Here is a 111318-nt window from a genome sequence, read left to right on the forward strand (position 1 = left end):
GGCCGATGAGTCGCAATGCGTTGACCCGCGTTATTCGCGAAACGCTGCGCCGCAATCGGGTGCGCAACGGTCTCTTTTATTTGCAGATCACGCGCGGCGTCGCGCGGCGCGATCATGTATTTCCCGTGGAAGGAACCCCGCCCTCGCTGGTGATTACGGCCAAGAGCACGGACCCGTCGATCATCGCCCGGAAGAATGCGACAGGCATCAAGGCGATCACCGTTCTCGACAATCGCTGGGACCGGGTCGACATCAAGTCCGTCGGTCTGTTGCCGAACGCCATGGCGCGCCAGCAGGCGAAGGAGGCAGGGGCGCAGGAGGCGATCTATGTCGACGCCGACGGCATGGTGAAGGAGGGCGCCGCCACCAATGTCTGGATCGTTGATCGCGACGGCACGCTTGTTACGCGTCCCGCCGAACATGGCATTCTGCGCGGCATCACGCGCACGACGCTGATCGATGTCGGGGCCAAGCTTGGGTTGAAGATCGAGGAACGAAAATTCTCGGTCGAAGAGATGCTCGCTGCGCGGGAAGTCTTTATTACGGCTGCTACCAGCATCTGCTTTCCGGTTGTCTCGATCGATGGTCAGCCGATCGCAAACGGCCATCCAGGCAGCGTCTCCCAGAAAATTAGGGAGGCCTTTTTCGACGTTGCGGAAAAGATTGCGATTTGATACCAAGACGTTCTGGGCAGATGGGATGAGGGTTGTCGGCTGCCTGCAGGCGAGGTTGATTAGTATTTCACCGGCGGAATCAAGCCGGCAATAAAGAAAGAAGCGGCGCGATGGCGGAACGTTCTCAGAATCTGCAGGACTTATTTCTCAATACTGTTCGCAAGCAAAAGATTTCACTGACAATTTTCTTGATTAATGGCGTTAAGCTGACCGGGGTTGTCACCTCGTTCGACAATTTTTGCGTCCTGCTTCGCCGTGACGGCCATTCGCAACTCGTGTATAAACACGCAATCTCGACCATCATGCCCGGCCAGCCGATGCAGATGTTCGAAAGCGAAGAAGCTGCTTCCTAACAGGACCTGCAATTATCTCGACACGCGATACCAAGAACGGCTCGATCATCCCGGAGGCCGCCAAGCACCGGGATGATATGCGCGCGACTGTTGTCGTGCCTGTGCTCAAGCAGGCGCGTGCCGGGCGCGGCGCGGGTGATGGGGTGCCGGTTGTAACTCGTACGGCGGAGAGTCGTCTGGAAGAGGCGACTGGTCTCGCCCAGGCGATCGACCTCGATGTGGTGAATGGCGCTATCGTCACAGTCAACGATCCGCGGCCTGCAACGCTGATGGGCACGGGCAAGATCGAAGAGATCAAGGCGACGCTGGATGCGAATGATTCAGGCCTCGTCATCGTCGACCATCCGCTGACACCGGTGCAGCAGCGCAATCTCGAAAAGGAATGGAACGCCAAGGTCATCGACCGCACCGGTCTCATCCTCGAGATTTTCGGCCGCCGTGCTTCCACCAAGGAAGGCACGCTGCAGGTCGACCTCGCGCATCTGAACTATCAGAAAGGCCGACTGGTCCGCAGCTGGACCCACCTTGAACGTCAGCGTGGCGGCGGTGGATTCATGGGCGGTCCTGGTGAAACCCAGATCGAAGCCGACCGTCGCTTGCTGCAAGACCGTATCGTCAAGCTCGAGCGCGAGCTGGAACAGGTTGTGCGCACGCGCCAACTGCATCGCGCCAAGCGCAGGAAGGTGCCGCATCCGATCGTGGCGCTCGTCGGTTATACAAACGCCGGCAAGTCGACGCTGTTCAACCGGATCACCGGGGCAGGCGTGCTGGCAGAAGACATGCTCTTCGCAACCCTAGACCCGACGCTGCGCCGGATGAAGCTGCCGCATGGGCGCACCGTGATCCTCTCCGACACTGTTGGCTTCATTTCGGACCTTCCGACCCATCTGGTCGCCGCTTTCCGCGCTACGTTGGAAGAAGTGCTGGAAGCAGATCTCATCCTTCATGTCCGCGACATGTCCGACGTCGACAATCAGGCGCAGAGCGCGGACGTACTGCGCATCTTGAAGGACCTCGGCATCGACGAGGAAGAGGGCGACAAGCGGATCGTCGAAGTCTGGAACAAGATCGATCGCTTAGAGCCGGAAGCCCACGGCGCCATCGTGCAGAAGGCGAGCGGTGCCGAAAACGTCGTTGCCCTATCCGCAATTAGCGGCGAAGGTATCGATACGCTGATGGGCGAGATCAGCCGCAGGCTTTCCGGCGTGCTGACCGAAGCGACTGTACGCTTGCCGGTCGATAAGTTGGCGCTGCTGCCTTGGCTCTACGACCATGCGATTGTCGATAGCCGCGAAGACAACGAGGACGGTTCGATCACCTTGGATGTGCGCCTGTCAGAAACCGAGGCGGTTGAGCTGGAGCGCCGCTTGGGCAATGGGCCGAAAGCCGCTAAAGAGGACTGGGAGCGCTAGTCCAGTGGCTAAGATCTGACCGTCGCCCCGTCAATGCTGACAGGCGACCGCGGAGTCTGCGCTTACGCCGGTGATTCCGTAAGGCGAGGTCATATCGGTCAGCCTAGTTGCCGTTCGATCGCTTTCGCTGCTTGCCAGATTTCCTCCATCCGTTCCAGGCTTGCTGCCTCCAGCGTCTCACCTTCTGCATCAAGAACGGTCTCGATGTGATTGAATCTGCGGCGAAACTTCGTATTCGTCCCGCGAAGGGACTGCTCTGGGTCGGTCTTCACATGCCTGCCGATGTTGACGACGGCAAAGATGAGGTCGCCGAGCTCATCGCTGACCTTCGCCTGATCGCCTTCGGCTAAGGCGACGCGCAGCTCGCCAATTTCTTCCTCGATTTTGTCGAGGATCGGTTCGGGAGCTGACCAGTCGAAGCCCACCTTTGCAGCACGCTCCTGCAGCTTCAGCGCCTCAGTCAGGGCAGGGAAGCTCCGCTGGACCGACCCTAGGAACCCGGCTTTGAAATCCGCGCTGATACCGCGCTTGGCTCGACGTTCGGCGCGCTCGCGCTTTTCGGCTTGCTTGATGTTGTCCCACTGCTCCTTCACCGCATCCGGCGTATCTGCATCGGAGCAGGCGAACACATGCGGATGCCGGCGGATCATCTTCCCAGTGATCGCCTCGACGACATCGCCGAAGGAGAATTCGCCGGCTTCCTCGGCCATTCGCGCATGGAATACCACCTGCAGCAGTAGGTCGCCCAACTCGTCGCAGAGGTCGTCCATGTCGTAGCGTTCGATGGCATCGGAGACCTCGTAGGCCTCCTCGATCGTATAGGGCTTGATCGTCTCGAAGGTCTGGACGACGTCCCAGGGGCACCCGGTTTCCGGATTGCGGAGCGCAGCCATGATCTCGATCAGGCGCGAAATGTCTTTGGAGGCTTCCATGATCACTCAGTTCAGTGGGATATCGTTGTTGCTCTTCGATGCCTGGTAGCTGTCTGAGAGCGCGTCGTAGCGCGCCTTGATGCGTGCCGTCTGTGACTTCAGTTCGGCTTTCAGGTGATCGTCCTCGGTCTCCACGAGGTCGGCGATGGCAAAGCTGTTCCAGAACGCATTGCTGCGTCGATAACCACCCGGTTCCAGGCCGAAGACTTCCTTCAGGATCTTCAGGTCGTGGGGAATGGCGAAGGCGTCGCGCGAATCTTCGTGGCTGAAGAAATAGTAGAAATTGTCGAACCCGGCCCAGGTGATAGCCGACATGCACATGGTGCAGGGTTCGTGGGTCGATAGAAAGATCAGGTCCTTCGTAGCCGGCTTTTCGCCAAGCTCGTAAAAGCGCTTCAGCGTGTGCACCTCGCCGTGCCACAGCGGGTTCTCAAGCTCGTTGTTGGTCTCCGCAATGACGAGCGAGAGGTCGGATTTGCGCAGGATCGCGGCACCGAACACCTTGTTGCCCGCAGCGACGCCGCGCTCGGTCATCGGCAGGATGTCGTGTTCCATGACGTTGAGCAGGCGGGCGGCGATGGTCTTGTCGGACATGAATTTCTCCTTGAAGGCTGTACTCTAGCGCTAGCGGCAGTCAAGGAAAATGCCGATCAGGCCGCGTTATCGTGTTTGTCACAGGCTTTCCGCTGCGTTGCGACAGGTCCGGGTGTGTTCGTTGCGCCGCACCGGTGACTTTTACTCAAATCATTGGGAGAGCGAGTAAAAGAATACGCGCCCGCGCGGGCTTTGGAATTTCTGTTTCTTCATTTGCCTGGGCAGAGAGTGCATATTCCGGCAACTTCGAAATGGATTGACGATGCCTCCCAAGACTGAACAACTGTCGGTATTTCCTGCCTTCTTTCGCGTTGAAGGCAAGATTGCGGCCGTCTTCGGCAATGGCGACGAAGCTTTCGCGAAGGTTCGCCTGCTCTCGAACACGCAGGCGAGGATTGTTGCCTATGCGGATCGCCCTGAGGCCGATTACCACGCCTTTCTGATCGCCAATCGGATCGAGACGGTACGCGCCGGCTTTGCGGCTGAGCAAGTCCACGGGGCAACGCTTGTCTTTGCTGCGACCGGAGACGCGGCCCAAGATCGAGCCATCGTGGAGGTAGCGCGTGCCGAGAAGGTGCCCGCCAACGCCGTCGATCAGCCTGATTACTGCGATTTCTTTACGCCCGCGCTTGTCAATCGCGCGCCGGTGGCCGTCGCCATCGGCACGGAAGGTGCTGGCCCGGTGTTGGCCCAGATGATCCGCGCACAGGTCGACCAGTTGCTTGCGCCCTCGCTCGGTCGTCTGGCGGATCTCGCGATCAGCTACCGCGAGGCCGCTGAGCACCTCATCCCGAAGGGCGCTGCGCGCCGTCTTTTCTGGCGCCGCTTCTTCTCCGGCGCGGTTGCTGACGCTATTGCCAACGAGAACCTGCCGCGGGCGCGGCGTGAGGCCAATGGCTTGCTGCAGTCTGCCGAGAAGGTCGAGGGCCATGTCTGGCTCGTCGGCGCCGGTCCGGGTGCTGCGGACTTGCTGACGCTGCGCGCCCAGCGCGTGATGATGGAAGCCGATGTCATCGTCTATGACGCTCTCGTGCCGCAGGAAATCGTCGATATGGGCCGCCGTGACGCTGAGCGTCTGTCGGTTGGCAAGCGCAAAGGATGCCATTCGAAGTCTCAGGAAGAGATCAACGATCTGCTGGTATACCTCGGTCGCGAAGGCAAGCGCGTGGTTCGCCTGAAGTCCGGCGATCCGCTTGTCTACGGCCGGGCAGGCGAGGAGATGGCGGCGCTGCGGGCTGCGGGCATTTCCTATGACGTAGTTCCGGGAATCACCTCGGCTTTCGCCGCCGCCGCCGATTTCGAGCTGCCGCTGACGTTGCGCGGCGTCGCCTCCTCGCTGGTCTTCACGACTGGGCACGATCTGACGGGCGATGTCTTGCCGGATTGGGCAAGCCTTGCGGTCTCGGGCGCGACCATTGCCGTCTATATGGGCCGTACCGTCGCTGCATCCGTGGCCGAACGTCTGATGCAGGCCGGCCTTCCGGCAGAAACAACAGTTGCCGTCATCGAGAATGCCAGCCGCTCCGATCGGCGGCTGTTGCACGGGATTCTGCGGGATCTCCCCGACCTGCAGCACCGTGACGAGTTGACCGGCCCGGTTATGGTCATTATCGGCGATGCTGTCGCAGGCGCCAATTTCGAACTGTCGGAACCGCTCGTGCGCGAACGCGCCCGGTCCGAGGAATTTGCAAGGAGCTGAACATGGTGGACAAGGTCCTGACTGCCAACCGACTGACGGATGGCATCGCCGTCTGGCTGAACGCCAACGGCGAATGGGTTACCTCGCTTCAGGAAGCCCTTGTTGCTCGCCATACAGAAGCCGTCGATGCGCTAGAAGCAATTGGCAAGAAGTCCTATGCCGACAATCAGGTCGTGGACGTAGCCGTCATCGAGGTTCAGGAGAGCAACGGCGTGCTCTGGCCGCTGCGCCTGCGCGAGCGCATTCGTGCCCAGGGTCCGACCATGGAATATGCGCCGGGCTACCAGCCCGCCGACCCCGCATTCATCGCAGTCTGAGGAAGCAGATGTATCGTTACGACGAATTTGACCATGCTTTTGTCGCCGAGCGCGTCGAGCAGTTTCGCGACCAGGTGCAGCGCCGCCTTTCCGGCGAGCTCGCCGAAGACGCGTTCAAGCCGCTGCGCCTGATGAATGGCGTCTATCTGCAACTTCACGCCTACATGCTGCGCATCGCCATTCCTTACGGGACGCTGAGCTCACGCCAGGTGCGCATGCTCGCTCATATTGCGCGTAAGTACGACCGCGGCTATGGCCATTTCACAACCCGCCAGAACCTGCAGTTCAATTGGCCCAAGCTTTCCGATATCCCGGATGCACTCGCCGAGCTTGCCTCCGTCGAAATGCACGCACTGCAGACATCGGGCAACTGCATTCGCAACGTGACTGCCGACCATTTTGCCGGCGCCGCGGCCGACGAAATTGCCGATCCGCGTCCCTACGCTGAGATCCTGCGCCAATGGTCCTCGGTGCATCCGGAATTCTCGTTCCTGCCGCGCAAGTTCAAGATCGCCGTCACCGGCGCCGAGCGTGACCGTGCGGCGATCCAGGTCCACGACATCGGCCTGCATCTGAAGAAGAACGAGAAGGGTGAAATCGGCTTTGCCGTTTATGTCGGCGGTGGCCAGGGCCGCACGCCGATGATCGCCAAGCTGATCCGCGACTTCCTGCCGGAAGAGGACCTGCTGTCCTACACGACAGCGATCGTGCGTGTTTATAACCTGCACGGCCGTCGCGACAACAAATACAAGGCTCGCATCAAGATTCTCGTGCACGAAACGGGCGCGGAAGAGCTGGCGCGTCAGGTCGAGGCAGAGTTCGCTGAACTCAAGGATTCCGAACTGAAGCTGCCGGAGGCCGATGTCGAGGCTATTGCCGCCTATTTTGCGCCGCCGGCTCTGCCCGATCGTGCCGAAGGATGGGAAAACCTCGCGCGCTGGAAGAAGGCCGACCCTTCTTTCGCTCGCTGGGTGCAGCAGAACGTGCAGCCGCACAAGCATCCCGACTACGGTATGGTGACCATCTCGCTGAAGCCGATCGGTGGCATTCCGGGCGATGCTTCCGATAACCAGATGGATGCCGTCGCTGATATCGCCGAGGAATATGCCTTCGACGAAATCCGCGTCAGCCACGAACAGAACCTGATCCTGCCGCATGTGGCGCTTGCTGATCTCGAAGCTGTTTACCGCGGCCTGGTCGCCATCGGCCTTGCCGAGGCCAATGCCGGTCTTATCACTGACATCATTGCCTGTCCCGGGCTCGACTATTGCGCGCTCGCTAATGCGCGCTCCATTCCCGTTGCGCAGGAAATCTCCAGGCGTTTCGGCGATCCGGATCGTCAGGCTGAAATCGGCGAGCTGAAGATCAAGATCTCGGGCTGCATCAATGCCTGCGGCCATCACCATGTCGGCCATATCGGCCTGCTTGGCGTGGAAAAGAAGGGCGCTGAGCTCTATCAGATCACGCTCGGCGGTTCGGGCGACGAGCACACTTCGATCGGCGAGATCATCGGTCGCGGCTTCGAGCCCGACAAGGTGACCGATGCGATCGAAACGATCGTCAACACCTATCTGACAATTCGCAAGGAACCTTCGGAAATCTTCCTTGAAACCTATCGCCGCGTTGGACCGCAGCCGTTCAAGGACGCGCTGTATGGTTCAGCGGCAGAAGCGGCGTAAGGAGAGGACGATGACCAAGATCTGGAGAGAAACCGGCTTTGTCGAGAACGATCCCTGGGTGATCGAGACGGAAGAGATAAAGGCAGGCGAGGGGCAGAAGGCCCTTCTTGGCTTGGACGAACTGATCGCCAAGGCGGACGAGAGCAATGAGGTCGGCTTCGGCGTTCTGATCAAGCCGGCGGACGATGTTTGCAAGCTTGAGCCCTACCTCGACCGCCTGGAGATTGTTGCTGTTGCCTTCCCGGCCTTCAACGACGGCCGAGCCTTCAGCCATGCATCCCTGCTGCGTGACCGCCTTGGCTACACCAACGAACTGCGCGCCGTCGGCGATGTACTGATCGACCAGATTCCGCTGATGCAGCGCGTCGGCATCGACAGCTTTGCGGTGACCAACGAGACTGCGATAAAGCGTCTCACGGAGCACCGCCTGCCGGGAATTCCGCATCATTATCAACCGGCTGTGCGTGACGCGGACGCCGGCAAGGGCTATAGTTGGCGCCGTCAGGCGAAGCCGGCTGCATAAGCACCGGATCGCCGTCAAGAATCGACGGAACGGTGCAATGAAGACTTTTGAAATCGTGGTGATCGGCGGCGGCCTTGCCGGCATGATCGCCGCTATCGCTTTGGCTCGCGGCGGACGCAACGTGGCTCTTGTTGCGCCGCCGTCATCCAGCCAGGACCGGCGCACGACCGCGCTCATGGATCAGTCGATCCGTTTCCTCGACAGGCTGACCTTGTGGGAAAAGCTGCGGCCTGCTGCTGCTCCGCTTTCCACCATGCGCATTATCGACGGTACGAATCGCCTGCTGCGAGCGCCGATCACCACTTTCCGTTCCGTCGAACTCGATCTTGACGCCTTCGGCTACAACTTCCCGAACAAGGCGCTGATGGAGGTGTTGGAGGCCGCGATTGCGGCCGAAGGCAATATCACCCGCTTCACATCGTTTGCCGACCTGATCGATATCGGCACCGAATCGGTGACCATCACGCTCGCCGACGGCGAAGTCCTCTCGGCGGCCTTCGCCGTTGGCGCTGACGGGCGCAAGTCGAAGCTGCGCGAAACGGCCGGCATCGATGTGAGAACCTGGTCCTATCCGCAATCGGCCATGGTGTTGAACTTCGAACATTCGCTGCCACATGAGAATGTCTCGACCGAGTTTCATACGGAAAGCGGACCGTTCACTCAGGTGCCGCTTCCGGGCAATCGTTCCAGCCTTGTATGGGTTCAGAACCCTTCGGATGCGGTGGCGCGCAATGAACTCTCACTCGCCGAGCTGAGCAATGTCGTCGAGGAGCGAATGCAGTCGTTGCTCGGCAACGTGACCGTCGAAGAAGGCGCGCAGTTGTGGCCGCTTTCCGGCATGATGGCCCATCGCTCCGGCAAAGGCCGAGTTGCCTTGATCGGCGAGGCTTCGCACGTCTTTCCGCCAATCGGCGCACAGGGGCTGAACCTCAGCCTGCGTGATGTCATGGTGCTTTCGGATATTCTCTGCGCCCGGCCCGAACTACCGATCGCCGCCGACGCTGGCGATCGTTTCGATCGCAAGCGCCGCGCCGATATCATGACCCGCACGGCAAGCGTCGATCTTCTCAACCGCTCGCTTTTGTCCGATTTCCTGCCTGTGCAGATGATGCGCGCCGCGGGCCTTCATATCCTGTCGGCGCTGCCGCCGCTGCGCAGCATCGTCATGCGTGAGGGTATTGAACCCGGACGCAGCTTCCGGGATATTCCGGGCGCGATCAAGGGTAAGCTAAGCCGGAAGAAAGCCTGATTTGATCGCAATCAGGACGGCCGAGACGGTCACGACGGAAAGCGCCGTCGTGATCAGGATCGTCGCCGAGGCGCGCTCCTGCCAGACGCCGTATTGCTGCCCGATAACGAAGACATTGGTCGCCGTCGGCAAGGCTGCGAGCAGCACCGCCGCGTAGATCCAGATAGGATCGAAGCCGCCGACGGCCGTCAGCGCGAGATAGACGACGATCGGATGGACGATGAGCTTGGCCGGAACGATGTAGCCGATCTCAGCCGGTATGCGCTTCAGCGGCCGAAGGGCCAGCGTGACGCCCATCGCAAACAACGCGCACGGCGCGGCAGCCTGCGCGAGGTAGTCAACGAAGCGTTGGAATGCGAGCGGCTGATCGATGTGTAAGCCGGCGGCGACGAAGCCGAGCGCAGTCGACAGGATGAACGGGTGAAAGGCCACTTTCCGAGCAATATCGACCGCCAGGCGGCCGGTGGAGCGCCGGTCATCACCAGTCGCTGCCATGAGTGCCGGCGCAACGATGAAATGCAGCGCATTCTCGAGGCAGACGAGCAGCGCCACCGGCACGGCCGCACCTTCGCCGAACGCCAGCAAGGCGAGACCAGGCCCCATATAGCCGATGTTGCCGTAGGCGCCGGCAAAGGACTGAATCGTGCAGTCAGCGAGCGAGTTGCCCCGGATCCAGCGACCGATCGCAAACAATACGATGAAGATCGAATAGGTTGCCGCGAGATCGGTGGCGATGAAGTCGACCCGTGTCAGATCCTCGACGGGCGTGCGTGAGACGAGTTTGAAGAAGAGCGCGGGCAGGGCTGCATAGATGATGAAGGTGTTCATCCAGCCGAGCGCCTCTGCCGGCTGCTTCGTCACTTTCCCCTCGATATAGCCAATGAAGATCAGGCCGAAGAACGGCAGAAGCAGACTGACGATATCGGACAACGGCTATTCCAATGCAAATTTCGGCGGGGGCGATTTGCGCTTAGCCGATTTTCATCAGGATTGGAAAGGTCTGTTGGAACCAGATTGCGACGTCACTGATGAAACCGAACATGAAAGCGAGGCCGGTGAGGATCAGGAATATGCCCATGACTTTTTCGACCGTTCCCAGATGCCGGCGGAAGCGTGTCAGAAAGCCCATGAAGGCACCGGAGAAGCCGGCGGCAATCCAGAACGGAATAGCAAGGCCGAGGGAATAGACCGCCAGCAGTCCGGCACCCGAACCGACAGTCTCTCGCGAAGCCGCGACGCCGAGGATCGCGCCGAGTACCGGGCCGATACAAGGGGTCCAGCCGAAAGCGAAAGCCAAGCCCATCACATAGGCACCGGTCAGCGTCGCTGGCTTGCCGCTGCCTTGAAAGCGCGCCTCGCGGGCAAGAATTCCAATTCGGAAGATTCCCAAAAAATTCAAACCCATGATGATGATGATCAGGCCGCCGATCTTTGCCAGGAGATCGAGATGTTGGCGAAGCGCCATGCCGATGCTGGAGGCACCAGCCCCAAGTGCTACGAAAACGGTGGCGAAGCCGAGCGTGAAGAAAAGCGCTGAAAATAGCACGCCTCGTCGCGCGTCCGGGGCAACGGTGATCGTGCTGCCGCCGCGGAACTGCTCGACGGAAATACCGGCCATGTAGCAGAGATAAGGCGGAACGAGAGGCAGGACGCAGGGCGAGAGAAACGACAGAGCGCCGGCAAACAGGGCGCTCAACAAGGAAATATCGGCAATCGACACTTAGGCACTCCGGCGGCAGCACGCATGTGCGAAGTCCTATCGCAACGGAGCCATCCGAGCCAATCACCTTTTTGCGTTTTGAAGAGAAAGTAGAGGTGGCCGGGTAACTCTGGAGCCGCATTAGAATGGCGATGGCGCGACTGTCACGCGCCATCGCCATGCAACCGAAGTATCACACGACTTTAGCGGTCTCGGCAGACGGTTTTGTATTTTGTGATGTAATGATGGTGGCTCTTCTTCTGATAGGGCTGGTCCCAGCACGCCTGTTGCGCGTAACGCGGACGATAATAGTTGTCGTCATCATCATCGTCGTAGACATAACGTGGCTCGTGTCGGTAGTGGCGTGGCGGTGGCGGATCGTCATAATACTGCGGCCCGGAGCCGAACTCGAAGTATACGCCGTCCGCGAAAGCCGGTGCGCTCACGAGCAGCGTCGCAAGTCCGGCGGCTGCAACAATAAGCTTTCTCATGATCGGTCTCCATCTGTATCTGCTGACTTAACGCCTTTGGAGCGCTGTTGGTTCGACAGATTAGATGCGGCGCATGAATGCGCACTGAAACCGGCGTTCATCTTCCAGTCATGCGCCGGATGATCGCAAGAGGGTCATGATTCGATCGAGTCTGTGTGTCACGGTCACCCGCAGAGGTGAACGCCACCGTTCAGTGATCGGCGTCAGAGACATGGGGAATGTGTAATATCTGGCCGTCGATCAAGAGGAGGAAATGATCTTCATCGAGACGATTCACGATCTCGCCGTCCTCCGTCATATAATCGGTCTTGGGCGAAGCCGCGTTCTGGCCGGAAATCCTGATCTGCTGAATGACGACGTAGGTCTTCCCTCCGTCGTTCTGACACCGAAACCGCCGTTCCTCTCTATAGTTCGACATGGCTGGGCCTCCATCGCATTCCAACGGAATCTTTGCTCCCATCGATGCGATTTCAAGGCCCTCCGGCTATTTCGGGCGATTTGACGCTGCTTGAGACGCCGCATGCCGAAACACAGTTTGAAGTCCGCCAAAGATGAGCCCCGGCGGGGTTCAGCGGTTAGGCATAGGGCGCGCGCTCAATAACGGCGAGATCGTCAACAGACTAGCGGGACGCTGCGTTAGCGACGCGGTTGCCAGCGTTCTGCGTCGCATTGACGGTATTGGCCGCATCGCGACCAAAGCCCTTGATCGTGTTTGCGCACGAACTCAATGCAATGAGCACGCACAAGGCAGCAGCAACTTTCGCGGTGATCGTCATTTTCCTGTCTCCCAGTTGGAGTCGATAGGTAATGCGCGAGGCCGCAAGTTGTTCAAAATGAACCACAATTGCGTTGAGCTGATGCGAGGATTGTTCACGGAAGAGAGTGTCACAAGAAAAAGCCCGGCGGGATAGAATCCACCGGGCCTTTTGCGGACCTACATAGGCGATGCTGGTCCGGCAGCGCGGATTTCAAACGCTGCAACTATGAAACGGGCAACGCCAGCAAAGGTTCCCACAAATGTTGTGTAGGTCGCTATCAAGCTTGTGCCGCACCATGCGATTTTGAGCGGACGACCGGCATCAGCACCTGCGCCGCCGGTCGTATTTCAACATGCAGCCGGCCAGGGGCGGGCTTACTGGCCGCTTCGAAGGACTTGCGCTGAACAGGCTTGCAAGCGTTGCGGAAGCCAGACCGCTGTGATGGCATGTTAGAGGGGATCGAATTTCAAACTTCCATGTCACAACGGAACTTCATTTCTTTTGTTCACTAATTTTATAGACAATATTTGATGCAGCAAAGAAGGAGAGATACATGTCGCTGCGATTGGTGGGCATTGCCGGTAGCTTCAACCGTCCGTCAAAAACCTATACCCTTGTCGAGCATATCGCTGGACTTGCCGCTGAAAACTACGGCTTCTCCACGAAGGTCTACGATCTCAAGGATGTCGGCCCGTCGCTTGGTACGGCCCTGTGGCGCAGCGAGCTGGATGCCCAGGCGACCCAGGTTCTCGATGATATCGTCAAGGCGGACGTTCTCGTCATTGGCTCGCCGACCTACAAGGGGTCGTATCCCGGTCTGTTCAAGCATCTGATCGATCTGATCGAGCCGAACGAACTCCGCTCCAAGCCGATCATCATCTCTGCGACCGGTGGCGGGGATCGCCACGCGCTGATTGTAGAGCATCAGTTGCGGCCTCTGTTCGGCTTCTTCATGGCTCACACGCTGCCGACGGCCGTCTATGCTTCGGATCGCGATTTCGTCGACTACAAAGTCGCCTCGGAGGCGCTGTCAGGCCGTATTGGCGCTGTTGTCGATGAACTGGCCGCCTTCTCCTTCGTGCCCTCGGCAAGGGCTTCACTTCAAGCCGCCGAGTGAGCGCAGGAGGGATGATGACATGGACGGTGCGGAGAAAGTGGCGATGGGAAGCGAGCTTTGGAGCGTCTTCGACTTCGCTCGCCGCTATCGGCTGACGATCCGGGAGCAAAATCGCCTCTTGATGCTGTTCGGTCCCGTCGCCAGTGCCACGGACCTGCTTTCGAATGCGAGGCGGAACCAGCTGATCTAAGGGGGTAAGGAGAAAATGATGATGCAGTCTCTTCTTCTGTGGATCCGATCGGTGCTCCGCATCGACCTTTCCCAACCGGCCGCCGCGCGGATCGAGTGGCCTCAGGACGGCGAGCCGACAGCCCGCGACTATGAAATCTATTATTGGAACCCATCTCCGGGCCCCTGGTACTGAGGGATCGACATGGTCGTTTTCGATGATCGCCGCATCGCTCCGCGAGTCCGGCTAGTGAGCGCAGCAGCAGATATGGCCGCTCCCGTGGCTACGATCCTCGCCTTCGCGTTCCTGTTCGCAATCACGCTAGGCGTTCTCTAGGAACCGACAGCTCGCTCTTAAGACGCGATGAGGATTGATGATGACGCCAGTACTTATTCTCCCAGGGCTCTTTGGATCAGAGGATGCACACTGGCAAAGCGCCTGGCTGCGCGATCATCCCGAAAGTCGTCTCGTCCAGCAGGATAACTGGGATCATCCGAACCTGAATACCTGGCGGGCGAGGCTCGAGGCCGCACTCGAAGATGCCGGAGACGCCTACATCGTTGCCCATAGCCTCGGATGCCTGTTGGCGGCAAGTCTCGCTGGGCGGCCCGCAGCGGGCCGGGTGAGGGGAGCCTTGCTGGTGGCGCCGTGCGACCTGCCGGCGACCGACAAACTACATCCAGGGCGGATTGCTTTTGGCACGATGCCAACGGCCGAACTGCCGTTTCCAAGCGTGATCGTCGGTAGCCTGAACGATCATTATATGTCGCTCGACCGCCTGACGCTCTTTGCCCGTCTCTGGGGCAGCGAGTTGCGCAATGCCGGTCTGGCCGGACACATCAATGTCGCCAGCGGCTACGGCCGTTGGCCGGGCGGCTACCGGATCTTTGAGAAGCTGAAAGTAAGAACTCATCATCTCGATAAGATACCGCAGAGGAAGCCGTCGCTCGGCAGAGCGGCTTCGTCGGCGTGGTAATCAATGTCGCTGGCAATCGGTCGTCGACAATATCGCGCGAAGGTGGTCGGCCGAGCTATTTCGTCTCGCAGACGTTCTCCTTCATGGGCGCGACTTTCACGGTAAGTACAACGCGCCATGGATTAAGAGGTTCTGTAGAATCATAGACAGAATAAATGTGTATAATTGAACTGCCGTTCAGGCGGCTTTGGGCCATTCATCAGTTCAGCATTTTGGCGCAAGTGCTTGAACAGCGGCAGAAAACGGCTACACAATCGCCGTTCATTGAAACCAACGCCATTACCAACAAGGATCACCGCTCATGAGCCTCCGTATCAACGATATTGCACCGGATTTCACCGCCGACACCACACAGGGTTCCATCCAGTTCCACGACTGGATCGGTGACGGCTGGGCTGTCCTCTTCTCGCATCCGAAGAACTTCACGCCGGTCTGCACGACCGAACTTGGCGCGATGGCCGGGCTGGAACCCGAGTTCCGCAAGCGCGGCGCCAAGATTATCGGCATCTCCGTCGACCCGGTCGAAAGCCACAGCAAGTGGAAGAGCGACATCAAGACGGCGACCGGCTTCGATGTCGACTACCCGTTGATCGGCGACAAGGACCTGAAGGTTGCCAAGCTCTATGACATGCTGCCGGCCGGAGCTGGAGAAACGTCCGAAGGCCGCACGCCCGCAGACAATGCGACCGTCCGTTCCGTATTCATCATTGGTCCCGACAAGAAGATCAAACTGATCCTCACCTATCCGATGACGACCGGCAGAAACTTCAACGAGATCCTCCGCGCGATAGACTCCATCCAGTTGACGGCAAAGCACCAGGTTGCAACGCCGGCAAATTGGCAACAGGGCGAGGACGTCATCATTACGGCCGCCGTCTCCAACGAGGATGCCGTAACCCGTTTCGGTTCGTTTGACACAGTGTTGCCGTACCTGCGCAAGACCAAGCAGCCACAGGCTTAAACGCTTGGGCAGGGCTAGGCACTGGACGGGAGCGCTTGATGGCACTGGAGCGACAATTGCATCTCGGCGCCTTCATGCGCCCCGTCAGCCTGCATACAGGGGCATGGCGCTATCCGGGCGCCTATCCCGACGCGAACTTCAACTTCAAGCACCTGAAGGAGTTCGCGCTAAAGCTGGAGGCGGCGAAGTTCGACGCCTTCTTCATGGCGGATCATCTCGCCGTGCTCAACATGCCGGTGGAAGCTTTGAAGCGAAGCCAGACGGTAACCTCTTTCGAGCCGTTTACACTGCTGTCTGCCCTTGCCGCCGTCACTGATCGGATCGGCCTCGTTGCGACTGCCTCGACAACCTTCGATGAGCCCTACCACGTAGCCCGCCGCTTCGCCTCGCTCGACCATATCAGCGCCGGTCGGGCGGGCTGGAACATCGTGACGACGGCCAATCCCGATGCCGCGCTGAATTTCGGCCTCGAGGAGCATGTCGAGCATGGCGAACGCTATCATCGCGCCCGCGAATTCTACGACGTCGTTACAGGGCTCTGGGACAGCTTTGCTGACGACGCCTTTACGCGCGATGTCGAGAGCGGTCAGTTCTTCGATCCGGCCAGAATGCACGTCCTCAATCATAAGGGCGAAGAACTCAGCGTCCGCGGCCCACTCAATATCGCTCGGCCGCCGCAAGGTTGGCCGGTCATCGTGCAGGCAGGGCAGTCCGAGCCAGGGCGCCAGCTTGCCGCCGAGACGGCAGAAGTCGTCTTCTGCTCGCCGCGCGATCTACGCGCAGCGCAGGCGCTCTATGCGGACATCAAGGGGCGCATGTCCGCGATCGGACGGGATCCCGATAACCTCAAGATTCTGCCGGCCGCTTTCATCGTCATCGGTAACAGCGTCGAAGAGGCGCGCGCGAAGCGGGCACGGCTCGATAGCCTCGTTCATTATGACAGTGCCGTCGCTTCACTCTCGATTGCCCTTGGTCATGATGCTTCTGGCTTCGATCCCGATGGACCTCTGCCTGACATACCGGAGACGAATGCCAGCAAGACTGGCCGCGCCCAGGTTGTGAAGTTCGCTGAAGAAGAGAAGTTAACCGTTCGGCAGCTTGCGCAGCGCTACGGCGGTTATTCTGGCCTGGCCTTCGTGGGGACATCGGAAACAATTGCCGATGAGATGGCGCAATGGCTGGGGGAGCGCGGCAGCGACGGTTTCAACATCGTATTCCCGTATCTTCCCCAGGGTCTCGACGATGTCGTGAACCAGCTCGTACCCGAGCTGCAACGGCGCGGGATTTTCAGACAGGACTATGAGGGCACGACGCTCCGTGAGCACCTCGGCCTTGCTCGACCCGCCAACAGGTTTTTTGTCAGCCCCTGAGACGCTATGTCTGGAGCCTCGAACTCTCTTTGCCCGCATTTACACGCATCAAGCATTCGCCGGTAGCCATTTATTTCCACTTCCGTGCGCAATACTCCTCGCATCAGCCCAATGGCGCGATACATTGTTGGCTGCAGTGTAACCGGGGGTGGTAAGGAGAAACAAATGAGCAGATTTCGTGCGTTCGTGGCGGCTGGAGCGTTGATCGGTCTTTCGGCTCTCGCATCGGCCTGCGCGACACCGCCGAATTCAATGGGTTCTGCATCAGGCTATGAGCCGGGAGATTCAATGAATCGAGCCTGCGAGGATGGTTTCAGACCTGGCGACGGCCGCTCCTGCAGCTACTGACCGGCGGTAGCGCATGGTAGCGCTACTGATCTCGTTCATCCGCCTGCTTGATGTCATCCCAATGCGGATAATGCTCGGCACACCACCATTGCGTTTCGCCGCTTTTGGAAGAGGTGTGTCCGAAACCTCCCCATTTCCCGCATCCGACGACGCAGCAATAGTGGTTTACATGAATGTTGGCGCCAGGCGCATGCGAATGATTTTCGATGCTCATCGCGACAGATTCCCAATCGCGCACCTTCACCGCCGCATTTGTACCACACAACGCCTAGGCGGCGCGAGTTCGCTGTCAGGTCGGAGCCGATCAGGTTTCGACGCGGAAGAGGGAATGCCAACGACCCGGTCGGACGAATGGTCGTGGACAGTCGCCTTGCAAATGAGGCGACGAGCTCTTCGAGTGCCTCAAATCGAAGGAGTAGCGATCCTGATTTCAGCGGCTAGAGCATGGATTGCTTAGAGCCGGCCGCTCTGATGCCTTACGGATCGCAATGAGGTTGTTCAGGATGGCGCCGAGCGCGTAATCGCCGCCCCAAGCAAAGCCATTCATCGGTCAAATACATCGGTTCCGGGGAGAGCGAGTGTCCACTTCTAAAATCGGGAATTGCGCTTGAGCTTACTTCCACATTCTTGCTGCAGATTTGGTAGCACGGCCCTTTTCAACACCGATCTTGCGGTCTTCAATATCGCGTACGGCAAGTCTCCGAATCGAACGACGGTTGCGGATTGGTGGGCCGCGGTTGAAATCCGGGCGAGTCGGGTGAGGGCGGTCAAGTGTTCGTGATAGCCCTCGCATCTGCTTGATGGCGCGGCATTTCTGGGACTTAAGGTCACCGCGGCGAGGGGATTAATATGAGCAGGTTTCGGGCAATGATAGCGGCCGGATTGCTGATCGGTCTGAGCGCGGTTGCGTCGGCGTGCACGACGGCGCCGCAGAATCGAAATCCGCCAGATTATCAATATAATCCAAGAACTTCGGTGAACCCGGCCTGCGCGGATGGCTTCAGGCCGAGCAATGAGCGCTCATGCAGTTATTGAGTTAGAATGGTAGGCTGATTGTCCGGAGCACGCTCAGCCGCGGAGATTGTGACGAATTCAGTGTCTTTGAAATATCCTTTGAAAACAGCGGAGAACTCGTCACACAACTTCTTTGATGCCTCGAAATCCTCGATAACGTGACTGTAGATATCTCGAATAAGGCTTTCCAGTTCAGGCGCGGCCAACTCGAATAAGTCCGCAGCGCGCAGTTGTTCATCGGAGGTTAATTCTTATTAACCCAGACTCGCAGCCTGAAAGGATGCGCCGATGATGAAGAAGCTTTTTGCCCCAATCGCAGCCATGGTCCTGGCTGCATCTTTCTCCCTGCCGCTAAACGCGACACCGATCGTCGTGCCGAAAGCAGTACCTATACACACCCCCGACGTCGAGCTTGTCAAACACAAGGGCCATGGGAATGGCTATGCTTATGGTCACTGGAAGAACCGAGGCTACGCCTACCGCGACTGCCGGTATTACGGTTCGTGCTACCGGCCGCGGTATTCCGGCTATCCACGGTATTATGGATATCCGCGGTACGGCTATCGCGACTATTACTCCTATCAACGTAGGCCAGGTGTGACCGTGTATTTTGATTTTTAGTCCCAACTTGGCGGCCACGTGGATGAGATCTGGCCGTCGGCGAGAATGCCGGCGGCTTCGACGCTTCAAGCGGCGGGAGATCCGCCAGCCCCTCTATGCAACCATTGTGTGAATATGCGACTCTGATTCCCGTGATTGCGAGAAAAGGGGAGCGATGATGAGTGACAATGTGACGCCACCCGCGAAGGCGTTCATGAAAAGATAGGCCTGAAGTGGCCGAAATGGTCTACCGGGACTGCAAGGAGATGCAGCGAGCCACGTTTGACGTCGCCACTCAATGGGGACGGTGGATGATCGGCAGCCTGCTAATTATCCACGGCGGCGCGCTGTTCGGCCTGTTCACCTTCCTTAGTGACCTTGCCGGGAAGCCAGAGGCGCTGGCACAGTACCAATGGACGGTGTGGTGGTTTGTCGCCGGGATTATCCTTACGTTGTTGTCCGGCATGATGGCTTGGTTCAACTGGTCAATGCACAGCGACGACTACGACAACCTTGCAAACAAAGCGATGCTTTGGGATCCAGAGCAGTGGGTCGGCAGCACTCCTCATAACGGCGCTATCAATATTACGCATCACCTGGCTATTGCCTTTGGGCTCATGTCAGCGCTCTGCATTGTTGGTTGTGCCTACTCAACGCTTAACGGCAAATGGGTTCCGCAAGTCGTGAGTGCGATTGTCTGATTATTCAGCAGGCGTCGGGGGAGTGATTTCCTCTCCCGCCGCGCCAAGGCGTCAATGAAGCAGCGTTATGATCAGAACAACGGCCTGGATCAGCGTCCTCTTTAGCCGTTATGACAACGATGAAAATTCTGCGAAGAAATATCAAAAAACGCAATGAAAACAACAAGAACTGGCGGAAGAGGTGGGATTCGAACCCACGGTACGGTTTCCCGCACGCCGGTTTTCAAGACCGGTTCCTTAAACCACTCGGACACTCTTCCATCTGATTGATTAGATTAGGCTTTCAGCTTTTTGCCTCTTGCCTGAAAACCGGCTTTGCTACCGATTTGCTACCCAATCATTCGACGGCTGGCTTTTTAGCAGCTTTGATGGCCGCGTCAACTTGCTCAGCAGCATTTGCCTGCATCCCCGGCATGACATGCGAATAAAGGTCGAGCGTAATCCCGATTGTCGAGTGACCGAGGCGCTCGCTGGCAATCTTCGGGTGCACGCCGGCCGCAAGCAACTGCGTCGCGTGGGAGTGTCGCAGATCGTGGAAGCGGATGCGAGGCAAATCGGTCTTTGCCAACAACCTCGTCCACTCATGGGTGAGGGATACCGGCTTGAGAGGATTGCCGTCGACTTGGGCGACCACAAACGAATCATCGACGGGCCTGATCCCGATCTTGAGCTGCTCCTCGGCCTGGGCAAGTCGGTGCCGTTTCAACTCCTCGAGGACCGTTGAGGAGAGGGCCACGGTGCGGGCCTTGCCCGATTTAGTCTCCTTATACCGGACCTCCTTACCAACCTGCTCTGCGCTTCAGGTGACCGCAATAACGGCCGCTGTCAAATCCACGTCCTTCCAGCGAAGAGCGACGCAAGATTCCCGCTGTTAGCTACGAAGGCTACAAATATGATCCAGAGTACGGCTCACCGTATTGGCGCATTAATGAGATCAAGGCGGGGCAGTCCCGGCTGTTCAGGCGGTGCGAGACCGAGACGCAATACAGTAATGAGGTCGCGGCGCTCAAGAGAGCCGGCTTGGTTGTGAAGCAGCGCTGATCGGCGAGCTGAGCGTTGAACAGACCCCCGAACGGCATCAGTATTGGCGACTTAGCGCGCAGCCGCGAGCTGGACGGCGGACTTGGCGTCTTCGGCCCTCATCCGACCCTCGATGACCGCTTTGCAAGCTTTCCATGCGCGCTGCCATTTGGCAGTGCTCTGGTTCGGTTCGTGAATGAGCCAGGTCAAGGCCTCCTCAGGCGAGCCGACAACAATGCGTATGCGGCTATCTCCCAGCACGAGGGGCTTTTCCCATCGGTGTACCAACATGGCTACGCTCCAATCGCGAGGGGTGTTTTGTCAGCGAGCGTTGCTACGCTTCCCAAGAAGTGGGTACCCGAAGCACGAAATGGAAGAGAGAAACGAACGGAACCAGCCGCCAACGCCGGAGGCTTAATTGAATAGAAGCGTCAACATCTACAAGATCGCGAGAGAGTGTGGCGTCACCCTGCGGGAGTGGAAGCACCACAGCCCAACGAGCCGCCGCGCTCGAGAATGCTTCTGCAAGCCGACCGTCCGAGAAATCGGCCGCCGGCATGGAGAGCAGCATCTCCGCCTGGTCCTGATGCTCATCACCGGCAATTCGCGCAATGCCGGCGAGCTGTATGCCGATGTCTTGAAAGCTGTGTCGCGTCTTCTCATCGCCAATCCGGATCTCGTCCGCCGGCCGTCTCTTGTTTCGGACTTCAATGCGATCGACTTCGGCGCCACACGGCGTGGCGCCCGGTCCATGAAATACGGAATGCCCATGAGCGATGAGATTCTGGTGGCGCTCCGGCAGCAACTCGGCCTCTGGCCCTATCGAGGAGAAGAAGCGGCATGATGTTTGCGGAATGGACGTATGAGCAGGTGCGGGCCCAGATCATCGAAGCGGCGTATACCCTCAGAGCCTCACCGGGCGACCTGGGGCCGCGTTTGGCATCCGGCGCGATGTCGGACGTGGTCCGCGATATGATGGAGTCCTACGGCTACCAGGAGGCCAAGGCGCCACGCATCCTATCGGCAGGCGCGATCAGCCGCATGTACGCAGTTTGGGACTGGGTGAACTCCTACCTGAACGAGGAGCAATGCAAGCGAGTTTACGAATATGCCTTCATCAAGACCCGCAAAGGCATCTATCTCGACCGGTATTTACGGAAAATCGACATGTCGCGAAGAACTTTCGAACGGCGTGTACAGGCTGATTGTCAACGGATAGCAGACGCTCTCAACCAAAAACACCGCGTCCGGTTGACAGTGACCTTTGACGACGTGACGCAAATCGCCGTAGAAGACACGTCAATAACGGTAGCTTCGAAGAATTGCGCGACGGACTGGCGCGACGCCGAAGTGACCGGCCAGAAGGAGCAGGTTCGGGCTGACGTTCTCGCCCACGCTCACTGGCGTAACGAACGCCGCCGGCAGCTCCTGGAGCGGGCCGAGCGGTGAGCCGCAATCGACCCTTCTTCCTCGAGGAGAATTCGAACACCGGAACACCCCTCCGGGCGCGGCATCAACTCGGGCGGAAGGCATCTTTTGCTGAAAGACCACTGGAAATACCCGAAAAGGCGTAGAGCGCGCGTCCCTTTCGAAGCTTGACTCCGATCCAGATTGCTATTCTCCTGCAACAACCAAGCATTGCAGGGGAGGCAACGACTGCTTGAGTAAAATCGCGAAGAAAAAGCACGGCCGGAAGCGACGAGCGTTCAAGCTTCAAAGTGGGCAATGCGGTATCTGCGACGCGGCTATGGTACTTCCCGGATTTAATAACAAGGATCGCAAACGCAATAGGCTTGCCGCGGTCGCAAATCTGGCCACATGGGATCACCTAAAGCCAGCAAGCAGGGGTGGCAGCAGTTGCCTTGATAACCTTCATCTCGTTTGTTACGCCTGCAATCAGGAGCGTGGGGCCTCGAAGGCCAATCCGACGTGGCGCTCTGTCAACACTAGATTAGAGCATACCTAGAGCCATTATCGCCGCGACATCGCATCTAGATCACAACCCGGCTTTTTCCTTGGTCTGTCGCTTCTTCCTGCCTCCGGAATAGCTGCAGGTAGGCGAGGTGGTCAGATGCTTGAAGCGCGGTCCAGCCTCTTCCCCGTACGGTCGGACGTAGCGACCGCACTCGGGGCAGAGGTAGGTGCTAGATGATGCCCGATGCACTGCATCGAAAGCGTCGATGTCTTCCAACTCGCCCATCAGATTTCGGCGCTTCGCGATAAGCAGTTTCATCGCTGTCCTGTGTGCAGGTATTGCTGGGTGGAGGGGCGAGCCCCCTATCCGGCGGACAATGGGTTTGGCGTAGCGTTCCTAGATGGCTGCCCTTTTCATGTCGGCAAGGCGCTGCCGCTCGATATCCATTAGGTTTGCGATCTGCAAAAGCGTCTCCTTTACCAGGATCGTCACATATCCGCCGCTCTTGTTCCGGGTGTTGGTAATCAGGTTTGTGAAATCCCTCGGATCATCTGAGTATCGCAGGATTTGAACCACCTGATTCATGTTTACGAAGAAGGACCGTTCGGCGTCAGAAAGTCGAAGGAACATTAGCGGCGGTCTCCGTTAGGTGCCGACGAAATAAGACGAGACGAAACGGTGAATCGCAAGGCTCCGACTTTGCAATCCGCGTTATCCACAGGCGCAAAAAGGGCCCTCTGCCCTATACGTCTGGAAACGCGAGAATAGCTTCGGCAAACGCTTTCATGGTCGCTATGCGATCAGCTTGGATCATGAGTTTCGCTATCCGGGAGAAATCGGCTGAGTTGACGTCGACCTCGATGTTTCGCGCCATGTTCGCCGTACCTATGTTGGACCACATGTGCAGGCCCCAGCCGTCGGAAGATTCGCGGATTGAGGCCAGCAGGGGACTGCGACCTTCGCTTTCACCTTTGCTGCTCCACTGCCCGAAAGAATACTCCAGTTCCATCCATACCCCCAAGTCAACGCGATGTGGATCTCTAAAGACGCATGGCCTTGGGGTGTCGTCGATGCCTAGCTCACGTGGGCACAGCCGGGCATCTAGAGAAAGCTCCAGCCGATTAGAAGGCCAGAGGGAACAATGGCAAATACAACATTCATGCAGGCAATCGCCGATGCGATCTGCAATCATCTCGCCAACGGTGAGAGCCTTCGATCCGGCCGGCACCACGGCTGTTTCCGGCACTCTCATCGATCCGGTACCGTGGAACAGTCTGACCACGGATCTGGGCAACGAAATCACCAACTCGCTGCCACGCAACGGATCGGCGCCGATGACGGCTCCGCTGCAGGCATCGGCCGGTACCGCTTCGCTGCCGTCACTCACGTTCAATACTGCCGCGACAACGGGATTTTACCTGAAGTCGGCGACTGAGATCGGGATCGTCTCGTCGGCGGTAGAGATAGCCTCATTTGGCTCTTATGGCCTACACTTTGATGCCGTCGGCGAGCTCCAGAACGTCAATCTAACGGGGACTGTGGGCGGTGTATTCCTTCAGGGTCACCTTTATGGCCTGACGCTCTCCAACAACGCCTCTGACGCGACGAACGATATCGACATTGGCGTCGGGGCTGCGGCCAGCGATGGCGCAACACCATATATGCAACACCATATATAATGACGCTCGCCTCGGCCCTTACCAAGCGACTCGATGCTGCGTGGGCAGTCGGGTCTGGCAACGGCGGCGTGGACACAGGATCGATCGCAAACACGACATATAATGTTTGGCTAATCCAGCGATCGGACACCGGTGTTGTCGATGCGCTGTTCTCTGCCTCGGCAACTTCCCCGACGATGCCGACGAACTACGACCGGAAACGGCTCATCGGCTCGATAATCCGCGAAAGCGCGGCAATCGTAGCGTTCATCCAGATTGGGGATTACTTCTACCGATCGACTCGCGTGTCCGACGTAAACGCCACAAACCCCGGAACCTCGGCGGTTACCAGGACGCTATCCTCCTGTCTCGCACTGGACGGTGATCGAGTTGAAATCTGGTCGCCGGATCTTCGGCTATCGTCACAAGGGCCGCTGGTTCGGGTGGAAGCACGAGGCCATCGCAGGCCGGTATCTGCTCAAGTCCAAGCCTTTCTAACAGAAATGCCAAGGCCGCGACATTAGCCGCGGCCTGGCCGTTAGACAGAGCCACACAAGGCTGGAAGGGGTTCCACTGCCTTATGCGCGGACCCTGCTCACAGAGGAACTGCGAGCATTCTGAATATAGCGCTTCTTTCGCCGAAGGCAGGATGTCTTCGTTCGAATAGGTAGGATCAGCATTTCGGTGAGTGGTCGACAAAGGAGTGAGGTCCGCAAGGGGTGTAAGCGGACCTCGGAGCACTGTTACAGGAAGTTGGCCGCATTTGGGGCCGCGCACATAAGAACACAACCGGCCGTCGAGCGCATGTTCACCAATGGTGGTACCCGCGGTGCGGCTCCTTTTTGCTTTTCCAACAATACAATCTGGAGCTTTCAACGAATTCACGCGCTCGCTATCCAAGGTACTCGTCCACGAGGGCGGCTATAGCAATCATCCGGAAGATCCGGGCGGCGCCACCATGAAAGGCGTCACGCAGCGGGTTTACGACGAATACCGGCGCTCGATCGGCCTAGCCCGGTTTTCTCACAGCCCCCGTAGTTTTGGCTTTCGCTATGGCTTGTCTCGGCCGTGGTGCTGGGCTCGATAGCGAGAACGGGTGCAGCCAGCGCCGCGGTGTGTGGCGTTTGTTGGGGCTGGCGATGTATCCTCTTTTGTTGGCGGGAAGGGTTTGGGTCCGGCGGCATCATCGGGCCGCAGCGCGTATTCGGGCATGTGCCAATGCAAATTCCGCGGCATAGGGACAGGCCGATGCCATCGCCACCTTGATGCGGCGGACCGAGACACGAACCTGCGCGCCGATCTTCAAGAGCTTCAATCGGATCGTGCCGCAGGTGGCATCGGCAAGCCGCGTGTGGGCGAGACCGAGGCGGCGGAGCGCGCAGATGAGCACATAGGCCAACGATGCAAAGGAGAGCCGCAACTGATTGGCGCGCATGGTGTGAGCACTGGTGCGGTCGGCATAGAGATCGAGCTGGCACTCTTTGATACGGTTCTCCATATCACCGCGGGCGCAGTAAAGCTCCTCGTAAAGCGGTCGTGCCGCTGAGCGCTCCGGGGCAAGCGAGGTGACGATGAAGCGTGGATTAGCCCCAGCCTCCATCCATTCGGCCTTGGCCACGACCCGCCGTCGGCATGACCAGCTGTCCTTCGTCGACCACAGGAAGTCGCGGAAGACGCGGGCAGTCTCACCGCTTGCCCTGGCCGCCAGGCTCGCTTCCTCCAGAGCCTCGGCGATCTGCTTTTCCAGACGTTTGTTGCGAGCAAGGCCAAAGACATAGTCGATGCCGTTTGCCTCGCAACAGGCCATCAGTTCTTCGCGGGCAAAGCCGGAATCGGCACGCAGGATGATGCGGACGCTGGGCCAGCGTGCGCGGATATGTTTGACGATCCGCTCGACCTCCTCGACCGAACCGGCACTGGCATCGATGTTGGAGCGCCGCAGCTTGGCCGAAAGCAGATGCCGGCCGCAGAAGATGTAGAGCGGCAGATAGCAATAGCAGTCATAGTAGCCGTGGAAGAACCGCCCCTCCTGCTGGCCGTGCAGCGGATCATCGGTGGCGTCGAGATCGAGCACGATCTCCTCCGGCGGCCTGTCGTGTGCGTCCAGGAACAGCTCCACGAACAGCGCTTCCAGCGCGCCTTTGTCGTAAGCGATCTTGTGATAGCGCGTCGTCTCGCCAAGGCGGCCGTGCTCCAGTCGGTTCAACGTCGATTTGCCGGCAAGCACCGCACAGTCGTCTCGCTTCGGCGTCAGCCGCTCCGACAGAAGGGTGAGTACCGGGTCGTGGCGCAGCGTGTCGTGGTCATCAACATCCTCGTAGCCCAGTGCGATCGCCGCAATGCGCTGTCCGACCAGCGTGCGTACGCTGTGAACCGTGCAGTTCGGATCGCGGCCATCGATGAAGCAAGCGGCCACCCGGTCGAACAGTCCGATGGCCCCATCGACGTGGCGAAGCAGCAGAGCACCGGCGTCCGAGGTGATCGCCCCGCCGTCAAAACCAGCCACTACTTTATGACCGTCGAAGCCTTCAAATTCGAGTTGCGCGGAGATACAGTGTGTTGGCATCGGGCCTCCTTAACAAATCTGGTAAGCCTTTGTAGCAAAAGCAGTTTCTCAGATTCGTAGGTCCGATGCACCTTTTACTTTGAGAGATGCGGGCTAGAGCCGCTGCCGGTCAAGAACATCAGCAACAGCGAGCTGCAGGCGATCTACCGCAAGCGCTATTGGGATCAGGCGAAGTGCGACAAGCTCGCTCCGGGCGTCTCCTACGTCGTGTTTGACGGGCGGTGAACTCCGGCGTTGCCCAGTCGGTCAAGTGGCTCCAGCGCGCTCTGCAGGCCATGGGGCTCTATCAGGGCGGCATCGACGGCATCATCGGGCAGGGAACGCTTTTGGCCACCGCCGGCGTCAGTGACAATGATCAGCTGATCGCCCGCATCTGCGAGCGTCGCTTGGCCTTCCTGCAGGCGCTGAAGACGTTCAAGACCTTTGTTGGACAGCCCGAGTGAGCGGCGGCTCGCTGTAGGGCAGGCATGGGCCTCTGGATCGGTCGGGCCTGAGATCGAGTATGTCGAGGGCGGCGATGCAAAGGCGTTCATCTCTGATGCCAAGCCGGCGCCGACACTTGCAGTTGCTGACGCGGCCACCGGGGCAGGTGGCGGCTCCTTTACCCTTGGCGGTGCAATGACTGCGGCCAAGGACCAGCTCATGCCGCTGACCGGTTCGTCGCCATGGATCGATCGCACGATAGCTGCGCTGATCATCGGCGGCCTTGTCGTCGCGGCCGGCTCCTATGCCTATCGCTGGTACGCCAACCGCAGAAAGCAGGAACGCCTCGACGCTCTGGATCTCCAGACGAAGGCGCCGGCGTGATGTGGGCGGTCCTGTGGGCGAGAACACCCGCCTGGCTGAAGGTCGGCGCCGCCGTCGTCCTGGTCGTGCTCGCGGCCTACTAATTCGGCAAATGGACTGGCGCGAACGACGCCAAGGTTGCCGCCCAGATGGACGCAATCAAAGAAGCATCCAATCGGATTTCCAACATGGAGAAGAACAATGCGGACTTCCGTAGCAAGTCGGCTCGTGATCGTTGTCTTGTGCTCATGCGCGATAGCGGGCTGCCAGACAGCGGCTGCGATTAACGGCAGTGGGTATCAGCTGACGCGCTTCTCCAACCCTGCGGCGGCGCGAGCGGCGGCGGAAGATCCGACGGCGGGACCGGCCATTGCGTCCAACAACAAGCAATGCCGCGCAGATGCGGCCTGCCGGAAATAGCAGGGCCCGGCCTACACGCATGGCCGGACCCTCCCATTGCCGTCCCATGGCTTACGAGCACGGCGACGGCGAAATAGTCGATCGGGTTTTACCGGTCAAGCACGCATTGCATTGAAGGGGCAATCGAGAGAATGGATGCAAAAGTCATGGACCCGAACCCGCAGCTCTCACAGCGATTGCCGGATCTTTCCACGGAAATGCGGCTCTTCCTGGCCGCTGTTCGCGATGATGAGATCGACAACCTGAAGCTGGTCGCGAGCCTCGACGAGGAAGAGCGTCAGGCGCTGCAGTTCATGCTCAAGAACTTCAAGAAGGACGATCTGGCCGTCATCAACGACAGCCTGGAGAACCTGCGCACCATGAAGCGGTTCGGACGCTTCGGCATGTATCTGATGGGGCTGATTATCGCCTTCACCAGTGCGGTAGGGGCGGTAAAGATATTCTTCATGTCGGGTAGCGCGCCGAAGTAGCGTTGGCTCGAATCGTGTTGCATCATAGAGTCGGATCGCACCCGCACGAGCGCGGCCATTTGAAATCGCACCCTGGTAAGATGTGTGTTTTGCCTCACAATATTGACGCAAGGTTCATCTGGGACACAAAAGTCGGCTTAAAATGTCCTGTCTTGACAAAATTCACGAAGTTTTCAGTTTCATTTCATACGGCCAACGTTGACGGGCGCGACGGATGAATATTTAACCCACTGGTAAGTGGCTCAGGACCCAAAGATGGCAGAATTTCGAACTCAAATTCCCGCTCATGCTATAGAGCGATGCACTGCCTCGATCATATTCAACCCATCAGTGCCAGACAAAGCCTTCGAGAGAATCGTCGCGCAAAGCGCGTCTCAATTGATGAGCAGCGGTTTTCGGTCAACTGGACCTTCAGTGGGTCTCAGCGTCGATGTTGTTACGGGCAGGGTGATCCACTCCGCTGAGGGAGCCCCTAAACTATATATAGGACCTGACGGCCAGACCCAGGTCACTGTGATGCCCAATCTCATCGCACTTTCGACCCCTCAGTATGTGCGTTGGGCGCATTTTCATAACCTGATTGAAAAAATTCTTCGTCCGCTTTGCGACGCTTACAACAACATCGTTTCGATCAATGCCGTAAAGCTGGAATACTGGGATAGGTTTCTTTGGACTGGAAGCTGGTCGGATTTCGATGTCGATCAGCTTTTGGACGTTTCTTCAGGTGTTATCTCCCAGAAGGCGATGCAGGCTGAGCGCGAGTGGCATTCTCATTGTGGATGGTTTGAATTTCTCGGTCCTTCGAAGCGGCTCGTAAATGTGAATGCAGACGTGGTGGAGGTACGTGAAAATGGCGTGACGCCACTCCCCTCAATTGGCATCTACACGATGATGCAGGATCAAGTCTTTACGCCAGAGCATCAGGCAAACTTTGAAGCTGTATCAGCGTCAAAAAAATTTGATGAACTACACGTAGGGTTGAAGAATCTATTTGCTTCATTAATTTTAAAGAGTTATGCGACAAGAATTGGGCTGCTCGGGGAGAAAAAGAATGCTTGATTTCGGTGAGTCCACCGCGTCGCTTTCATACCTGCTCGATCCTGCGCTTCTTTTCCCGCCAGCAATCGTTTACGCAGACGGCGACGACGGCGACGACGAAATCGTCACTCGGACAAGCGACATATCGCGTCTAGTTGCTGAGCATTTCCGCGCATACGCTGAGACTCACGCACCCAAGGCAACCTTCGACCAGGCCCGTCCTGTCGAAGTTAAGGCGCAGGATACCTGGCTGTGGAATACCGTTAGCTCAATCACTGCGCATCGTCAGGCAGATTGGATGGAGCCCGGCGTCGAAGCACCGTCTGAAGAAGCGTTGGACGTTGCTGAAGTGCTAGCAGCAGGTTTCGCGCAACTGCCTATCAATCGGAGACCGCAATTCGGTGTCGACGGCGATGGACGCGCTAGCTTTTCAGCTTACGACAATGGATTTTACTTACACCTGACCATCGATCAAGGTGGCGCTGTATCGTGGTACTCCGTCGAAAATGATGCTGAGAGCTATCGAGATGATGTCGAAGTCGATCCTCTGAATGTTCGCGCGCTTGCAGAAGAGATAATGTCAGCCTAGCCATGAGTTGTGAAGCTTGCAGGCAGGCGCTTCAGGCCGAGAACGCAAAGGTCGACAGCATCAATGAAGCTGTGAACCAGCGGTGCGGTTGTGAGAAATTTTCTGTTTCCGACCTATCCCCTGGTGTCGTCTCGGACGCAGAAAACCTACATTATCTCGTTCCAACTCCAGAGGGCCGAATGGCCAACGGCCGCTTGAATCCTATCTTTCTTGTCCAAGTGGATAGAAACGGCCTTAGCGTCCTGAGAGAAAACGCTGGTGATGACGAGTTCGTTCAAACAGTGGATGAGTTGCGACCCCGGTGGCAGACTAAGGAAAAAAGCTTGGAAGGGGTAATGACCTTCCCGGCTTCTGCGGTGCGCTGGCTGGACGGCGAGAGACTTTGTTGCGTCTACGACACAGCCCTGCCAGGAAAGCCGCATCATTCCGATTTGATGATGCCCTCGTTGGAGGCCGGCCTGAGCAATTCTGAGCGTGATCGCAGACAGAAGAAGCGCATAAAAACCCTGGTTGATCAGATCGGCGACAATTTCCAATCGATTGCCACGTTTCGTAGCGCGCGGCTAGCACACTTGGGTTAGGAAACCTCCTTGGCAAAGAAGGGATCGCCCCGAGGCGGACTTTTTGTGCAATCGTCGTCCGCCTCGGTAACCAGCCGTGCTCGGCGCTGGAATAAAGTGCCGGAAGCCGACGCCGCAAGATATTCGTAAAATGTCGTAATTTTTCCCAGCGCTCACTCATCCGCATCGTAGTCCGCGCCGGCTTTTGTTCCGCTCGCTTCAAAAAGAGCCCCGCTTCTTTCGCGGGGCAAGATCAGGGCTCCTTGAGTGGTCACGTCCCGAAGGCCGAGAGCGAAGCTCAAAACGCGGTAAACTACGCCTTGGCGTGTCCGCTGAGATCGAGGCGACGCGCCGCATCGACGAGGTGCTTCAACTGGTCGATGTCATGCACCTCCTGCTGATAGAGCGCGATAATGCTGGCGGCAACGCGATCCTCTTCCTCAGATCCAGGTTCTATTCCGGACGCTCCGCAAATCGCATCTAGGACGGCCTGGCATTTGCGTAAGTCGTCGGAATCCAGGGGCTCATTGTGGCGAGTGAAGTATTCGCGAGACATCACAACATCCTCCATGAAGAACATCTCTTATCATCGCTACACGGTCCCGCCGCTTTCGGCGGGACACGAAAAAGGGTAGAGACGAGTTCCAACCCTCCCGAGTTCAAAAATGTCGATGAGCCGTCGACGTGAGGCGTTGGCCGCTCGGTCGTCTGCTACCGCCTCGCACCGCAAGGCCCGCCTCCAGGCATGCCGCGAGGAAGAGCTCTTTGCTTACTGCTGGAGGGGTTTGTCGCCGAAGGGCATTCCGACAGCTCACGACGGCGGCATCGTGATAAGCCCCGTGGGCCTTGGGCCATTCGTTCTCGAGGAAGTCCAGAGTGTCGTGGATACTCTCGAAGGACTTTTCCGTTCCATTCTGAAGTCGAACATGTACAGGGGTGTTCCAAAGGACATCCGGCGTCGGCATTTTTTCCTCCTTAATCTTACCAACGGCAATGTAAGGAAAAGCTAATAATTGAAAGGCGTGGGTGCAAGGGGTGCCATTGCTGCCGTCGGGAAAAAGGAGCCCCGCAATGGGCCTAGCGGGGCGAGGAAGAGGGACGTGGAAAGGGGCGATAGGATAAACCTACCGTCTGTCGCTTCAACGCAGCCTGCCGAGTTTCGTTCCTGCCTACCGCCGTTTCTTTCTCTTCGGCTTCTCCGTTTTCGGGGGGCGTTCGAAAAGCGCGGCGTTGGCATTCACGTTTATCCCTGCGTCTTCCGCTGCCATGATGAAGGCGGCCCTGGCGGCCTCGGCATTGGTCTGTGTCTCCAGTGCCCTCAGGCAGGCAACAACAGCGCCGCGCCACGCGCCGCCCTTCTGCTTTTCCGGCCAGCGCGTCATCAAGGCGTCGCCCATAGCTGCAACCGACGTGAGCACGCGATAGACACCCGGGCGCACATCCAAGTCGATGCCGAGTGGCGGAATTGGCATTTCCGAGGGCTCTTCCATGAAGGCCTCACTCATGATGTCAAATCATCGTCGGTTCAGTCCCGTGTCCGGATCGATATCGACAATGATATCAGCACCATCGTTCTTCTGTGAGCCAACCTTTCGGTCGATCCGCTATGCCTCAGGGTGTATGTGCCCCGGCCCTCCTCGATGCATCTCGACAACAACTGCCGGTTACCTCCCGTGGCAGCACGCAGCATCGACATGGGGGAACAACGTGTCACCGTGGGGGTTCATAGAGTGGATCGCACGGGTGAGGGATGTTTCTCCCCTCATGTCTTACGCTGACTAACTGTGTGATCCACCGACGTCTCATTTCTCGAATGCGGAATCGGAGACCTTGTGTCGGCACCGGGATGGGTCGTCATAATTGTTGAGCGCAACCGAACGTTCCACACAATCGGCGTTTCCCTCTAACGGCCTGCGCGAAGTTGCCATATGCTTGCCAGGTGTCGAAAAGGTTTTCTGTCTTACCGCCCGTCATTACGCATCCTAATCTCGGTTGTGGTCGTTCTGAACATCCCGGGAACGAGTTGCTACCATTTTGCTACCGAACTCGGTAGCACGAATGGAAATGCGGTAGCACGGACAGGTATAGAGGAGGGAGCTTCGCCTTACTCATCAGTACATTCAAGGATAGTGGGGACGATGGAAGATGTCGGGAACCGAATTTCAAGACCGGTTCCTTAAACCACTCGGACACTCTTCCATGCAGTTGATTTGACGTCGCTTTCGGAGCTGGCGCCTTTCCTGCTGTTGCCGTCGCGGTGAGCTCAGGCCATGCAGCGTTTAAAGCCGTTCGGGGACAGCGTCAACTGGTTCTGTCGGCTTGGTGGATGGCTACGGGAGGGGAATTTCGCCGGGTGAACGATCCGCCGGGCATGCGCCGACTGCATTGTCCAGAGTGTTAAATTAGTGACTTATTAACCATACTAATTAGAATTGTTCCTATCTGGGCGAAATGCTTCGCAAATTCGCCACGAAAGCCGCATGATTAAAGTCTCGTTAGGTTGGTGGGATTAGGGGTGTCTGGCCCGATCGGGGCAGATTTCTTAACCATAACGGTCTTGAGCGGCGTGGGACATATGAAACGAGACTACGGGGCGGCGTCATTCGCAGCGGGGATGCGATGGGTTGGGCTGTCGCTCATCTGCGCAACGGTTACGGCATGCGGTACCGCGCCAACGCCCACGAAACGTACCCACGGCAAGGAATATTTCTCTGAGAAGGAATACGGCGTCAAGGCGAGCCCGCGCGTTGCCACCGGCAATAATATCCCGAAGGGCGGCGGCCGCTATATGGTCGGCGACCCATACGTGGTGAAGGGGAAGTGGTACTACCCGAAGGAAGATTTCTCCTATAACAAGGTCGGCATCGCATCTTGGTACGGCTCGGCCTTTCATGGTCGTCTGACGGCAAACGGCGAAGTATATGACCAGATGCATCTTTCCGCCGCACACCCGACGTTTCCTCTGCCGAGCTATGCACGTGTGACGAATACGGAGAACGGTTCGTCCATTATCGTGCGCGTCAATGATCGTGGTCCGTATCACGAAGGGCGCATCATCGACCTGTCGAACAAGACGGCGGATATGCTTGACCTGCAGCACAGCGGTACCGGAAAAGTTCGTGTTCAATATGTCGGTCGGGCGCGCATGGATGGTCACGACATGCCTTATCTGATGGCCTCCTATGTGCCAAAGGGCAGTCGCATTCCGGGTATCAACCCGGGCGGCGGGCAGATCGCCAGCGGGGTCATGGTCGCCTCCAACAGCAAGCGCATAACCGCCGACCAACTCGAGAGCTTCGGCGGCTTCATGCCTGAACCGGAGAGTGTCCCGGTACCGGTCTCGGCGACGTCCTATGCTGGCTCGACCCCGAGCGCCAGCTACAACGCCGGGCCCGTTCCGACACCGATGCCGTCGCCGTCTTTCGGTGGCGCAGTACCGCTTGCAGCGCCAACCGCCGGGCAAATGGTCATTCTGCCGGAATTCGGTCCTTTCCCATATGAACGTCCCTATGGAGGACAGCGTTCTCTGGCGATGGGGTATCAGGAAGAGAGCGCGAAAACCGTTACCGTCGAACTCGCTTTCGATGCGGTGATGGTTCGTAACGACGGTCTCACGCAGGACGCGATCCTGGCATCCTTCAAACGGCAGAAGGCGGCGGTCGCACGCGGCGAGTAACGGCGGCCATTGCGTCGTTCTCGGTGCGCCGTTAGCATCGTCAAGGTCGCCCGAGCTGTGGGGTTTTCGGTGTTGAAGCGTTTCGTTCGCCTCTGTGTCTGTCTTCTGCCTTTTGCAACGGGAGCCGTTGCAGCGAGCAGCGATACCAACGCTTCGTTCGTGACCAAGGCTGCGCAGGCCTACATGATCGAGGCGTCCACTGGCACAGTGCTTCTTGCTAAGAACGAGAATCAGACCTTCTCGCCGGCCTCGCTTGCCAAGCTGATGACGGTGGATCTCGTCTTCGACGCGCTCACAAAGAACCAGATCACGCTCGATACACTGTATCCCGTTTCCGAATATGCCTGGCGAACCGGCGGTGCGCCGTCGCGCACGGCGACAATGTTCGCCGCCCTCAAATCGAATGTCCGCGTCGAGGATCTGATCAAGGGTATTGCCATTCAAGGCGCCAATGACAGCTGCATCATTCTTGCGGAAGGAATGAGCGGTAGTGAGCCGGCCTTTGCGGCGGCCATGACGCGGCGCGCCAAAACGCTCGGCATGGAGCAGTCTATTTTCGAAAATTCGACGGGGTTGCCTGACGGCAAGAGCAAGACGACGGCGCTTGATATGGTGACGCTGGCCGCGGAATTGCAGAAGTCCTACCCGAACCTATACCTGTATTTCGCGCAGCCCGATTTCGAATGGAACAGGATCTTCCAGCGCAACCGCAACCCGCTGCTCGGTTTCGGCATGGGGGTTGATGGCCTGGCGACAGGTTTTGCGGAGGGGGAGGGATACTCCATCGTCGCTTCAGCCGAACGCGACGGTAGGCGGCTCTTTATGGCACTGGGAGGTATTGCCTCCGACAAGGAGCGCACCGAAGAGGCCAAGCGCGTGCTTGAATGGGGGCTGACAGCCTTTGAAAGCAGGCAGATTTTTGGCGATGCGGAAGTGATTGGGCAGGCGAGCGTTTACGGCGGAACGTCACGAAACGTCGATCTTGTCGCGAAGACGCCTGTGAGCGTCTACATACCAATCAGCAATCCCGAGCGGTTGTCCGCACGCATCGTCTACCGTTGGCCGTTGACGGCTCCCGTGGAGGCGGGCCACAAAATCGGAACATTGCGGATCTCTGCTGGTGGTCGCCTGCTGCGTGAGGTGCCGCTCTACACGAAAGAAACCGTGGCAGTCGGCTCATTGGGCAGCCGCGCCGTCGATGCGCTCATGGAGCTCGGCGAGACGTTGCTGTTCTCGTGGCTGTGGGATAAGCCCGAACCCACGTGATCGCCATATTCGCCGTTCAGGGTGAGAGTTGTCGTCGGGCGGTTTCGCTTTTCGCTGCCTTCCGCTAGATGTACGGCAGTGGTGTGGGTGATCGCCGTAATGCAGGAAGTAGTCATTGCCATCCGGTACTGGGTTGTTTGTAACGTTTGAAGGCGGGGAGGGTGCGGGCAAGTCGACGCAGATCCGCCGCCTTGCCGAGTCTCTCCGTGCTCGCGGCTACGACGTGCTGTTGACGAGAGAGCCGGGTGGTTCGCCTGGCGCGGAAGCCGTGCGTCATGTGCTTCTGTCGGGTGCTGCCGAGGCCTTTGGCACGCGCATGGAGGCAATCCTGTTTGCAGCGGCACGCAGTGATCACGTCGAGGAAGTCATCCGACCGGCTCTAATGAGCGGCAAGGTGGTCCTTTGCGATCGTTTCATGGATTCGTCCCGCGTCTATCAGGGTGTGACCGGCAATCTTGAATCGGAATTCATCGAGGCGCTGCAGCGCGCCGCCGTCAATGGCATCGTCCCCGATTGTACGCTTATTCTCGATCTGCCGGCGCTAGCCGGTCTGGAGCGCGCCCGGAGGCGGGGTGCTGCTGGCGATGTGGGTCCGGATCGGTTCGAGAAGGAGGAGCTCGAAACCCACGAGAAGCGTCGGGAAGCGTTTCTTGACATAGCCGTGCGGGAGCCTGACCGTTGCCACATCATCGATGCGATGCGGACCGAAGAGGTTATTGCGGCGGAGATTCTGGATGCCGTCCAGAAGCGACTGCCGCACCCGGCAGCGGCCAAGATGGCGGAAGCAGCTCATGAGTGATGAACGGCCGGGATTGCTGGACGGTGCCATCTGGCCAGCCGAGAACATGAAACTATTTGGCCACGAGGATGCCGAGGCATTTCTGGCGCAGTCATACCGTTCGGGTAAGGGCCATCACGCGATCCTGATAGAGGGGCCAGCGGGCATCGGCAAGGCGACGCTGGCGTTCCGCTTTGCAAACCATGTGCTTACACATCCGGATCCAGCCAGTGCACCGGAATTGCTGGGCGATCCCGATCCGGCCTCGTCCGTCAGCCGCCAGATTGCTTCCGGCGCGTCGCATAACCTGCTTCACCTGGCGCGACCGGTCGACGAAAAGACAGGGAAGATCAAGTCTGCCATCACAGTCGATGAGGTAAGGCGGGCAGGGCGGTTCTTCTCGCAGACCTCGGGCACCGGCAATTGGCGCATCGTCATTATCGACCCTGCCGATGACATGAACCGCAATGCCGCGAACGCGATTCTGAAGATTCTCGAGGAGCCACCGAAGCGCGCGTTATTCCTGCTGATCTCACATGCACCCGGCAAACTGTTACCGACAATTCGCTCGCGTTGCCTGCCATTGAAACTTGCGCCGCTTGATGACCGTGCCCTCGGCGCTGCGCTAGCACATCTTGGCATCGACGCCGCCGATCACGACCTTCTTGCGGCAGCGAACGGTAGCGTGGGCGAGGCGCTGAAGCTTGTGAATTATGGCGGCGGCGAGATCATTGCCGCCTATAACGAGGTTCTGCAAACGCAGGGCGCATCCGCCCGGCGGGCAATGCACCGGCTGGCGGATGCGCTTTCCAGCAAGGATAGCGACACGATCTTCGAATTCTTCGCCAGCCATGTCGGCGAAGATCTGATGCGCAGGGCGCGGGCCGCGGCGATTGCGGGGCAGGTGACCGCGGCCGAGCGGCTGGCCCGGTTGCAGTCCGATATCGGCGAGCGACTGACGGTTTCCGATGCCTACAATCTGGATCGCAAGCAAACGATCCTCGGTATCCTCGGAGACATCAAGCAGCCTGGTCCTTGATCACGGCGCGAGCAGCTTCCATGCGACGACGCCGAGCGTCAACGCCAGCACGATGCGGATTGTCCTTTCATGAAGCTTCGGTGCGATCAGGCTACCGGCGACGATGCCGGGGATTGACCCCAGCAGAAGAGCAAACAGCATGCCCCAGTTGATCTCGCCGATCATCCAGTAGCCCATGCCACCGATCAGCGTCAGGGGAACGGCGTGCACGATGTCGGAACCGACGATCTCGCGGACATCAAGGCGCGGGTAGAGCACGAGCAGCACCGTCACGCCCAGGGCGCCTGCGCCAACTGATGTCAGCGTCACCAGGATGCCAAGTGCCAGGCCAAGCACCGTTGTCCAGATGCCAATCGTGACTGGCTTGGGCGGGGAGCGCTCTCCGATTGCATGGAGCGCGAACGCCAGAACTTGCTTGCGAAAGAGCAGCATCAATGCGGTCATGACAAGCAGCCAGCCAAGCGCTGTCGTGATCGTGTGGGCGACTTCCACGCTCTTTCGGTCGACACCGGCCATCAGCCAGAGCATCAAGAGGGCGGCCGGAACGCTGCCGGCGGCAAGACAGCCGACAATGCGCCAGTTTACCCTACCGTGGATCCCGTGCACCGCCGTTCCTGCTGTCTTGGTAACCGCAGCATAGAGCAGATCGGTTCCGACGGCTGTGGCCGGATGAATGCCGAAGACCAGTACCAGCAGAGGCGTCATGAGCGATCCGCCGCCAACGCCCGTGATGCCGACCAGAGCGCCGACGAGAAGCCCCGAAAGGGAGTAGAGGGGGTTGAAACTGGAAAGGTCAGTCAAGCAAGCGACCTCGAGCCTGCGCGTGAAATGGTGCTGCCGAGTGCTGAAGATGTCACGTCGCTGTTGCTCCGCCTTTGAGTTTTCTTTGGGTAGAATGCGTCTAAAATCGAGTCAAGTGCAGCACGTCCGTCATCGGTAAATCGCCGATGCTTTCGAAACTTGGTGTTTCGCTTCGTCATGACATGCGCTAAGAGCGGCTGACAAATTTTATAGAGTAAGCCGGACACGAATGGCCGCCATGACAGACAAGACACCCTTCTACATCACCACCGCGATTTCCTACCCGAACGGCAAGCCGCATATCGGCCACGCCTACGAGCTGATCGCGACGGATGCCATGGCGCGCTACCAGCGCCTCGACGGCAAGGATGTCTTCTTCCTGACGGGCACGGATGAGCACGGCCAGAAGATGCAGCAAACGGCGCGCGCCGAAGGCATCTCGGCACAGGAGCTTGCCGACCGCAACTCCGGCGAATTCGAGGCTATGGCGAAGCTGCTCAATGCGTCGAACGACGATTTCATTCGCACGACACAGCAGCGTCACCACGAGACCTCGCAGAACATCTGGAACCTGATGGCCGACAACGGCGATATCTACAAGGATTCCTACGCCGGTTGGTACTCGGTGCGTGACGAAGCCTACTATCAGGAAAACGAGACCGAGCTGCGCGCCGATGGTGTGCGCTATGGCCCGCAAGGCACGCCTGTCGAGTGGGTCGAAGAGGCGAGCTATTTCTTCAAGCTTTCCGAATATCAGGACAAGCTGCTCGCGCACTACGAAGCCAACCCGGATTTCATCGGCCCGGCCGAACGCCGCAACGAAGTCATTTCTTTCGTGAAGTCGGGGCTCAAGGATCTCTCGATCTCGCGCACGACGTTCGATTGGGGCATCAAGGTACCGAACGACCCGTCTCACGTCATGTACGTCTGGGTTGACGCCCTGACGAACTACATTACGGCGACCGGCTACATCGAGGATCGCAACGGTCCTCGCGCGAAGTATTGGCCGGCGGATGTTCACATCATCGGCAAGGACATCATCCGCTTCCATGCGGTCTATTGGCCTGCTTTCCTGATGTCGGCGAAGCTGCCACTTCCCAAGCGCGTCTTCGCGCACGGCTTCCTGCTCAACAAGGGTGAGAAGATGTCGAAGTCGCTCGGCAACGTCGTCGACCCGGTCAATCTGGTGAACCACTTCGGCCTCGATCAGGTGCGCTACTTCTTCCTGCGCGAAGTCTCCTTCGGCCAGGACGGCAGCTACAGCGAAGAGGCTATTGGCACCCGTATCAACTCTGACCTGGCCAACGGCATCGGAAACCTCGCGAGCCGCTCGCTGTCGATGATCGTCAAGAACTGCGACGGCAAGATCCCGCAATGCGGTCCGCTGACGGATGAGGACAAGGCGATGTTGGCTCAGGCCGACGCGCTACTCGCTTCGACACGCGACGACATGGGCAAGCAGCTCATCCATCGTGCTCTGGCCTCGATTATTGCGGTGGTTTCCGAAACCGATCGCTATTTTGCCGGTCAGGAGCCGTGGGCTCTGAAGAAGACCGATCCCGCGCGCATGGGCACCGTGCTCTACGTCACGGCCGAGGTCGTCCGCCAGATCGCCATTCTGCTGCAGCCATTCGTGCCGGAATCGGCGGGCATGCTGCTGGATCTCGTTGCTGCTCCTGCCGATAAGCGCGACTTCGCAACACTCGGCGAGGCCGGCCGCCTCCTCGCCGGCACACCGCTCGAAGCGCCGAAGCCAGTGTTCCCGCGTTACGTTGCGCCGGAAGCGTGAGGACGCCATGCTGATCGATACGCATTGTCATCTGGATTTCGCCGACTTCGAAGAGGAGCGGGACGAGATCGTCAAGCGCGCTCACGACGCCGGCGTCAAGCAGATGGTGACGATCTCGACGCGGGTGCGCAAGCTCGACGGCCTGCTGGCGATCACGGAGAGATATCCGTCGGTCTTCTGTTCTGTCGGAACCCATCCGAACAACGCCGGAGACGAGCTCGACATTCAGACCGAAGAGCTGGTGCGCCTGGCCAAGGCCCATGAGAAGATCGTGGCGATCGGCGAAGCCGGTCTCGACTATTTCTATGACACGCAGAAGCCAGAGGACCAGAAGATGGGACTGCGGCGCCATATCGATGCATCGCGCGAAACACAGCTGCCGCTGGTGATCCATAGCCGCAGCGCCGATGAAGACATGGCGGCAATCCTGACTGAGGAAACGGGCAGGGGGGCGTTTCCCTTCATTCTCCATTGCTTCTCGTCGGGCGCGGAACTGGCAAGGGTCGGAGTCGAATTGGGCGGCTATGTCTCATTCTCCGGCATTCTGACATTTCCGAAGTCAGAGGAATTACGCGACATTGCCAAGACTATCCCTCATGATCGCTTATTGGTCGAAACGGACGCGCCGTACCTTGCGCCGAAGCGCTGGCGCGGCAAGCGCAACGAACCTTCCTACGTGGTGAACACCGCCGAGGTTCTGGCCGAGACGCTCGGACTTAGCTACGCAGAGATGGCGCGGATCACGACGGAGAACGCATTCCGCATTTTCTCAAAGATGCCGAGGATCTGACAGCGTGGGATACAGACGGCGTTTCACCATTCTCGGCTGTTCGTCGTCGCCCGGCGTTCCTCGCATTACAGGTGACTGGGGCGCCTGCGATCCGGCCAATCCGAAGAACCGCCGTACCCGTGCGGCCTTCATGGTGCAGCAATTTGATGACAACGGTGGCGTCACCACCGTCGTTGTCGACACCGGGCCGGACTTTCGCGAGCAGATGATCGCCGCCGGCGTCACGCACATCGATGCGGTTCTCTATACACATCCGCATGCCGACCATATTCATGGTCTCGACGATCTTCGCGGCTATTTCTATGGATCACAGCAACGCGTTCCTATCCATGCGACGAAGGAGACGATGGATCGCATTCGCCAGGGGTTCGGCTACTGCATGGAGACGCCCCCCGGCAGTAACTATCCGCCGATCGTCGAACCCAAGATCATTGAATGCATTGACCTGCCGCTGCGAATTAGCGGCGCCGGAGGCACGATTTCATTCCGTCCCCACACACAGCAGCATGGTGATATCACGTCGCTGGGATTCCGCATCGGAGATGTCGCTTATTGCAGTGATATCAGTGACTTTCCTCCGGAAACTGTCACGAAACTTCAGGATCTCGATGTCCTGATTATCGACGCGCTGCAGTACCGATATCATCCCAGCCACCTGTCGCTGGAACAGTCCTTGGACTGGATTGATCGTCTGAAGCCAAAGCGGGCAATCCTGACCCACATGCATACCCCGCTCGACTACGACACCGTTATGGCCGAGACGCCGGACCACGTCATACCAGCTTATGACCAGATGAGCTTCGATATCGAGTTGGCGGAGCTGGAAAGCGTCTGAGGCCCGTCTGACGCTTTTTAGCATGCGCTTCGCGCTCTCTGGTGGCTGAAACTTCTCATGCCAGGGCCGCCGTTAAAGCGGCGACCGGTAAAGGGCGAGTGATTTTCTCAACAAGCATCAACGTACGTTCATAATGAGCTGAAAGAGAAGGTCTTTTGTAAATCTGATCCGGGTCGTCTTGATGACGAGTTCGCGGTGGACATCGATTGCCCCGATAGTTCCATAATCTATCTTATGCGATTTAACAAACAAACAATGGCACATTCTATCTCGAACTGCAACAAAGGCGCTAAGCTGCCTGCTTTTCGGGAGCCATGGTTTGATCCGTACCTTTTCGCATTTGAGTTTTGACGAACGCCGATCGATTTCCAGGATGTTGGATCAGAAGTTTAGCCAGTCTGAGATCGCCAGACGCCTCGGCCGGGACCGCGCGACCATCTCCCGGGAGATCAAACGCAACTACTGGCACGATCAGGAATTCCCCGATGCCGAGGGCTACTGGGCGATGACCGCCAACGACATGGCGCGCGACAGGCGCCGGCGGATCGGCAAGCTCTTTCGTCGCGAGGATCTGCGGAACGAAGTGATCGGAAAGTTGGAATCCGGCTGGTCGCCGGAACAGATTGCTGGACGACTGAAGATCGAACCAGCGGCCAAGGCAAGCGTCTGTCACGAGACGATCTACCGATATGTCTATTCACCGGAAGGACAACGGCAGCAACTGGCGCGGCTTCTTCCGGAACGGCGGAGAAAGCGCCGGCCGAGATATGCTCGCAAACCGCAGAACCCGGTCTTTCCAGATGAGCGTTCGATCAAACATCGGCCGGAAGCCATCAACGATCGCAAGGAATTCGGTCACTGGGAAGCCGATCTGATGATCTTCGAAAGGGTTCAGGGCAATGCCAATGTGGCAACGGTTGTCGAGCGGATGAGCCGGTTCACCATGCTGTTCAAGAACAACGACCGGCAGTCCAAGCCGATCATGGAGCGGCTCATCAACGTGCTCAGCCCCCTGCCCAGGCATGCCCGGCAAAGTTTGACGTTTGATCGCGGATTTGAATTCGTCTCCTGGCGGCGACTGAAGCAAGGAATGGGAACCGATGCATGGTTCTGCGATCCGTCTGCGCCCTGGCAAAAAGGCTCCGTTGAGAACATGAATCGGCGGATTCGGCGTTACCTGCCGAGGGATACTGCTGTCCTGTCCGTTCCTGATGAATCGATACGATCACTGATCGATCGGTTGAACAGTACGCCGAGAAAATGCCTTGGGTTCCGCACCCCAGCTGAAGTGTTCAGGCGTGAAGTGAACAAATGACGGCAAGCCGGGGCGGAGGACGGATTTCATGAATGATCCTGCGGTGATTGCGCGGCGAGAGAAAGTGTTATTAGGCAGCCAGCGGCAGAATAGAGATCGTCAATGCACGCCGATATCGCTTTGCGTATCCGATTCCAACTGCAGGCAAGCTGCCCAAAGTGGCGTCTTGTGGAAGGATCCATCCTGCAGAAGAGTGAGCCCCTCTCGTGCCTCGTAGAGCAAGCCGAGCCAGCATAAGCGTTGGAAGACGCCATACTGAAGATCGGATTTCAACTCCCAGGCTCCTATGGTCATTTCGGTGTCCGACAAAGGCGCCAGGTCTGGATAGAGGATTTTCACAACGTCCATTGGCGTGCAACCTTCTCTGGCCTTGATATTGAGAAGATTGAGGAACATGCGCCACCAGCGTAACCGCGCTCGGACCTCCTCTTCCCGCTCGGTGGCGTGGACATAGGAATAGAGATAATCCGTGGCGACCAGATCGAAGAAGGCTTGCGGGTTCACCAAAAACTCCCGGCCGCGTCTGGTTGGCAGCAGCACATCCTTTTTCCCGCGAAGAAGCTTCAGATGACGGGCCATGTCGCGCACGACCCAAAGCGGCGGCATGTCGCTTTCATTGAGCACCTTGTTCATGCTGTAGAGGTCCTCGGCTGTGAATCCTGGCCAGAGGAAGTGCACAGCGGCCCAATGCACGAACTTGCGGTTCATGGCGCCGGTCGCCGTCAATCCTATGCCACCCTCACCGTCAGCATAGGCAACCGAAAGAAGCATGCCGCGAAGAAGTGGTGACAGCGCGGCGATGTCGACGTCACCTTGCAGGTTGATTTCCGGAAGCATCGTGCGGCTTTGATCCCCAACTGCGCCATGCAAGTCCCAGCGAGTATCGAGCGGTAAAAGAACAATTGCTAGTGAGAAAGCTAAAGCCGAAGGGGTGCGTCATCACCCGCCCCCGCTCCGCCCTTTCAACCCGGCCCAGCCGGTCGGATCGGGGGCTGATCTCCCTGCCCTGTAGTAGCCTTTAAGCCCTTGTTGCATTTACATTAGAAGTCACAAATGTAAGGGGGTACATTCTATTTCCAAGTGCGACATGCCAATGATTTCAATGGCTTCACTTTGGAGATTTTGGCATGTCCCGATGCTATACGCAGCTTGCTCTCGCCGACCGACGACGCCTACACCAGCTGGTGGCGGCAAAAGTGCCTGTCAACGAAATGGCCCGTCAGCTTGGCCGCCATCGTTGGAGGATGTAGCCGGGTGGGAAGAGCCCGCTGATCTACACTCTTTCTTTGTGCGTAGACTGCCCTACAATCCCCTGGGACAGTCGGAGCCGTTGCCATGCGCGCCTTTGTCGCAGTTTTCATTCTGTGTGTCGCGTCCTTCGTTTTGCTCGCGACCGCTCGCGCCGAAGATCCGATCGACACGACGCGCACGATGATCGAGGCGCAGATCAAAGCGTTCCTGAACGACGACGTTGATACGGCCTATTCCTTTGCCGCACCCGGGATCAAGGCGATCTATCCAGACAAGAACGTCTTCTTCGCCATGGTCAAGAAAAGCTACGGGCCGGTCTATCACCCTGGCAACTATGCCTTCGGGCGCAGCCGCTCGATCGACAATGGCGCGATGATCTATCACGAGGTACTGATATCAGGCCGTGACGGCAAAGACTGGACCGCGATCTATCAGGTGGCCCGTCAACCTGACGGGAGCTACAAGATCAACGGCGTCCAGATCGTGCCGAATACCGAAAGCAAGGGCATCTGAGTGGCAGGCAGGCGGGATTCGCAGTGCGCCGCACCTCGTAAGTGGCCCTAGACTGGATCGAGATCGCCCCTCGCCCATTCCTCCATGGTCTCGGCCATGAAATCGGCGAAGCGTCCCTCGGCTATTGCCTTGCGGATGCCCTGCATCAGTTCCTGATAATAGGCAAGATTATGCCAGGAAAGCAGCATCCCACCGAGCGCCTCATTGGCACGTACGAGGTGATGCAGGTAGGCACGCGAGTAGTCGCGTGAGGCTGGGCAGTTCGACTGTTCGTCGAGCGGCCGCATGTCCTCGGCGTGACGGGCGTTGCGGATGTTGACCTTACCTCGCCGCGTGAACGCAAGCCCGTGCCGGCCGGAGCGGGTCGGCATGACGCAGTCGAACATATCGATGCCGCGAGCGACGGACTTCAGGATATCGTCAGGCGTACCGACGCCCATGAGGTATCGCGGTTTCTCCGTAGGAAGAACCGGCAGCGTCTCTTCAAGCATCTTCAGCATGACGTCTTGCGGCTCGCCGACAGCGAGACCGCCAACGGCATAGCCCTTGAGGTCGAGATCGGTCAGTGCCGCGGCTGACCGGATGCGCAGCGCGGGCACATCCCCGCCCTGCACGATGCCGAACATCGCCTTGCCCGGCTGAACGCCGAAGGCGACCTTGCATCGCTCCGCCCAGCGCAACGAAAGCTCCATGGCGCGCTCGATCTCGCGCGGTTCCGCCGGAAGTGCCACGCATTCGTCGAGCTGCATCTGAATGTCTGAATCGAGCAATCCCTGGATCTCGATCGAGCGCTCCGGAGACATGTGATGCAGGCTGCCATCGACATGCGACTTGAAAGTCACGCCCTGTTCGTCGAGCTTGCGGAGGCCAGAGAGCGACATCACCTGGAACCCGCCGGAATCGGTCAGGATCGGATGCTCCCAGCGGATTAGCTTGTGCAGGCCGCCGAGGCGCGCAACACGTTCGGCCGTCGGGCGCAGCATGAGATGGTAGGTATTGCCGAGGATGATATCGGCGCCCGTGTCACGAACCTGGTCGAGATACATCGCCTTGACCGTGCCGACGGTACCAACGGGCATGAAGGCCGGCGTGCGGATCGTGCCGCGCGGCATCGAGACTTCGCCCAGTCGCGCACCGGCGTCTGTCTTCTTGATAGTGAACTGAAAGTTCTCGGTCATTTAGTCTTTCCGGAAAAGAAGGCTGGCATCGCCATAAGAATAGAAGCGGTAGCCCGTCGAAATCGCGTGCTGGTAGGCGGCGTGCATCGTTTCGAAGCCAGCAAAAGCCGAAACGAGCATGAACAGTGTCGAACGAGGCAAATGGAAGTTCGTCATCAGCATGTCAACCGCCTTGAAGCGGTAGCCAGGCGTGATGAAGATGCCGGTGGCACCGGCCCAGGCGCGGATTTCGCCGTTCTCCTGCGCGGCACTTTCGATCAGCCGCAATGAAGTCGTGCCGACGCAGATGATGCGCCCGCCCCTCGCCTTGACGGCATTGAGGCTCGCCGCGGTCTCGGCGCTGACATAGCCGCTCTCGAGATGCATCTTGTGATCGTCGGTATCGTCGGCCTTCACCGGTAGGAAGGTGCCCGCACCGACATGCAGCGTCACGAAATGCCGCTCGACGCCCGCCTTGTCGATGGCTTCGAAAAGATCAGGCGTGAAGTGAAGCCCGGCCGTCGGGGCAGCGACGGCACCCTCCTCGCGGGCATAAATCGTCTGGTAGTCGGCGCGGTCGCGCTCGTCCTCAGCGCGTTTCGCAGCGATGTAGGGCGGCAGCGGAATATGGCCGACGGAATGGATGGCCTCGTCGAGCATCGGTCCGGAAAGATCGAAGGCAAGCGTGACTTCTCCGCCCTCGCCCTTTTCTTCGACCGTGCATTCAAGCTTCCCGAGAAGGCAGCTGCTACCGTCGTGGCCGAACGAGATACGATCGCCGATCTTGATGCGCTTGCCGGGCTTGGCGAAGGCCTTCCAGCGGCTTGCACCAACGCGCATGTGCAACGTCGCCGAAACCTGCTGACCGCCGGCGCCTTCGCGATGGCGGATACCCTCGAGCTGCGCCGGGATCACCTTGGTGTCGTTGAAGACAAGCGCATCCCCTGCCCTCAGGAAATCAGGCAGATCGCTGACCCGATGGTCGGATCGCTGTACCTCGCCGGGTGGATCGACGACGAGCAGACGTGCGCTATCGCGCGGCTCGGCTGGCCGCAGTGCGATCCGTTCATCCGGCAGGTCGAAATCAAAGAGGTCTACGCGCATTACTCAAGTCCGGGCAAAGCGAAACCCGCCCCACGCTTTCGCGCAAGGGCGGGTTTCAGCAGAAATCACAATCAGACGTCAGCGGCAACCCGCATCGAGACGATCGAGTCCGGATCGACAACCGGCTCGCCCTTCTTGATCTTGTCGACGTTGTCCATGCCTTCGATGACCTGGCCCCAGACGGAGTACTGCTTGTTCAGCCAGGGAGCATCCGTGAAGCAGATGAAGAACTGCGAGTTGGCCGAGTTCGGGTTCTGCGAGCGGGCCATCGAGCAGGTGCCGCGAACGTGGCTGACTGCCGAGAATTCAGCCTTGAGGTCAGGCTTTTCGGAACCGCCCATGCCGGCGCGGCTCGGGTTGAAGCTCTCGCCGCCCTTCTTGCCGAACTTCACGTCGCCGGTCTGCGCCATGAAATCGTTGATGACACGATGGAATACAACGTTGTCATAGGCCTTCTCGCGAGCGAGTTCCTTGATGCGGGCGACGTGTTCCGGTGCCACTTCCGGCAGCAGCTGGATGACAACATTGCCCTTGGTGGTTTCCAGGATGATGGTGTTTTCGGGATCTTTGATCTCGGCCATTCTTCTTCTCCTACTTGTCTTGAAACTTACTTGCTTCCGACGGTGACCTTGATCATCCGGTCGGGATTGCTGACTTCACCGTTCTGGCCTTCGCCGCGCTTGATCTTGTCGACATTCTCCATACCGGAGACGACCTTGCCGACGACCGTATACTGGCCGTTGAGGAATGAGCCGTCAGCGAACATGATGAAGAACTGCGAGTTCGCCGAGTTCGGATCCTGCGAGCGGGCCATACCGACAGTTCCGCGAACAAAAGGCGTCTTCGAAAATTCTGCCGGCAGGTCAGGCAGGTCGGAGCCACCGGTTCCGGCACGGCTCGCATCGAAACCCTTTTCCATGTTGCCAAACTTCACGTCCCCGGTCTGCGCCATGAAGCCTTCGATAACGCGATGGAAGGCGACGTTGTCATACGCGCCCTTCTTGGCGAGCGCTTCGATCTGGGCAACATGCTTCGGTGCGACTTCGGGCATAAGCTGGATCACGACCGGACCGTCCTTCAGCTGGATCGTCAGCGTGTTGCCTGATTGTGCGAATGCGCTGCCGCCGAACGAGGCAAGGGAAAGCACGGCTGCAAAGGCGAGAGAGAAAAGTTTCATGTTGGCTCCGTTGCGGCGAGAAGGTCGCCTAGGATTTGCGCTTGGATTGAAGGGCTTTCAAGACGGCAGCCGGCACAAAGGCGCTGACATCGCCTCCCATGGCAGCGATTTGCCGGACCAATGTGGCGGTTATGGGCCGTGAGGCCGTTCCGGCGGGCAGAAAGATCGTTTGAATGTCGGGCGCCATCTGGCGGTTCATCCCGGCCATCTGCATTTCATAGTCGAGATCGGTGCCGTCCCTGAGGCCGCGGATCAGAAGCGTCGCTCCATGGGAGCGCGCCGCGTCGACGACGAGATTGTCGAAGGCCACAACCGAGATATCGCCCGCCTTTTCAGGCAGCGCTTTCGCCAACGACCGACGAATGAGATCCGCCTTCTCGTCGAAGGAAAAGAGCGGCGTCTTGCCGGGATGGATACCGATCGCGACGATAACCTTGGATGCAACGCTCAGTGCCTGGATAAGAACATCCAGATGTCCGTTGGTGATCGGGTCGAACGACCCCGGATAAAAAGCTGTCGTCATCTGGCCTAGCCGTTTGTTTCGACGACCTTTTGTCATGGATAAGGGCCGCCCGCAAGTCATTTGCCCGTTCGCTGAACAGCTGATGAATGCGCCATTCAAGGCGGCTTCAGGTGGCATGTCTATAAGGGAGAGCGTCAACAGCCGATGTCATTCCGGCATCGGTCCCTCCGCCGGAAACGCTCATGCTGATCATCCTTGTTGCAATCGCTGTTATCGTCTCGCTGCTTGCCGAATTTCTCTACGGCTACGTGCGGGATATCCAGGATGCAAGCTGGGTTCGGCCAAGCGTCCGGGAACACCACGCAATCGTGCGTGCAACAGGAAACGTGGCGTTTAAACCGATTAAGAATTCTGAACGCCAGATGAACGGCGCATTCAAAGTCGCTTCAGATCGGCCTTGGTAAACGACCGGTCAATATCCCTGGAACCATTTTCGCACGGATGCGTTCACTCAACCAGCGTAACGCGATACGCCGCACAAGGAAGAAAATATGCCCAATAAGATTACCATGATTAATGCTGTCTGGATGGTAATGATGACCGGTATGCTTGCAGCGACAGTCGCGCTCTACGATCACAAAGGAGATGCGTCCAAGGTATATGGCCCCTATGCGTCCGCTCGCACGGCGGTAATGAGCCAGTACTAAGGAACGTGAACGCAAAGCCCAGGAGGATTGCTCATGTTCACGATACTAACAGTGCTAACCGCCCTTATCAGCATCATGTTTGTCGTGTCCGTGGCATCCACTATCGCCGCCCTTCGCCATGAAAACGAAGAGGTAAAGAAGGTCGATGGAAAGCACAGTTGGTTCTAACCGCTGCCGCTATTCTGGGAATGCGTTTTGACCACTCAAGGCCGGATGAGCATCTCGTCCGGCCTTTCTCATGCCTGAAGATGATACTGGTAACTGTCGCTCAACGGTGCGAACCGACATTCTCTTGATCGTTGATGCGCCGAACCATGATGACATCATCAATTTCCCTGCTGTCATGGATGAAGCCGCCGGGAATGCGCCCGGCCTCGTGGAAGCCTTCGCGTTCATAAAATCGTCTGGCGGCTGTGTTCTCGGCACTGACGGCGAGCTCCAGCTGCCGAATTCCGTTCTTGCGCGCATAAGCTACAGTTGCCTCCAGTAGTTCCTTGGCGTGGCCTCCGGTCCTCTCGCCGCCACGCACATAGACCATGATTAGCGTCGCACGGTGCGCCATCTTGCTAGCGCGTTGTCTGCTCAGCCCCATGATGCCAATCGGATCGCCGCGCTTGAAGGCCACAAATACCGGCCCTTCAACCAATCGCTTGCGCCATTCGTCGTCTGACAGCGCCTCCCAGTCTTCGGCGCTGCTGGCAAAGGCTGCCGGTTCGGTTCGCAATGCCTCCAGCCGAATGGCTTTAAAGATTGCAATGTCATCAATACTGAGAATCCGGATCAATCTGGTCCTCCTTCGACTGCGCGCTACCCCGCGCTTCAAACATCCCCAGCAGTTCAAAAAAGAAAACCGGGCAGTTGCCCGGTTTTCAAGATCAAAAGGTCAGAACATCAAGCTTCCGGATCGGGCGCGCCTTCCGGGGTCGCGGCAATGTCGTCGCCATTCCCGGCAACCTCTTCTGCCTCTTCCTCCGGCTCGCTGATGCGCTCAACGGATACAACCTTCTCGTCCTTTGCCGTCGAGAAAATGGTGACGCCCTTCGTTGCACGGCTCGCGATACGAATGCCGCCCACTGGAACGCGGATCAGTTGTCCGCCATCGGAAACCAGCATGATCTGGTCGCCGTCGTTGACCGGGAAAGCAGCGACGAGTTCGCCGATCTCCGCCGTCTTCGACGTATCTGTGGCGCGAATGCCCTTGCCGCCGCGGCCCGAAATCCGGAAATCGTAAGACGAGGAGCGCTTGCCGAAGCCCTTTTCCGAAACCGTCAGGACATACTGCTCACGTGCCTTCAGTTCCTCATAGCGTTCGTCGCTCAGCTGACCTTCATCGGTCACTTCCTCGCCGACGAGCGAGATTTCCTCTGCATCACCTGTCGTGAGGCGCCGCTCGCTTGCGGCCCGCTTCAGATAGGCAGCGCGCTCCCATGGCTCAGCGTCCACATGCCCGACGATCGTCATCGAGATGATGCGGTCGCCATCGCCAAGGTTGATACCGCGGACGCCGATCGAGTTGCGGCCCGCAAAGACGCGGACATCGTCGACCGGGAAGCGGATGCACTGGCCGAGTGCTGTCGTCAGAAGTACATCGTCATGCTCGGTGCACGTCTCGACGGAGAGGATTTCATCGCCCTCTTCCTCGAGCTTCATAGCGATCTTGCCGTTGCGGTTGACCTGGACGAAGTCGGAGAGCTTATTGCGGCGAACCGTTCCGCGCGTCGTCGAGAACATTACGTCGAGCTTGTCCCAGCTATCCTCATCCTCCGGCAACGGCAGGATCGTCGTGATGCGTTCGCCGGGGTCCAGCGGCAGCATGTTGATGAGCGCCTTGCCACGCGCGGTCGGCGTGCCAATCGGCAGGCGATAGACCTTCTCCTTGTAGACGATGCCGCGCGACGAGAAGAACAGAACCGGCGTATGTGTGTTGAGAACGAATAGCTGGCTAACAAAATCTTCGTCGCGCGTGGTCATGCCGGAGCGGCCCTTGCCGCCGCGGCGCTGGGCGCGATACGTCGTCAGCGGCACGCGCTTGATGTAGCCGAGATGCGAAACGGTCACGACCATGTCTTCGCGGGCGATGAGATCCTCATCGTCCATCTCGAGACCGCCGTCCATGATCTCGGTGCGGCGCGGCGTGCCGAATTCGTCGCGAACGGCGGTAAGCTCCTCCTTGACGATCGTCTGGATGCGGATACGCGACGACAGGATTTCAAGATAATCCTTAATCTCTTCGCCTATCTTGTTGAGTTCGTCGCCGATTTCGTCACGGCCGAGGGCGGTCAGGCGGGCCAGACGCAGTTCAAGGATGGCGCGTGCCTGCTCTTCCGAGAGGTTATACGTCAGGTCCTCGTTGATGCGGTGACGCGGGTCGTCGATCAGGCGGATCAGGCTTTCGACGTCGGACGCCGGCCAGCGGCGCGTCATCAGTTCTTCACGGGCAGACTGCGGATCTGGCGCCTGGCGGATAACGCGGATGACTTCGTCGATATTCGCAACAGCAATCGCGAGGCCGACCAAGACGTGAGCCCGTTCGCGCGCCTTGCGCAGCAGGAATTTCGTTCTCCGACTAACGACTTCCTCGCGGAAGGAGACGAAGGCACGCAGCATGTCGAGCAGCGTCAGCTGTTCCGGCTTGCCGCCATTCAGTGCCACCATGTTGCAGCCGAAGGAGGTCTGCAGCGGCGTGTAGCGATAAAGCTGGTTCAGGATGACGTCGGCATTGGCGTCGCGCTTCAATTCAACGACGACACGATAGCCCTGGCGGTCAGATTCATCGCGCAGGTCGGAGATGCCTTCGATACGCTTGTCACGTACCAGTTCGGCCATCTTTTCGATCATCGTCGACTTGTTCACCTGATACGGGATCTCGGTGATGATGATCTGTTCGCGATCGCCGCGCATCGGCTCGATGGTGGCGACACCGCGCATGATCACGGAGCCACGACCTGTCTCGTAGGCGGAGCGAATGCCTGCGCGACCGAGGATCTTGGCGCCGGTCGGGAAGTCCGGGCCGGGAATGATCTGCATGATGTCGGGCAGTTCGATCGCCGGATTGTCGATCAGCGCAATGCAGCCGTCGATGACTTCGGACAGATTGTGCGGCGGGATGTTGGTCGCCATACCGACGGCAATGCCGCCTGCCCCGTTGACCAGCAGGTTCGGGAACTTCGCGGGAACGACGACAGGCTCGGAGAGTGTGCCGTCATAGTTGTCGCGGAAGTCGACCGTTTCCTTGTCGAGATCGTCGAGCAGCGAATGCGCGGCCTTCTGCAGGCGGCACTCGGTGTAGCGTTCGGCCGCCGGCGGATCACCGTCGACGGAGCCGAAGTTGCCCTGGCCGTCGATCAGCGGCAGTCGGAGCGACCAGTCTTGTGCCATACGCGCCAGCGCGTCGTAGATCGCCGCATTGCCGTGCGGATGGTATTTACCCATCACATCCCCGGTAACGCGGGCGCATTTGACGTATTTCTTGTTCCAGTCGATGCCGAGTTCGGACATGCCGTAAAGGATGCGCCGGTGCACGGGCTTCAGGCCGTCGCGCACATCAGGCAGGGCGCGGCTGACGATAACGCTCATCGCGTAATCGAGGTACGACCGCTGCATTTCCTCCATGATGGAGATGGGCTCGATGCCTGGCGGGAGCTTCCCGCCGCCGGGGGGTGTTTGCTCAGTCAAAACAGATCACGATCTCTTCTAGAATCACTTGAAGATTTATAGCGGAAAGCCTGTTCCTACGCTAATTTTGGCAGGGGTTTTGAACAGACTTTTGCGGTCTTATGAGGGCAATGGAAGCCTCTGGGACGGTTATTTGTACCGCCCTAATAACACCATTTGCCAAAATGGCCTCTCCGCATCACAATCGCCCAAAAACCAAGTGTTTATATGGGCTCACGGAGAGACAATGGCAAGCGTCGACCAACTGATCAACGCCTTCACGACGCTGCTTGTCACGATCGACCCGCCTGGTCTTGCTCCACTCTTTCTCGGGCTCACGACCGGCATGAGCCGCAGCCAGCGAAAACAGGTGGCGCTGCGCGGCTCGATCATCGCCTTTGTCATTCTTGCCGCTTTCGCCTTGTTCGGGGCCAGCGTGCTCGGGGTGCTCGGAATCTCGATCGGCGCCTTCCGCATTGCCGGTGGTCTTCTGTTGTTCTGGATCGCCTTTGAAATGGTATTCGAGAAGCGGCAGGACCGTAAGGAAAAGACGAGCACGGCTGCAATCACCGTCGATCATATCCATAATATCTCGGTCTTTCCGTTGGCGATCCCTCTGATCGCCGGTCCAGGCGCCATTTCGGCAACGATCCTGATTGCTGGGTCCATGCAGGCTTCGCTTGAGCGGGCGCAATTGATCATTGTCATCGCATTGAGCCTGCTGCTGCTGTTTCTCTCGCTGCTCATCGCCGAAAGGCTCGATCGCTTCCTTGGCGTAACAGGGCGCGCAATTCTGACGCGCCTTCTCGGCGTCATCCTGGCAGCGCTCGCCACGCAGTTCGTCGTCGACGGTTTGAAGTCTGCCCTCGTCACGATGCCGGTTGGCTAAATCAAAAAGCCGGTTGCCTGCAATGGCTTCCATCGCGGTAAGCGTGCGGGACGTCCAAGCCCGTGAGCTTGAAAAGCAAACGGCGCACCTCGCGGCGCGCCGTCCTATTCATGTACGGAGGATAGTCTGCGATCAGAACGGGATGTCGTCGTCGAGATCGCGCGAGAAGTTTCCACCGCTACCACCGCTGCTGCGGCCAGATGATTGCGAGGGCGCACCGTAGTCGTCGCCGTAGCCGCCACCGCCACCGAAATCGCCACCGCCGGCATTGCTGCCGCGACCGCCGCCAAAGCCGGAGCTTGCGCCTCCGCCCTCGCCGCGACCGTCGAGCATCGTCAGCGTCGAGCCGAAGCCCTGCAGAACGACTTCCGTCGAATAGCGGTCCTGGCCGTTCTGGTCCTGCCACTTGCGGGTCTGCAGCGCACCTTCGATGTAGAGCTTGGCGCCCTTCTTCACATACTGTTCGACGACCTTGCAGAGGCCTTCGTTGAAGACCACGACCGTATGCCATTCCGTCTTCTCGCGGCGTTCACCGGAGTTGCGGTCACGCCAAGTCTCGGACGTCGCGATGCGAAGATTGGCAATCGGCCGGCCATCCTGGGTCCGCCGGATTTCGGGGTCGGCGCCCACGTTCCCGATCAGAATTACCTTGTTTACGCTGCCAGCCATACTTTCACCTTACCTGCCGCCCTGCCCGGCGGCGCTTGATCCAATCGGTCCACCTTAAACCATAGAGCGCCGGCGATGCGTGTCCATCGCCGGTTCATCCACAAGGAATTTTGTTCTTTATTTGTTCTAGTTTATCCCTATGATCCTGTCAACCGAATCGAAAACCTTTGCAGCAGACGGACATTCAGCCTCGACTCGCCAGCCGGCATCACTAAATAAGGGGCTTGTTCCAGCACAGAAGCAGAAGACGATGAGCGAACTGAAGACGATTTCTATCCGCGGCGCGCGCGAGCACAATTTGAAGGGCATCGATCTTGATCTGCCCCGAAATAAACTCATCGTCATGACCGGCCTTTCAGGGTCCGGCAAATCGTCGCTTGCCTTCGACACGATCTATGCCGAAGGGCAGCGGCGTTATGTCGAAAGCCTTTCGGCCTATGCGCGCCAATTCCTTGAAATGATGCAGAAGCCCGACGTCGACCAGATCGACGGCCTGTCGCCTGCGATTTCGATCGAGCAGAAAACGACCTCGCGCAACCCGCGCTCGACGGTCGGCACGGTAACCGAGATCTACGACTATATGCGCCTGCTCTTTGCCCGCGTCGGCGTGCCTTATTCGCCTGCGACCGGCCTGCCGATCGAAAGCCAGACGGTCAGCCAGATGGTCGACCGCGTGCTTGATTTCGGAGAAGGCACGCGCCTCTATATTCTGGCGCCGCTCGTGCGCGGGCGGAAGGGCGAGTACAAGAAAGAACTCGCCGACCTGATGAAAAAGGGTTTCCAGCGCATCAAGGTCGACGGTCAGTTCTACGAGATCGCAGATGTGCCGGCCCTCGACAAGAAGTACAAGCACGACATCGACGTCGTGGTCGATCGTATTGTCGTGCGGCCGGATATGGCTTCGCGCCTTGCTGACAGCTTCGAGACCTCGCTCAAGCTTGCCGACGGCCTGGCGGTTGCGGAATTCGCTGACAAGCCGCTGCCGCCGGAAGAAACTGCCGCCGGCGGCTCTGCCAACAAGTCGCTCAACGAAACGCACGAACGCGTTCTCTTTTCGGAAAAGTTCGCCTGCCCGGTGTCGGGCTTCACCATTCCCGAGATCGAGCCGCGACTTTTTTCGTTCAACAATCCAGCCGGCGCCTGCCCGACCTGCGACGGCCTCGGTGCCCAGCAGAAGATTGACGCCAACTTGATCGTGCCAGAGCCTGAGCGCACGCTGCGCGATGGCGCCATTGCACCTTGGGCAAAGTCGACTTCTCCTTATTACAACCAGACACTTGAAGCCCTCGGTAAGCACTACGGCTTCAAGCTCGGCGCCCGTTGGAACGACCTGTCGGAACAGGCGAAGGACGTGATCTTGAATGGCACCGACGAGAAGATCGAGTTCCATTATGCCGATGGTGCGCGGTCCTACACGACGCACAAGAATTTCGAAGGCATCATCACCAACCTCGAGCGCCGCTGGAAGGAGACGGATTCCGCCTGGGCGCGCGAGGAAATCGAGCGCTATATGTCGGCCGCCCCCTGCCCGTCTTGCGGCGGCTATCGCCTGAAGCCGGAGGCACTGGCCGTCAAGATCAACACGCTGCATATCGGCCAGGTGACCGATATGTCGATCCGCGTCGCCCGTGACTGGTTCGAGGTCCTGCCGCAATCACTGAGCGCCAAGCAGAACGAGATTGCCGTTCGCATTCTCAAGGAGATCCGCGACCGCCTGCGCTTCCTCAATGACGTCGGCCTGGATTACCTCAGTCTGTCGCGAAACTCCGGCACCCTGTCGGGCGGCGAGAGTCAGCGTATCCGGTTGGCGTCGCAGATCGGTTCAGGTCTGACCGGTGTGTTGTACGTCCTCGACGAACCGTCGATCGGCCTGCATCAGCGCGACAACGCCCGGCTCCTCGATACCCTGAAGCACCTTCGCGATATCGGCAACACGGTGATCGTGGTCGAGCATGACGAGGACGCGATCTTGACCGCCGACGACGTCGTCGACATCGGTCCGGCGGCCGGCATCCATGGTGGCCAGGTGATTGCCCACGGCACGCCACAGGAAATCATGGCAAATCCGAAGTCGCTGACCGGAAAATATCTGTCCGGCGAGCTGGGTGTCCCGGTTCCTGACGAGCGGCGCAAGCCCAAGAAGGGCAAGGAGATCAAGGTCGTCGGTGCCCGCGGTAACAATCTGAAGAACGTCACTGCCTCCATCCCGCTTGGCGTCTTTACGGCGGTCACCGGCGTATCAGGCGGCGGAAAGTCCACGTTCCTGATCGAGACGCTGTATAAATCGGCCGCCCGGCGCGTCATGGGAGCGCGCGAAATTCCCGCTGATCATGACCGCATCGACGGTTTCGAGCATATCGACAAGGTTATCGATATTGATCAGTCGCCAATCGGTCGTACGCCACGTTCCAATCCGGCGACATATACGGGCGCGTTCACCCCGATCCGCGATTGGTTTGCCGGCCTGCCGGAAGCGAAGGCGCGGGGCTACCAGCCCGGTCGCTTCTCGTTCAACGTCAAGGGAGGGCGCTGCGAAGCCTGCCAGGGCGACGGCGTCATCAAGATCGAGATGCACTTCCTGCCTGATGTCTATGTCACCTGCGATGTCTGCCATGGCAAGCGCTACAACAGAGAGACACTGGACGTGACGTTCAAGCACAAATCCATTGCCGATGTGCTCGACATGACCGTCGAGGAGGGCGTCGACTTCTTCGCTGCCGTCCCGGCTGTGCGTGACAAGCTGCAGGCGTTGAAAGATGTCGGCCTCGGCTACATCAAGGTCGGACAGCAGGCGAATACGCTGTCGGGTGGCGAGGCGCAGCGCGTCAAGCTGGCAAAGGAATTGTCCAAACGATCGACCGGCCGGACGCTCTATATCTTGGACGAGCCGACGACCGGCCTGCATTTCCACGACGTCGCCAAGCTCTTGGAAATGCTGGAGGAGCTGGTCAATCAGGGCAATTCGGTCGTCGTCATCGAGCACAATCTCGAGGTTATCAAGACCGCGGACTGGATTCTCGATTTCGGTCCGGAAGGCGGTGATGGCGGCGGCGAGATCGTCGCGGTCGGTACGCCGGAGACGATCGTCAAGGAGAAGCGGTCCTATACCGGACAGTTCCTGAAGGAACTGCTTGAGAGGCGCCCTGCTCGAAAAGCCGTGGCGGCAGCCGAGTGATGCTGAGAGCGGCGTTGCTCGATGATCTGCAGGCGGTCGAAGCGCTGACCAATGAAGCCTATGCCCCATACACGCGCCTCCTTGGACGCCCGCCGATCCCCGTAACCGAGGACTACGCGCCGCGCATTGGTCGCGGCGAGGTCTGGTTGCGGGAGGTGCATGGCGAGCTTGCCGGTTTAGCCGTCGTTGAACGGCATCCTGATCATGTGATGCTCTTCAGCATTGCTGTTTCCCCGAGGTTCCAGGGCAGTGGTCACGGCCTCGCAATTCTGAGATGGGTGGAGGAGATTGCGCGTGAATGGGGGCTTCTGGAAGTTCGTCTCTATACCAACGCGCGCATGGAACGGAATATTGCGCTCTATCGAGCGTTTGGCTTTCAGGAAACGGGGCGTCGCGAAAATCCGCATAGGCCAGGATGGGTGATTGTCGACATGGCAAAGCAGGTCGGCGGCCAGATATAATCAGAGGAGGAAGAAATGACGAAATCCGGCAACATTCGCGTCGGCATCGGCGGTTGGACCTTCGAGGCATGGCGGGATCATTTCTACCCTGGAGATCTGAAGCAGAAGGACGAACTGCATTATGCAAGCCGGAAGCTGAAGGTCATTGAGATCAACGGCACCTATTACAGCTCGCAGAAGCCGGAAACCTTCGCCAAATGGGCGGCGGATGTGCCGGATGGATTTATCTTTTCACTCAAGGCCAGTCGCTTTGTCACCAATCGCCGCGTGTTGGCCGAGGCTGGCGAGTCGATGGAGCGTTTTCTCGCCCAGGGTCTGACGGAGCTCGGTCCGCACCTGGGACCAATCCTTTGGCAGTTCGCGCCGACGAAGAAGTTCGATCCGGATGACTTCGAGGGTTTCCTCAAGTTGCTGCCCGACAAGCAGGATAGCTTGCCTCTTAAACACGTCGTCGAGGTGCGTCACGACTCGTTCAAGGTGCCGGAATTCGTAGCATTGCTTGCGAAATACGGCGTTGCGCCAGTTTGCGCCGAGCATTTCGACTACCCGATGGTCGCCGATGTGACGACCGATTTCGTGTATGCGCGTCTCCAGAAGGGCTCGGATGAGATCAAGACCTGTTATTCGCCGGGCGATTTGAAGGCCTGGGCCGCGCGCCTCGAAACCTGGGCGGATGGCAAGGTTCCCGGCGATCTGCCTCTGATCAATGGCGATCGCGAGGTTGCCACCGAGCCGCGGGACGTCTTTGCCTTCATGATTCACGAAGGCAAGGTCAATGCGCCCTTCGGGGCCATGGCACTACAAGAAGCGGTGTCGCGATAGGCCTGCCGTCAGAGCGGACGTACCTGCGTCGCCAGTTCTTCCGCCGTTAGCCCTTTGCCTGCCCGCATCCCGGCCTCTCCATGCATGTAGACGCCGGCAGCAGCCGCCTCGAAAGCAGGTGCACCCTGGGCCATCAGTGCTCCGATGATCCCCGCCAAGACATCACCGGAGCCTGCGGTCGCAAGCCAGGCCGGTGCGTTGGTGTTGACGTAGGCTCTACCGTCGGGTGCGGCGATGACGGTATCGGCGCCTTTGTAGACGATCGCGGCGTTTGCCCGCGCCGCTGCAGCCTGCGCCTTTTCGATCTTTCCCATGGCTGCGTCGGCGGCAATATCGGGAAACAGTCGGCCAAACTCGCCTTCGTGTGGCGTAAGCACCAGCCGCGGTTTGCCGGAAAACTGGGAAAACAGCTCGTCGGGGGCATCTTTGAACGAGGAAAGCCCATCGGCATCCAGCACCAGATGTCGCTCCGAAAGTGCGGCAACGAATTGACGTGCCTTCTCTCCGACGCCGAAGCCAGGGCCAATAACGAATGTTTGCAGCCGCTCGTCATGCAGCCAATCGCGGAGAGCGGCCTCGTCGCTGATCGGATGGAGCATGATCGCCGTGAGATGCGCCGCATTCTCCCCGATGGCGTCCTCGGGCGCGGCGATTGTCACGAGCCCTGCCCCGGCTTTCAGCCCCGCCATAGCAGACATTCGCGCGGCGCCGGTCTTGCTCGCTTCGCCGGAAAAGACGACGAGGTGTCCACGCTTATATTTGTGTGTCTCAAGTCCGCCTGTCGGCAGCGCCTGGCGCCAAAGTTCGGGCCGGTTCTCGGCGATCTGCTGTTTCTTCTCGGCGCGGATGATGCGCCCGGGTATGCCGATATCGAAGACTTCCAATTCGCCACAGAGCTCGCGCCCCGGCATCAGGAGGTGGCCGGGCTTCCGTGTCATGAAAGTGACTGTGCGACTTGCGGCAAATGCCGCCCCTCTAACTGCTCCGGTGCGACCATCGATGCCGGATGGCAGGTCGACGGCAATCACCGGCACAGAAGTCCCGTTTACCTGTTCGATCACATCTCGAACACTGGCTGGAACATTGCGGGCAAGGCCAGCCCCAAAGAGGGCGTCGATTACCACATCGCCGCTCCGCGGCTGGTAGGACTCAAGTGGCAGCGTGGCTATTGGGAAATTATCCCTGGCCCGGGCGGCATCTCCCTTGAGCCTCGCCGGTTCCCCCATCTGGAATACGTCTACGGTAACGCCGCTGTCAGCCAGGCGGCGCGCGGCAACATAGCCGTCGCCGCCGTTGTTGCCAGGCCCGCAAAGAACGGCGGCGCGACGGACGGCAGGAAAATCACGCAACAGAGCAGCTGCGATTGCGGCGCCCGCTCGCTCCATAAGGGCATAGCTGTCGATACCGGACGCGGCGGCAGCCGCATCGACTGCGGTCATTTCTTCCGGAGTGAGGAGCAGCTTGGAGATTTCCTCGGTCATCGCCGCATTCAAACAGAAATCGCCTAAATAACAACCGGTTCGCTGATTGTTATAAAGGGCAACAAATAGGCAAATGCATAAAAATAGGGCTGCTTGTGCGTTTCGTTGGGGATTATTAGTGAGAACAAATATTTCTGAAAATGACCCGGATTTGCGCCTGCAGCATCGATTTTTGAAAATTCTTAGCCGAAAATCCAGGATAATTCCCAAGATTGTGGGCTTTTGCGTGCGATCGGGCTCGATTTTCGAAAAATCCGCTTCCCAACTGGCACGATAACTGCATCATGACGGCAAGCAGGTTTGAGCCTGCGATTAACGGGAGAAGCGGAGAGTCATTTTCTCATGAAAAAGATCGAAGCGATCATCAAACCCTTCAAGCTCGACGAAGTGAAGGAAGCCCTTCAGGAAGTCGGTTTGCAGGGTATTACAGTTACGGAAGCGAAGGGCTTCGGTCGCCAGAAAGGCCATACGGAACTCTACCGTGGCGCGGAATATGTCGTCGATTTTCTGCCGAAGGTGAAGGTGGAGGTCGTCCTCGCGGACGAAAATGCGGAAGCCGTCATCGAGGCAATCCGCAAGGCCGCCCAAACCGGCCGTATCGGCGACGGTAAGATTTTCGTCTCGAATGTGGAAGAAGTTATCCGCATTCGTACCGGCGAAACCGGTATCGACGCGATCTAATCTTTATCGCCTTCCGGCGAGCCAACGTATCGTCATCTCAAATAAAGGAACTATTTAATGGCGACCGCAAGCGAAATTCTTAAGCAAATCAAGGAAAACGACGTAAAGTTCGTGGACCTGCGCTTCACCGATCCGAAGGGCAAGCTGCAGCATGTCACCATGGACGTCGTCTGTGTCGATGAGGACATGTTCGCGGATGGCGTCATGTTCGATGGCTCCTCGATCGCTGGCTGGAAGGCCATCAACGAATCCGACATGGTGCTGATGCCGGACCCGGAAACGGTTCACATGGACCCGTTCTTCGCACAGTCCACCATGGTTATTCTCTGCGATATTCTCGATCCGGTTTCCGGCGAAGCTTACAACCGCGATCCGCGTGGTACTGCCAAGAAGGCTGAGGCTTACCTGAAGGCCTCGGGCATCGGCGACACGGTCTTCGTTGGTCCGGAAGCTGAATTCTTCGTCTTCGACGACGTGCGCTACAAGGCTGACCCGTATAACACCGGCTTCAAGCTCGACTCCACCGAACTGCCGTCGAACGACGACACCGAATATGAAACCGGCAACCTCGGTCACCGTCCGCGCGTCAAGGGTGGTTACTTCCCGGTTCCGCCGATCGACAGCTGCCAGGATATGCGTTCGGAAATGCTGACGGTTCTGTCCGAAATGGGCGTTGTCGTCGAAAAGCACCACCACGAAGTGGCGGCTGCCCAGCACGAACTCGGCATCAAGTTCGACACGCTCGTCCGCAACGCCGACAAGATGCAGATCTACAAGTACGTCGTGCACCAGGTCGCGAACGCCTATGGCAAGACGGCAACCTTCATGCCGAAGCCGATCTTCGGCGACAACGGCTCGGGCATGCACGTCCATCAGTCGATCTGGAAGGGCGGCAAGCCGACCTTCGCCGGCGATGAGTACGCTGGTCTCTCCGAAACCTGCCTCTACTACATCGGCGGTATCATCAAGCACGCCAAGGCGCTGAACGCCTTCACCAACCCGTCGACGAACTCCTACAAGCGTCTCGTCCCGGGCTACGAAGCACCGGTTCTGCTCGCCTACTCGGCGCGCAACCGCTCGGCATCGTGCCGCATTCCGTTCGGCACCAACCCGAAGGCCAAGCGCGTCGAAGTTCGCTTCCCGGATCCGATGGCAAACCCCTACCTCGCCTTCGCCGCCATGCTGATGGCAGGCCTCGATGGCATCAAGAACAAGATCCATCCTGGCAAGGCCATGGACAAGGACCTCTACGATCTGCCGCCGAAGGAACTGAAGAAGATCCCGACGGTGTGCGGCTCGCTGCGCGAAGCGCTGGAAAGCCTCGACAAGGACCGTAAGTTCCTGACCGCCGGCGGCGTGTTCGACGATGACCAGATCGACAGCTTCATCGAGCTCAAGATGGCGGAAGTCATGCGCTTCGACATGACGCCGCATCCGGTCGAGTACGATATGTACTATTCGGCTTGATCATCAAGAAACGAAGCCCCGGCTTGGCCGGGGCTTCGCCTACCGCTGTCATGGCTGCCGAGGGCGGATATGACACTCATGTGACGAGATCCCGCACAAATCTTGATTTGAGTGGGGCCAATCACCAAATCAGGTGATGAAAGGAAGTCGTACCATGAAAGAAAGAGTAGCAAAGTTCAGTATCGGCGAAGTGGTTCGGCACAAGGTGTTTCCATTCCGCGGCGTCATCTTTGACGTCGATCCGGAATTCGCGAACACGGAAGAATGGTGGAACTCGATTCCCGCCGAAGTGCGCCCCAGCAAGGATCAGCCCTTCTATCATCTGCTGGCCGAGAATGATGAAAACGAATACGTTGCCTACGTATCCGAACAGAACCTGGTCAACGACGAGAGCGGTGTTCCGCTCCGCAACGAGCAGGTCTACCAGATCTTCGATATGGCACCGACGGGGCAGTTCAAACCCAAGATGAGCTTCGCCCACTAACGTCCCACTGCCGTCATTCAAAACCCCGCTTCCGGCGGGGTTTTTCTTTGCCTGGATCACGCAATAAAAAACCCGGCGCAGGGCCGGGTTCTTCGAGAATTCCGATGGCTCAGAATTACTGGGCCTTGGCAGCCTTCTGGGCTTCTTCGAGCTTCTTGCGTGCTTCGTCAGCCTTCTTCTGCATGCTGTCCTGCAGGCTCTTCTGGCTTTCGGCGAGCTTGGAAGCAGAAACCGGTTCGCCATCAAATGCGCCGGTGAAGCCTTCGAGCGAGATCTTGATCGGGTTCGGCGCGCGACGGAAGTTGATCGAGGTCAGAACCAGATCAGTGCCCTTTTTCAGGCTGGCGACCATGGCGTCGGTCAGCGGGATCTGGGCGACGCAACGGTCGGGCATGCACATCAGGTAGTCGATCTTCTGAGCCTTGCCGCCGTCAATCTGCAGCGCCACGCCTGGCGGGATCAGACGGGCCGGCGGCACCGAAACCTGAAGGCTCTTGTTGTTGATCTTGCCCGAGACAGTGATGAGGCCAACGCCGGTGACGAGCTGGCCACCGCCTGCGAGAACGACGTTCTGGACGACGCACACGTCATTGTCTTCCTGCTTGCTGCAGGTCTTGTACCAGCCGAGACGCGGGGCGCCGGCAGCCGTGGCGGGAGCGTCGGCGGAGGCCGCCGCATCCTGCGCGAAGGACGACACGGGAGCTGCTGCAGCACCGAGCATCACTGCCAGAACGGACAGGGCCGCCCGCGTTTTGTTTTCAGCCTTGAACATCATAACGAATTCCGTCTCCTGAAATCCCTTAGGGACGACAACGTGCCATCCTCACCAACAGGGTTGTTCGCATTCCACCTCTTAAAACAATGAGGCAAATGCATGACCCCCCGACTTCGGGTTCCCCTGTTACATCGCGTCGCGTGAGATATCCAGTATTTCTTTGACCTTTTCGGGGTCATCCGAAAGAATTCGGCACGGATGGTGAACTGCGGTGGCTGCGTGATAGTCTTGCGCCGAATCGTGCCGTTCCCGGAAAGGACCTCAACGATGCTCCGGATCGTTCTCCCCGTCATTTTCACCTTGGTTGGCAGCGCAGCTCTCGCAGAGCCCGTGCATGGCATCGCAATGCATGGTGAGCCGGCCCTACCCGCCGATTTCAAGCATCTTCCCTATGTTAATCCCGATGCGAAGAAGGGCGGGAAGATCAATTATGGCGTCGTCGGCACCTTCGATAGCCTCAATCCCTTCATCCTGAAAAGCATGCGCACGACGGCGCGCGGCATGTGGGACCCGGAATACGGAAACCTTGTCTTCGAGACACTGATGCTGCGCTCGCGCGACGAACCTTTCACGCTCTACGGGCTGCTGGCGGAATCCGTTGAATGGGACGAAGACCGGACCTTTATCCAGTTCAATCTCAACCCCGCTGCCAAATGGTCTGACGGTCAGCCGGTGACACCCGATGACGTGATTTTCACGCTCAATCTGCTCAAGGAGAAGGGCCGTGTTCCCTTCAGCACTCGGTTGAATGCCGTTGAGAAGATGGAGAAGGTCGGAGACCACGGCGTTCGCTTCACTTTCAACGACAAGGCCGATCGCGAATTCCCGCTGATTCTCGCCGGATCGACGCCGATCTTGCCGAAACATGCAATCGATCCGGAGACATTCGATCGTTCGTCGCTCACGCCTCCGGTGGGATCCGGCCCCTACAAGATCAAGTCCTTGAAGCCCGGCGAAAGCATCACGTTCGAGCGCGATCCCAACTACTGGGGCAAGGACATTCCGGCCAAGGTGGGCCTCGACAACTACGATCAGATATCGGTCCAGTATTTCCTGCAGGACACGACACTCTTCGAGTCCTTCAAGAAGGGTGACATTGACATCTACCCCGACGGCAGTCCCGTCCATTGGACAAGCGCCTACAGCTTTCCTGCTGTCACATCGGGCAACGTCGTGAAGGACACGTTCGAACCGAAGCTGCCGAGCGGCATGTTTGGTTTCGTCTTCAATACCCGGCGACCGGTTTTCGCCAATGTGAAGCTTCGCGAGGGACTGTCGCTGATCTTCGATTTCGAATGGGCGAATAAGAACCTTTTCTCGAACGCCTATATCCGCACCCAGAGTTTCTGGCAGAACTCCGATCTGTCGAGCTTCGGGGTGCCGGCTGACGAACGCGAACTGAAGCTTCTAGGGCAGATCAAGGATCGAATCGATCCGGCGATTCTGGACGGAACCTACAAGCTTCCGGTGACGGACGGATCGGGCCGCGATCGCAATATCCTGAAACAGGCGGCCGCGCTCCTCAAGGAAGCAGGTTACACGATCAAGAATGGCAAGATGAGCGACGCCAGCGGCCGGCCGCTTACTTTCGAGATCATGACTCAGAACACCGATCAGGAAAAACTTGCCGTTTCCTATCAGCGTTCACTGCAACTCCTTGGCATTGGCGCGACGATCCGCACTGTCGACGATTCGCAATATCAGAGCCGTACGAACAGCTTCGACTACGACGTCATCGTGAAGTCCTACACGTCATCTCTGTCTCCCGGCATCGAACAGTTGGGACGATGGTCTTCCGGGGCCAAGGAGCGCGAAGGCACTGACAACTTCGCCGGCGTTGCCGATCCCGACGTCGATACGCTGATCCAGCACATCCTTACGGCACGCTCGGCCGAAGACTTTACGGCAGCGGTGCGTTCTCATGATCGCATGCTGTTGTCGGGCCACTATGTCCTGCCGCTTTATCACGTTGATCAGCAATGGGTTGCCCGTAGCAAGCGCATCGGCCATCCAGACACCGTCCCGCTCTACGGCTATCAGTTGCCAGCGTGGTGGGATCAGAGCGTGCAATAGGTGGTTCCTTTTTCCTGCCTGGTTGAAGTCGCCTGCCACAGGGCCTAGATGGCGGGAAGGTTTCGATTTCAGGAAGAAAAAAGGAAAAGCCCATGGAACGCATTACCATCGACGTTGTCTCTGACGTCGTCTGCCCGTGGTGCTATCTCGGCAAGGCGCGGCTTGAGCTTGCGATCGCTGAAGTTCAGGACGAGGTCGGTGTGGACATCAACTGGCGCCCCTACCGCCTCAATCCCGACTACCCGCCTGATGGCGTCGACCAGAAGAAGGCGCTGGAGCAGAAGCTCGGCGGTGCCGAGCGCGTCGCTCAGGGGCACAAGATGCTGAGTGAGCTTGGTCGTGAGGTCGGCATCAACTTTGATTTCGACGCGATCAAGATCGGTCCGAATACGCTTGATGCGCATCGCCTGATCCACTGGGCGATGGTCGAGGATCGTGAGAAGCAGGACCTTGTCGTCAATGCCCTGTTCAAGGCGAATTTCGAGGAGGGCCGCAATGTCGGCGACCATGCCGTCCTGCTCGATATCGCGGAGAAGGCCGGCATGAACCGTGCCGTCGTCTCCTCCCTGCTGGCGTCCGACGCTGACAAGGACCTGGTGATCGCCGAGATCGAGGCCGCCCAGAAGATGGGAGTGAACGGTGTCCCCTTCTTCATCTTTGATCAGCAATACGCCGTCAGCGGCGCGCAGACGTCTGACGTGTTGGCGGGCGCGCTTCGTGACATCGCCAAGGCGAAGGCGGAAGCGCGTGCCGGCATGAACTGAGCGTCGTTACACCTTCGCCATTTCCGCGAGTTGCGTCATGATAACGGCTGCGCCCTGCAGCCGCTTTTCCGGTGTCGGCAGGTCGCGTGTGAGGAATACGCTCTGGTCCGGCCGGATCTTCGCCATGGTTCCTTGTTTGGCGATATAGCCAACCAGGTTCGCGGGATTCGGAAACTCCTTGTTGCGGAACTGGATGACCACGCCCTTGGGGCCTGCATCCAGCTTTTCCACGTTGGCGACGCGGCAAAGTGATTTCACATAGACGATCTTTAGGAGGTGCTGGACCTCGATCGGCATCGGGCCGAAGCGGTCGATCATTTCCGCGCCGAAGGCATCGATTTCCTTTAATTCCGTGATTTCCCCAAGGCGGCGATAGAGTGCCATGCGCAGGTGCAAATCCGGCACATAGCCATCTGGGATCATGACTGACGTGCCGACCGAGATCTGCGGCGACCAGCCGGTATCCTGGATCTCATCCACTCCCTTTACTTCGGCCACGGCCTCTTCGAGCATCTGCTGGTAAAGTTCGAAACCGACTTCCTTGATATGGCCGGACTGCTCTTCGCCGAGCAGGTTTCCTGCGCCGCGGATGTCGAGATCGTGGCTGGCAAGCTGGAATCCGGCGCCGAGCGTGTCGAGCGACTGCAACACCTTGAGACGGCGTTCCGCCGTCGCCGTAAGCACCTTGTTGACGGGCAACGTGAACAGCGCAAAGGCGCGCACCTTCGAACGTCCGACGCGGCCACGCAGCTGATAGAGCTGCGCCAGACCGAACATGTCGGCGCGGTGCACGATCAGCGTATTGGCCGTCGGCACGTCCAGCCCCGATTCCACGATAGTCGTCGACAGCAGTACGTCATAACGGCCCTCGTAGAAGGCATTCATAATGTCCTCGAGCTCGCCGGCCGGCATCTGGCCGTGCGCGACCGCGACCTTCAGTTCTGGTACGTCCGAACGCAGGAAGGCATGCACGTCTTCCAGATCGGCTAGACGCGGGCAGACATAGAAGCTCTGGCCGCCACGATAATGCTCGCGCATCAGTGTTTCGCGGATGACGAGTGAATCGAATGGCGAAATGAAGGTGCGAACCGCCATGCGGTCGACCGGCGGCGTCGTGATCAACGACAACTCGCGCACCCCTGTCATCGCCAGCTGCAGCGTACGCGGGATCGGGGTCGCCGAGAGCGTCAGCACGTGGACATCGCTTTTCAGCTCCTTCAGACGTTCCTTGTGCTTGACGCCGAAATGCTGCTCTTCGTCGATGATCAGCAGCCCGAGATTGGCAAACTTGATCCCGGCGCCAAGAAGCGCATGGGTGCCGACGACAATATCCGTCTTGCCCTCTGCTACTTCCTTCTTCGTCAATGCTAGGTCCTTCGAGCCGACGAGGCGTGAGGCCTGCTGGATGCGCACAGGCAAGCCGCGGAAGCGTTCGGAGAAGGTCTTGAAGTGTTGGCGCGCCAGCAACGTGGTCGGCACGACGACAGCAACCTGAATACCGTTCATCGCCGCAACGAAAGCAGCACGAAGCGCCACCTCTGTCTTGCCGAAGCCGACATCGCCGCAAACGAGGCGATCCATCGGTCGGCCAGCTCCAAGGTCGGAGCGCACCGCCTCGATGGCGTTGTCCTGATCTTCGGTCTCGTCGTAAGGGAAGCGGGCGGCAAATTCGTCGTAGAGTCCTTCCGGCGTCGTGAGCACAGGCGCATGGCGGGTCAGGCGTTCGGCGGCGATGCGGATCAGCGCGTCCGCCATATCGAGTAGCCGCTTCTTGAGCTTGGCCTTGCGCATCTGCCATGCGCCGCCGCCGAGCTTGTCGAGTTGCGCTTCCGTCCCCTCGCCACCATAGCGCGACAGAAGGTCGATATTCTCGACCGGCAGGAACAGCTTCGCGTCGTCTGCGTATTGCAGCTCGAGGCAGGCGTGCGGCGCGCCCGCCGCTTCGATGGTTCGCAGGCCTACAAATCGGCCGATACCATGCTGCGCGTGGACGACGACCGAACCCTCGTCGAGGCCGGCAACCTCGGAGATGAAATCGGCAGCGCGCTTGCGCCGCTTCGAACGCCGCACCATGCGGTCGCCCAGAATGTCCTGTTCGCCGATAACGACGAGATTGCCGACTTCGAATCCAGATTCGAGACTGAGCACGCCAGCCGCAGCCTCACCTTTGGCAAGGCCGTCGATCTCCTTCAGCGCACCGACCGGCTTCACGCGCTCGAGCCCGTGTTCGTTAAGCACCTGCAACAGACGCTCCAGCGAACCCTCCGTCCAGGCAGTAATCAGCACCTTCGCGCCAGAGGAGCGCTTGTCGGCAATGTGCTTTACGACAGCGTCGAACACATTGATGCGCTCGGCATTGCCGCCACCCTCGGCATTCGAGCGCGCCCAGCGCTCGCCTTGGCGAGCGTCGAGATTGATCACGCGCCGCGCCTCTCCCTCATGCTCGTTAAAGGGGGAAATGCGCATCGCATTGAAAGCATCGAGCGTGTTGGCGAAAGTCTTTCCGTCCAAGTAGAGCTGGCCGGGCGTTACGGGCTTGTAGGGTGTCCCTTGCGCCATCTGCCCCTTGGCGGGCTGCCCGGAATTGAGACGGGCGTCATAGTAGTCGAAGACGAGCTTGGAGCGCTCCTCAGCGGCCTGGCGCACCGTATGATCGGTGACCATCCGGAAGCCTTTGAGATAGTCGAATACCGTTTCCAGTTTCTCGTAGAAGAGCGGCAGCCAATGCTCCATGCCAGGATAGCGCCGCCCCTCTGATATGGCGAGATAGAGTGCATCGTCGCGAGTCGCTGCGCCGAACGAGGAGAGATAATTCTTCCGGAAGCGGCTGATCGTGTCGGGCGTCAGCGTAACTTCGCTCATTGGGTTGAGGTCGAGTGAGCGAACCTGCCCGGTCGTACGCTGGCTTGCCGGATCGAAGCTGCGGATGCTTTCCAGCGTATCGCCGAAGAAATCGAGGCGAACAGGTTCCTCGGAACCCGGCACGAAGACGTCGAGAATGCCGCCGCGCACAGCATATTCGCCGACCTCACGAACTGTTGCGACGCGGTCGAAGCCGTTGCGTTCCAGACGCCCGGCAATATCGTCCATCCGCACGGTGTTCCCGGGACGAGCCGAGAAGGCAAGGCTTTCGATAATCTCCTGAGGAGCGACTTTCTGCAGCATCGCATTGACGGTCACCAGCACGATCGCCGCGTGTGGCTTCTTGTGATGCGCGATCAGACCGCCCAGCGCCGCGAGACGGCGCGCCGATGTGTCGGCGCTCGGCGAAACGCGGTCATAAGGGAGACAGTCCCAGGCCGGCAAGGTGAGGACCGGGATCTCGGGCGCAACGAAGCCGAGCATCTGCTCGAGGTCTACCATCCGCTGGCCGTCAGAAAGCACATAGGCGACCGGCTCGCCTGCACGTGCCAGATCGGCCAGCAACAGAGCCTCCATACCTGTCGGCACGTTGCCGATTGTCAGCGGCTCGGCGACGGCTGACAGCTTCCTTGCGTCAAAACCTGAGGTCATTAGGCGTTCCTGGGCAGGGCGTCGGCTGGATATTCGAAATCGGGCTTGTAAGCGGTAAGGCGCGCAAACATTGGCGTCTGGAAACGCTCGGGCACCGGCCATGTTCCCATGATCCAGCGTACAAGATCGTTGTCCTCTTCGGCCATGATGGTTTCGAACTCGTCGAGTTCGGCCTCCGACAGGGTGGCGATCTCCTTTTCGGCGAACTGCCCGAAGACCAGATCCATTTCGCGGATGCCGCGATGCCAGCAGCGAAAGAGGATTCGGCGGCGGCGCGGATCAAGATCGGCGCTCGAGAGTGACACACCCGTCATGGCTTTACCTTCCTGTTGATGCGCCTCTATAGACCCTCGAAAGCGGCTTGTCAGCCTTGCCAAGGCCGCATTGTTCATCGCATTTTGCCGCCATGCGCCCAGCCATTCTCGATCCGCTGTTTTCGCCAGTTTCCGCTCTGCCCGGTGTCGGCCCAAAGATCGCCGAGCTGCTGGTGAAGCTGCTGGGGCGCGAAGCGCCTGACGATACGCGCGTCGTCGATCTGCTGTTTCATGCGCCGCATTCTTTGATCGATCGTCGAAACCAGCCGGGTATCGCCCGCGCGCCGCAAGGCGCCATCGTGACTGTCACGGCACGCGTCGATCGCCATCAGGCGCCGCCGCGGGGCAAAAGCAACGTTCCCTACCGGGTCATGTTGCACGACGAGACTGGTGAACTGACGCTTGTCTTCTTTCGCGGCCAGGCGGCATGGCTGGAAAAGCAGCTGCCGTTGGACGAGGAGGTAATCGTCAGCGGCAAGATCGATTGGTTCAACGGCCGCGCGTCCATGGTTCATCCCGATTACATCGTGAAGGCCAGCGAAGCCGAGAACCTGCCCCTCGTCGAGCCGATCTACCCGCTCACAGCAGGCCTTTCGCCGAAGACACTGCGCAAGATCATCGAAGCGGCACTGCCGCGCACGCCGGAACTGCCGGAATGGATCGACCTGGCCCTCGCGCAGAAACAGGGCCTGCCCTTGGTCGCAGACGCTTTCCACGGGTTGCACGAGCCACGCGATCCCTCGGATATTGATGCGCAAGCCCCTGCTCGCCGCCGGCTTGCCTATGATGAATTCCTGGCCGGCCAACTATCCCTGAGCCTGGTGCGCCAGCGACTGCGCAAGGTTGCCGGCCAGCCTGTTCATCAGACCGGAAAGATCAGCGCCCAAATCCTGCGGGCTCTGCCGTTCTCGCCGACCAATAGCCAGAATGCGGCGATTGCCGATATCCTGAAGGACATGGCCGGTGAAGATCGCATGCTGCGTCTGCTGCAAGGTGACGTCGGCTCCGGCAAGACGCTGGTCGCGCTGATGGCAATGGCGGCGGTCATCGAAAGCGGCGGCCAGGCCGTTCTCATGGCCCCAACGGAAATTCTAGCCCGTCAACACCACGCGACGATCTCGAAATTTGCCGCTTCCGCGGGCCTCGGAATCGAGGTTCTTACCGGCCGTACCAAGGGTCGTGAACGCGAAGACATCCTCGAAAGGATCGCATCCGGAGAGGCGCAGATCATCATCGGTACCCATGCCCTCTTCCAGGATAGCGTCAACTACCGCAACCTCATGCTGGCCGTTGTCGACGAGCAGCATCGCTTCGGGGTCCACCAGCGCCTCCGGCTGACGGCGAAAGGCATCACGCCCCACATGCTCGTCATGACGGCCACTCCCATCCCGCGAACGCTCGTGCTTGCCGCCTTCGGCGACATGGACGTCTCCAAGCTGACGGAGAAGCCCGCCGGCAGGAAACCGATACAGACGATTACCATCCCAACTGAACGTACCGGCGAGATCGTCGGGCGTCTCAAGAGCGCGCTGGCGGAAGGCAAGAAGGCCTACTGGATCTGCCCGCTCGTCGAGGAGAGCGAGGAGAGCGATCTGATGTCTGTCGAGGAGCGCCATGCAACGCTCGTCTCGTCTCTCGGTCCCGGCATCGGGCTGATCCACGGCCGCATGACGGGCCTGGAAAAGGACGCCGTGATGATGGCGTTCAAGAACGGCGAAATCCGCCTTTTGGTCGCAACAACAGTGGTGGAAGTCGGCGTCGATGTTCCTGACGCGACGATCATGGTGATCGAGCATGCGGAGCGCTTCGGCTTGGCGCAGCTGCATCAGCTTCGCGGACGCGTGGGGCGCGGTGACGAGGCTTCGACCTGTATTCTGCTCTACAAGGGGCCTCTTGGCGAAACAGGTCATGCCCGTCTCTCGATCATGCGTGAAACCGAAGACGGCTTCCGTATCGCGGAGGAAGACCTGAAGCTGCGCGGCGAAGGCGAGTTGCTCGGCACGCGCCAGTCGGGAACCCCAGGCTTTCGCATCGCGAGCCTTGAGGCACATGCCGATCTGCTGGAAATCGCCCGCCGCGATGCGGCCTATCTGATCGAGCGCGATCCGGAACTTACCAGCGAGCGCGGCAAGGCCGTACGCACCCTGCTCTACCTATTCCGTCGTGATGAGGCGATCCGCTTCCTGCATGCAGGCTGAAGCCGAGCCCGGCCTCACAGCGTCCGGAACATTACGAAAGCGTCAACGTAGCCTTTTGTCGGGTGCTCGAAGGCGCCGGGCAAGCGCCCGACCGTCTCAAAACCCAACGATTGCCAGAGGCGAACTGCGCGTTCGTTGGCGCTGACAACGAAATTGAACTGCATCGCCCGGAAACCACGCTCGCGGGCTCGGACGAGCGAGTGCTCGTGCATCTGTCGCGCCACGCCCTTGCCGGTCGCCGCCGCCGCGGTCATGTAGCCGCAATTGCAAACATGCGCACCACCACCCGCCTGGTTGGCGCGGAGATAGTAGGTGCCGAGAATCTCGCCACTCTCGTCTTCGGCGACGAAGGTCTCTTTGTCCGGCCCCAGCCAGTAAGCGAGGGCATCGGTCTCGCTCATGTCGCGATCGAGCGTATAGGTCTCCCCGGCTCGGATCGTCGGCTCGATCATGGTCCAGATAGAGGAACGGTCGTCGGCGGTGGCGGGTCTGATCAGCATTGCGTACGTCATCCTTCAACCCATCGCACGGCAACACGGCGGAACAAACAGACCTAATGCCGCTGCGGGGCGAGCAGGTACGGAAGTTACATCTCGATGGGCGCCGGCAGCGGCTTGCGTGTCCGCTCCTGTTTCGTCATCCGCCCGGCAAGCTCGTCTGGCGTGACAAGACCACCGGAGATCAAGAGTTTTGCGGCGTCCTCCGGTGACATATCGAGCGGAACGATCTTTTCGCGCGGCGTGAAGATCAAGAAACCTGCCGTCGGCACCGGTGTCGGCGGCAGGAATACGCAAACCATGTCCTCGCCCATCGCCTTGAACTTCGTTGCAATCTCGCCCTTTGCATCCGTCGAGATGAAGACGAGCGCCCAGAGGCCGGGGCTAGGATATTCGATGAGGCCGACCTTCTTGAAGGAGTTTGTCTTGTCCTTCAGCACCGTCTCGAAAATCTGCTTCACGCTCTGATAGATGCTGCGCACCAGCGGCACGCGCCGCACAAGCGATTCGCTGAACTGCACGATACTCTGGCCGATGAGGTTCTTGCCGAGGAAGCCGATAAGGGTGATCGCGACAAGCGCGATCAACAGGCCCGAGCCTGGCACCGCAAAATTGAGGTAATTATCCGGGTCATAGCGAGCCGGGAGGTAGGGCTTGACCCAACTATCCGCCCAACGCACGACCGACCATGTCAGCCACAGGGTAATCGCGACCGGCGCACAAATAATCAGCCCCGCCAGAAAGTCGTTCCTGAGACGAGTGGCTATCGGCAGTCGGGGCAGTTTTTCCTTCATCGCGTGCTGATAACTCCGTTGAGCAGGCCGGCTATCGGAAATCAGCTCCCCCATGCTTTCCTGGCTGAAAGCTGCCAGAAATTACCAAGGCGCACAAGTCTTCTGGGGGCGAACAAGCGGTCACTCCACCGTGACCGACTTGGCCAGATTGCGCGGCTGGTCGACGTCCGTGCCCATGAAAACGGCCGTGTGATAGGCTAGCAGTTGGATCGGCAGTGAGAAGACCATCGGCGCGATGATCTCGTTGACATCAGGCAGCACGATCGTCGCCATCGTCGGCAGCTTCGATGCCGCCGCACCCGCCTCGTCGGTAATGAAGATGATGCGCCCGCCACGCGCGGCAACTTCCTGCATGTTCGACACGGTCTTGTCGAAGAAGCGGTCAAACGGCGCGATCACGATAACAGGCATGTTTTCGTCGATGAGCGCAATCGGCCCATGCTTGAGTTCACCTGCGGCGTAACCCTCGGCATGGATATAGGAGATTTCCTTGAGCTTCAGCGCCCCTTCCATGGCAAGCGGGTAGCTCGTGCCACGGCCGAGATAGAGGACGTCGCGGCATTTCGAAAGCTCGCGCGACAAGCTCTCCATCTGCGGTTGGATGAGGTTCAGCACGCGGCTCATGATACGCGGCATTTCAGCGAGATGGCGGACCAGTTCCCTTTCCTGCTCCGCGCTGATGGTTCCCCTTGCCTTGCCGGCGCCGAGCGCCAGCGATGCCAGGACGGCCAACTGGCAGGTGAAGGCCTTGGTGGAGGCAACGCCGATTTCCGGACCTGCCATGATCGGGAAAACGGCATCCGACTCGCGGGCGATGGTCGATTCCTTCACGTTGACCACCGCACCAATCTTCAGCCCGTTCTCCTTGCAGTAACGGAGCGATGCCAGCGTGTCGGCCGTCTCGCCCGACTGCGAGATGAAGAGCGCGGCCTGCGAGGGCGAGAGCGGCATCTCTCGATAACGAAACTCGGATGCGACGTCGATCTCGACCGGTAGGCGCGCGTAGCGCTCGAACCAGTATTTGCCGACGAGACCGGCGAGATAGGCGGTTCCACATGCCGAAATCGCCAGGCTGGTGGTGGCCTTGAAATCGATCGCCTTGATGCTGTCGCTTATCGTGTTGCTGGCGAAGTCGACGTACTGGCTGAGGGCATGCGAGATGACCTCAGGCTGCTCGTAGATTTCCTTCTCCATGAAGTGGCGGTGATTGCCCTTGTCGACCACATAGGCAGTCGTCTGTGATATCTGCCGCGGGCGCTTCACCTCGTTGCCGGAGAAGTCGAGGATTGTCGCGCCGTCTCGTGTAAGTACGGCCCAATCGCCATCGACCAAGTAGGTGACCTCATTGGTGAAGGGCGAAAGCGCGATCGCATCCGAGCCGAGGAACATTTCGCCCGAGCCATAGCCCACGGCAAGCGGCGGGCCGGATCGTGCAGCCATGATCGTGCCGGGGTCGTTCTGGAGCATGATCGCAAGCGCATAGGCGCCGGTTACCCGATTCAGCATCTTGAGCATCGCCGCGCGAGGCTCAAGGCCGTCACGGAGATACTTCGCCATGAGGTGGGCGACGACTTCAGTGTCTGTCTGCGTCTCAAAGACGGCACCTTCAGCGGTCAACTCGTCACGCAACTCGGAGAAGTTCTCGATGATGCCGTTATGGACGACCGCCACGCCCTCGACGAAATGGGGGTGTGCGTTGATCTCGTTGGGAACACCATGCGTAGCCCAGCGGGTGTGTGCGATACCGATCGTTCCCGGCAGCGGGTCGCTGTCGAGGCGCTTTTCGAGATTGAAGAGCTTGCCCTCGGCGCGACGACGCGCCATCTCGCCGTTATGTATGGTGGCAACACCAGCTGAGTCGTAGCCGCGATACTCGAGCCGCTTCAGCGCATCAACGAGACGTCCCGCAACCGGGTTGCTTCCAACGATTCCAACAATACCGCACATAAAAGTCCCCAACGCCTTCCATATTAGAGGCCACTCGTAACGATTCTGTCTGTTTTCTCAATGGCCTCGGCGGTCACTTTCGGTTTCCGCGCGTTACGCGGAAGCCTATGCCTTGGCCTTCTTTGCAGCCTTGATCGCCAGCGCGCGCGCGCGAAGCACGGAGGCCCTACCCGGCTTCAGCTCTTGGCGCGCCCGGCCCAAGGCGAGCGCATCGGCGGGAACATCGGCGGTGATGACGCTACCGGCGGCCACGTAAGCGTTGTCGCCGATGCTGACCGGCGCCACGAGCGAGGAGCTTGATCCGATGAAAGTGTTCGCCCCAATCAGCGTTTCGTGCTTGTTGACGCCATCGTAGTTACAGGTGATCGTACCGGCACCGATATTCGCCCCGGCTCCGACCTTGGCGTCGCCTATGTAGGTGAGGTGATTGACCTTAGCGCCCTCGCCGATCTTCCCGTTCTTGACTTCGCAGAAGTTGCCGACCTTTGAGCCCTTGGCGAGATCGGCTCCCGGACGCAAGCGGGCGAATGGGCCAACGATTGCGCCGGCGCTGATGTGTGCGCCTTCAATATGTGAGAACGCATGAATGATCGCGCCGCTGTCGATTGTCGCGCCCGGACCGAACACTACGTTCGGCTCGATCAGCGCGTCCTGCGCGATCGCAGTATCGTAGGAAAGGAACACGGTCTCCGGTGCAATCATCGTCACGCCTGAAATCATCATCTCGTCGCGTCGGCGCTCCTGCCAGAGCCGCTCGATCATGGCGAGCTCCGCGCGATTGTTGCAGCCGGTCATTTCGATTTCAGGTGCGTCGACAGCCGTGACGCGGCCGCCGACGGAACGGGCAATTTCCACGAGGTCAGTCAGGTAGTATTCACCCTTGGCATTGGCATTGCCGATGCGGGATAGGAGATCGAGCGCCTTGCGGCCGTTGATCGCCATCAGGCCGCTGTTGCACCAGTTCACCGCACGCTCGGCATCCGTGGCCTCCCGTTCCTCGCGGATGGCGATTAGTTCGCCGTCCTTCACGAGCAAGCGGCCGTAACCCGTCGGCTTGTCGGTGTGGAAACCGATGACAACGACATCACTGCCGTCGGCAAGGCCCTGCCGTGCAGCCTTGAGTGGCCCTTCGGTCTGCAATGGAACATCACCGTAGGTCACGATGATGTCGTCATATCCGCGGGCAATGGCGTCGCGTGCTGCCAGGACCGCGTGACCGGTGCCGAGTCGCTCCTTCTGCAGATAGGTTTCGATTTTGACGCTCCCGACTTGGGCGGCCTTCGCCACGTCGTCGGCATCGCGCCCAACGACGAGCGCTACAGATGAAGTATCGCTTTTTGCCACGGCATCCACGACATGAGCGATCATTGGGCGGTTCGCGACGGCGTGCAGCACTTTCGATTTCGACGACTTCATTCGCGTGCTGTCACCCGCAGCGAGAATGATAGCGAGACAAGTGCGTTCCATAATGCGCTCCGAGAATCCATTGTATGCAGTCTTCGCTGCCTCATAGCAGCAAGACAAGTGCGGAACAAAGATCAAAAATGGATCAGGCGGATGCCTTGGTCATCGCCGCATAGGCATCGCGGACGTGATCGCGGCCGTCGACGATCACGAGTTCCATGGCCTTACGGGCGCCATCGACATCGCCGGCGACGATCGCCTCGACGATGCGCATGTGGGTGTCCGCGATGTCCGAGAAGCCGTTCTGCGAGGGGGGGGTACTGATACGGAACATGCCGACCAGCGCGGCTTCTATCAGGCTTCCCAGTGTTCGCATGAACGGGTTGTGAGAGGCGTCGGCAACGGCGAGGTGGAAATGGAGGTCGGCGAGAGCTAGGCTGTCGCTGGTGTGCCCCGGCGCGGCCATCTCCGTTGCAAGTTCACGCAGATGTTCAATGTCTTCCTTGCTCGCCCGCTCTGCGACGAGGCCAGCAGCAAACGGCTCGAAAGCTAGCCGGATGTCGTAAAGTTGCAGCAGGAATTCTTCCGTCACGCCACTGTCGAAATGCCAGGCTATGATCTCGCTATCGAACATGTTCCAGAGGTTCTTCTCTGTGACGCGCGTCCCGACACGGGCCTTGGCGACGATCATGCCTTTTGCAGCGAGCGTCTTCATCGTTTCCCGAAGGACGGTGCGAGAGACCTTGAAGCGCTGCGCAAGTTCGACGTCTCCCGGCAGAATGCTTCCCACAGGATAGGTTCCGGCAACAATTGCCCTGCCGAGCTCATCCACGACCTGTGCGTGGCTCGTTCGCGATTTGCGCGCTGTTTTTCCGGTCTCAAGCAATCTGTTACGCAACGAATACCTCCCCGTTCAGGCATACCTCTTATTCATACTGGAAAGGAAGAGAATAACCTTCTGCATTAGAATGAATGCAAAAAGCAAAAAACCAATCAAGATCTTCGTCCACCAGCTCGACAGCGTCCCGTCGAAGGTGATGTAGGTCTGAATGAGCCCCTGTATCAGGATACCGATGAAGGTACCTGCCACGAATCCCGCCCCGCCGGTCAACAGCGTCCCCCCGATGACGACTGCCGCGATCGCATCCAGTTCGACGCCGACTGCTGCCAGAGAATAACCGGCCGACGTATAGAGCGAAAAAACGATTCCGGATAGGCCGGCGAGAAAGCCGGATAATGCATAGATCCGGATCGTGGTGCGGCCCACGGGAACGCCCATGAGTTGCGCCGTTTGCGAGCCGCCGCCGAGCGCGTAGACATTCGTGCCGAAGCGCGTGCGATGCGCCAGGAATATGCCCACGGCAAAGACGACAAGCATGATGCCGCCGATCAGCGTCAGCCGCCCGCCACCCGGCATCTTGTAATAGAGGCCTGTCAGCGTGGTGTAGTAGTCATGATTGATCGGGATGCTGTCGATCGACAGCACGAACGCCATACCGCGTGCCAGGAACATGCCCGCAAGCGTCACGATGAAAGCCGGCATTTCGAGATAGTGAATGATCGCGCCCATTGCCGCGCCGAAGGCGGTCGTGATGATCAGCACTAGCGCAAACGCAACGAGCGGATGGATTGTCGTGTTCTGCAGGATGACTGCCAGGAAGACGCCGGTGAACGCGATGATCGAGCCGATCGATAGATCAATCCCGCCCGAAATGATGACAAACGTCATGCCGACTGCGGCGATGCCGAGAAAGGCATTGTCGGTCAATAGGTTGCCAATCACACGGGTGGACAGGATGTTGGGATACTGCAGGGTGCAGATCGCGTAGGAGAGAACGAAGATGACGACCGTTGCCAGCAGCGGCAGATATTTGGAGTTCATTGAATCTGCCCTTCCCTGACGCTGCTCGATCGCCGGCTGAGAATTACCGCCGCCGATTGAACCGCCGGCGACTGAATGACAAGGATCACGATGACAATCACCGCCTTGATGATAAGGTTGAATTCCGGCGGAAATCCTGAGAGCAGAATGCCGGTGTTCACAGCCTGAATAATCATAGCTCCGATCAACGATCCCAGGATGCTGAAACGTCCGCCAAGCAGCGAGTTGCCACCGACGACGACCGCCAAGATCGCATCGAGTTCCAGCCAGAGACCGGCATTGTTCGCATCCGCGCCCTTGATATCGGCCGCGACGATGATCCCGGCGATCGAAGCGCAAAGGCTGCTCAACATATAAACGGCCATCAGCAGTACCGGCGTCCGTACGCCAGAAAGCATGCTGGCACGTCGATTGATGCCAGTCGCTTCGATCAGCATGCCAAGCGCCGTGCGCCTCACAAGCAGGATCACCAGGGCGGCCATGACCAGCCATATGATGACTGGCATGGGCAGGAATGCGAAGGAACCGCTGCCGAGCGCGATCAACCCTTCATCATTGAACGTCATGATGACCCCCTCGGTGATGAGCTGCGCGATCCCGCGTCCGGCCACCATCAGCACGAGCGTCGCGATGATCGGCTGGATATTCAGCACGGCCACCAACAGTCCGTTCCATACGCCGCAAAGCAGCCCGACCCCGACCGTTACCAACAGCGTCATCGCAAGCGAATGACCGGACACGATGGATGAGGCCGCAACCGCCCCGCAGATCGCGATCACAGCGCCGACCGACAGGTCGATCCCTTTGGTCGCAATTACCAGCGTCATGCCGATTGCCAGCAAGGCGACTGGCGCACCGCGGTTCAGCACATCTATCAGGCTGCCATAGAACCGACCATTCTGAACAACAACATTAAAAAACTGCGGAAACATCATGAAATTCAATAGAAGAATGATTGCCAGAGCGATGAGTTGCGGCGCTAGGCGGATCAGCAGTGCATTGAGCGACGACTTCATGCGTCCTCCGTCTTCTTCTGGGCGGCGGCGATGGTATCGACGATGCTAGCGGTGCTGAGATTGTCACCCGTCAGTTCCGCGACGTGCTCGCGATCGCGGAGGACCAAAATCCGTGAGCTATAGGCGATAAGCTCTTCTAATTCCGAAGAAATAACGATCAGCGACATGCCCTTCGCGCAGAGATCTTCAATCAGGCGAATGATCTCGGCATGGGCACCGACGTCGATGCCGCGGGTTGGCTCATCCAGGATTAGGAAGTCCGGATTCGTAGCAAGCCAGCGCGCCAGGATTGCTTTCTGCTGATTGCCGCCGGACAGCAGACGGATCGGCTTCTCCCTGTCCGTCGTCCGGATGTCGAGAGCACTGATGTAGCGGTCGGCCAGAGCGTTTTGATCGGCACGAGAGATCGGGCGGGCCCAGCCCCTGCGTGCCTGCAGCGCCAGCGCAATGTTCTCGCGAATCGAGAGGTCGCCGATAATCCCGTCTGTCTTGCGATCTTCTGGACAGAAGCCGAAGCCATTACGGATCGCGGCGCGCGGGTTCGATAGCGTCACCTGCTTGTCATCGACTTTTACGGTTCCGCTGTCAGCCTGCTCGATTCCGAAAATTAACTCGGCAGTCTCTGTGCGGCCCGACCCGAGCAACCCCGCGACGCCCACCACTTCGCCGACACGGACGTCGAGGTCGAACGGCTTCACCTTGCCGCGCTTGCCGTAGCCTTCAAACCTGTATCTGACCGGGCCAGCGTTAACAGTGTGTGCCCGCGCCGTGGCCTCGGCATTCGCTAATTCGTGCCCGAGCATCATGGAGATGAGGTTCTGGCGAGACAGCTCCGACGTTTCGCGGGTGCCGACCAGCCTGCCATTTCGGAGCACCGTGATGCGATCACTGACTTCGTATACCTGTTCCAGAAAATGAGTAATAAAGACAATACCAAGGCCGCGTTCTTTCAAGTTACGCATGATGTGAAAGAGCATCGCGACTTCCTGGGCATCAAGACTTGCAGTCGGCTCGTCGAGGATAAGAACTTTGCCGGACAAATCCACCGCTCGCGCGATTGCTACCACCTGCTGCACGGCGACCGAAAACCGATCGAGTTGAGCGGTGACGTCAACGTCTATGCCGTACTGATCGAGCAGTGCCCGCGCCTGCCGGTTCATCGCACGTACATCGATCATGCCGAGCCGCTTCGGCTGGCGACCGAGATATAAGTTTTCGGCGACGCTGAGATTGGGCAGGAGATTGACCTCCTGGTACACAGTGCCGATGCCGAGTTTCTGGGCGGCAAGTGTATCGGACGGATTGATCTCGGTGCCGTCAAGCGCGAGCCGACCCTGGTCGCGGTGATAGGCGCCCGTGATGCATTTGATGAGCGTGGATTTTCCCGCGCCGTTTTCGCCCAGAAGCGCATGCACCTCGCCCTTGCGCAGCGCGAAATCGACCTTGTCGAGCGCAATGGCGCCCGGGAAGAATTTCGATATCCCGGAAGCGGTTAGAATAGTCTCGTAATCTTGAAACATGAAGGCGGCTTTTCCTGATATGAACCGACACTGCCGCGCCGTGGACGGATATGAAGTCCCAACTGGCATTCGGTAGGTCCGCACCGGCCCAAGATGGGCCGGTGCGGTTCTAGCCTCAAAAATCAGTAGCCGAGGTTCTTCTTCGACTCGTAGACCTTCATCGGATCGTCGGCTGGCGTGTAGAGCTTCGATTCCGTCTGGATCCACTTCGCCGGAGCCTTCTTGTCCTTCAGGTACGCGTCGAGCACGTCGAACGCGGGACCTGCCATGTTCGGCGTGAGTTCCACGGTCGCGTTCGCCTCGCCGGCAGACATGGCCTTGAAGATATCGGGCACGGCATCGATCGAGACAACCAGGATATCCTTGCCCGGCTTCAGACCGGCTTCCTTGATCGCCTGGATGCCGCCCACGGCCATGTCGTCGTTGTGAGCATAAAGCGCGCAGATGTCCTTGCCGCCGTTTTCAGCCTTCAGGAAGCTTTCCATGACTTCCTTGCCCTTGGTGCGGGTGAAGTCACCGGTTTGGCTGCGAACGATCTTGAAGTTTGCCTTGCCTGCAATGGCTTCCTCGAAGCCCTTCTTGCGGGCGATAGCCGGCGAAGAACCGGTCGTACCCTGAAGCTCGACAATGTTACAAGGCTTGTCGCCGACAGTCTTTACCAGCCAGTCGCCGGCAACCTTGCCTTCGTGAACCTGATCCGACGTAACGGCGGTCAGGTAGAGGTCTTCAGGCGCCTTGATCGTCCGGTCGAGCAGGATAACCGGGATCTCCGCTTCCTTCGCTTCCTTCAGAACCGCGTCCCAGCCGGTCTCCACGACCGGAGCCAGGAAGATGGCGTTGACGCCCTGAGCGATGAAGGAGCGGATCGCCTTGATCTGGTTTTCCTGCTTCTGCTGCGCGTCGGCAAACTTCAGGTCCACCCCCCGCTTCTTGGCCTGTTCCTTCGTGACGGTGGTTTCGGCAGCACGCCAGCCGGATTCCGAGCCAATCTGCGAAAAGCCGACAACAAGTTCAGCAGCCGATGCAGAGCCGAACATGCAGGCAGCCAAAATCGTGGCACCCAAGAGTGCAGTCTTCAATTTCATAATTTCCTCCCAAAGCCGCCTCCACGCGGCACAGAAGGAAAAAATCATATAGTATTACTTTTGTAAATGCACTTTCTGGTATGCGGCGCAACAAAAAAGGCGCTCAAAACGAGCGCCTTTTCGCATGTGCTAACAATTTGCCGAGATCACTTCGGCAGCTTGTCGTCGACGCCCTTGACGTAGAAGTTCATGCCGAGCAGCGTGGCGTCGTCAGCCTTCTCGCCAGCCTTCAGCCAAGGCGTGCCATCCTGCTTGTTGATCGGGCCGGTGAAGGGATGCAATTCGCCGGACTTGATCTTGGCTTCGGTTTCCTGGGCCATCTTTTTCACGTCATCAGGCATGTTGGTGTAGTCGGCCATCTTGAGGATACCATCCTTCAAGCCGTCCCAGCTCTGCTCGGACTTCCAGGTGCCATCGAGGAGAGCGTGAACGCGCTTGGAGTAGTAGTTGCCCCAGGTGTCGACGATTGCCGTCAGCTGAGCCTTCGGGCCGGCTGCGATCATATCCGAGGCCTGGCCGAATGCATGAATGCCGCGTTCCTCGGCGACCTGCATCGGAGCAGTCGTATCCGTGTGCTGCGTCAGCACATCGACGCCCTGGTCGACCATGGCCTTCGCGGCATCGGCTTCCTTGCCCGGGTCGAACCAGGTGTTCACCCAGATCACCTTCAGCTTGAAGTCGGGATCGATGGAGCGAGCGCCCTGCTCGAAGGCGTTTATGCCCATCACGACTTCCGGGATCGGGAAGGATGCGATGTAGGCGGCGCCATGGTTCTTCGAGGTCTTCGCTGCGATCTGGCCGAGGATGTAGCGGCCTTCGTAGAAGCGCGAGTTGTAGGTAGCAAGGTTAGGGCCTGACTTATAGCCGGTGCCGTGTTCGAACTTCACGTTCGGGAACTTGGCGGCGACCTTCACGGTGGCGTCCATGAAGCCGAAGGAGGTCGTAAAGATCAGCTTGCAGCCCGAACGCGCCAGACGCTCGATCGCACGTTCGGCGTCGGGGCCTTCCGGCACGTTTTCGAGGTAAGGCGTATCGATCTTGTCGCCGAATTCCTTCTGGATCTGCTGGCGGCCAAGATCGTGAGCCTGCGAATAGCCGCCGTCCGTGTGCGATCCGACGTAGACGAAGCAGACCTTGGTCTTGTCTGCAGCCTGCGCGGCGGAACCGACGCTCAGGACCGCAGCAGCCGATGCGGCAAATGCGAGTGCGAGTTTTTTCATGATAACCCCTGTTGGTTTGGAATTTCCGGAAGCGCGTTTCATTCTTTTGTTTAGCGCTCCGGCACGAATGCTTTTCCCAGCGACGCGGGCGTGTTGATCAACGTCGTGCGTCGATTATGAGAAATGATGACAAGAACCACAATAGTGGCAGCATAGGGGAGCATCGACAGAAACTGGGCTGGAATTCCAACCCCGAAAGCCTGTGCGTGAAGCTGCAGGATCGTGACTGCGCCGAACAGATAGCCACCCGCAAAAACCCTCCATGGACGCCAGGATGCGAAGACGACGAGGGCGAGTGTGATCCAGCCGCGGCCGGAAGACATGTTCTCCACCCATTGTGGCGTATAGACGAGGGAAAGCTGTGCGCCCGCCAAACCGGCACAGGCGCCGCCGAACATAACGGCGAGGTAGCGCGTGCGGATGACGCTGATGCCAAGGGCATGGGCCGAGCTGTGACTGTCGCCGATGGCGCGCAGCTTCAGGCCGGTGCGGCTGCGGAACAGGAACCAGCTGACGCCGAACAGCAATGCAAGCGACAGATAGAAGGTCAGGTCCTGATGGAACAGCACAGAACCGACGAGCGGAATGTCGGAAAGGTAAGGAACGACGATCGGCGCGAGGCGGACGCCGGGCACACCCACATAGCCCTCACCCAACATTCCTGAAACGCCAAGTCCCAGGATGGTCAGCGCCAAACCCGTCGCCACCTGATTGGCAACCAGCGTCAGAGTCAGAAAGCCGAACAGCAGCGAAAACAATGCGCCGGCGACAATTCCGCCAAGCAGCCCGATATAAGGAGAGCCCGAAATCTGCGCGCTCGCGAAGGCCGCGACGGCCCCCATGATCATCATGCCTTCGACGCCGAGGTTGAGAACACCCGAGCGCTCGGCGACGAGCTCGCCCAGCGCGGCAATGACGAGAGGCGTGGAGGCTGTAATGACCGTCAGTAGAATGGCTTCGAAGATGCTCACACGACACCTCCCCTTACCCGCGACCAGACGACGCGGATCTTGTAATAAATGAGGGTGTCACACGAGAGCACGAAAAAGAGCAGCAAGCCCTGGAAGACGCGCGTCACCTTGTCGGATACGCCAAGCGATAGCTGCGCAGCCTCGCCGCCGAGATAGGTCAAAGCCAGCACGAGACCGGACGCAATGATGCCGAGCGGGTTGAGACGTCCGAGAAACGCGACGATGATTGCCGTGAAGCCATAGCCGGGGGAAATCGCGGGCTGCAGATGTCCGATTGATCCAGACACTTCGGAGATACCGGCAAGTCCGGCAAGGCCCCCCGAAAACAGGAAGCTGAACCAGATCATTTTCTTCGACGAAAAGCCGGCGAAGCGCCCGGCCCGCTCGGACTGGCCGAGCACGACGATCTCAAAGCCCCTCAGTGTGTATTTCAGCATGAACCAGACGAGCAACGCAGCGACGATCGCAAAGACGAAGGCCCAGTGCGCCCGGCCAGATTCTTCCCAGATCGCCGGCAGCGTGGCTTCAGGTGGAAATGGCACGCTTTCGGGAAAGTTGAAGCCCTGCGGATTACGCCAAGCGCCACGGATCAGCCAATCGAGGAAAAGCTGTGCGATGTAGACGAGCATCAGGCTCGTCAGGATTTCGTTGGTATTGAAATGCGCCTTCAGCAGCGCCGGAATTGCCGCAAACAAAGCGCCGCCGATGGCGCCCATGATAAGCATCAGGGGCAGCACGGCAGGTGAATGCCACTCCGTGAATACGATTGGCAGAATAGAGCCGGTGATCGCGCCGATCGTAAACTGTCCTTCGGCGCCGATATTCCAATTGTTGGAGCGGTAACAGACCGCCAGCCCGACGCCGATCATGATCAGGGGTGCCGCCTTGACGGCAAGTTCGTGCAGCGACCACACTTCAAGCAAGGGTTCGAGGAAAAAGGCGTCGAGGGCTTCGACCGGGTTTTTGCCAAGAATGGCAAACATGATCGCGCCGGCAATCAGCGTTAGCAGCAATGCCAACAGCGGCGATACGAAGCCGTAGAGTTTGGATGACTGCGGCCGCTTTTCGAGTTCAATGCGCATTGGCCGCCTCCGAGGTGGTCTTGCTCTCGTGCAGGCCGCCCATCAAGAGGCCAATCTTTTCCCGAGACAGTTCTCCTGCCGGGAAGGGCTGCGAAAGCCGCCCCTCAGAAATCACGGCAATCTCCGTTGCGACTTCGAATATTTCATCAAGGTCCTGGCTGATAACGACGACAGCCGAGCCGTTCCGCGCCAGATCCACAAGCGCCTGGCGAATGCGGCCGGCGGCCCCTGCATCGACGCCCCAGGTCGGTTGATTGACGACGAGAACCGCCGGCTGGCGGTCGAGTTCGCGGCCAACGATGAACTTCTGCAGGTTTCCGCCGGAAAGCGAGCCTGCGGCCGGATCCTCGCCGCTCTTGCGCACGTCCATCGCATCGGCGATCCGCTTCGTTGCGGTCTTGACGGCGCCACTGCGAATGACGTTGAGAAAACCGCCGCCGAGAAAGGCCCTGCGGTCAGATTGGCTGCGCGCCAGGACGAGATTGTCCGAGAGCTTCATCGTCGAGACGGCGGCGTGGCCATGGCGCTCTTCCGGCACGAAACCGGCGCCAAGCAGACGCCGCGCTGTGATGCCCTGAGTGCCCACGGCCTTCTTGCGGATCGTGATCGCATCCGGTGAACTTACAGGATACTCTCCTGAGAGCGCATCGAAGAGTTCGCCCTGGCCGTTGCCGGCAACGCCCGCGATCGCCAGAATTTCGCCGGAACGAACGGTCATGGACACGTCCTTCAAGGGCATGGCGAAGGGCGTGCGTGCGGCGACGGAAAGATTGGCGACGGAAAGTTGCACCTCACCCTTGTTGCCGCGGTCGGGATGCGTAACGGTCGCAACGTCGCTGCCGACCATCATCCGGGCGAGAGAAGCCGGCGTCTCCTGACGTGGATCGCAGGCGCCTGTGACCCTGCCATTGCGCAACACGGTCGCGCGATCGCAGATGCGCTGAACTTCCTCGAGCCGATGGCTGATATAGAGGACCGATTTGCCCTCCGACTTCAATTTGAAGAGCGTTTCGAAAAGCTTGTCTGCCTCCTGCGGTGTCAGCACCGAAGTTGGCTCGTCAAGAATGATGAGCTTGGGGTTTTGCAGCAGTGCGCGCACGATCTCGATACGCTGGCGTTCGCCGACGGAAAGATCGGCAACGTGGGCATGCGGGTCGAGCGGCAGGCCATAGGCGCGCGAGAGCGCCCTTGCCTCTTCCGCAATTCTGCCGATCGGGATGCTGTCATCAAGCGAAAGCGCGATGTTTTCAGCGACGGTCAGCGCCTCGAAGAGGGAGAAATGCTGGAAGACCATGCCGATGCCGAGCTTGCGGGCGTCGCCTGGCGAGCCGATTGCGACCGGCCGGCCTTCCCATAGAATATTGCCCTCAGTCGGTTCGAGCACGCCGAACAGCATCTTGACGAGCGTCGATTTGCCGGCGCCGTTTTCACCAAGGAGGGCATGGATTTCGCCGGGGGCGATATCGAGATCGATATGGTTGCAGGCAGCAAAGCTGCCGAAGAGTTTCGTCAGTTGCTGGACCGACAACAACGCGCCGGGACCCGGCACATCAGATAACGACACGTTCCCCTCATTTCCCTCTGCCGACCCTGCCCATTCAGGTCACTATGGGATCAGCAGCGTAGTTCCGGTAGTTTTTCTGGACTCCAGATCCATGTGGGCCCGCCCGACCTCACGTAATGGATAGGTTTGGTTTATATTGATACGCACTTTATTGCTCAAAACAACATCAAATAACGCGTTTGCACAATTGGTTAGCTCTTCGCGTGTGGCGATGTAGGTGAAAAGTGTGGGCCGCGTTGCAAAGAGCGACCCCTTCTGCGCGAGCATGGAAAGTGTGAAGTTCTCGATCGGCCCTGAAGACTGGCCGAATGACACGAACATGCCAAGCCGTCTCAAGCAGTCGAGCGATTGTGGAAACGTGTCGCGGCCGATCGAGTCATAGACGACGTGAACGCCAGCGCCACCGGTAATCTCGCGTACACGTTCTGCGAAATTCTCGGTATTGTAATTGATGACGTGGTCGTATCCGTGCTGGAGTGCTAGACGCACTTTGCTGTCCGAGCCCGCGGTGCCGATCACGGTTGCGCCGAGCGCCTTGGCCCATTGCCCGGCGATGAGACCGACGCCACCGGCTGCGGCATGAAACAGGATCGTGGTCCCGGGGCCGACCTTGTAGGTCCGGTTGAGAAGATACTCCGCGGTCATTCCCTTCAGCATCATCGAAGCGGCCGTCTCCAGGGGAATACCGTCCGGAACCTTCACGAGGTGCTTCGTTTCGATGTTTCGTTCGACGCTGTAGGCGCCATCCGAACCGGCGTAGGCGACGCGATCGCCGACCTTAAACTCCTCCACGCCGGGGCCGACTGCCGTAACCGTACCGGCCGCTTCCTTGCCAGTCACGAAAGGCAGATGCGGCGCTTTATAGAGACCTGTCCGGAAGTAGACATCAATGAAGTTCAGGCCGATGGCCGCATGCTTGATCTGGACTTCTCCTGCGCCGGGAGGCGGCAGCTCGATATCGATGTATTCGAGGACTTCAGGTCCGCCAGTCTTGCCGAATGAAACCGCCTGCGTTCTTGCCATTGCCTTCTCCCTAATCGCGCCGTCCAAGCGCCGGGAAGAACTGCAGCACGGCGCCGATGCAGTAGAGGTAGATACCACTGAGGATAAAGAGGACAAGCGCCCATTGCGGGATCACGAAATGCATCAGCAATGCATACATTCCGAGCGCCGACCACAAGAAGAAGACGCCGAGATTGAGCGGCCGCAGGCGCTGTACGCGGACTGGATGCAGAAAATTGATTGGCAGGAAGGTGAGGATGACGGAGACAAGGACGACGGCGAGAGCCGTGATCGCGCTGGCATCGATGACGAACAATGTGAAGACGATCATGTTCCAGACCACGGGAAAGCCCGAGAAGAAGTACTCCTCGGTCTTCATGCCCGTATCGGCATAGTAGATTGCGCTTGATACGACGATCATCCCTGCCGCCACGAAGGACCATGGCTCACCGATCATGCCGCTCTGATAGAGTGCGAAAGCCGGCAGCAGGACATAGGTCACGTAATCGATGATATTGTCGAGCGTATCGCCCGACCAGTTTGGCAGCACTTCCTTGACGCTCACCTTGCGGGCAATCGGTCCATCGATGCCATCAACGAGAAGCGCGAGGCCGAGCCACCAGAACATATCGATGAACCTGTGCTCGGCTGCCGCGACGACGCCGAGAAACGCGAGAAAGGACCCGGATGCCGTCAGAATATGGACGGAGAATGCGCGCATTTCCGCGTAAGGTACGCGCTTGTAATTGAAAATCTTCATGTTTCCCCGAGCAGCCTATGGCGTCCGCGCCCGGCAGACGCGGTTTTTGCCTAATATGCATCCTTTGCTTCGCTTCGCCAGCGCAAAAGCGAGGAAGCGCTGCAAGGCCACGGAATCCCGACCGCGACACGCATATTTCGTGCAAGTTGCCTGAGAAAGAATGGAATACCTTTAATCGCGACACTATTTGTAATATCTCGCTGGCATTGAAATCATTGTGCGACGAATACGGGATCCGATACCGAAATGAACGCCCCTGCAAAGACCGAAGACTTCGCCTCCTCGCTTCCGGCCGGAGTCTATGCCGAAACCGTGCTCAGCGTGACTCATTACACGGATCGCCTGTTTCGGTTTACGATGACGCGTCCGCAGGGCTTCCGTTTCCGGTCCGGCGAATTCGCTATGATCGGACTGATGGTCGAGGGCAAGCCGATCTTCCGTGCCTACTCGATCGCAAGCCCCGCCTGGGCAGAAGAGCTTGAGTTCTTCTCGATCAAGGTTCCGGACGGCCCGCTGACCTCGCATCTGCAGGCGATCAAACCAGGCGACCAGGTCCTGATGCGCAAGAAGCCAACGGGCACGCTGGTGCTCGACGCCCTCACGCCTGGCCGTCGTCTCTATATGTTTTCGACCGGCACCGGCATTGCGCCCTTCGCAAGCTTGATCCGTGATCCTGAAACCTATGAGAAGTACGAGGAAGTCATCCTCACCCACACGACCCGCGACGTAGCCGAACTGAAGTATGGCTTCGATCTGGTCGAAGAGATCAAGAACGACGAACTCCTGCAGGAAGTCGTTGGCAACAAGCTGCGCCATTATGCGACAGTCACCCGCGAGGACTTTGAGTACCGCGGCCGCATCACCGACCTGATTTCGTCCGGCAAGCTCTTTGCCGACCTCGGCGTCCCGCCGCTCGATCCGGCAATCGATCGTGGCATGATCTGCGGTTCCTCCGCGATGCTGAAGGATACGAAGGATCTGCTGGAAAAGGCCGGCCTCAACGAGGGCGCAAACAGCAAGCCAGCAGAGTTCGTGATCGAACGAGCATTCGTAGGTTAAACTCACCAAGATACTTGATCTACGGCCCCAGTGGGGCCGTTTTCAATTGTGGTTGCTGAGATAGTCGATCAGCGCGCTCATGGCTTGGCCGGCATCCTTGGATTTGCCTTGCTGGATGGCTCGCATGACTGTCACGTGTAACGAGATGGATTGATCCATACGGCCAGGACTCGTGGACGCGGACCAGAGACGACGCGAATGAGTCTGAACCGGTCCAAGGGCCGACGTAATAAAGGCGTTGGGGCAGGCTTCCTCCAGAATTTCGTCAAAGGCCTTGTCCGCGGCGAAGAATGCCGCCAAATCGCCGGTTGTGGCGCACACTTCCATCGCCTGTGCGCATTCGCCCAGCTCTCTTCTGTGCTCTACTGTCGCAAATTCGGCAGCCAATGCGGCGGCGATCGGCTCGAGTTCGCGGCGAACCTGCATCACATTGTTATGGTCTGTCGGCTTGATCTCAGCTACCCGTAGCCCGACGCGCGGCTTCACCACGATCAGCCCTTGCCAAGCCAACTTCTGTATCGCCTCGCGCACCGGCGTACGCCCGTGGCCGGCAAGGTCAATCAGATGCTTTTCAGTCACCAAGGCGCCCGGCTGCAACGTCAACGTCACGATCGCGTGCTCCAAGGTGAGATAGGCAAGGTGGCTGAGAGAGTTCTGCATTCGCGTATCCGTGGCTTCTGAAAATGTCTGCAGGTCGCGGAGGCGACTATAAAAGCTGATGATATATCAGTGCGCTTTCGAACGGCAAGCTGGCACCGAGCAAGGGTGATGTGAGAGCGACGTTCCTCCCCCGTCAAGCGCTTCCGATCTGCTAACGAATGGCGTGGCGGCGCAGGGCGAACGGGATAGCGCCCCTCCCTGCCCGATCGTGCTCGTGGCTAATTGTCGGGCGCATCCACCGCGAAGGTCAAGAAGACGGCTAGGCGACCGATTACTCGTGTCTCAGGGCCTCGATCGGATTGAGTTGTGCCGCACGACGCGCCGGGAAGTACCCGAACACCATCCCGATCGCTGCAGAGAACGCGAACGCCACTGCAATCATCGTCGGGCTGACGACGAAAGGCACCTTGAGGACCGTCACCGCCCCATAGCCGAGGCCGACCCCAAGCAGGATCCCAGCGATGCCGCCGAATACCGAGAGTGCGACGGCCTCGACAAGGAACTGCAACAGCACCTGGTTTTCCAGCGCACCAATTGCCAGGCGTATGCCGATTTCGCGGGTGCGCTCGGTCACGGACACTAGCATGATGTTCATGATCCCGATGCCGCCAACGAGCAGGCTGATCGCGGCGACGGCTCCGAGCAGGCTGGTCAGCAGCGTTGTCGTGCCGGTCATTGCATCCGCAATCTGCGTCATGTCATTGACGTTGAAGTCATCCTCGCGACCGGGGATAATCTTGCGCCGCTCGCGAAGCAGGTTTTCGGTTTCGTCCTGGACCTTCGACGTCGATACTCCGTCGCGCGCCGAAATCACGATCATCTGGACATTGGCGTTCGCCTTGCCGCCGATCCGGCGTTGATAGACCTTGACGGGCATAACGACGACATCGTCCTGGTCGTTGCCCATGCCGGACTGGCCCCGCTTGGCAAGAACGCCAATGACGCTGCACGAAATCTTGCCGACGCGAATCTGTTGCCCCGTGGGATCGGCGGCGCCGAAGAGTTGCGAGCGGACCGTCTCGCCGAGGATGCAGCGCGGGCGCCCGCGTTCCTCTGCCGCATCGAAAGTGCGGCCGGTCGCCATGTCCCAATCCTGTGCGATGAAGTAGTCGTTGGTCGTCCCCATCACGGTCGTCGAGTGGCTCTGCCCGCCGTAAATGACCGTTGCGGTCGTCTGATTGAGCGGCGCAGTGGCACGGAGGCCGTTAACCTGATCGCGGATGGCATCGACGTCCTTGACAGTGAAGCGGCGGGCTTCCGAGCTCGCGCGACCCGGGCCGAATTGGCCCGGACGCGCAAACAGCATGTTGGTGCCGAGCCTCGAAAGCTCGGCCGAGACCTGGGCGGTCGTTCCGTTGCCAATCGTTACCAACGCGATGACCGCCGCCACGCCGATGACGACGCCGAGCACGGTGAGGAAGGAGCGGAGCATGTTCCGGCTGATCGCTCGTAGGGCAAGTTTCAGTGTCTCAAAGAACATGATCCGCCCTCCCGCGATGCTCGAGTTCCGTCTCCAGCTTGCCATCGATGAAGCGCAGCAGGCGCTGCGCATAGGCGGCAATGTCAGGCTCATGCGTCACCATGACGATCGTGATGCCCTGTTCACGATTCAGGCGCGTCATCAAATCCATGATCTCAACGCTGGTCTTGGTATCGAGATTACCGGTCGGTTCATCCGCCAGAAGCAGTGAGGGTTCGGTCACAATCGCGCGGGCAATGGCGACGCGTTGCTGCTGGCCACCGGAAAGTTCTTGTGTCTTGTGATGTTCGCGACCGGAAAGACCCACAAGCCCGAGCGCCTCCTTAGCCTTTCTATGGCGCTCACTCGCATGCATGCCGCGATAGATCAGTGGCAGCTCCACATTTTCCAAAGCCGAGGTGCGCGGCAGCAAGTTGAACCCCTGGAACACGAAACCGAGCATATGACGGCGCAACAATGTCAGCTGGCTGCGGTCGAAGCCCTGTGTCGATACCCCCTGGAAGACGTAGTCGCCGGCGCTCGGCACATCGAGGCAGCCAAGAATGTTCATGGCAGTCGACTTGCCTGAACCGGAGGGCCCCATGATGGCGACGAATTCGTGTTCACGGATCGACAGATCGACTCCATCTAGGGCGCGAATTGCCGCCTCTCCTTGGCCATAGATCTTGGAGACGTGCTTGAATTCGATGAGTGGCGGGCTCGTCATCGTGAGCCCCGCCTACTTCGCCTGCGAGGTGGCGTCGGTGATCACGGCGTCGCCTTCTTTCAGGTCACCGGAAACAATCTGCGTGAATTGTCCGTCGGAAGACCCTACCTGAATAACGACAGCAGCCGGTTTGCCTACTTTCAACACCCAAATGCGCCGCTTGGCTCCAGTCAGGGATTCGCCGCCCTGGTTGCCGGTCCGCGGTCCCATACGTGGTGGCCTGAACAGGCCGAAAATGCCGCGACTGCGAGGAGATTCTGCGGCCGGGGGGGCATAGCGAAGTGCCGAATTGGGAAGCATGAGGGTATTCTTGACCGCCTCTACTGTTACGTCAGCTGTGGCGGTCATGCCGGGGCGCAGCAACAGGTCAGCATTGTCGACCGAAAGGATCGCCTTGTAGGTCACGACGTTGTTCGTTGTTTCGGACGCAAATCGAATCTGCTTGATCTCGGCCGGAAAGCTCCGATTGGGATAGGCGTCGACCGTGAAGGCTGCCTTCTGGCCGACCGTGATCTGGCCTACATCGGCCTCGTCGACATCGACCTGCAGTTCCATCTTCCTCAGATCGCCGGCGATAACGAAGAGGACAGGCGCCGACAGCGATGCAGCGACCGTCGCGCCCGGGTCGACAGAACGAGTGAGAACCACGCCGTTGATCGGCGAAACGATCTTCGCCTTGGCGAGGTTGACTTCGGCGAGCCGGAGATCAGCCTCTGCAGAGGCCACGGCAGCAACGTTGATGTCCTTCGCGGCGACCGCCGAGTCGTACTTGTAGCGCGCATCCTCGAGGCTCTGCTGCGTAGAAACGTTGCTTTGAACGAGGTTGCGAGAGCGCTGGAAAGAGCTCTCCGCCGACTCGAGGTCAGCTGTCGCTTTCACGACGTTTGCTTTGGCCGAATCGAGCTTCGCCCGCGAACTCTTGACGTCAGCCTCAAGCTTGTTCGTATCGAGGGCGGCAAGAACCTCGCCGGCCTTGACCTCGCTGTTGTAGTCGACGTTCACGTCGCGAACCGTGCCGGACAGCTCGCTTGAAATGTCCACCTGCTCCGTCGGCTGCACCGACCCCGTTGCCGTAACCAGCACGGTCAGGTCGCCGCGTTTTATGGGCTGGGTTGCGTAGCTGTATTGGTTCCCTTCCTGCCGCGAATAGAAGTAGGCTACTGCGCCGCCGGCGAGAAACAGCAGCAGCAATACCAATAGGCGACCACGCCAACGGCCCTTGGACTGTTTGCGCGAGGCGGCAAGAACGGCCGCCAGATCGGCGTTCGCCTTTGTCGGCTTGGTTATGTGCGTATTCGTAACGTCGTTCATTCCGGCCTCTGTCAACAAGCCGCCAATGCAGCGTCAGCGAGATGACCATGTCGAAGCTGAACGGCAGATTAGCATCGGCCCGGATTGGCACGAAATGCTGATAGAATGAAATGAAATCTTGGTAATGAGAGTTCAGTTTTCCGTGGGATCAACGGTATCGAGCGCATCCGCCTCGCATGGCCCGGCGCCATCTCTCGGACGCAGCTAGGTTTAGCAGCATTCGATCCAAGGCATTGGGACGGCGGGATCGTTTGGAGCGCCATTCAGCGAACGAATTCGGATCGCCGCGAGCATCGCCGCCAAACTCCGAGGACGATGAAAATGGAACCACTCGACTTCCGACCGTCGCTGTTGTGGCACAGCCGGCTTCGGAAGCGCGTTGGCAAATCAGTGAGTCGGCAAACGACGCTTGGCCGCCATAAGGAGATCGAGTTCCGTGGCAGATGGCCCGAACTTTTCGTAAAGGCGCTTCGCTTCGGTTTCCTCGAGACGATATTTCCTGGCAAATTCACCGAGGCTGTAAGGTCGCCCGCGCAACACTTTTCGGGTCGTTGTCGGTGTGGCTGTGGTCACGCTGGTCATCGCGTTCTCCTTGGTTGTATAAGGGGCTAGCTAGAGCGTCGCGTGACTTTGTGAAGATGTCGAATGGTCCTCGGAAGGGATTGATTCGATTTAAGTTTTTTTCGGGAACCTTCTGACGCTTCGTGCATTTATAAGGCGAGATTATGAGCCGCGCCAAGCGGACACGGCGGCGCGAAAGGATGCCCGGATTTTTCCGCTTTCCCGGGTGGCCAACGAAGCGGCACTCGAGCTTTCGCCCGTCCGGTTCATGGTCTCGTTTCCCCCAACTTTGACAAAGCGCCTTCGGGCGCTTTTCTTTTGTGGTCGCTTCACATTGCGAGTGCCGAGCTTCGCAATCAGGGTGAAAACCCGGTGGGAGGCGAAACGGCGGATGGGCCGTCAGCTGACTTTTCAGGGCCATTCGCAAGAAATGTGCCTAATGCACAGGGAACGATGATTTTTTGGTTGACCGCAATGGGGCACCTGCATATGTTCCGCGCACTTCCAGCCGGGCGAACCACTCGGCTCCAGGGAGAGCGTAGCTCAGCCGGTAGAGCAACTGACTTTTAATCAGTAGGTCTCGGGTTCGAACCCCGACGCTCTCACCAACAAAATCAAAGACATAGTATGGATTCGCGGTGATGAGCGCCTCGCCGCGGTCTCGCTCGCTTGCTACCGAATAGCTGCAGGAGAGGCCGGTGCTCGGCCTGGACCCACCGCACACGCGCTCGACCGCGTGGTTGCCACCCGTTTGTCCTCGTTCGGTCACTGAGGCCGATCGGTGGTAAGGGCATGAAACACGGCTAAACGAATTCCGTTCGAACCGCGGCGCGAAAATCAAGCCCCTTCTCGTATGCGATGGTCTCTGCGGGCAAATGCCCATTTCATTGTCGCTACCTGTCCGCAGATCGTTTTCGTGTCCTTGCCCCCAATTCCAATGCGCGACCTATCAATGTGACGTCGCCTTCCGGCTGGCCAACAACAGAATATAGTCGTCCGCCGCATCCGCGATGGCCATCGCGACCTCCGCCGGCGCCCATCCCTTTTGCTGCGCATCGCGGATGATCTGATGGAGTGCGGGTTCAACGTCGGCACGGCAATCGAGCAGACGTTGGTCATGGGTGGTGTCATTATGGGCCGACTGTAGATTGATCATGGCTGGAACCCCTCTCATGTGAAGGAGTTACCATGACATAGATTGCAGGTTGAGCAAGCAAATGCTTAAGGAAAGGCTGCGATTTCGTTGGGAATGAGCTTTTTCGTACACATATGCGGGGTCGGCAATACGATTCACGGCATAATCGGCCGCTAATGCTCTTCAGAGTGTGGTCGGTTTCGCTAGCCGCAGAAGACGTCGACCCTTCAGAGTCAACAAAACTGATCGTATATTGGTATTGTTATTACGTGGCTGATATGGCCGAATCTCTCAAGATTGGTATGCATTTTCGCACGATCGTATGAACTGATAAATACGGCGCTTGCTCTGCGCTCTATCGCGGAATGCGATGCAAGAGGCTTCCCTTCTGAGATGCGCGCTCAGGAGGTCTCATAGACCTTCGAAAACACTGAAGGAGTTACTCGACATAATGTCGAGTTTTTTAAAATCTGCGCCCAGTGGTTGTGGTAAGTTGATTTAGGGCGGATTGTTGTCGCCAAGTGGACCGGCAACGCTTGACCGAACTTAACGACGGGTCACGTCAACTGGTCTCGCCTCACACGTCTTCAGGCGAACATTTGCGTTGCGCAACCAAACGGATCGCCTATCTTTTTTCTTGTGGGAGAGTTGAGTCTATGCGAGCGCAAGGTTTGCAACATCGTTCGGGTTCCAGGCCTGTCTTCAGGCTACCGATCACTTGTCGCTCTTGTGGGTAGCCTCGTTCGCAGAGCCGCTTCAATTCCCTCGCTAGCGCGGACTCTTGTTTTTTCGTTGGAAGGAAAATCATATGGAAGACGCAGGCGTAGGTTGGGTAGCCGCTATCATTATCGGTGGCATTGCCGGGTGGCTCGCGGAAAAGTTCATGAACAGCAACATGGGTCTGTTGATGAACATCATACTCGGTATTGTGGGTGCAATTGTCGCCAATGCCATACTTTCGGGATTGGGAATCACGCTTGCTGGCTGGCTCGGTTACCTAATCGCTGGTTTTGCCGGCGCGTGCCTGCTCATTGCCGTTGGGCGGGTCATTCGTCGCTAGACGACAAATCAAAAGCCGGGCGCCGATACGCCCGGCCCTCGCCTGGTCAAATGCCGATCGATCTTATCGACGGCTCATCAATCCGAAAAGATAGGCGACGCCGGCTGTCACGGCGAGCGCGAAGATCGGCTCCTCCCGTACCTTGTCGCGCAGTCGTTCCGTCATGACCGAGGCTTCGTCGGCTACGGCGGTCTTGGCGCCGTGTCCAAGCGCAACAACGCTTTCGGACAGGCGTGCAAGGTCCTCACGCAATGCTGCGACCTGTGCGGAAAGGTCGTCTGCCGCGATCTCCGCCTTCACACGCGCGGTTGCTGACTGGGCGGAGGCGGTTTTCATATCGGCCATGGTCTGCTCCTCTTTTCCGGATGTTGTTCAACGATTTAGTCCCGGGAAAGGTTCCGGCATCCGGGATCTTTTGCGGCGCGAGGCGCTCCTGCAGGGTTGCAGGTATAGCGCAGATGTTTTCGCGCGATAACCCTTCATTTCCTGCCGGCTTTGTTCTAAGGAACGTCGAAAGCTTTGCCCGCGAACGGGCGAATATAATGCGAGGTTTGCGTTTCGATGTTCGATCTTCTGAGAAGAGCTGCTCATACCTGGGTTGCCAAGCTCCTCATGCTGCTTCTGGTCGCCTCTTTCGGCATCTGGGGCGTGTCACGGTCGCTGATATCAGGTGGCAGCAGCACGACGGTCGTCAGCGTTGGAGACCAGCACGTCGACGTCAACGAATTTCGTCTGGCTTATCAGCGACAGGTCGCAAATCTCAGCCAACAGTTCGGCATGCGCCTGACGCCCGACCAGGCTCGCGCCTTTGGCGTCGAACAGCAGGTGCTGGCACAGCTCGTCGCCGGCGCATCGCTCGACCAGTTGGCGGACGACATGAACCTTGGCTTGTCGCAGGATCGGCTAGCGCAGTTGATCGGTGACGACCCGGCCTTCAAGGCGGTCAACGGCCAGTTCGACCGCACGCTCTTTACGTCGCGACTGCGCAATGCCGGTATCCGCGAGGACGACTACATCAAGGAGCGCAGCAAGGTTGCCGTCCGCAGCCAGATCGTCGACGCTATCTCGAACGGATTCACGGCGCCGAAGACGCTCGTCGATGCGCTCAAGCTTCATCGCCAGGAAAGCCGTGGGATCGATTACCTCCTGCTGACCAATGCCAATATCGAGCCGATCAAGGCGCCTGCCGAGGATGTGCTCGCCAAGTGGTTTGAAGGTGCCAAGACGCGCTACCGCGCGCCGGAATACCGCAAGGTCGCTTTCCTCAAGCTTCAGCCGGAGGATATCGCCGATGCTGCGTCTGTTACGGACGATCAGATCCGCGAGGATTTCGAAAAGCGTAAGGACAGCTTCCGCACTCCCGAGACCCGTACGATCGAGCAGCTGACCTTCCAGAACAAGGATCTTGCCAACGCTGCCGCGACCGCGTTGAAGACCGGCACGACGTTCGATCAACTGGTGACCGATCAGGGCAAGACGGCAACCGACGTGTTCCTGGGTGAGTTCTCCAAGGACAAGGTTCCTGATCAGGCCATTGCCGATGCGGCCTTTGCAGTGTCGAAGGACGGCGGAACGACACCTGTTGTCGATGGTACCTTCGGCCCGGTCATTCTCCGCGTCAGCAACATCAAGCCCGAGAGCGTGAAGAGCCTTGACGAGGTCAAGGAAGAGATCCGCAAGCAATTGGCCGTCTCCAATGCCTCGCAAGAACTCATCAACGTACACGATCAGATCGAGGATCTGCGTGGCTCTGGCTCGACGCTGGAACAGATTGCAGAGCAGCTCAAGCTGAAGGCAGTCGTGATCGATGCCGTCGATGCCACTGGTCTCGACAAGGATGGCAACGAGGTCAAGGATATTCCGGCCAAGCAGCAGGTTCTTGGCGCGGCCTTCCGGACCGACGCCGGCGCGGACGCCCCTTCCCTTTCGATCGGTACGGACGGCTATCTCTGGTTCGAAGTCCGTGATGTCACACCGGAACGCGACCGCCCACTGAGCGAAGTGCACGATAAGGCCGTCGCCGACTGGACCGCCGAACAACAGAAGCTCGAACTTGCCAAGAAGGCCGAGGAACTGAAGCAGCAGGCACAGAAGGGAACATCGCTCGCCGATATCGCCGCGCCGCTTGGCATTGCGGTTGAAAGCAAGAGTGGCATCACCCGTGGCACGGATGACGCCGTTCTTGGCCGCGCAGGTGTCAGCGCCGCATTCTCCGGCCCGATTGACACGATTGCCAATGCCGTCGGCGCCGACCCGACAACGCAAATCCTTCTCAAGGTCACTGAAGTCAACACGGAACCGACGGGTGACGTGCTCAACAACCAGGACCAGCAGATCACAGCAACGGCAAACGCCGCCGGCGACGACATTCTCGATCAGATGGTCAACCTGCTGCAAACGCAGTACGGCGCATCGATCAATCAATCTCTCGCCGATCAGGCGGCAGTCCGCTAAAGGGAACAGAAGCGCATGACCGATCTGAAGCCGCTTTTGGCGAAGGCTGCGAGCCGCGAGCCGCTGACACGTGAGGAGGCCCGCGAGGCTTTCGAGATTCTGATGTCCGGTCAGGCGACGCCTTCGCAGATCGGCGGTTTCCTGATGGCATTGCGCGTCCGCGGTGAAACCGTCGACGAGATTGTGGGCGCCGTCACGACGATGCGCTCGAAGATGCTGACCGTCGATGCACCGCCTGATGCAATCGACATTGTCGGGACCGGCGGCGACGCAAGCGGGACCTACAATATCTCGACGCTGGCCGCCCTTATCGTCGCCGGTGCTGGTGTACCTGTGGCGAAGCATGGCAACCGGGCCCTGAGCTCGAAATCGGGTGCGGCAGACAGCCTCGCCGCTCTCGGCGTCAAGCTGGATGTAACCCCTGAGGTGATCTCGCGGTGCATTCGCGAGGCTGGTGTGGGATTCATGTTCGCCCAGCAGCATCACTCCGCCATGCGCCATGTTGGCCCCACGCGCGTCGAGCTTGGCACGCGCACCATCTTTAATTTGCTCGGCCCCCTCTCCAATCCGGCTGGTGTCCGCCGCCAGTTGCTTGGCGTCTACGCGCCGCAGTGGGTCGTCCCGATTGCCGAGGTCATGCGCGATCTCGGCTCGGAAAGCGTGTGGGTCGTTCATGGTAACGGCCTCGACGAAATCACAACAACAGGAAAGACGAGTGTCGCCGCACTCGAGGGCGGCAAAATCCGCACCTTTGAATTATCACCATCAGATTTCGGTGTTGAGCCCTGCCGCTTGGAGGCTATCAAGGGCGGAGACGGCGTGGTGAATGCGGCCGCTCTGCGCAACGTGTTGAGCGGCGCGAAGAATGCCTACCGCGATATCGCGCTTGCCAATGCGGCCGCCTCCTTGGTGATATCTGGCAAGGCTCAGCTACTCGAGGACGGAATGCGGCTTGCGACGCAGTCCCTGGACAGCGGAGCGACGGCCGCGGCGCTCGACAAACTCGTCGCTGTGTCGAACGACATCGACTAGGATAGATCCATGACCGACATCCTGAAGAAGATCGAACTCTACAAGCGGGAAGAGATCGCCGCCGCAAAGGCGAAGGTATCGCTGGCTGATCTAAAGGCGATGCAGGCGGATCAATCGGCGCCGCGCGGCTTTTACCGCTCGCTCGTTGCGAAACGCGAGGCCGGCCAGTACGGTCTCATCGCTGAGATCAAGAAGGCCAGTCCCTCCAAAGGACTGATCAGACCCGACTTCGATCCACCGTCGCTAGCCAAGGCCTATGAACTTGGAGGCGCGGCATGCCTTTCGGTATTGACTGACACGCCAAGCTTCCAGGGCGCGCCGGAGTTTCTTATGGCGGCGCGTGCAGCGTGTTCGCTGCCGGCGCTGCGCAAGGATTTCATGTTCGAGACCTATCAGGTGCAGGAAGCGCGCGCCTGGGGCGCCGATTGCATTCTGCTGATCATGGCCTCGCTCTCGGACGACGACGCAAAGCGCCTTGAGGATGAAGCCTTTGGGCTCGGTATGGATGTGCTGGTGGAAGTCCACGATGCCGAGGAGATGGAGCGTGCGCTGAAACTCTCCTCCGCGCTCGTTGGCATCAACAATCGCAATCTGCGAACATTCGAAGTCGGCCTTGAGATCAGCGAGAAGCTCGCGCCGATGGTTCCTGGGGATCGTCTGCTGGTGGGCGAAAGCGGCATTTTCACGAACGCAGATTGCAAGCGCCTGCAGGCAGTCGGCATCAACACCTTCCTGGTCGGCGAGAGCCTGATGCGCAAGGAAGACGTTGCAGCGGCCACGCGCGCACTACTCTTTGCCGAAGCCGCTCAGGCGGCCGAGTGATATGAGCGGCGGCCAATCCGGTCTCACACACATTGACGCCTCCGGCGAGGCGCACATGGTCGATGTCGGCGACAAGGTCGAGACCACAAGGGTTGCGACCGCCGAAGGCCACGTGCGAATGGCGGCTGCAACCCTTGATCTCATTCGGGCGGGCAATGCGAAGAAGGGTGACGTGATCGGCACGGCACGCCTGGCCGGCATCATGGCGGCCAAGCAAACGAGTAATCTCATCCCGCTCTGCCATCCCTTGATGCTGACGAAAGTTTCGGTCGACATCACGGAGGATGCCGATCTTCCTGGTTTGCGCGTCACTGCAACCGCGAAGCTGACGGGCAGGACGGGCGTGGAAATGGAAGCCTTGACAGCCGTTTCTGTTACCTGCCTGACGATATACGACATGGCCAAGGCGGCGGATAAGGCCATGGAAATCGGCGGCATCAGGTTGCTCGAAAAATCAGGCGGTAAGTCTGGAGATTTTCGTCATCCGGAGTACGGCAAATGAGCATGCTGCCCGTTGCTGAGGCACAGGATCGCCTGCTGTCACGCGCAAAGCCGGTCCAGACGATTGAAACTGTTTCCTTGCCGGAGGCCGAAGGCCGTGTACTGGGAGCTGATGTTAAAGCGAGGCTGACCCAACCCCCTTTCGACGCATCCGCGATGGATGGGTACGCCCTGCGCCGTGACGACGCCCCGGAGCCCGGCGCCGAACTGAGGCTGATAGGCATGTCGTCCGCCGGTCATGGGTTCGAGGGTGTTATCGGCAAGGGTGAGACTGTTCGGATCTTCACCGGCGCCCCGGTTCCGCCGGGCGCTGATAGCGTGTTGCTGCAGGAGGATGCAGAGAAGATCGAAGGCGGTATCAGGACGACATTCCCTGTTCGTCTTGGTCAGCACGTCCGGCCTCGCGGTCAGGACTTTCTTGAAGGCGAAGCGGTGCTCAAGGCAGGCACTGCGCTGGATTTCTCCCGCCTAACAGTGGCGGCCGGAATGAACCATGCCACCCTTGAGGTCCGGCGCAAGCCGGTGGTCGCGTTGCTTGCGACAGGCGACGAATTGCTTCCACCCGGAAGCTCGCCGGCTCCAGCGCAGATCATTGCGTCTAGCACCTTCGGCATCGCTGCCCTGGCACGCAAGGCTGGAGCCGAGGTTCTTGATCTCGGGATCGTGCCCGACGACAAGGCGGCGATTTCGGCGGCGATCGAGCGCGCAAGGCGGGCCGAGGTCGATGTTATTGTGACACTCGGCGGAGCCTCGGTCGGCGACCACGATCTGGTACAGGCTACGCTCCTCGCGTCGGGTATGAAGCTCGATTTCTGGCGGATTGCGATGCGCCCGGGCAAACCGTTGATGGTGGGCAGCCTCGGCGAAGTGCATGTCCTTGGCCTACCCGGAAACCCGGTATCAAGCCTGGTCTGCGGGCTGCTGTTCCTTGAGCCGCTGATTCGCAAGCTGGCCTCACTGCCGCCGGTCAGACGCGACGCGACTGTCGAGGCGGCTGTAACGCTCCGTGCCAACGATCAGCGGCAGGACTACGTCCGAGCCACACTGTCGCAATCGTCAGCAGGCGTGCTGGCGGCAAAGCCGTTTGCCAAGCAGGACTCGTCCATGATGAAGATATTTGCCGAGGCCGACTGCTTGATTGTTCGGTCGCCTCATGCACCGGAGCTCCGTGCGGGGAGTCCCTGCCCGGTGATGTTGCTAAGGCCCGACCTTCTCGACTGACGCGGCCGAGCCTCATTTGCGCTGGGTATTTTCCTGGGAACAGAAGCAGGATTGAGATGACGACGGAGCTTGTCAAGGACACACAGGCCATGCTCTCCGGCATGACGCCGACACTCATGGGGGGCGAGTTCGTATTCTGCGCGACATCTGACGACGATGTCGCTCGGCTTGCGGCGCCCGATGCACTCGCCTGGTTTCGCGAGCGCGAAGGAATCTCCGTGATCCTCTCGAAGCAGCGGGCCGCGGAACTCGGTTTCAATTGCGATACGCCGATGCGGCGTATCGTTCTCGAAGTTTTTTCGTCGCTGGAAGGTGTCGGCCTGACAGCCGCCGTTGCCTTCGCGCTGGCAGCCCACTCAATCCCATGCAACATGGTAGCAGCCTACCACCACGATCACGTTTTCGTTCCTGCCGCGATGGCGGATTTGGCGCTTGAGGTCTTGCTGAAGCTGCAAGAAACGTCGTCGAATCGAGTGTCCTCGTTGATCAGGACTCCGCTAGAGTGAACACCCCGCCGATCGCCCCCTGCCCAGTCGAACCGTCGCCGAAATCGGGGACAGCGTATTCAGCCACCAGCCTTAGGGCTGCCAGTGGCAGCGACTGCCTGCGTGGATCTCCGATGAGCACGTCAATGCCTGCCTTGCGACTGGCCACAAGGAACGGCAAGACCCTCGCTGCCAGCCGGGCATCGTAGAAGACGTCCCCCGCTAGGATGACATCGACATCCGGTGGAGCGCCGGCGAGCACATCGGCGCTCGTCACTTCGATTGCGACGCCGTTCGCTTCCGCGTTGAGACCGATTGCTGCGATCGCGTTCGTGTCGATCTCCGCGGCAAGTACGTGGGATGCTCCGCACTTTCGAGCCACGATCCCAACGATACCGGACCCAGAACCGAGATCGAGGACGCGGCGATCGCAAATGATATCCGGATACTTCAGAATATGCCGCGCAAGCAGCGTTCCGCCGGCCCAGTTGTAGGCCCAGTACGGCGGCGAATCGTCCGCATCGTTGGGTCTGAGACGTGAGAGCCTGCTTCCGGGATGAGCCGTATAGAGGACTATCTCCGATAGGCCGGGTGCTGGCTTCAGGTGAAGGTTTTCGACGATAAAGGCGCGAACGTCTGATAAGGGGAGAGCGCTGCGACTTGGCTTAGCCTCACGACGGTGCTGTCCGCTCATCCTCTTCCCGCTCGGCCAATCAATAATTCTTCATCGCCAGATGCGGCATGCCGCCATCGGCGAACTCGTCGCCGAAAGCAACGAATCCGAAGCGTTCGTAGAGCGCTATTTTATCGCTTTGTGCCGTCAGGTAAAATCGGTTCTCGCGGGCGGACCGATGCTCGTTCATCGCATAGGTCAACATTGCGCTCGCGACGCCGTGTCCGCGCCATGGCTTACCGACGGCGACGCGGCCGATCTTCACATGCTCGTTCGTATGGATGATGCGGAGCGTCCCGCAGACCTCGCCGCCTGCAACAGCGACGACATGATGCGCCGTCAGGTCGAGCGCATCAAACTCTTCATCGTCAGGGACTTTCTGTTCGGCGATGAAGACCGCACGTCGGAGCTTGAACGCCTCATTGCAAAGGGTACTGAAAACAGGAACCGTCAAGACGATCGTATCTGTCATTGTCTTCTCCCCCTATTTCTAGCGGAGGCGCAAAAGCTGCGCCGCCGGCGGGATGACTATCCCTTCTTTTTCGAGAACTTTGGCTTCGCGCCGCTACTGCCCTTGCCCTCGAACTTCGGTTTGCCCGGCTTCTTGGCCCAGGGCTTTGAGTCGCGTCGCTCGTCGCTCCCGCCCTCGTTGCGGGCTTCCTTGCGGAACTTGCCTTTTGCGCGCTCATCGCTGAATTCACGACGCTCGCCAAAGGCCTTTTTGCCGGCATAGGCTTTGGAAGCCGCCGCGGGCTTGCTGAAATCGGGCGTGCCGTTGAGAGGCGTGACGCGGATGCCACGCTCCATCGTCTTGTTTGGACCGATCGACTGCAGGAAGGTGTCGGCGCTGTCCGCTGAAATCTCGACGTAGGTTTCGTCGGGCTGCATCTTGATCGCACCGATCTCCCGCTTCGTCAGATTGCCGTTCCGGCAAAGCATCGGGATCAACCAGCGTGGCTCTGCATTCTGCTTGCGACCGACCGATATCGAAAACCACACGCTCGCGCCGAAGTCATCGCGGGGACCTTTCTGATATGGCTCGCGTGGACCGTCGGTATGCTCGCGGCGCTTGCCGCCGCGGCTATCCTGGACCGAGACCTCGATCAGATCCTCCGGTGCAGACTGGTTGGACCGGTAGAGATTAACGAAGGCGGCGGCGAGCTTTTCGGCGCCATGTGTATCGAGGAGCCGCTGGACCAGGTCCCGCACGTCCTCGCTCGGAGCCTCCTCGAAGATGGGATCGGCAAGCAGCCGCGCCTCGTCACGTGCTGTGACCTCTTCCGCTGACGGCGGACGAGCCCAGGCGGCCGAGATGCCGGCATTGTCGAGAAGGCGCTCTGCCTTGCGGCGCACGTTCAGCGGTACGATCAGTGCACTGACGCCCTTGCGGCCGGCGCGACCGGTGCGGCCGCTGCGATGAAGCAGGGTTTCCGGATTGGTCGGAAGGTCGGCATGAATGACAAGGTCAAGGCCCGGAAGGTCGATCCCGCGGGCGGCAACATCCGTTGCGATGCAGACACGCGCACGTCCATCCCGCATCGCCTGTAGCGCATGGCTGCGCTCGTTCTGCGTCAGTTCGCCCGACAAGGCGACGACGTTGAAGTTGCGATTGTGAAAACGCGCAGTCAGATGGTTGACCGCCGCGCGCGTCGAACAGAACACGATAGCGTTGGTCGCTTCATAGTACCGCAGGACGTTTATGATCGCGTTTTCGCGGTCGCTCGGCGACACGACAAGAGCGCGATATTCGATGTCCCCGTGCTGCTTTTCCTCGGTTGCCGTTGCGATCCGCACGGCATTTTTCTGATAGCTCTTCGCGAGCTTCGCGATGGCTGCCGGCACCGTTGCCGAGAACATCAGCGTGCGACGATTATCCGGGGAGGAATCCAGAATGAACTCGAGATCCTCGCGGAACCCGAGGTCGAGCATTTCGTCTGCTTCATCAAGCACGATAGCCTTGAGCGCGGATATATCGAGTGCGCCGCGACGGATATGATCGCAGAGGCGACCGGGTGTGCCGACAACGATGTGGGAACCACGTTCCAGCGCGCGGCGCTCGCTACGGATGTCCATGCCGCCGACGCAGCTGACGATCAGCGCGCCGGTCGCTTCGTACAGCCATTCCAGTTCGCGTTTGACCTGAAGCGCAAGCTCTCGCGTCGGTGCGATCACAAGGGCAAGCGGTTCGGCCGCGGGGCCAAAGCGTTCCGCGTCCTCGATCAGCGTTGGCGCTAGCGCAAGGCCGAAGGCGACGGTCTTGCCGGACCCGGTCTGCGCAGAAACGAGGGCGTCCGACGCGGCGAGAGCTGGGTCGAGCATGGACTTTTGAACCGGCGTCAGCTCGGTGTAACCGCGCTTCACCAACGCCTTGGCGATCGCCGGAACGACGCCGTTAAAATCTGTCATGTTGTCTATCTTTCGGAAGTCTCGCGCGCATGTTGCGCCTAGCCGGCAGTTGCCGGTGGAGAAGTTGGCCGTTCCTACCCGGTCAGGCGGCAAATGTCAAAGCGGATGTCCCTGCCATAGCCATACGTCGATGCCTTCGCTTCTGCCCCGAATGCGTGCCTTTGCGGGGCCTTCAAGCCGGCCGGTGCGAACGGGCGCGCTATCCGCCCCCGCCGCCTTCATCAGTGCGGTGCTCAACGCGAGTTCGACACCGTGCTCGGCAGCGACCTCCATCAGGCGGCTGGCGACATTCACGGTGTCGCCGGTTGCCGTAATTTGCTGGCGGCTGCCGGTTCCAAGTCGCGAGGCAACGACCGGACCACAATGAGCCCCAACCTTGAAACCGGTTTTTCGGCCGCTCAGGGCGGGATGTGCCGCAAGCCAGGGCCGCATTCGCTCGCACAGGCGAATGGCACACGCGGCGGCACGCGCGGCATCGTCATCGGCCGTTTGCGGCAACCCGAAGAGAATCATCGCGCCATCGCCCATGAAACTGGTGATTGCGCCACCATGCGAGCGCGCCTCCTCGTCAACGAGCTCGAAGAAATCGCTGAGAACTTCGCGGACATTGATCGCGCCAATTGCCTCGCTCAAGCCCGTGAAGCCGGAGAGGTCGATGAAGACGACCGCGGCGTCTTGCCGGACCGGTTTTGCGAGAAAGTTAGGATCGCGCGCGAGCCACTCACCCAGGCCCGGGGCCTCGATGCGCTGCAGCAGATCGCTTTGCGCCGCAAAGTATGCGGCCTGGCGACGATCGATCCAGATCTCTGCTGCACCGAAAAGCAGCACCGGCGGCAGCGCTGCTGCGATCGGCAATGCCGCACTGAACCAATAGCCGTGCGCGAAGGCGGCAATGTTCAGGCCGGCCCAGGCGAAAGCCACGGAGGCTATGATGGCATAGCCGATAGAGCTGCGCCGCCACGCAAGCAGGCTGATCAGCAGGAGCGGCAGAGCCACGGCTATCAGCGAATCGAGCAGACGCACATTATGGTCCCTGATGATGCTGTCGCCAGCAATCAGATGTGTCGCTGCCGTTGCCATTACCTCAACGCCCGGGAGCACCGGATCGAAAGGTGTCGGGAAGACATCGCCGCCGCCGGTCACAGTCGAGCCGATGACGACGATTCTGTCTTCGATTGCACTGGCCGGGAGCTTGCCGGCGAGCGCGTCTGCGGCACTGAATGTCGGAATTGTGCCGCGTGGACCATAGAAGGTAACCGGTAGCCGCTGCCCATTGTCGGTCGGCAAATGCCGGTCACCGAGCGCAAGGCCGCCGGGCGAGAACGCCGGATTAATACCCAGCGCCAATGAGGCGACCCGCAATGGAAATGAGGCATCGACCCGCTCGCCGCCGCGCGAAATCAGGGGGATGAAACGTGGTGTGCCTGACTCATCGGTGGCGACGTTGACGACGCCAATGGCCGCAACGTCGGAAAACCGGCTAAGGGGCAATAGCATCTTGCTGGCGGTCGGTATCGACGCCAGCGGATCATTGGTGTCGATACCGACCGCCTGTGTCTCCTTTTGGAAGACGCCGGCGGCGGCGATCACGCTGGGGGTCTGCTTGAGCGCCACGACAAGTGCGGCATCGCCCTCTTCCGGTCCGGGATCGACCAGCAAGAGATCAAGTGCTACGAGCTTTGGTTTCAAGGCATTGACGGCGTCCACTACGCGGGCGAGCGTCGCCCGATTGAGCGGATAGCCGTTGTCGGCGGCGGTCTGGTCGTCAATTGCAATGATGCTGGTAATCGGCGGTGGCTCCTTGGCGCCGATGACCGTGCTACGCAGATCGGTGAGAGACGCTTCGAGGCTGTCGAGGAAGCTTATGCCACCCGAAAGATGCATATAGCCAAGAAGCCCACCCCAAAGGGCGGAGAGCAATATAGAGATCGTGATCAGGAGCCTTTTGGCCTGCATCGGCGCTATTGGCCAAGGCGGGCAAGCAGAGCCGCGGCGCGAGCGGGGGGCCAGCGGCGGACGGTAAGCGGTCCGCTACCGCGCGCGACGTCTACGCCCTCACCTACATTCAATACGACGCGCTCTCCTGCCGATGGACGACCGACCGCCACACGTCCGCGTACGACAAAGACGGATGTCGTACTGTTCTTGACGTCGACAGCCCAGCGTGTGCCGCGCACGGCCGCGATCGCTTGTGGCGTAATCACCTCGAACCCGTCCGGCCGCCGTGCGCGGTCCACGTCAACGAGGACGGCCTTGTTCCGCAATGACACGGCGTCTGGCCGCCCATCGCGGTTGCGATCGACGAGATTGAAGCGCGCCCCACCCTCTGCTGTGATCGTGACGCCATCCGCGCAGCGCATGACTTGCCGTGACGTTCCCGTCACGCGCTCCATGGCGCATCCGCTCGTTTGTGCCAATGCCGCATCAGAGGTGAAGAGAAAGGTCGCGCTACCCCAGGCGGCTGCGGCGAAAAGCAGTCTCGAGTTTACAAGCATATCCGTCCCCCCGATCGAACGACATTGCGTGTAGCGGCCAATCATGCCCTGATTGCTGCAGCACGCATGCCCAAACGTCAATGACTTTCCTATGCTATGAGAAGCTTCTCAGGTACTTCGACTGCAGGTCCAGTATAGCGTGCTCTTGGACGAATGAGATGGCCGCTCTCGACTTGCTCCATGGCGTGAGCCAGCCATCCCACGGTTCGTGCAAGCGCGAAGATGACAAGAGGGGCATCGTCAGGAAGATCAAAAGCTGCGCCCATGGCTGTTAGCGCGAAATCGATGTTGACACCTTCTCCTATGATTTCTTGCCCCGCTTCTGCCAGTTCGGCATAGGTTGGCGGCAAGGAGAAATTGGACATTAGCGCCTTCGCTCTAATGTCACCGTCCGGATACAGAGGGTGGCCGAACGCAAGGAGCGCCCTTCCCTGCGTCAGCGCCTGCCGTACTGCCTGGCTGGCCCCACGCGCATTGACCTCTGCGATTAAGGAGACGACGCTCCGCCAGGCGCCCCCGTGGAGCGGTCCGGTCAAGGTCGAAAGGCCTGAGAGGACGGCAGCGGACAGTGTCGCGCCTGAAGAGGCGGCCACGCGTGTGGCGAAGGTCGATGCGTTGAGTTCGTGATCGGCAAGGAGCACCAATGCGCGCCTGACGCAATCGGCCGCTTCGGGCCTTCGCCAACCCATGGCGAGGCGTAAATGCAAGGGCGAAGCCGTTCTATCCGGTGTGAGCGCACTCGCCACAGTCGACAGAATGCTTTCCGCTTCCGTCTTCAGCACCTTAGGCGACCGTCCAAGGGTCGGCAGATCGCGGGTGACGCGCCGTGCGAGCAGAAGAAATGCCTGCTCCAACGAAGGGGGGGCTTCCGGCTCCATGCTGGGTGCTGCTGCAATCGGTTCTGAATTCCACAGAAACGCGGCGGTCTCTTCAAGCGTCGCATGTTCCGCCCAAGTCGTCGCATCGCGGCCGCGATAATACAGCCGGCCATCCAGAATTGTCGAAATGGCTGATGGCAGAATTGGGTCACCCCACTGGATGGTATCTGCCGCGACCGTCTCGGTCTTGCGCCGACCAGCGTGGCGTTCGGCGAGCCGCATGACGTCGGCCGCGTTGTAAAGACTGCGCCGCGGGTCGCTGGTATCCGCCTTGGCCCGGATCCGGCCGCGGCTCACATTGGCGTAGAGCGTTTGCGGTTTTGTGCCGAGTTTCTCAAGCGCCTGCTCGGCGGTTAGCCAGGACATCCTGCCCTCTTACATTGATCAATTTCATCAAGATTGACGTCAATCAATTTAGGTTCGATCCTATTGCACGTAAAGGAGAAACATTATGAATAACGGTTTGGAAGATGTCATCGCAACTGAAACGCGGCTCTCCGATGTGGACGGCGAAGCAGGTCGCCTGGTTATCCGTGGCCTGTCGCTCGATCATCTCGTGTCGACATCAACCTATGAAAGTGTGGCTGCTCTGTTGCTCGACGGCCTGACGGAACGGCGTTTCGGTGCAGCAGAGCTCGGCAAGTGGCTGGGCGAAATGCGGTCAGGCTTGTTCGCCCATGTGACGGTTCTTGACACGGAGTTGCTGGCATTGCCGCCTGTGGACGCCATGCGCGCTCTGATCGCTCACCTGCCGGATGATGAGGACTTTGAAGCAGTACTCAGATTACTAGCCGCCCCAGCGGTTTTCCTACCAGCGATCCTCCGCATGCAGAGCGGCAAAGAGCCGGTAGCGCCTGATGGTTCCCTGTCGCAGGCGGCCGACATCCTGCGCATGT

118 protein-coding genes, 2 tRNA genes and 1 pseudogene (2 of these 121 running past the window's edge) are annotated in these 111318 nt (G+C 59.1%); 62 read left to right on the forward strand and 59 right to left on the reverse strand.

Annotation, left to right across the window (positions count from 1 at the left end):
- The 3 genes from NBG89_RS06820 to hflX all read left to right on the forward strand — a co-directional run.
- On the forward strand, positions 1-674 hold the 3' portion of the coding sequence (locus tag NBG89_RS06820) for a D-amino-acid transaminase (protein ID WP_431322189.1). Its footprint begins 190 nt before the window's first position; the window shows 674 of its 864 coding nt (coding positions 191-864); its start codon lies beyond the left edge, outside the window; it ends in the stop codon at positions 672-674.
- Positions 675-784: 110 nt separating this feature from the next.
- Positions 785-1027: an RNA chaperone Hfq gene (gene hfq, locus NBG89_RS06825; protein ID WP_003539403.1), complete on the forward strand. Its 243-nt coding sequence runs from the start codon at positions 785-787 to the stop codon at positions 1025-1027.
- A 77-nt stretch (positions 1028-1104) separates the two neighbouring features.
- Positions 1105-2439 carry a GTPase HflX gene (gene hflX, locus NBG89_RS06830; RefSeq protein WP_431322190.1) on the forward strand — a complete coding sequence of 445 codons (1335 nt, stop codon included), beginning with the start codon at positions 1105-1107 and terminating at the stop codon, positions 2437-2439.
- A 98-nt stretch (positions 2440-2537) separates the two neighbouring features.
- On the opposite strand, the gene mazG is transcribed toward hflX, so the two are convergent.
- Both mazG and NBG89_RS06840 read right to left on the reverse strand, forming a co-directional pair.
- Complete coding sequence (mazG, locus tag NBG89_RS06835; protein ID WP_431322191.1) at positions 2538-3371, reverse strand: nucleoside triphosphate pyrophosphohydrolase; 834 nt, start codon at positions 3369-3371, stop codon at positions 2538-2540.
- 6 nt (positions 3372-3377) lie between these two features.
- Positions 3378-3965 (reverse strand): nucleoside deaminase, encoded by a 588-nt coding sequence (locus tag NBG89_RS06840; RefSeq protein ID WP_431322192.1) that lies wholly within the window; start codon positions 3963-3965, stop codon positions 3378-3380.
- Between the two features lie 262 nt (positions 3966-4227).
- Here NBG89_RS06840 and cysG point away from each other — a divergent pair, with 262 nt between their 5' ends.
- Genes cysG through NBG89_RS06865 form a run of 5 tightly spaced genes read left to right on the forward strand, consistent with a single transcriptional unit; the run spans position 4228 to position 9432 of the window.
- The gene (gene cysG, locus NBG89_RS06845; RefSeq protein WP_431322193.1) at positions 4228-5664 is read left to right on the forward strand and encodes a siroheme synthase CysG; all 1437 of its coding nucleotides are present in this window, start codon (positions 4228-4230) and stop codon (positions 5662-5664) included.
- Positions 5665-5666: 2 nt separating this feature from the next.
- Positions 5667-5981 carry a DUF2849 domain-containing protein gene (locus NBG89_RS06850; RefSeq protein ID WP_431322194.1) on the forward strand — a complete coding sequence of 105 codons (315 nt, stop codon included), beginning with the start codon at positions 5667-5669 and terminating at the stop codon, positions 5979-5981.
- A gap of 8 nt (positions 5982-5989) precedes the next feature.
- Entirely contained in the window at positions 5990-7660 is a 1671-nt protein-coding gene (locus tag NBG89_RS06855) for a nitrite/sulfite reductase (RefSeq protein WP_431322195.1), read from the forward strand.
- 10 nt (positions 7661-7670) lie between these two features.
- Positions 7671-8183 carry a DUF934 domain-containing protein gene (locus NBG89_RS06860; protein ID WP_431322196.1) on the forward strand — a complete coding sequence of 171 codons (513 nt, stop codon included), beginning with the start codon at positions 7671-7673 and terminating at the stop codon, positions 8181-8183.
- A 37-nt stretch (positions 8184-8220) separates the two neighbouring features.
- The gene (locus NBG89_RS06865; protein WP_431322197.1) at positions 8221-9432 is read left to right on the forward strand and encodes a UbiH/UbiF family hydroxylase; all 1212 of its coding nucleotides are present in this window, start codon (positions 8221-8223) and stop codon (positions 9430-9432) included.
- On the opposite strand, the gene NBG89_RS06870 is transcribed toward NBG89_RS06865, so the two are convergent.
- The 5 genes from NBG89_RS06870 to NBG89_RS06890 all read right to left on the reverse strand — a co-directional run bounded on the left by NBG89_RS06870 (position 9412) and on the right by NBG89_RS06890 (position 12398).
- On the reverse strand, positions 9412-10362 hold the full coding sequence (locus NBG89_RS06870) for an AEC family transporter (protein ID WP_431322198.1): 951 nt from the start codon (positions 10360-10362) through the stop codon (positions 9412-9414). The two genes, NBG89_RS06865 and NBG89_RS06870, sit on opposite strands and share 21 nt — an antisense overlap.
- Positions 10363-10402: 40 nt before the next feature.
- Positions 10403-11152, reverse strand: a complete 750-nt coding sequence (locus NBG89_RS06875; protein WP_431322199.1) for a cytochrome c biogenesis CcdA family protein — start codon at positions 11150-11152, stop codon at positions 10403-10405.
- A gap of 182 nt (positions 11153-11334) precedes the next feature.
- Positions 11335-11622 (reverse strand): hypothetical protein, encoded by a 288-nt coding sequence (locus NBG89_RS06880; protein ID WP_431322200.1) that lies wholly within the window; start codon positions 11620-11622, stop codon positions 11335-11337.
- A 190-nt stretch (positions 11623-11812) separates the two neighbouring features.
- Positions 11813-12040: a hypothetical protein gene (locus NBG89_RS06885; protein WP_088694970.1), complete on the reverse strand. Its 228-nt coding sequence runs from the start codon at positions 12038-12040 to the stop codon at positions 11813-11815.
- Between the two features lie 202 nt (positions 12041-12242).
- Complete coding sequence (locus tag NBG89_RS06890; RefSeq protein ID WP_088694936.1) at positions 12243-12398, reverse strand: entericidin; 156 nt, start codon at positions 12396-12398, stop codon at positions 12243-12245.
- Positions 12399-12933: 535 nt separating this feature from the next.
- Between NBG89_RS06890 and msuE the strand changes: the two genes are divergently transcribed.
- From msuE to NBG89_RS06935, 9 genes are all read left to right on the forward strand, one after another.
- Entirely contained in the window at positions 12934-13497 is a 564-nt protein-coding gene (msuE, locus tag NBG89_RS06895; protein ID WP_431322201.1) for an FMN reductase, read from the forward strand.
- Positions 13498-13516: 19 nt separating this feature from the next.
- Positions 13517-13687: a hypothetical protein gene (locus NBG89_RS06900; protein WP_189637259.1), complete on the forward strand. Its 171-nt coding sequence runs from the start codon at positions 13517-13519 to the stop codon at positions 13685-13687.
- A 15-nt stretch (positions 13688-13702) separates the two neighbouring features.
- Positions 13703-13861, forward strand: coding sequence for a hypothetical protein (locus NBG89_RS06905; protein ID WP_431322202.1), 159 nt, complete (start codon positions 13703-13705; stop codon positions 13859-13861).
- 181 nt (positions 13862-14042) lie between these two features.
- The gene (locus tag NBG89_RS06910; RefSeq protein WP_431322624.1) at positions 14043-14642 is read left to right on the forward strand and encodes an RBBP9/YdeN family alpha/beta hydrolase; all 600 of its coding nucleotides are present in this window, start codon (positions 14043-14045) and stop codon (positions 14640-14642) included.
- Positions 14643-14943: 301 nt separating this feature from the next.
- On the forward strand, positions 14944-15603 hold the full coding sequence (locus NBG89_RS06915) for a redoxin domain-containing protein (RefSeq protein ID WP_025582508.1): 660 nt from the start codon (positions 14944-14946) through the stop codon (positions 15601-15603).
- Positions 15604-15641: 38 nt separating this feature from the next.
- On the forward strand, positions 15642-16973 hold the full coding sequence (locus NBG89_RS06920) for an LLM class flavin-dependent oxidoreductase (RefSeq protein ID WP_431322203.1): 1332 nt from the start codon (positions 15642-15644) through the stop codon (positions 16971-16973).
- 165 nt (positions 16974-17138) lie between these two features.
- Positions 17139-17321, forward strand: a complete 183-nt coding sequence (locus tag NBG89_RS06925; RefSeq protein ID WP_088694940.1) for a hypothetical protein — start codon at positions 17139-17141, stop codon at positions 17319-17321.
- 1305 nt (positions 17322-18626) lie between these two features.
- Positions 18627-18956 (forward strand): hypothetical protein, encoded by a 330-nt coding sequence (locus NBG89_RS06930; protein ID WP_431322625.1) that lies wholly within the window; start codon positions 18627-18629, stop codon positions 18954-18956.
- Between the two features lie 290 nt (positions 18957-19246).
- On the forward strand, positions 19247-19636 hold the full coding sequence (locus NBG89_RS06935; RefSeq protein ID WP_431322204.1) for a hypothetical protein: 390 nt from the start codon (positions 19247-19249) through the stop codon (positions 19634-19636).
- Between the two features lie 170 nt (positions 19637-19806).
- Here NBG89_RS06935 and NBG89_RS06940 read toward each other — a convergent pair.
- The 3 genes from NBG89_RS06940 to NBG89_RS06950 form a co-directional block, all read right to left on the reverse strand.
- Positions 19807-19896, reverse strand: a tRNA-Ser gene (locus NBG89_RS06940).
- A gap of 77 nt (positions 19897-19973) precedes the next feature.
- Positions 19974-20372, reverse strand: coding sequence for a tyrosine-type recombinase/integrase (locus tag NBG89_RS06945; protein ID WP_431322205.1), 399 nt, complete (start codon positions 20370-20372; stop codon positions 19974-19976).
- A gap of 356 nt (positions 20373-20728) precedes the next feature.
- On the reverse strand, positions 20729-20947 hold the full coding sequence (locus NBG89_RS06950; RefSeq protein WP_431322206.1) for a DUF982 domain-containing protein: 219 nt from the start codon (positions 20945-20947) through the stop codon (positions 20729-20731).
- Between the two features lie 127 nt (positions 20948-21074).
- Between NBG89_RS06950 and NBG89_RS06955 the strand changes: the two genes are divergently transcribed.
- The 3 genes from NBG89_RS06955 (at position 21075) to NBG89_RS06965 (ending at position 22622) form a co-directional block, all read left to right on the forward strand.
- Positions 21075-21500 carry a hypothetical protein gene (locus tag NBG89_RS06955; protein WP_431322207.1) on the forward strand — a complete coding sequence of 142 codons (426 nt, stop codon included), beginning with the start codon at positions 21075-21077 and terminating at the stop codon, positions 21498-21500.
- Positions 21497-22105, forward strand: a complete 609-nt coding sequence (locus NBG89_RS06960; RefSeq protein ID WP_431322208.1) for a hypothetical protein — start codon at positions 21497-21499, stop codon at positions 22103-22105. The genes NBG89_RS06955 and NBG89_RS06960 overlap by 4 nt, the downstream gene beginning before the upstream one ends.
- A 298-nt stretch (positions 22106-22403) precedes the next feature.
- Positions 22404-22622 (forward strand): HNH endonuclease, encoded by a 219-nt coding sequence (locus tag NBG89_RS06965; RefSeq protein ID WP_431322626.1) that lies wholly within the window; start codon positions 22404-22406, stop codon positions 22620-22622.
- 30 nt (positions 22623-22652) lie between these two features.
- Here NBG89_RS06965 and NBG89_RS06970 read toward each other — a convergent pair whose 3' ends face one another.
- The 3 genes from NBG89_RS06970 to NBG89_RS06980 form a co-directional block, all read right to left on the reverse strand.
- Positions 22653-22889: a hypothetical protein gene (locus tag NBG89_RS06970; protein WP_431322209.1), complete on the reverse strand. Its 237-nt coding sequence runs from the start codon at positions 22887-22889 to the stop codon at positions 22653-22655.
- A 78-nt stretch (positions 22890-22967) separates the two neighbouring features.
- Positions 22968-23201, reverse strand: coding sequence for a hypothetical protein (locus NBG89_RS06975; protein ID WP_431322210.1), 234 nt, complete (start codon positions 23199-23201; stop codon positions 22968-22970).
- A gap of 112 nt (positions 23202-23313) precedes the next feature.
- Positions 23314-23580, reverse strand: coding sequence for a hypothetical protein (locus NBG89_RS06980; RefSeq protein WP_431322211.1), 267 nt, complete (start codon positions 23578-23580; stop codon positions 23314-23316).
- A 166-nt stretch (positions 23581-23746) separates the two neighbouring features.
- On the opposite strand from NBG89_RS06980, the gene NBG89_RS06985 reads away from it, so the two are divergent.
- Both NBG89_RS06985 and NBG89_RS06990 read left to right on the forward strand, forming a co-directional pair.
- The gene (locus NBG89_RS06985; protein ID WP_431322212.1) at positions 23747-24250 is read left to right on the forward strand and encodes a hypothetical protein; all 504 of its coding nucleotides are present in this window, start codon (positions 23747-23749) and stop codon (positions 24248-24250) included.
- A gap of 793 nt (positions 24251-25043) precedes the next feature.
- Complete coding sequence (locus tag NBG89_RS06990; RefSeq protein WP_431322213.1) at positions 25044-25316, forward strand: glycosyl hydrolase 108 family protein; 273 nt, start codon at positions 25044-25046, stop codon at positions 25314-25316.
- Between the two features lie 96 nt (positions 25317-25412).
- Here the strand turns inward: NBG89_RS06990 and NBG89_RS06995 are convergent, their stop codons facing one another.
- On the reverse strand, positions 25413-26795 hold the full coding sequence (locus NBG89_RS06995; protein WP_431322214.1) for an IS1380 family transposase: 1383 nt from the start codon (positions 26793-26795) through the stop codon (positions 25413-25415).
- A gap of 141 nt (positions 26796-26936) precedes the next feature.
- Between NBG89_RS06995 and NBG89_RS07000 the strand changes: the two genes are divergently transcribed.
- The 7 genes from NBG89_RS07000 to NBG89_RS07030 all read left to right on the forward strand — a co-directional run bounded on the left by NBG89_RS07000 (position 26937) and on the right by NBG89_RS07030 (position 30679).
- Entirely contained in the window at positions 26937-27020 is an 84-nt protein-coding gene (locus NBG89_RS07000) for a glycosyl hydrolase 108 family protein (protein ID WP_431322627.1), read from the forward strand.
- Positions 27017-27238 carry a putative peptidoglycan-binding domain-containing protein gene (locus NBG89_RS07005; protein ID WP_431322215.1) on the forward strand — a complete coding sequence of 74 codons (222 nt, stop codon included), beginning with the start codon at positions 27017-27019 and terminating at the stop codon, positions 27236-27238. The genes NBG89_RS07000 and NBG89_RS07005 overlap by 4 nt, the downstream gene beginning before the upstream one ends.
- Complete coding sequence (locus tag NBG89_RS07010; RefSeq protein ID WP_431322216.1) at positions 27222-27602, forward strand: hypothetical protein; 381 nt, start codon at positions 27222-27224, stop codon at positions 27600-27602. Before NBG89_RS07005 ends, NBG89_RS07010 begins: the two co-directional genes overlap by 17 nt.
- Positions 27603-28132: 530 nt before the next feature.
- Positions 28133-28471: a hypothetical protein gene (locus NBG89_RS07015; RefSeq protein WP_431322217.1), complete on the forward strand. Its 339-nt coding sequence runs from the start codon at positions 28133-28135 to the stop codon at positions 28469-28471.
- Positions 28472-28726: 255 nt separating this feature from the next.
- The gene (locus tag NBG89_RS07020; RefSeq protein WP_431322218.1) at positions 28727-29530 is read left to right on the forward strand and encodes a TIGR04255 family protein; all 804 of its coding nucleotides are present in this window, start codon (positions 28727-28729) and stop codon (positions 29528-29530) included.
- Entirely contained in the window at positions 29523-30098 is a 576-nt protein-coding gene (locus tag NBG89_RS07025; protein ID WP_431322219.1) for a hypothetical protein, read from the forward strand. Before NBG89_RS07020 ends, NBG89_RS07025 begins: the two co-directional genes overlap by 8 nt.
- Before the next feature lie 179 nt (positions 30099-30277).
- Entirely contained in the window at positions 30278-30679 is a 402-nt protein-coding gene (locus NBG89_RS07030) for a hypothetical protein (RefSeq protein WP_431322220.1), read from the forward strand.
- Between the two features lie 292 nt (positions 30680-30971).
- Here NBG89_RS07030 and NBG89_RS07035 read toward each other — a convergent pair whose 3' ends face one another.
- The 3 genes from NBG89_RS07035 to NBG89_RS07045 form a co-directional block, all read right to left on the reverse strand.
- Positions 30972-31214, reverse strand: a complete 243-nt coding sequence (locus NBG89_RS07035) for a hypothetical protein (protein ID WP_431322221.1) — start codon at positions 31212-31214, stop codon at positions 30972-30974.
- Between the two features lie 103 nt (positions 31215-31317).
- Positions 31318-31623 carry a DUF982 domain-containing protein gene (locus NBG89_RS07040; RefSeq protein ID WP_431322222.1) on the reverse strand — a complete coding sequence of 102 codons (306 nt, stop codon included), beginning with the start codon at positions 31621-31623 and terminating at the stop codon, positions 31318-31320.
- Positions 31624-31827: 204 nt separating this feature from the next.
- A complete protein-coding gene (locus NBG89_RS07045) occupies positions 31828-32163 on the reverse strand; it encodes a DUF982 domain-containing protein (protein WP_431322223.1) in 336 nt (111 codons plus the stop codon).
- A 1070-nt stretch (positions 32164-33233) separates the two neighbouring features.
- Between NBG89_RS07045 and NBG89_RS07050 the strand changes: the two genes are divergently transcribed.
- From NBG89_RS07050 to NBG89_RS07065, 4 genes are all read left to right on the forward strand, one after another.
- On the forward strand, positions 33234-34334 hold the full coding sequence (locus NBG89_RS07050) for a septal ring lytic transglycosylase RlpA family protein (RefSeq protein WP_431322224.1): 1101 nt from the start codon (positions 33234-33236) through the stop codon (positions 34332-34334).
- A 69-nt stretch (positions 34335-34403) separates the two neighbouring features.
- On the forward strand, positions 34404-35600 hold the full coding sequence (locus NBG89_RS07055) for a D-alanyl-D-alanine carboxypeptidase family protein (RefSeq protein ID WP_431322225.1): 1197 nt from the start codon (positions 34404-34406) through the stop codon (positions 35598-35600).
- 115 nt (positions 35601-35715) lie between these two features.
- Positions 35716-36399, forward strand: coding sequence for a dTMP kinase (gene tmk / locus NBG89_RS07060; protein WP_431322226.1), 684 nt, complete (start codon positions 35716-35718; stop codon positions 36397-36399).
- Positions 36392-37417, forward strand: coding sequence for a DNA polymerase III subunit delta' (locus NBG89_RS07065; protein WP_431322227.1), 1026 nt, complete (start codon positions 36392-36394; stop codon positions 37415-37417). The genes tmk and NBG89_RS07065 overlap by 8 nt, the downstream gene beginning before the upstream one ends.
- Here the strand turns inward: NBG89_RS07065 and NBG89_RS07070 are convergent, their stop codons facing one another.
- A complete protein-coding gene (locus NBG89_RS07070; protein WP_088703173.1) occupies positions 37418-38218 on the reverse strand; it encodes a sulfite exporter TauE/SafE family protein in 801 nt (266 codons plus the stop codon).
- A 238-nt stretch (positions 38219-38456) separates the two neighbouring features.
- Between NBG89_RS07070 and metG the strand changes: the two genes are divergently transcribed.
- The 4 genes from metG (at position 38457) to NBG89_RS07090 (ending at position 42947) form a co-directional block, all read left to right on the forward strand.
- A complete protein-coding gene (gene metG, locus NBG89_RS07075; protein ID WP_431322228.1) occupies positions 38457-40007 on the forward strand; it encodes a methionine--tRNA ligase in 1551 nt (516 codons plus the stop codon).
- A 7-nt stretch (positions 40008-40014) separates the two neighbouring features.
- Positions 40015-40797 carry a TatD family hydrolase gene (locus tag NBG89_RS07080; protein WP_431322229.1) on the forward strand — a complete coding sequence of 261 codons (783 nt, stop codon included), beginning with the start codon at positions 40015-40017 and terminating at the stop codon, positions 40795-40797.
- A gap of 4 nt (positions 40798-40801) precedes the next feature.
- Complete coding sequence (locus NBG89_RS07085) at positions 40802-41632, forward strand: MBL fold metallo-hydrolase (protein ID WP_431322230.1); 831 nt, start codon at positions 40802-40804, stop codon at positions 41630-41632.
- Between the two features lie 319 nt (positions 41633-41951).
- Entirely contained in the window at positions 41952-42947 is a 996-nt protein-coding gene (locus tag NBG89_RS07090; protein WP_210633345.1) for an IS30 family transposase, read from the forward strand.
- 99 nt (positions 42948-43046) lie between these two features.
- Here the strand turns inward: NBG89_RS07090 and NBG89_RS07095 are convergent, their stop codons facing one another.
- Positions 43047-43784 (reverse strand): hypothetical protein, encoded by a 738-nt coding sequence (locus NBG89_RS07095; protein ID WP_416068508.1) that lies wholly within the window; start codon positions 43782-43784, stop codon positions 43047-43049.
- Positions 43785-44074: 290 nt separating this feature from the next.
- Here NBG89_RS07095 and NBG89_RS07100 point away from each other — a divergent pair.
- Together NBG89_RS07100 and NBG89_RS07105 are read left to right on the forward strand one after the other, a co-directional pair.
- Positions 44075-44185, forward strand: a pseudogene (locus NBG89_RS07100) (helix-turn-helix domain-containing protein); the annotation flags it as partial.
- 97 nt (positions 44186-44282) lie between these two features.
- A complete protein-coding gene (locus NBG89_RS07105) occupies positions 44283-44711 on the forward strand; it encodes a DUF4864 domain-containing protein (RefSeq protein WP_431322231.1) in 429 nt (142 codons plus the stop codon).
- Positions 44712-44758: 47 nt separating this feature from the next.
- Here the strand turns inward: NBG89_RS07105 and tgt are convergent, their stop codons facing one another.
- From tgt to coaD, 5 genes are all read right to left on the reverse strand, one after another.
- Positions 44759-45889, reverse strand: a complete 1131-nt coding sequence (gene tgt, locus NBG89_RS07110; RefSeq protein ID WP_431322232.1) for a tRNA guanosine(34) transglycosylase Tgt — start codon at positions 45887-45889, stop codon at positions 44759-44761.
- A complete protein-coding gene (queA, locus tag NBG89_RS07115) occupies positions 45890-46972 on the reverse strand; it encodes a tRNA preQ1(34) S-adenosylmethionine ribosyltransferase-isomerase QueA (RefSeq protein WP_431322233.1) in 1083 nt (360 codons plus the stop codon).
- Positions 46973-47043: 71 nt separating this feature from the next.
- Entirely contained in the window at positions 47044-47553 is a 510-nt protein-coding gene (locus NBG89_RS07120; protein ID WP_431322234.1) for a peptidylprolyl isomerase, read from the reverse strand.
- A gap of 26 nt (positions 47554-47579) precedes the next feature.
- Entirely contained in the window at positions 47580-48149 is a 570-nt protein-coding gene (locus NBG89_RS07125; RefSeq protein WP_088692732.1) for a peptidylprolyl isomerase, read from the reverse strand.
- A 28-nt stretch (positions 48150-48177) separates the two neighbouring features.
- Positions 48178-48672, reverse strand: coding sequence for a pantetheine-phosphate adenylyltransferase (gene coaD / locus NBG89_RS07130; protein WP_431322235.1), 495 nt, complete (start codon positions 48670-48672; stop codon positions 48178-48180).
- A 182-nt stretch (positions 48673-48854) separates the two neighbouring features.
- On the opposite strand from coaD, the gene NBG89_RS07135 reads away from it, so the two are divergent.
- The 3 genes from NBG89_RS07135 to NBG89_RS07145 all read left to right on the forward strand — a co-directional run bounded on the left by NBG89_RS07135 (position 48855) and on the right by NBG89_RS07145 (position 49487).
- Positions 48855-49076 (forward strand): hypothetical protein, encoded by a 222-nt coding sequence (locus NBG89_RS07135; RefSeq protein WP_431322236.1) that lies wholly within the window; start codon positions 48855-48857, stop codon positions 49074-49076.
- A gap of 105 nt (positions 49077-49181) precedes the next feature.
- Entirely contained in the window at positions 49182-49319 is a 138-nt protein-coding gene (locus NBG89_RS07140) for a hypothetical protein (RefSeq protein WP_431322789.1), read from the forward strand.
- Positions 49320-49352: 33 nt separating this feature from the next.
- Complete coding sequence (locus NBG89_RS07145; RefSeq protein WP_280950678.1) at positions 49353-49487, forward strand: hypothetical protein; 135 nt, start codon at positions 49353-49355, stop codon at positions 49485-49487.
- A gap of 100 nt (positions 49488-49587) precedes the next feature.
- Here the strand turns inward: NBG89_RS07145 and NBG89_RS07150 are convergent, their stop codons facing one another.
- Positions 49588-50103: an N-acetyltransferase family protein gene (locus NBG89_RS07150; RefSeq protein ID WP_431322237.1), complete on the reverse strand. Its 516-nt coding sequence runs from the start codon at positions 50101-50103 to the stop codon at positions 49588-49590.
- Positions 50104-50210: 107 nt separating this feature from the next.
- Entirely contained in the window at positions 50211-52994 is a 2784-nt protein-coding gene (gene gyrA / locus NBG89_RS07155) for a DNA gyrase subunit A (RefSeq protein ID WP_431322238.1), read from the reverse strand.
- Positions 52995-53220: 226 nt separating this feature from the next.
- Here gyrA and NBG89_RS07160 point away from each other — a divergent pair, with 226 nt between their 5' ends.
- Positions 53221-53862: a MarC family protein gene (locus tag NBG89_RS07160; RefSeq protein WP_088692737.1), complete on the forward strand. Its 642-nt coding sequence runs from the start codon at positions 53221-53223 to the stop codon at positions 53860-53862.
- Positions 53863-53994: 132 nt separating this feature from the next.
- Here NBG89_RS07160 and NBG89_RS07165 read toward each other — a convergent pair whose 3' ends face one another.
- Positions 53995-54531 (reverse strand): single-stranded DNA-binding protein, encoded by a 537-nt coding sequence (locus NBG89_RS07165; protein ID WP_183757276.1) that lies wholly within the window; start codon positions 54529-54531, stop codon positions 53995-53997.
- A 250-nt stretch (positions 54532-54781) separates the two neighbouring features.
- Here NBG89_RS07165 and uvrA point away from each other — a divergent pair, with 250 nt between their 5' ends.
- Genes uvrA through NBG89_RS07180 form a run of 3 tightly spaced genes read left to right on the forward strand, consistent with a single transcriptional unit; the run spans position 54782 to position 58989 of the window.
- Positions 54782-57706 (forward strand): excinuclease ABC subunit UvrA, encoded by a 2925-nt coding sequence (uvrA, locus tag NBG89_RS07170; protein WP_431322239.1) that lies wholly within the window; start codon positions 54782-54784, stop codon positions 57704-57706.
- Entirely contained in the window at positions 57703-58167 is a 465-nt protein-coding gene (locus tag NBG89_RS07175; RefSeq protein ID WP_431322240.1) for a GNAT family N-acetyltransferase, read from the forward strand. Before uvrA ends, NBG89_RS07175 begins: the two co-directional genes overlap by 4 nt.
- Positions 58168-58182: 15 nt before the next feature.
- A complete protein-coding gene (locus NBG89_RS07180; RefSeq protein ID WP_431322241.1) occupies positions 58183-58989 on the forward strand; it encodes a DUF72 domain-containing protein in 807 nt (268 codons plus the stop codon).
- Between the two features lie 8 nt (positions 58990-58997).
- Here NBG89_RS07180 and NBG89_RS07185 read toward each other — a convergent pair whose 3' ends face one another.
- Positions 58998-60470, reverse strand: a complete 1473-nt coding sequence (locus tag NBG89_RS07185; RefSeq protein ID WP_431322242.1) for an NAD(P)H-hydrate dehydratase — start codon at positions 60468-60470, stop codon at positions 58998-59000.
- A 342-nt stretch (positions 60471-60812) separates the two neighbouring features.
- Here NBG89_RS07185 and NBG89_RS07190 point away from each other — a divergent pair, with 342 nt between their 5' ends.
- The 3 genes from NBG89_RS07190 (at position 60813) to hspQ (ending at position 63102) form a co-directional block, all read left to right on the forward strand.
- The gene (locus NBG89_RS07190; RefSeq protein ID WP_015339877.1) at positions 60813-61151 is read left to right on the forward strand and encodes a P-II family nitrogen regulator; all 339 of its coding nucleotides are present in this window, start codon (positions 60813-60815) and stop codon (positions 61149-61151) included.
- A 57-nt stretch (positions 61152-61208) separates the two neighbouring features.
- Positions 61209-62618, forward strand: a complete 1410-nt coding sequence (glnA, locus tag NBG89_RS07195; RefSeq protein WP_088692742.1) for a type I glutamate--ammonia ligase — start codon at positions 61209-61211, stop codon at positions 62616-62618.
- Between the two features lie 154 nt (positions 62619-62772).
- On the forward strand, positions 62773-63102 hold the full coding sequence (gene hspQ / locus NBG89_RS07200) for a heat shock protein HspQ (RefSeq protein ID WP_016553964.1): 330 nt from the start codon (positions 62773-62775) through the stop codon (positions 63100-63102).
- A 115-nt stretch (positions 63103-63217) separates the two neighbouring features.
- Here the strand turns inward: hspQ and NBG89_RS07205 are convergent, their stop codons facing one another.
- On the reverse strand, positions 63218-63877 hold the full coding sequence (locus NBG89_RS07205; RefSeq protein ID WP_431322243.1) for an invasion associated locus B family protein: 660 nt from the start codon (positions 63875-63877) through the stop codon (positions 63218-63220).
- Between the two features lie 267 nt (positions 63878-64144).
- On the opposite strand from NBG89_RS07205, the gene NBG89_RS07210 reads away from it, so the two are divergent.
- Both NBG89_RS07210 and NBG89_RS07215 read left to right on the forward strand, forming a co-directional pair.
- Positions 64145-65950: an extracellular solute-binding protein gene (locus tag NBG89_RS07210; protein WP_431322244.1), complete on the forward strand. Its 1806-nt coding sequence runs from the start codon at positions 64145-64147 to the stop codon at positions 65948-65950.
- A gap of 92 nt (positions 65951-66042) precedes the next feature.
- On the forward strand, positions 66043-66714 hold the full coding sequence (locus NBG89_RS07215; protein ID WP_431322245.1) for a DsbA family oxidoreductase: 672 nt from the start codon (positions 66043-66045) through the stop codon (positions 66712-66714).
- 6 nt (positions 66715-66720) lie between these two features.
- Here NBG89_RS07215 and mfd read toward each other — a convergent pair whose 3' ends face one another.
- Both mfd and NBG89_RS07225 read right to left on the reverse strand, forming a co-directional pair.
- Positions 66721-70227, reverse strand: a complete 3507-nt coding sequence (mfd, locus tag NBG89_RS07220; protein ID WP_431322246.1) for a transcription-repair coupling factor — start codon at positions 70225-70227, stop codon at positions 66721-66723.
- Entirely contained in the window at positions 70227-70541 is a 315-nt protein-coding gene (locus tag NBG89_RS07225; protein ID WP_088692747.1) for a succinate dehydrogenase assembly factor 2, read from the reverse strand. The genes mfd and NBG89_RS07225 overlap by 1 nt, the downstream gene beginning before the upstream one ends.
- 92 nt (positions 70542-70633) lie before the next feature.
- Between NBG89_RS07225 and recG the strand changes: the two genes are divergently transcribed.
- A complete protein-coding gene (recG, locus tag NBG89_RS07230) occupies positions 70634-72739 on the forward strand; it encodes an ATP-dependent DNA helicase RecG (protein ID WP_431322247.1) in 2106 nt (701 codons plus the stop codon).
- A gap of 14 nt (positions 72740-72753) precedes the next feature.
- Here the strand turns inward: recG and NBG89_RS07235 are convergent, their stop codons facing one another.
- The 15 genes from NBG89_RS07235 to pcsA all read right to left on the reverse strand — a co-directional run bounded on the left by NBG89_RS07235 (position 72754) and on the right by pcsA (position 89483).
- Positions 72754-73239, reverse strand: coding sequence for an N-acetyltransferase family protein (locus tag NBG89_RS07235; RefSeq protein ID WP_431322248.1), 486 nt, complete (start codon positions 73237-73239; stop codon positions 72754-72756).
- 86 nt (positions 73240-73325) lie between these two features.
- Positions 73326-74030 (reverse strand): DUF502 domain-containing protein, encoded by a 705-nt coding sequence (locus NBG89_RS07240; protein WP_431322249.1) that lies wholly within the window; start codon positions 74028-74030, stop codon positions 73326-73328.
- A 120-nt stretch (positions 74031-74150) separates the two neighbouring features.
- On the reverse strand, positions 74151-75977 hold the full coding sequence (glmS, locus tag NBG89_RS07245) for a glutamine--fructose-6-phosphate transaminase (isomerizing) (RefSeq protein WP_431322250.1): 1827 nt from the start codon (positions 75975-75977) through the stop codon (positions 74151-74153).
- 105 nt (positions 75978-76082) lie between these two features.
- Positions 76083-77444 (reverse strand): bifunctional UDP-N-acetylglucosamine diphosphorylase/glucosamine-1-phosphate N-acetyltransferase GlmU, encoded by a 1362-nt coding sequence (glmU, locus tag NBG89_RS07250; protein WP_431322251.1) that lies wholly within the window; start codon positions 77442-77444, stop codon positions 76083-76085.
- An 82-nt stretch (positions 77445-77526) separates the two neighbouring features.
- Complete coding sequence (locus NBG89_RS07255) at positions 77527-78279, reverse strand: FadR/GntR family transcriptional regulator (protein ID WP_431322252.1); 753 nt, start codon at positions 78277-78279, stop codon at positions 77527-77529.
- 15 nt (positions 78280-78294) lie between these two features.
- On the reverse strand, positions 78295-79263 hold the full coding sequence (gene yjfF, locus NBG89_RS07260) for a galactofuranose ABC transporter, permease protein YjfF (RefSeq protein WP_431322253.1): 969 nt from the start codon (positions 79261-79263) through the stop codon (positions 78295-78297).
- Positions 79260-80279 carry an ABC transporter permease gene (locus NBG89_RS07265; RefSeq protein ID WP_431322254.1) on the reverse strand — a complete coding sequence of 340 codons (1020 nt, stop codon included), beginning with the start codon at positions 80277-80279 and terminating at the stop codon, positions 79260-79262. The genes yjfF and NBG89_RS07265 overlap by 4 nt, the downstream gene beginning before the upstream one ends.
- Complete coding sequence (gene ytfR, locus NBG89_RS07270; protein WP_431322255.1) at positions 80276-81799, reverse strand: galactofuranose ABC transporter, ATP-binding protein YtfR; 1524 nt, start codon at positions 81797-81799, stop codon at positions 80276-80278. The genes NBG89_RS07265 and ytfR overlap by 4 nt, the downstream gene beginning before the upstream one ends.
- A 122-nt stretch (positions 81800-81921) precedes the next feature.
- On the reverse strand, positions 81922-82884 hold the full coding sequence (ytfQ, locus tag NBG89_RS07275) for a galactofuranose ABC transporter, galactofuranose-binding protein YtfQ (RefSeq protein WP_431322256.1): 963 nt from the start codon (positions 82882-82884) through the stop codon (positions 81922-81924).
- 146 nt (positions 82885-83030) lie between these two features.
- A complete protein-coding gene (locus tag NBG89_RS07280) occupies positions 83031-84104 on the reverse strand; it encodes a BMP family ABC transporter substrate-binding protein (RefSeq protein WP_431322257.1) in 1074 nt (357 codons plus the stop codon).
- 50 nt (positions 84105-84154) lie between these two features.
- On the reverse strand, positions 84155-85075 hold the full coding sequence (locus NBG89_RS07285; RefSeq protein WP_431322258.1) for an ABC transporter permease: 921 nt from the start codon (positions 85073-85075) through the stop codon (positions 84155-84157).
- Complete coding sequence (locus NBG89_RS07290) at positions 85072-86157, reverse strand: ABC transporter permease (protein WP_088692760.1); 1086 nt, start codon at positions 86155-86157, stop codon at positions 85072-85074. The genes NBG89_RS07285 and NBG89_RS07290 overlap by 4 nt, the downstream gene beginning before the upstream one ends.
- Positions 86147-87721: an ABC transporter ATP-binding protein gene (locus NBG89_RS07295; RefSeq protein ID WP_431322259.1), complete on the reverse strand. Its 1575-nt coding sequence runs from the start codon at positions 87719-87721 to the stop codon at positions 86147-86149. Before NBG89_RS07295 ends, NBG89_RS07290 begins: the two co-directional genes overlap by 11 nt.
- A gap of 42 nt (positions 87722-87763) precedes the next feature.
- Complete coding sequence (locus NBG89_RS07300) at positions 87764-88744, reverse strand: quinone oxidoreductase family protein (RefSeq protein WP_431322260.1); 981 nt, start codon at positions 88742-88744, stop codon at positions 87764-87766.
- Between the two features lie 10 nt (positions 88745-88754).
- Positions 88755-89483 (reverse strand): phosphatidylcholine synthase, encoded by a 729-nt coding sequence (gene pcsA / locus NBG89_RS07305; RefSeq protein WP_431322261.1) that lies wholly within the window; start codon positions 89481-89483, stop codon positions 88755-88757.
- Between the two features lie 246 nt (positions 89484-89729).
- Here pcsA and NBG89_RS07310 point away from each other — a divergent pair, with 246 nt between their 5' ends.
- Positions 89730-90542: a ferredoxin--NADP reductase gene (locus tag NBG89_RS07310; protein WP_431322262.1), complete on the forward strand. Its 813-nt coding sequence runs from the start codon at positions 89730-89732 to the stop codon at positions 90540-90542.
- Between the two features lie 42 nt (positions 90543-90584).
- On the opposite strand, the gene NBG89_RS07315 is transcribed toward NBG89_RS07310, so the two are convergent.
- From NBG89_RS07315 to NBG89_RS07335, 5 genes are all read right to left on the reverse strand, one after another.
- Entirely contained in the window at positions 90585-91202 is a 618-nt protein-coding gene (locus tag NBG89_RS07315; RefSeq protein WP_431322263.1) for a GntR family transcriptional regulator, read from the reverse strand.
- A 271-nt stretch (positions 91203-91473) separates the two neighbouring features.
- Entirely contained in the window at positions 91474-92682 is a 1209-nt protein-coding gene (locus tag NBG89_RS07320; RefSeq protein ID WP_088704214.1) for an ABC transporter permease, read from the reverse strand.
- A complete protein-coding gene (locus NBG89_RS07325) occupies positions 92672-93388 on the reverse strand; it encodes an ABC transporter ATP-binding protein (protein WP_088692767.1) in 717 nt (238 codons plus the stop codon). Before NBG89_RS07325 ends, NBG89_RS07320 begins: the two co-directional genes overlap by 11 nt.
- Before the next feature lie 12 nt (positions 93389-93400).
- A complete protein-coding gene (locus NBG89_RS07330; RefSeq protein WP_431322264.1) occupies positions 93401-94699 on the reverse strand; it encodes an efflux RND transporter periplasmic adaptor subunit in 1299 nt (432 codons plus the stop codon).
- A 387-nt stretch (positions 94700-95086) separates the two neighbouring features.
- Positions 95087-95281, reverse strand: a complete 195-nt coding sequence (locus tag NBG89_RS07335) for a hypothetical protein (RefSeq protein ID WP_088692769.1) — start codon at positions 95279-95281, stop codon at positions 95087-95089.
- Between the two features lie 511 nt (positions 95282-95792).
- Between NBG89_RS07335 and NBG89_RS07340 the strand changes: the two genes are divergently transcribed.
- Positions 95793-95868, forward strand: a tRNA-Lys gene (locus NBG89_RS07340).
- 341 nt (positions 95869-96209) lie between these two features.
- On the opposite strand, the gene NBG89_RS07345 is transcribed toward NBG89_RS07340, so the two are convergent.
- Entirely contained in the window at positions 96210-96416 is a 207-nt protein-coding gene (locus tag NBG89_RS07345) for a hypothetical protein (RefSeq protein ID WP_088692770.1), read from the reverse strand.
- A gap of 787 nt (positions 96417-97203) precedes the next feature.
- On the opposite strand from NBG89_RS07345, the gene NBG89_RS07350 reads away from it, so the two are divergent.
- Positions 97204-97455, forward strand: coding sequence for a GlsB/YeaQ/YmgE family stress response membrane protein (locus NBG89_RS07350; RefSeq protein ID WP_088692771.1), 252 nt, complete (start codon positions 97204-97206; stop codon positions 97453-97455).
- 63 nt (positions 97456-97518) lie between these two features.
- On the opposite strand, the gene NBG89_RS07355 is transcribed toward NBG89_RS07350, so the two are convergent.
- Positions 97519-97800, reverse strand: a complete 282-nt coding sequence (locus NBG89_RS07355) for a hypothetical protein (RefSeq protein ID WP_007793703.1) — start codon at positions 97798-97800, stop codon at positions 97519-97521.
- 216 nt (positions 97801-98016) lie between these two features.
- Here NBG89_RS07355 and NBG89_RS07360 point away from each other — a divergent pair, with 216 nt between their 5' ends.
- From NBG89_RS07360 to NBG89_RS07385, 6 genes are read left to right on the forward strand one after another with little or no spacing between them, the layout of a single operon-like run.
- Complete coding sequence (locus NBG89_RS07360) at positions 98017-99909, forward strand: SurA N-terminal domain-containing protein (protein ID WP_431322265.1); 1893 nt, start codon at positions 98017-98019, stop codon at positions 99907-99909.
- Between the two features lie 15 nt (positions 99910-99924).
- Positions 99925-100941, forward strand: a complete 1017-nt coding sequence (gene trpD / locus NBG89_RS07365) for an anthranilate phosphoribosyltransferase (protein ID WP_431322266.1) — start codon at positions 99925-99927, stop codon at positions 100939-100941.
- 9 nt (positions 100942-100950) lie between these two features.
- Positions 100951-101763 carry an indole-3-glycerol phosphate synthase TrpC gene (gene trpC / locus NBG89_RS07370; RefSeq protein WP_431322267.1) on the forward strand — a complete coding sequence of 271 codons (813 nt, stop codon included), beginning with the start codon at positions 100951-100953 and terminating at the stop codon, positions 101761-101763.
- Position 101764: 1 nt separating this feature from the next.
- Positions 101765-102265, forward strand: coding sequence for a cyclic pyranopterin monophosphate synthase MoaC (gene moaC / locus NBG89_RS07375; protein ID WP_431322268.1), 501 nt, complete (start codon positions 101765-101767; stop codon positions 102263-102265).
- Complete coding sequence (locus tag NBG89_RS07380) at positions 102262-103485, forward strand: molybdopterin molybdotransferase MoeA (RefSeq protein WP_431322269.1); 1224 nt, start codon at positions 102262-102264, stop codon at positions 103483-103485. The genes moaC and NBG89_RS07380 overlap by 4 nt, the downstream gene beginning before the upstream one ends.
- 56 nt (positions 103486-103541) lie before the next feature.
- A complete protein-coding gene (locus tag NBG89_RS07385) occupies positions 103542-103991 on the forward strand; it encodes an ACT domain-containing protein (RefSeq protein ID WP_431322270.1) in 450 nt (149 codons plus the stop codon).
- On the opposite strand, the gene NBG89_RS07390 is transcribed toward NBG89_RS07385, so the two are convergent.
- The 6 genes from NBG89_RS07390 to NBG89_RS07415 form a co-directional block, all read right to left on the reverse strand.
- Positions 103972-104664 carry a class I SAM-dependent methyltransferase gene (locus tag NBG89_RS07390; protein ID WP_431322271.1) on the reverse strand — a complete coding sequence of 231 codons (693 nt, stop codon included), beginning with the start codon at positions 104662-104664 and terminating at the stop codon, positions 103972-103974. The two genes, NBG89_RS07385 and NBG89_RS07390, sit on opposite strands and share 20 nt — an antisense overlap.
- A 19-nt stretch (positions 104665-104683) precedes the next feature.
- The gene (locus tag NBG89_RS07395) at positions 104684-105115 is read right to left on the reverse strand and encodes a GNAT family N-acetyltransferase (RefSeq protein ID WP_431322272.1); all 432 of its coding nucleotides are present in this window, start codon (positions 105113-105115) and stop codon (positions 104684-104686) included.
- 56 nt (positions 105116-105171) lie between these two features.
- Positions 105172-107049 (reverse strand): DEAD/DEAH box helicase, encoded by a 1878-nt coding sequence (locus NBG89_RS07400; protein ID WP_431322273.1) that lies wholly within the window; start codon positions 107047-107049, stop codon positions 105172-105174.
- A 96-nt stretch (positions 107050-107145) separates the two neighbouring features.
- A complete protein-coding gene (locus tag NBG89_RS07405; RefSeq protein ID WP_431322274.1) occupies positions 107146-109005 on the reverse strand; it encodes a CHASE2 domain-containing protein in 1860 nt (619 codons plus the stop codon).
- A 5-nt stretch (positions 109006-109010) separates the two neighbouring features.
- On the reverse strand, positions 109011-109544 hold the full coding sequence (locus NBG89_RS07410) for a FecR domain-containing protein (protein WP_431322275.1): 534 nt from the start codon (positions 109542-109544) through the stop codon (positions 109011-109013).
- Between the two features lie 89 nt (positions 109545-109633).
- Positions 109634-110788 (reverse strand): citrate synthase, encoded by a 1155-nt coding sequence (locus NBG89_RS07415; protein ID WP_431322276.1) that lies wholly within the window; start codon positions 110786-110788, stop codon positions 109634-109636.
- Between the two features lie 85 nt (positions 110789-110873).
- On the opposite strand from NBG89_RS07415, the gene NBG89_RS07420 reads away from it, so the two are divergent.
- Positions 110874-111318 carry the start of a citrate synthase/methylcitrate synthase gene (locus NBG89_RS07420; RefSeq protein ID WP_431322277.1) on the forward strand. Its footprint extends 644 nt past the window's final position, so only the first 445 of its 1089 coding nucleotides appear in the window; the start codon lies at positions 110874-110876; its stop codon lies off the right edge, out of view.

It is taken from the genome of Rhizobium sp. YTU87027, from assembly GCF_050644135.1.
Classification (GTDB): Bacteria; Pseudomonadota; Alphaproteobacteria; order Rhizobiales; family Rhizobiaceae; genus Rhizobium.

Excerpts from the sequence above, each read along its gene's own strand:
- NBG89_RS07225 (WP_088692747.1), bottom strand. The coding sequence starts at position 70,541 with ATGACGGGTGTGTCACTCTCGAGCGCCGATCTTGATCCGCGCCGCCGC.
- NBG89_RS06930 (WP_431322625.1), top strand. The coding sequence starts at position 18,627 with ATGAAGAAGCTTTTTGCCCCAATCGCAGCCATGGTCCTGGCTGCATCT.
- trpC (WP_431322267.1), top strand. The coding sequence starts at position 100,951 with ATGACCGACATCCTGAAGAAGATCGAACTCTACAAGCGGGAAGAGATC.
- NBG89_RS06950 (WP_431322206.1), bottom strand. The coding sequence starts at position 20,947 with ATGTTGGTACACCGATGGGAAAAGCCCCTCGTGCTGGGAGATAGCCGC.
- NBG89_RS07265 (WP_431322254.1), bottom strand. The coding sequence starts at position 80,279 with ATGAAGTCGTCGCTCAATGCACTGCTGATCCGCCTAGCGCCGCAACTC.
- hspQ (WP_016553964.1), top strand. The coding sequence starts at position 62,773 with ATGAAAGAAAGAGTAGCAAAGTTCAGTATCGGCGAAGTGGTTCGGCAC.
- NBG89_RS06935 (WP_431322204.1), top strand. The coding sequence starts at position 19,247 with ATGATCGGCAGCCTGCTAATTATCCACGGCGGCGCGCTGTTCGGCCTG.
- NBG89_RS07280 (WP_431322257.1), bottom strand. The coding sequence starts at position 84,104 with ATGAAAAAACTCGCACTCGCATTTGCCGCATCGGCTGCTGCGGTCCTG.
- NBG89_RS06905 (WP_431322202.1), top strand. The coding sequence starts at position 13,703 with ATGATGATGCAGTCTCTTCTTCTGTGGATCCGATCGGTGCTCCGCATC.
- NBG89_RS07330 (WP_431322264.1), bottom strand. The coding sequence starts at position 94,699 with ATGAACGACGTTACGAATACGCACATAACCAAGCCGACAAAGGCGAAC.
- ytfQ (WP_431322256.1), bottom strand. The coding sequence starts at position 82,884 with ATGAAATTGAAGACTGCACTCTTGGGTGCCACGATTTTGGCTGCCTGC.
- moaC (WP_431322268.1), top strand. The coding sequence starts at position 101,765 with ATGAGCGGCGGCCAATCCGGTCTCACACACATTGACGCCTCCGGCGAG.
- NBG89_RS07105 (WP_431322231.1), top strand. The coding sequence starts at position 44,283 with ATGCGCGCCTTTGTCGCAGTTTTCATTCTGTGTGTCGCGTCCTTCGTT.
- NBG89_RS07350 (WP_088692771.1), top strand. The coding sequence starts at position 97,204 with ATGGAAGACGCAGGCGTAGGTTGGGTAGCCGCTATCATTATCGGTGGC.
- NBG89_RS06975 (WP_431322210.1), bottom strand. The coding sequence starts at position 23,201 with ATGTTCCTTCGACTTTCTGACGCCGAACGGTCCTTCTTCGTAAACATG.
- NBG89_RS07160 (WP_088692737.1), top strand. The coding sequence starts at position 53,221 with ATGGCAAGCGTCGACCAACTGATCAACGCCTTCACGACGCTGCTTGTC.
- NBG89_RS07180 (WP_431322241.1), top strand. The coding sequence starts at position 58,183 with ATGACGAAATCCGGCAACATTCGCGTCGGCATCGGCGGTTGGACCTTC.
- NBG89_RS07050 (WP_431322224.1), top strand. The coding sequence starts at position 33,234 with ATGAAACGAGACTACGGGGCGGCGTCATTCGCAGCGGGGATGCGATGG.
- NBG89_RS07025 (WP_431322219.1), top strand. The coding sequence starts at position 29,523 with ATGCTTGATTTCGGTGAGTCCACCGCGTCGCTTTCATACCTGCTCGAT.
- yjfF (WP_431322253.1), bottom strand. The coding sequence starts at position 79,263 with ATGAACTCCAAATATCTGCCGCTGCTGGCAACGGTCGTCATCTTCGTT.
- NBG89_RS07140 (WP_431322789.1), top strand. The coding sequence starts at position 49,182 with ATGATTAATGCTGTCTGGATGGTAATGATGACCGGTATGCTTGCAGCG.
- NBG89_RS06970 (WP_431322209.1), bottom strand. The coding sequence starts at position 22,889 with ATGAAACTGCTTATCGCGAAGCGCCGAAATCTGATGGGCGAGTTGGAA.
- NBG89_RS07165 (WP_183757276.1), bottom strand. The coding sequence starts at position 54,531 with ATGGCTGGCAGCGTAAACAAGGTAATTCTGATCGGGAACGTGGGCGCC.
- NBG89_RS07240 (WP_431322249.1), bottom strand. The coding sequence starts at position 74,030 with ATGAAGGAAAAACTGCCCCGACTGCCGATAGCCACTCGTCTCAGGAAC.
- NBG89_RS07320 (WP_088704214.1), bottom strand. The coding sequence starts at position 92,682 with ATGTTCTTTGAGACACTGAAACTTGCCCTACGAGCGATCAGCCGGAAC.
- NBG89_RS06990 (WP_431322213.1), top strand. The coding sequence starts at position 25,044 with ATGGTGGTACCCGCGGTGCGGCTCCTTTTTGCTTTTCCAACAATACAA.
- queA (WP_431322233.1), bottom strand. The coding sequence starts at position 46,972 with ATGCGCGTAGACCTCTTTGATTTCGACCTGCCGGATGAACGGATCGCA.
- glmS (WP_431322250.1), bottom strand. The coding sequence starts at position 75,977 with ATGTGCGGTATTGTTGGAATCGTTGGAAGCAACCCGGTTGCGGGACGT.
- msuE (WP_431322201.1), top strand. The coding sequence starts at position 12,934 with ATGTCGCTGCGATTGGTGGGCATTGCCGGTAGCTTCAACCGTCCGTCA.
- NBG89_RS06890 (WP_088694936.1), bottom strand. The coding sequence starts at position 12,398 with ATGACGATCACCGCGAAAGTTGCTGCTGCCTTGTGCGTGCTCATTGCA.
- mazG (WP_431322191.1), bottom strand. The coding sequence starts at position 3,371 with ATGGAAGCCTCCAAAGACATTTCGCGCCTGATCGAGATCATGGCTGCG.
- NBG89_RS07035 (WP_431322221.1), bottom strand. The coding sequence starts at position 31,214 with ATGTCTCGCGAATACTTCACTCGCCACAATGAGCCCCTGGATTCCGAC.
- NBG89_RS07015 (WP_431322217.1), top strand. The coding sequence starts at position 28,133 with ATGGATGCAAAAGTCATGGACCCGAACCCGCAGCTCTCACAGCGATTG.
- NBG89_RS07335 (WP_088692769.1), bottom strand. The coding sequence starts at position 95,281 with ATGACCAGCGTGACCACAGCCACACCGACAACGACCCGAAAAGTGTTG.
- NBG89_RS06960 (WP_431322208.1), top strand. The coding sequence starts at position 21,497 with ATGATGTTTGCGGAATGGACGTATGAGCAGGTGCGGGCCCAGATCATC.
- recG (WP_431322247.1), top strand. The coding sequence starts at position 70,634 with ATGCGCCCAGCCATTCTCGATCCGCTGTTTTCGCCAGTTTCCGCTCTG.
- pcsA (WP_431322261.1), bottom strand. The coding sequence starts at position 89,483 with ATGAAGATTTTCAATTACAAGCGCGTACCTTACGCGGAAATGCGCGCA.
- glnA (WP_088692742.1), top strand. The coding sequence starts at position 61,209 with ATGGCGACCGCAAGCGAAATTCTTAAGCAAATCAAGGAAAACGACGTA.
- NBG89_RS07315 (WP_431322263.1), bottom strand. The coding sequence starts at position 91,202 with ATGCAGAACTCTCTCAGCCACCTTGCCTATCTCACCTTGGAGCACGCG.
- NBG89_RS07045 (WP_431322223.1), bottom strand. The coding sequence starts at position 32,163 with ATGAGTGAGGCCTTCATGGAAGAGCCCTCGGAAATGCCAATTCCGCCA.
- NBG89_RS07400 (WP_431322273.1), bottom strand. The coding sequence starts at position 107,049 with ATGACAGATTTTAACGGCGTCGTTCCGGCGATCGCCAAGGCGTTGGTG.
- cysG (WP_431322193.1), top strand. The coding sequence starts at position 4,228 with ATGCCTCCCAAGACTGAACAACTGTCGGTATTTCCTGCCTTCTTTCGC.
- coaD (WP_431322235.1), bottom strand. The coding sequence starts at position 48,672 with ATGACGACAGCTTTTTATCCGGGGTCGTTCGACCCGATCACCAACGGA.
- NBG89_RS07405 (WP_431322274.1), bottom strand. The coding sequence starts at position 109,005 with ATGCAGGCCAAAAGGCTCCTGATCACGATCTCTATATTGCTCTCCGCC.
- uvrA (WP_431322239.1), top strand. The coding sequence starts at position 54,782 with ATGAGCGAACTGAAGACGATTTCTATCCGCGGCGCGCGCGAGCACAAT.
- NBG89_RS07135 (WP_431322236.1), top strand. The coding sequence starts at position 48,855 with ATGCTGATCATCCTTGTTGCAATCGCTGTTATCGTCTCGCTGCTTGCC.
- NBG89_RS07360 (WP_431322265.1), top strand. The coding sequence starts at position 98,017 with ATGTTCGATCTTCTGAGAAGAGCTGCTCATACCTGGGTTGCCAAGCTC.
- NBG89_RS06840 (WP_431322192.1), bottom strand. The coding sequence starts at position 3,965 with ATGTCCGACAAGACCATCGCCGCCCGCCTGCTCAACGTCATGGAACAC.
- mfd (WP_431322246.1), bottom strand. The coding sequence starts at position 70,227 with ATGACCTCAGGTTTTGACGCAAGGAAGCTGTCAGCCGTCGCCGAGCCG.
- NBG89_RS06850 (WP_431322194.1), top strand. The coding sequence starts at position 5,667 with ATGGTGGACAAGGTCCTGACTGCCAACCGACTGACGGATGGCATCGCC.
- NBG89_RS06865 (WP_431322197.1), top strand. The coding sequence starts at position 8,221 with ATGAAGACTTTTGAAATCGTGGTGATCGGCGGCGGCCTTGCCGGCATG.
- NBG89_RS07095 (WP_416068508.1), bottom strand. The coding sequence starts at position 43,784 with ATGCTTCCGGAAATCAACCTGCAAGGTGACGTCGACATCGCCGCGCTG.
- NBG89_RS06995 (WP_431322214.1), bottom strand. The coding sequence starts at position 26,795 with ATGCCAACACACTGTATCTCCGCGCAACTCGAATTTGAAGGCTTCGAC.
- NBG89_RS07020 (WP_431322218.1), top strand. The coding sequence starts at position 28,727 with ATGGCAGAATTTCGAACTCAAATTCCCGCTCATGCTATAGAGCGATGC.
- NBG89_RS07065 (WP_431322227.1), top strand. The coding sequence starts at position 36,392 with ATGAGTGATGAACGGCCGGGATTGCTGGACGGTGCCATCTGGCCAGCC.
- NBG89_RS06915 (WP_025582508.1), top strand. The coding sequence starts at position 14,944 with ATGAGCCTCCGTATCAACGATATTGCACCGGATTTCACCGCCGACACC.
- NBG89_RS06900 (WP_189637259.1), top strand. The coding sequence starts at position 13,517 with ATGGACGGTGCGGAGAAAGTGGCGATGGGAAGCGAGCTTTGGAGCGTC.
- NBG89_RS07030 (WP_431322220.1), top strand. The coding sequence starts at position 30,278 with ATGGCCAACGGCCGCTTGAATCCTATCTTTCTTGTCCAAGTGGATAGA.
- metG (WP_431322228.1), top strand. The coding sequence starts at position 38,457 with ATGACAGACAAGACACCCTTCTACATCACCACCGCGATTTCCTACCCG.
- NBG89_RS07395 (WP_431322272.1), bottom strand. The coding sequence starts at position 105,115 with ATGACAGATACGATCGTCTTGACGGTTCCTGTTTTCAGTACCCTTTGC.
- hflX (WP_431322190.1), top strand. The coding sequence starts at position 1,105 with ATGCGCGCGACTGTTGTCGTGCCTGTGCTCAAGCAGGCGCGTGCCGGG.
- NBG89_RS07355 (WP_007793703.1), bottom strand. The coding sequence starts at position 97,800 with ATGGCCGATATGAAAACCGCCTCCGCCCAGTCAGCAACCGCGCGTGTG.
- NBG89_RS07145 (WP_280950678.1), top strand. The coding sequence starts at position 49,353 with ATGTTCACGATACTAACAGTGCTAACCGCCCTTATCAGCATCATGTTT.
- NBG89_RS07345 (WP_088692770.1), bottom strand. The coding sequence starts at position 96,416 with ATGATCAATCTACAGTCGGCCCATAATGACACCACCCATGACCAACGT.
- NBG89_RS07415 (WP_431322276.1), bottom strand. The coding sequence starts at position 110,788 with ATGTCCTGGCTAACCGCCGAGCAGGCGCTTGAGAAACTCGGCACAAAA.
- NBG89_RS06855 (WP_431322195.1), top strand. The coding sequence starts at position 5,990 with ATGTATCGTTACGACGAATTTGACCATGCTTTTGTCGCCGAGCGCGTC.
- NBG89_RS07185 (WP_431322242.1), bottom strand. The coding sequence starts at position 60,470 with ATGACCGAGGAAATCTCCAAGCTGCTCCTCACTCCGGAAGAAATGACC.
- NBG89_RS06880 (WP_431322200.1), bottom strand. The coding sequence starts at position 11,622 with ATGAGAAAGCTTATTGTTGCAGCCGCCGGACTTGCGACGCTGCTCGTG.
- NBG89_RS06860 (WP_431322196.1), top strand. The coding sequence starts at position 7,671 with ATGACCAAGATCTGGAGAGAAACCGGCTTTGTCGAGAACGATCCCTGG.
- NBG89_RS07215 (WP_431322245.1), top strand. The coding sequence starts at position 66,043 with ATGGAACGCATTACCATCGACGTTGTCTCTGACGTCGTCTGCCCGTGG.
- NBG89_RS07325 (WP_088692767.1), bottom strand. The coding sequence starts at position 93,388 with ATGACGAGCCCGCCACTCATCGAATTCAAGCACGTCTCCAAGATCTAT.
- hfq (WP_003539403.1), top strand. The coding sequence starts at position 785 with ATGGCGGAACGTTCTCAGAATCTGCAGGACTTATTTCTCAATACTGTT.
- NBG89_RS07410 (WP_431322275.1), bottom strand. The coding sequence starts at position 109,544 with ATGCTTGTAAACTCGAGACTGCTTTTCGCCGCAGCCGCCTGGGGTAGC.
- NBG89_RS07385 (WP_431322270.1), top strand. The coding sequence starts at position 103,542 with ATGACGACGGAGCTTGTCAAGGACACACAGGCCATGCTCTCCGGCATG.
- ytfR (WP_431322255.1), bottom strand. The coding sequence starts at position 81,799 with ATGTTTCAAGATTACGAGACTATTCTAACCGCTTCCGGGATATCGAAA.
- NBG89_RS07125 (WP_088692732.1), bottom strand. The coding sequence starts at position 48,149 with ATGAAACTTTTCTCTCTCGCCTTTGCAGCCGTGCTTTCCCTTGCCTCG.
- trpD (WP_431322266.1), top strand. The coding sequence starts at position 99,925 with ATGACCGATCTGAAGCCGCTTTTGGCGAAGGCTGCGAGCCGCGAGCCG.
- NBG89_RS06985 (WP_431322212.1), top strand. The coding sequence starts at position 23,747 with ATGCGATCTGCAATCATCTCGCCAACGGTGAGAGCCTTCGATCCGGCC.
- NBG89_RS07380 (WP_431322269.1), top strand. The coding sequence starts at position 102,262 with ATGAGCATGCTGCCCGTTGCTGAGGCACAGGATCGCCTGCTGTCACGC.
- NBG89_RS06885 (WP_088694970.1), bottom strand. The coding sequence starts at position 12,040 with ATGTCGAACTATAGAGAGGAACGGCGGTTTCGGTGTCAGAACGACGGA.
- NBG89_RS06980 (WP_431322211.1), bottom strand. The coding sequence starts at position 23,580 with ATGGAACTGGAGTATTCTTTCGGGCAGTGGAGCAGCAAAGGTGAAAGC.
- NBG89_RS06910 (WP_431322624.1), top strand. The coding sequence starts at position 14,043 with ATGACGCCAGTACTTATTCTCCCAGGGCTCTTTGGATCAGAGGATGCA.
- NBG89_RS07120 (WP_431322234.1), bottom strand. The coding sequence starts at position 47,553 with ATGGCCGAGATCAAAGATCCCGAAAACACCATCATCCTGGAAACCACC.
- NBG89_RS07080 (WP_431322229.1), top strand. The coding sequence starts at position 40,015 with ATGCTGATCGATACGCATTGTCATCTGGATTTCGCCGACTTCGAAGAG.
- NBG89_RS07205 (WP_431322243.1), bottom strand. The coding sequence starts at position 63,877 with ATGATGTTCAAGGCTGAAAACAAAACGCGGGCGGCCCTGTCCGTTCTG.
- NBG89_RS06920 (WP_431322203.1), top strand. The coding sequence starts at position 15,642 with ATGGCACTGGAGCGACAATTGCATCTCGGCGCCTTCATGCGCCCCGTC.
- tgt (WP_431322232.1), bottom strand. The coding sequence starts at position 45,889 with ATGACCGAGAACTTTCAGTTCACTATCAAGAAGACAGACGCCGGTGCG.
- glmU (WP_431322251.1), bottom strand. The coding sequence starts at position 77,444 with ATGGAACGCACTTGTCTCGCTATCATTCTCGCTGCGGGTGACAGCACG.
- NBG89_RS07290 (WP_088692760.1), bottom strand. The coding sequence starts at position 86,157 with ATGCGCATTGAACTCGAAAAGCGGCCGCAGTCATCCAAACTCTACGGC.
- NBG89_RS06925 (WP_088694940.1), top strand. The coding sequence starts at position 17,139 with ATGAGCAGATTTCGTGCGTTCGTGGCGGCTGGAGCGTTGATCGGTCTT.
- NBG89_RS07235 (WP_431322248.1), bottom strand. The coding sequence starts at position 73,239 with ATGCTGATCAGACCCGCCACCGCCGACGACCGTTCCTCTATCTGGACC.
- NBG89_RS07040 (WP_431322222.1), bottom strand. The coding sequence starts at position 31,623 with ATGCCGACGCCGGATGTCCTTTGGAACACCCCTGTACATGTTCGACTT.
- NBG89_RS07210 (WP_431322244.1), top strand. The coding sequence starts at position 64,145 with ATGCTCCGGATCGTTCTCCCCGTCATTTTCACCTTGGTTGGCAGCGCA.
- NBG89_RS07190 (WP_015339877.1), top strand. The coding sequence starts at position 60,813 with ATGAAAAAGATCGAAGCGATCATCAAACCCTTCAAGCTCGACGAAGTG.
- NBG89_RS07310 (WP_431322262.1), top strand. The coding sequence starts at position 89,730 with ATGAACGCCCCTGCAAAGACCGAAGACTTCGCCTCCTCGCTTCCGGCC.
- NBG89_RS07300 (WP_431322260.1), bottom strand. The coding sequence starts at position 88,744 with ATGGCAAGAACGCAGGCGGTTTCATTCGGCAAGACTGGCGGACCTGAA.
- NBG89_RS07390 (WP_431322271.1), bottom strand. The coding sequence starts at position 104,664 with ATGAGCGGACAGCACCGTCGTGAGGCTAAGCCAAGTCGCAGCGCTCTC.
- NBG89_RS06965 (WP_431322626.1), top strand. The coding sequence starts at position 22,404 with ATGGTACTTCCCGGATTTAATAACAAGGATCGCAAACGCAATAGGCTT.